We start from the raw sequence: 115,343 nt of genomic DNA, 5'->3' as shown, positions 1-115,343 counted from the left end.
GGCGCTGGTTTCCGAACCGGACCTGCTGCTGCTCGACGAACCGACCAACCACCTGGATATCGGTGCCATCGCCTGGCTTGAAGAAGCGCTGAAGGATTTCCAGGGCGCCGTACTGTTCATCACGCACGACCGTTCATTCCTGCAGAACCTTGCAACCCGTATCCTGGAACTGGATCGCGGCGGCTTGATCGACTGGAACGGCGATTACGCCAGCTTCCTCGTGCACAAAGAGGCCACACTGGCCGCTGAAGAAACCGCCAACGCGCTGTTCGATAAAAAACTGGCCCAGGAAGAAGTCTGGATCCGCCAGGGCATCAAGGCGCGTCGCACCCGTAACGAAGGCCGTGTCCGTGCACTGAAAGCCCTGCGCGTCGAGCGTAGCGAGCGTCGCGAGCGTACCGGCAAGGCCAACATTCAGCTCGATACCGCCGACAAGTCCGGCAAGCAGGTGATGGTGCTCGAGAATGTGAGCTTCGCTCACCCGGGCGGCCCGTTCCTGATCAAGGATTTCTCGATGGTCCTGCAGCGCGGCGACCGCATCGGTCTGCTCGGCGCCAACGGTACCGGCAAGACCACGCTGTTGAAGCTGATGCTCAACGGTCTGCAACCGACCAGCGGCACAGTGGAAGAGGGGACGCGCATCGACGTGGCCTATTTCGACCAGTTGCGCCATCAGTTGGACCTGGAAAAGACCGTGATCGACAACGTCGCTGAAGGTCGCGACTTCATCGATATCGATGGCCAGAGCCGTCACGTACTGAGCTACCTCGGCGACTTCCTGTTCAGCCCGCAGCGTGCCCGCACGCCGGTCAAGGCGTTGTCCGGTGGTGAGCGAGCGCGTCTGCTGCTGGCGAAACTGTTCAGCAAGCCGGCGAACCTGCTGGTGCTTGACGAACCGACCAACGACCTCGACGTGGAAACCCTCGAACTGCTGGAAGAGGTCTTGCTGACCTTCAACGGCACTGTGCTGATGGTCAGTCACGACCGGGCATTCCTCGACAACGTGGTCACCAGCACCCTGGTCTTCGAAGGTGAAGGCAAGGTTCGCGAGTACGTCGGCGGTTATCAGGACTGGCTGCGTCAGGGCGGCTCGCCGCGCCTGCTGGGTGTGACCGAGAGCAAGTCCGGCAAAGCCGACCTGAATTCGGCTGTCGTGACGGCCGAACCTGCGCCGGTTGCTGCAGTGGAAACGCCAGCGCCGGTGGCGAAAAAGAAACTCAGCTACAAGTTGCAGCGTGAGCTGGAAGCCTTGCCTGGCCAGATCGAAGCCATGGAACAGCAGATCGCGGTGGTTGAAGCGCAGATGGCGGACGCCGGCTTCTATCAGCGTCCTCCTGCCGAGACGGCTGCAGTGATCGCTCAGCTTGAGCAGTTACAGGCTGAACTCGACGTGATGGTCGAGCGCTGGGCCGAACTGGATGCCTGATTGATCCGGCTATAAAAAAAGCCCGGCTTCACTCGTGTGAATGCCGGGCTTTTCGTAAGGGGTTTATTGTTGCTTGTTGTCAGCTTTTTTGCAGGCGCACGGCAAGTACATCGCAAGGCGCGCCGTGCAGCACGTCATTGGCAGTGGAGCCGAGCAACAGTGCCAGGCCATGCCGGCCATGACTGCCCACCACGATCAGGTCGCACGTTTGCTCCTTGGCGAGATGGTGAATCTCCTGTCGCGGCTGGCCGTAGGTCAAGTGGCTGTATTCCTTGGAGAGCTCCGGGTATTTCAGGATCAATCGCTCAAGGCGCTCCTTGGCCTGATCGAACTGTTGCTGTTGCAACTGGGAAAGGTCCATCGGCACGTCGCCGCCAAAGGCCATGGCCATCGGCTCGACGATATGCACCAGGGACAGCTTTGCGCCATTGCTCACCGAAAGTTCGCGGGCGCGGTGGATTACAGGATCGCACTCTTCGGTTAGATCTACAGCGACCAGAATATGGTGGTAGGGCATGAGGTGCTCCTCCTGAGGATTGCAATATTGGTAAGTATGGCTGGTTTCAAGCGCATTGGTTTCAACGTGACCCAATGGGCTCATCAAGAATCGGGAGTACAGATATGACGGTCTGGATAGTGGTGTCAATCCTGCTGGTGGTGCTGAGCCCGCTGGCCTGGTTGCGACCGTCTCGTGTCCAGAGCGGTCGCATGGCCCTGCGCATGGAGGCACGGCGCATCGGCCTTGCCATGCAATTGGCGCCCCAGGAGTGGCCGCACTGGCTGAGCCAGGAGCCGCCAAGCCCTTGCGCCCAGTACCACCGACCGCGCCGTGGCACTCAGCCAGCGTGCTGGAGCTATTGGCAGAAGGCGCCGGGTGTGTGGGTCAATCAGTGGCAGGAAGTCTGCGAGGATGGAGTGCTCCTGAATCATTTCGAAAAACTGCCTGCCAACGTCTACAAGGTCGAGGCAGACAAGCAAATGATTGCCCTGTATTGGGGCGAGAAGGGCGAAGCCGAGGTTCTGCAACAGATCGACGCTACGCTCAAGGCACTCGCCTGAACCCCGATCTGTTACGGAAGGCAATAAAAAGCCCGACATCATCATCGGGCTGAGGTTGGCCAGGCAGGCCGGTAATTCTTTGTGGCACAGATCTTACGCTGGGCATTCGTCAAAGCGTTCAAATTTTTTCTTCAGGGTCACGCCAGCGTAGCCTGTTAAACACAGGTTGCCGCGAATTAGGGCGACTTTTCTAACTATTGATTCTATGAATGGCCTCACATGCATCCGCATGTTGCAGGGCTTCGTGGTACGGAAGTGACCGGAAAGTCGCGTTTCAACCAGTATTTTGGGCGATTGACAATTGCCGGAAATTCCGTGAAGGTGACACACCCAAATCAAACGGGCGTATGAATTGAGCGTTTGTATTACAGACTGCTCCTACAGAATCCCGACTATCGCGTTGGCGGGTGTGCCTGGTGAGTTGGCGTTAGCATTGACGATAAACGTCCCTGCCGAGCCAGCCGCCTGCGTCCGACGTGTACTGTTCAGCTTCCATATCGTGGAGATCAGTTGATGATTTACGAAGGTAAAGCCATCACGGTTAAGGCTCTTGAAAGTGGCATCGTCGAACTGAAGTTCGACCTCAAGGGTGAGTCCGTCAACAAGTTCAACCGTCTTACCCTGAACGAGCTGCGTCAGGCTGTAGACACCATCAAGGCAGATGCTTCGATCAAGGGTGTGATCGTCAGCAGTGGCAAGGACGTATTCATCGTCGGCGCCGACATCACCGAATTCGTCGACAACTTCAAGCTGCCGGATGCCGAGCTTGTTGCTGGCAACCTCGAAGCCAACAAGATTTTCAGCGATTTCGAAGACCTCAACGTCCCGACTGTTGCCGCGATCAATGGCATCGCACTGGGTGGCGGTCTGGAAATGTGCCTGGCGGCGGATTTCCGCGTCATGGCCAGCACCGCCAAAATCGGTCTGCCGGAAGTCAAGCTGGGCATCTACCCAGGCTTCGGTGGTACCGTGCGCCTGCCGCGCATCATCGGTGCCGACAACGCCATCGAATGGATTGCCGCCGGTAAGGAAAACCGCGCTGAAGACGCACTGAAAGTCGGTGCCGTCGACGCGGTGGTCGACTCGCAGAAGTTGCACGAAGCGGCGCTGAACCTGATCAAAGGCGCCATCTCCGGTACGTTTGACTACAAGGCCAAGCGTCAGCCGAAGCTCGAAAAGCTCAAGCTCAACGCCATCGAACAAATGATGTCGTTCGAAACCGCCAAAGGTTTCGTGGCCGGCCAAGCGGGCCCGAACTACCCGGCGCCGGTCGAAGCGATCAAGACCATCCAGAAAGCTGCGAACTTCGGTCGCGACAAGGCCCTGGAAGTCGAAGCCGCCGGTTTCGTCAAACTGGCCAAGACCTCTGCCGCACAGAGCTTGATCGGTCTGTTCCTGAACGATCAGGAGCTGAAGAAAAAGGCCAAGGCCTACGACGAAATCGCCAAGGAAGTGAAGCAGGCCGCCGTATTGGGCGCCGGCATCATGGGTGGCGGTATCGCTTATCAGTCGGCCTCCAAAGGCACGCCGATCCTGATGAAGGACATCAACGAGCACGGTATCGAGCAAGGTCTGGCCGAAGCCGCCAAGCTGCTGGTTGGCCGCGTTGATAAAGGTCGCATGACCCCGGCGAAGATGGCCGAAGTGCTCAACGGCATTCGTCCGACCCTGTCCTACGGCGATTTCGGTCACGTCGATCTGGTGGTCGAAGCCGTGGTCGAGAACCCGAAGGTCAAGCAAGCCGTTCTGGCCGAAGTCGAAGACAAGGTCAAAGAGGACACCATTCTGGCGTCCAACACCTCGACCATTTCCATCACCTTGCTGGCCAAAGCCCTCAAGCGTCCGGAAAACTTCGTCGGCATGCACTTCTTCAACCCGGTGCACATGATGCCGCTGGTTGAAGTGATCCGTGGCGAGAAGTCCAGCGAAGTGGCCGTTGCCACCACCGTTGCCTACGCCAAGAAAATGGGCAAGAACCCGATCGTCGTCAACGACTGCCCGGGCTTCCTGGTCAACCGTGTGCTGTTCCCGTACTTCGGCGGTTTCGCCAAGCTGGTCAGCGCCGGCGTGGACTTCGTCCGCATCGACAAGGTCATGGAGAAGTTCGGCTGGCCAATGGGCCCGGCATACCTGATGGACGTGGTCGGCATCGACACCGGCCACCATGGTCGTGACGTCATGGCTGAAGGCTTCCCGGATCGCATGAAGGACGATCGCCGTTCGGCCGTCGACGTGCTCTATGAAGCCAAGCGCCTGGGCCAGAAAAATGGCAAGGGTTTCTACGCCTACGAGACCGACAAGCGCGGCAAGCAGAAGAAAGTCGCCGATCCGTCGGTGCTGGAAGTGCTCAAGCCGATCGTTTTCCAACAGCTCGAAGTCACTGACGAAGACATCATCAACTGGATGATGATCCCGCTGTGCCTGGAAACCGTGCGCTGCCTGGAAGACGGCATCGTCGAAACCGCCGCCGAAGCCGACATGGGTCTGGTCTACGGTATTGGTTTCCCTCCATTCCGTGGCGGTGCGCTGCGCTACATCGATTCGATCGGTGTTGCAGAGTTCGTTGCCCTGGCTGACCAGTACGCTGATTTGGGCGCGCTGTACCACCCGACCGCGAAGCTGCGTGAAATGGCCAAGAACGGTCAGAGCTTCTTCGGTTAAGCGCCCACACTAGAGCGAGAGTGAAAGTATATGAGCTTGAATCCTAGAGACGTCGTGATTGTCGACTTCGGTCGTACGCCGATGGGCCGCTCCAAGGGCGGCATGCACCGCAACACCCGCGCCGAAGACATGTCGGCACACCTGATCAGCAAATTGCTGGAACGCAACGTCAAGGTCGACCCGAGCGAAGTCGAAGACGTGATCTGGGGCTGCGTTAACCAGACCCTGGAGCAGGGCTGGAACATCGCCCGCATGGCGTCCCTGATGACTCAGATTCCACACACCTCGGCCGGCCAGACCGTCAGCCGTCTGTGTGGCTCGTCGATGAGTGCGCTGCACACTGCCGCGCAAGCGATCATGACCGGCAACGGTGACGTGTTCGTCGTTGGCGGCGTCGAGCATATGGGTCATGTGAGCATGATGCACGGTGTCGATCCGAACCCGCACATGTCCCTGTACGCGGCGAAAGCCTCGGGCATGATGGGCCTGACCGCAGAAATGCTCGGCAAAATGCATGGCATTACTCGCGAACAGCAGGACGCCTTTGGCGTGCGCTCCCACCAACTCGCCCACAAGGCGACCGTGGAAGGCAAGTTCAAGGACGAAATCATCCCGATGCAGGGCTACGACGAGAACGGTTTCCTGAAACTGTTTGACTACGACGAAACCATTCGTCCGGAAACCACCCTGGAAAGCCTGGCGGCTCTGAAACCAGCGTTTAATCCGAAGGGCGGCACCGTGACCGCTGGTACTTCGTCGCAGATCACTGACGGTGCTTCGTGCATGATCGTGATGTCGGCACAGCGTGCCCAGGACCTGGGCATCCAGCCGCTGGCGGTGATTCGCTCGATGGCAGTGGCAGGTGTGGACCCGGCGATCATGGGCTATGGTCCAGTACCGGCAACGCAGAAAGCATTGAAGCGCGCGGGCCTTGGCATCAACGATATCGACTTCTTCGAGCTCAACGAAGCTTTCGCTGCACAGGCCCTGCCAGTGCTGAAAGATTTGAAAGTGCTCGACAAGATGAACGAGAAGGTTAACCTGCACGGCGGCGCGATCGCCCTGGGTCACCCGTTCGGTTGCTCCGGTGCACGTATTTCGGGCACCTTGCTGAACGTGATGAAGCAGAATGGCGGCACCTTCGGGGTGGCTACCATGTGCATTGGTCTCGGCCAAGGCATCTCCACCGTCTTCGAACGCGTTTAAGCGTTTCGTCGATGGAAGCCGGGGCCAAGTGCCCCGGTTTTTGTTTTTCCGGATTTATTTTGTTTTTATTTTGAAAAAATTTGAGTGAGGGCCAAAGCATGCCGATACAACCTGGGCTCTACCAACATTACAAAGGTCCGCAGTACCGCGTATTCAGTGTTGCGCGGCATTCGGAGACCGAAGAAGAAGTGGTCTTCTACCAAGCCCTGTATGGCGATTACGGCTTTTGGGTACGTCCCTTGAGCATGTTCCTGGAGTCGGTCGAGGTTGACGGCGAACAGGTGCCACGCTTTGCTTTGGTGCAAGCCGAACCGAGCATTTTTCCGCAGCCATAAGGGGAGTGCGCGCAGAACCCTGCGCTTGACCTCACCTTGTAGCCACTATATATAGCGGTGCCGCGTCAGGCGCCAACCGCCTTTCACTTCTAGAATTCAGGAATTTTCTGATCCATGGGCAAATCGCTGGTCATTGTGGAATCCCCGGCTAAGGCCAAGACCATCAACAAGTATCTGGGTAACCAATACGTGGTGAAGTCGAGTATCGGCCATATCCGAGACCTGCCCACCAGCGGTTCGGCTAGCGCCAGCAAAGAGCCTGCCGCCAAGCGTGGCAAGGCCGCCGCAGGCGAAGGTCCGGTGCTCACGCCGAAAGAGAAAGCGCGCAAGCAGCTGGTCTCGCGCATGGGTGTCGATCCCGATCATGGCTGGAAAGCCAAGTACGAGATCCTCCCGGGCAAGGAAAAGGTTATCGAAGAGCTGCGCCGGCTCGCCAAAGATGCTGACACCATCTATCTCGCAACCGACTTGGATCGCGAGGGGGAAGCCATTGCCTGGCACCTGCGCGAAGCCATCGGTGGTGACGACAGCCGCTACAAGCGCGTGGTGTTCAACGAAATCACCAAAAAAGCGATCCAGGAAGCTTTCTCCCAGCCGGGCGAGCTGGACATCGATCGCGTAAACGCTCAGCAGGCGCGTCGCTTCCTCGACCGCGTGGTGGGTTACATGGTTTCGCCGCTGCTGTGGGCCAAGGTTGCTCGTGGCCTGTCCGCCGGTCGCGTGCAATCGGTTGCCGTGAAGCTGGTGGTTGAGCGTGAGCGCGAAATCCGCGCGTTCAACCCGGAAGAGTACTGGGAAGTTCACGCTGACCTCGGCACCGCCAAGGGCGCGACTGTGCGCTTCGACGTGGCTCGCGAGAAAGGCGAAGCCTTCAAGCCGCTCAACGAAGCCCAGGCCATGGCCGCGCTGGAGAAGCTCAAGGCTTCCAGCTACAGCATCGTCAAGCGCGAAGACAAACCGACCAGCAGCAAGCCGTCGGCACCGTTCATCACCTCCACCCTGCAGCAGGCCGCGAGCAACCGCCTGGGCTTCGGTGTGAAGAAAACCATGATGATGGCCCAGCGTCTGTACGAAGCCGGCTACATCACTTATATGCGTACCGACTCCACCAACCTCTCGGCCGATGCCGTGACGATGGCGCGTACTTATATTGAAGGCGAATTCGGCAAGAAGTACCTGCCGGAAACCCCGAACGTCTACAGCAGCAAGGAAGGCGCACAAGAGGCTCACGAAGCGATTCGTCCGTCTGACGCCAATACCGAGCCAAGCAAGCTGTCGGGCATGGAGCGTGATGCCGAGCGGCTTTACGAGCTGATCTGGCGCCAGTTCCTCGCCTGCCAGATGCTGCCGGCCCAATACCTGTCGACCACGGTCACCGTCGGTGCCGGTGACTTCGAGTTGCGCGCCAAGGGCCGCATCCTGAAGTTCGACGGTTACACTCGCGTCATGCCGCAAATCACCAAGCCTGGCGATGACGACGTGCTGCCGGACATGGCCCAGGGCGATGCGATGAAGCTGATCAAGCTTGATCCGACCCAGCACTTCACCAAGCCGCCGGCGCGTTACTCGGAAGCGAGCCTGGTAAAGGAAATGGAAAAACGCGGCATCGGTCGTCCTTCGACCTACGCGGCGATCATTTCGACCATCCAGGACCGCGGCTACGTGGCGCTGCACAACCGTCGTTTCTATTCGGAAAAGATGGGCGACATCGTCACCGAGCGTCTGACCGAGAGCTTCTCCAATCTCATGGACTACGGCTTCACCGCCGGCATGGAAGAGAATCTCGATGACGTGGCCCAGGGCGAGCGCGACTGGAAAAACGTGCTCGACGAGTTCTATGGCGACTTCAAGAAGAAACTCGAAGTGGCCGAAAGCGCCGAAGGCGGCATGCGCGCCAACCAGCCGGTAATGACTGATATTCCATGTGTGGTGTGCGGTCGTCCGATGCAGATTCGTACTGCATCGACCGGCGTGTTCCTCGGTTGCTCGGGCTACAGCCTGCCGCCAAAAGAGCGCTGCAAGGCCACCGTCAACCTGGTGCCGGGCGACGAAATCGCTGCGGACGACGAGGGCGAGTCGGAGTCGCTGGTTCTGCGCGGCAAGCACCGTTGCCCGATCTGCAGCACGGCGATGGACGCTTACCTGCTCGACGAGAAGCGCAAGCTGCACATCTGTGGTAACAACCCGGATTGCGCAGGCTACGAGATCGAAGAGGGCGCTTACCGCATCAAGGGCTACGAAGGTCCGAGCCTGGAATGCGACAAGTGCGGCAGCGAGATGCAGCTCAAGACCGGCCGTTTCGGCAAGTTCTTCGGTTGCACCAACGCAACCTGCAAGAACACCCGCAAGCTGCTGAAAAGCGGTGATGCGGCGCCGCCGAAGATGGATCCGGTGAAGATGCCTGAGCTCAAATGCGAAAAGGTCAACGACACCTATATCCTGCGTGACGGTGCTTCCGGCCTGTTCCTGGCGGCCAGCCAGTTCCCGAAAAACCGCGAGACCCGTGCGCCATTGGTCGTCGAGATCGTGCCGCACAAGGATGAGATCGATCCGAAGTACCACTTCCTCTGCGAAGCACCGAAGAAAGATCCTGACGGTCTGCCAGCAGTGATCCGTTACAGCCGCAAGACCAAAGAGCAATACGTGCAGACGGAAGTCGACGGTAAGCCGACTGGCTGGAAAGCGTATTACGATGGTGGCAAGTGGACGGTTGAAGACAAGCGTCCAGCAGCCAAGGCTTAAAAGCCGCTGCACATAAAAAGGCCGCATGACAACCCTCGGGTTTTCATGCGGCCTTTTTGTTTTGGGCTTGCGGTGAGCTTGGGTGATCCATGACACTGTCAGACCTGCGTGAAGCAATTATTTCGTTGTGGAGGCTGCCGTCATGGCCCACGAACTCTATACCCGTACCAACCAGAAAATTTATTTCGCCGGCTTGTCGCTGGAAGCGCTCGCCAAGGCCGAAGAGGGGCGAGCGATGAACTCCCTGGCGCTGATTCAGGCCGGTCGCGAATCGGCGTTGTTTCACCTGTACGGGGCGCTGTTGGGGCTGTGCCATGAAATCGCCGGTTTCTATCGCTTGCCTCAGGCCAATGCGCCACGGGCAGAGATGCTGCTGACCCGCGAAGTACTCGAAACCATCGCTATTCCGGAAATGGCCGAGATGGTCGAGTTGGCGCAAAACCCTGAAACCTGGCTGGCCAAGCTGCTGTCGGCTTATGCCGCACTGTTTCAACCGCCTCGTGCTCCACACAAGCCCAAGGGTGATGTGACGCAGCCGCTTATTCTGGCCGTCAACCTGGACGAAGAAGAGGCGTCTGAAGAGCTGAGCCGGGAAGAACTGGAGAGCTGGCGCCAGAATCTGAAAAGCTTGGCGATCCGGTTTCGCGACGGGCTGAACGAGTGCTGAAAGATTGAGTGCTCGGTGAATGGTCCGCCCAAGGAAGCGTGATGTCAGAAATTTCTCTTCGTGATGGCATCTGGTCAAGATCCTGAGCGAAGCTTGGCCGATGCCTATATAATCCCTGCCTTTCGTGGAGAACAGTCCTTTATGCCAACGTCCTTTCTAGAAATTGTCGAGTTACCAGACGGCCGAATCGAGCTGCGTAGGGCCGAGGACGAGGGTTCTCTGGTTACTTTGGATTTCTCCGAGGATGCCAAGGCTTTCCTGCAAGGCCAGCACGTGGAAGTCGCCAAGGCGATGTTGAGCGTCGGTGTTCAGATGGCAGGACGCCTGGTTGAAGGCGAATTTGATAAGGAAGAGGGGCCACGAGTTCTTCATTGATCCCGCCCGTCGGATTTTGCGGATACCTCTACAGACCGGCTTCTCTATCCTTGGAGAAGCCCCGCGCTGTTCAGTGCAAACACTGTTTTGTCAGTTAACCCAGCCGAATATTCAGACTTTGCGCATCCCCGGTACGGGCGGCGCTGATCAGCTGTTGCCGCGACGATGTGCTCAACGGGTTTAGCCAGCTGACGACCGTATGGCTGCGGCCAAGTCGCAAAGCTTCACAGGTCAGCTGCTGAGCGCTCTGTGTGCCGCGTGGTTGCAGCAGCAGAATGCGTTCACGGTTCAGGCCGGCGTCTCGCAGCCAGGCCTGGGTCAGGCTGGCGGGCGGGGCGATCAGCGTCAGCCAGCGAGCGTCCTGATCCTGGCTCAGCTCCCTGAGGATTGGTGCCAGAAGGTTCAGGCAGTTCCCGGCCGCGCCACGCAATGACAGCTCGCTGAAGACTTCGGGCTCGGCGCTCCAGGGCGACTCGACCACTTCTTTCAGGATCGGCGCCAGCGGCTGCGCCATGAATGCCTCGAACAACGGCAGTTGGGCTTGCTGTGAAGTGTGTGGGAACTGCATAAAGCCTCCTTTAGCGGCGAATCACGCCGACGCTCAAGCCTTCGATCACCAGTTCCTGATCTTTCAGGTTGACTTCGATAGGGGCAAATTCAGGGTTTTCGGCAATCAGCCAGACTTTGCTGCCGTCGCGCTTGAAGCGCTTGACGGTCACTTCGTCGCCAATCCGCGCCACCACGATCTGACCGTTACGGGCTTCGCGGGTGGTATGGACGGCCAGTAGGTCTCCGTCGAAAATGCCGACGTCCTTCATGCTCATGCCATGAACCCGCAACAGATAGTCAGCGCGAGGGTGGAAGAACGAAGGGTTGATGTTGCAGGATTCTTCGATGTGCTGCTGGGCGAGGATCGGAGCGCCTGCTGCCACTCGGCCGATGATCGGCAGGGTAGAATCGTCGGCCTTGGCTTCGAAGCCGGGGATGCGAATGCCACGGGAGGCGCCCGGGGTCATCTCGATTGCGCCCTTGCGGGCCAGTGCCTTGAGGTGTTCTTCCGCCGCGTTGGGCGACTTGAAGCCCAGTTCCTGAGCGATTTCCGCGCGGGTTGGCGGGTAGCCGTTGTCTTCGAGGCAGCGTTTGATGAAGGCCAGAATCTCTGCTTGGCGTGGCGTCAGCTTTAGCATATTGATCGCTCTGTCTTTTTATACAGTGACTGGGATTATATACAGTGAACCGGTCTTGGCAATGCCCCTTTTTTTGCCGGCCGCTGGACGGTCATTCAGCTCGCCGATTGAAGCGCCAGTGTTGTATGGTTAAATAGCTGACCGACCATTCCCAAAACGAACCCGCCAGACTTGACAAGGCCTGGGCTGAAACGTATGTTTCAAACAAGTGTTTGTCAGGCGGAGTAGCCATGGCCCAGTCGGAAACCGTTGAACGCATTCTCGATGCTGCCGAGCAATTGTTCGCGGAAAAAGGTTTCGCTGAAACCTCGTTGCGTCTGATCACCAGCAAGGCCGGTGTCAATCTGGCGGCGGTGAACTATCACTTCGGATCGAAGAAGGCGCTGATTCAAGCGGTCTTCTCGCGTTTTCTCGGGCCGTTCTGCCTCAGTCTCGATAAAGAGCTGGAGCGCCGTCAGGCCAAACCCGAGAACAAACCGACCCTCGAAGAATTGCTGGAGATCCTCGTCGAGCAAGCCTTGGTGGTGCAACCACGCAGCGGCAACGACCTGTCCATCTTCATGCGTTTGCTGGGGCTGGCTTTCAGTCAGAGCCAAGGGCACTTGCGTCGTTATCTGGAAGACATGTACGGCAAGGTTTTCCGCCGCTACATGCTGCTGGTCAACGAAGCCGCGCCACGCATTCCTCCGATCGAACTGTTCTGGCGCGTGCACTTCATGCTCGGTGCAGCGGCATTCAGCATGTCGGGGATCAAGGCCTTGCGTGCGATTGCCGAGACCGATTTCGGCGTCAACACTTCCATCGAGCAAGTGATGCGTCTGATGGTGCCATTCCTGGCTGCGGGCATGCGTGCCGAAACCGGCGTCACCGACACCGCCATGGCCGCCGCGCAATTGCGTCCGCGCAGTAAATCGACTCCGGTAGCCGCCAAGGTTTAACCGCACACGGGTGGGCGCGGTGGCGGACATCCGCTAAGCTAGGCGCCCATGCCGACTCTCGTTTTGAACCCCCTCATTGATATCGCCGACCTGCCGGGCTCAGCCCATGGCGGCGAATTCGTGCGAGCCGGGTTTATCGTATTCAAGGAATTTCCATGACTGCTGGCCTGCAAGGCTCGTTGATGGTGGACGTCGCCGGTACCTGGCTGACGTCTGAAGATCGCCAATTGTTGCGCCAGCCCGAAGTGGGCGGCCTGATCATTTTTGCCCGCAACATCGAACACCCGCGTCAGGTGCGCGAATTGAGCGCCGCGATCCGCGCCATTCGTCCCGATCTGCTGCTGGCGGTCGACCAGGAGGGCGGTCGGGTTCAACGGCTGCGTCAGGGCTTCGTGCGACTGCCCGCCATGCGCGCCATCGCCGACAACCCGAATGCCGAATACCTGGCCGAACAGTGCGGCTGGATCATGGCGACCGAAGTGCTCGCGGTCGGTCTCGACCTGAGCTTCGCCCCGGTGCTGGATCTGGATTACCAGCGCAGTGCGGTGGTCGGTACCCGTTCGTTCGAAGGTGATCCCGAGCGCGCAGCCTTGCTCGCCGGTGCATTCATCCGCGGCATGAACAGCGCCGGGATGGCTGCCACCGGCAAGCATTTCCCCGGTCATGGCTGGGCCGAGGCCGATTCCCACGTTGCGATTCCCAACGACGAGCGCAGCCTCGAAGAGATCCGCGCCAACGACCTGGTGCCATTCGCGCGATTGAGCAAGCAATTGGCCGCCGTCATGCCGGCCCACGTTATTTATCCACAAGTCGATTCCCAGCCTGCCGGCTTCTCCCGTCGCTGGTTGCAGGACATCCTGCGCGGCGAGCTGCAGTTTGATGGCGTGATCTTCAGTGACGACCTGTCGATGGCCGGTGCGCACGTGGTGGGCGATGCCGCCAGTCGCATCGAAGCGGCATTGACCGCCGGTTGCGACATGGGCCTGGTGTGCAACGACCGTGCGGCTGCCGAGTTGGCTTTGAGTGCCGCCCAGCGGTTGAAGGTCAAGCCTTCGGCGCGTATCGCGCGGATGCGTGGGCAGGCGTACGCCAGCACCGAATACCGTCAAGACCCGCGCTGGCTGACGGCCGTCGGCGCGCTCAAAGAAGCTCAATTGATTGATTAAGGACTTTTCGTTATGACGGTTTACGCGATTATCGGTGGCACCGGCCTGACTCAACTCGAAGGCTTGAGCATTCGTCAGTCATTGGCGGTGGACACCCCTTACGGTGCGCCTTCGGCCGAGGTGCAGATCGGTGAGTACGCCGGCAAGGAAGTGCTGTTTCTCGCACGTCACGGCCACCCACACCGCTTCCCGCCGCATCAGGTGAACTACCGCGCCAATCTGTGGGCCTTGAAGCAAGCCGGAGCTGAAGCGATTCTCGCGGTCAACGCCGTGGGCGGGATTCATGCCGCGATGGGCACCGGGCATTTCTGCGTGCCGCATCAATTGATCGACTACACCAGCGGTCGCGAACACACCTATTTCGCCGATGACCTGGAACACGTTACACACATCGACTTCAGCTATCCCTACAGCGAACCCCTGCGTCAGCGATTAATCGCGGCGTTGGCGGCTGAAGGCGTCGGCTATAGCAGCCATGGCGTGTACGCCTGCACTCAAGGGCCACGTCTGGAAACAGTTGCTGAAATCGCGAGGCTGGAACGTGACGGTTGCGACATCGTCGGCATGACCGGTATGCCGGAAGCTGCATTGGCGCGTGAACTGGAACTGGACTATGCCTGTCTGGCGCTGGTGGTGAACCCCGCGGCGGGCAAATCGACGGCGGTCATTACCATGGCCGAGATTGAACAGGCACTGCATGATGGCATGGGCAAAGTGAAGTCGACGCTGGCGCGGGTATTGAAAGGCTAAGCTCGACACTCTCGAGCGCCAGTCTCGACGGGCTGCTGGCTAGCAATCGGTTGTTGATCGATGCGGCGATGCCGGCCATCGACTATCTGGCCGATCGCCAAGGCAAGGAAGGGCTGATCATCCTCGCCAATTCCGACGCCACCATCCTCGCCGTCGAAGGTCGCGCCGACCGTCTCAAGGGCAGCGGCCTGCAAGACATCACCCTTGGCGCAGGGGCATGGTCTGGCCGTCGGGCGGCCTCGACCCAGTCACCGCCAATGAGCATGCGCGGTGCGCGCTGGATGAACGCCGAGGTGGCGGGAAGCAGATAAGGGAGGGGCATGGCAAGACCTCTTGTTGTGCGTGAAAACGGGGGCTTGCTCACTGTTTGGCAATGGCTGTGCCAAGTGTCGGGAAGGGGCTGATAGCTCAGTGACAGCGGGGTTTTGAGTGATGCGAGGGGGCGGGCGACTCGCTTGGAGGTGTCGCAAATCGCGACAGCCCGATGAGACGACGAGCAACCTGTCACAGCCTTGAGACACCCGCTAATGAGGATTAGAATTTTCAGGCTAAAGGGTGAAATGACGGAGCATTTGCCCGGCATCCATCTGGCGTGAGGGAGGTAGCGATGTTCCTATCACCCCTGGAAATCCAAAACATCATCGAGCAAAGTTTTCTGCCCGCCGTGTGCACCTGTAGCATGGAGGCAGACCAGTTCCTGACGATTCGGGTCTGCGATTGCATGACCGGCAAAGTGGATCTGGTGGCCACTCACGTACCGGTATGGACACTGGACAGTCCCCATGCAATTGCATCGCTGGTGGCTGATATGCGGTTGGAAATCGAGGCTCACAAAGGCGTTCACCCGACGTTCTACAGCTGAACCGATGTCACGCCGCACCTGTCGATGGTGCGGCGTGCGTCTGTCATGTCAGGACGGGATTTTTCGGGAAATCTCATCGAACGTGTCGTTGTCTACAGCCGCCAGCAACCTTCTTCCATCCTTGAGTGTGGCCAGAAAGGTTACCTCGGTTTCCTTGCCAGCCAACATGAAGCCGGCAATTGCGCCGATAGGCCCCAGCAACATGGCCCCCGCCACGCCGAAGCCGATGACATCCTTGATGTTGTTGATCGAATCCTCGTTGGCCACTTCTACACTCTTGAACAATGAGAGCGGGAGGGTGATGCCGGGCCACGGGTGAAGCGACGTCCTGAGCGTGAAAACGCCGTCTGTGTACTCTCCATCACCCTGCAGAAAGTCCCCCGCCAGGACCGTTATGCTTGCCATGTTCTTACCCTCTGACTGGCAATCGGTGAACCCACATTTCGCGCCTGCACTGCAGCATCGTCAATCGCCGGGCGATGAAGTGTTCCGGCCGGGGGCCTCTATGCTTGTCTCACACTGCAACAGATATCGCGATATTAGACGCGGGCGATCTCGTTCAGACGCGCCCATAAGCCAGTTATTTCAAGTAACTGATTGATTTTTATAGTGATCGTTAAGCTGGCACGCGGCGGCATCAAGAACGCCGCAGCATCAAGCCTCAGGCACCGGGCAACTCAAATCCCCTTCCTTGCACTTCAAGTAAGTCTTGAAGGCTTCGACCCGCGCCTTGGTCAGCGCCGTGGTGCAGTTGCTATAGATCAGCGGGTAAACACTGCCTCCCTCCACTCCGGACGCCGAGAACTTGCACTCGGCATCGCGAAACGCAATCCATGAGCGCTGGGCACCGACCAACAGCTTCTTGGCGTCAGGGCTGTCCTTCAATCGCGTGGTGATCTGCTGGTAAAGCGCATTCAGCTCCTTGTCGGCGGCCTTGTTCTGCTGCGCTGCGCACTGATTCATCGTCGTCTGGTCGGTGGCGTTGTCGCAGTCGACGGCATGCGCAAGAGGGGTGAACAGCAGCGGCGTCAGTGCCAGGAGCAAGCGTGGGTGCATGGGAATTCTCGCTGTGACAATTGAAAAGAGGAGGTTGCAGTGTAGCGAAGACGCAGGCTTCAGCTTGTAGAAAGGGCGCCTGAAGCCGCGAGTAACTGGTCCGCACAAACCTGGATGTCAGCGCGCCTGTGCAACTTCGCCAGCCAGCCTTCAGGGATGGCCTGCGCACCATAGTGAGCCCCGGCCAACTGACCGACGATGGCGGCAGTGGTATCGGCGTCGTCACCCAGGTTCGCGGCTTCGAGGATGGCGGCTGCAAAACTGTCAGTGTGGTGAAAGCACCACAAGGCCGCTTCCAGTGATGCAACGCAGTAGCCGCTGCCCCGGATATCGTCTTTGGACTTGTCGAGGTAGTCGCCTCGGGCGATGGCCATGACTTTTGGTTCCAGGAATATTGTCTCTGGCAGGCGCTGCAAATCCGGCTTGGTGGCGCCTAGCAATGCCTTGCGGAGCAGTTCGGCAAGCAACTGACAGCATTCAAGTGCCTCCGGCGCGGCATGGGTAGTACGCGAACTGTCTACGGAAAACGTCCTGATCCGGTCGCGGTCGGGAAAGTAGTACAAGACTACCGGCGCCAGCCGCATCAGCGAACCGTTGCCCGCCGTGTCGGGATCGGAGGAGCCTGCGAATGGCTGACCGGTTTTCTGATAACGAACCAGCGCATCACGTACGGTCATGCCAATGTCGAAGCATTCGCCGGTCGAACTCTGGTAACCCCATTGCCACCAGTTGAGGTAACGGCCCATCTGGTCAGCCGCATCAAAACCTTTTTTGTTCAGCAGACTTTCAGCCAGGCAAAGTGCCATGGATGTGTCATCGGTCCATTGCCCCGGCTTCAGATTGAACGGGCCGCCGCCAACCATATCGGTCAGGGGCTCGAACGAGCCGCGTGGCTGGAATTCGACACTGGTGCCGATAGCATCTGCGCAAGCAAGCCCAAACAGGGTTGCGCGATAACGCTCCGTGAGTGAAGGCTGCATGAATCTTCCTTGTAAGGTTGCACGTCGTTGCAAACGTTAGCAGTTTCAATCCGTTGACTGTGCCTTTCAAACCAGAACTTATGGCCAAAATCGAGGCCGAATATTTCAGGTACGGTTGATTGCATCAGCCGTTTGATACAACTTTTAGGTTGGTCTTCTGGTCTTTACGGGCCTACTGTTCAATACAGGAGGTGACTTATGAACCCAGCATCAGATCGCATCGAAAGGAAGATCCTGCTCAAGGCGCCGCGCTCGCGGGTCTGGCGCATGCTGGCCAATGCCGAAATGTTCGGACAATGGTTCGGCGTGGCACTCGAAGGCAAGCGCTTTGTCGCCGGCGAGTGGACCCAGGGGCAGATTACGTATCCTGGTTATGAGCACTTGTTGTGGAATGTACTGGTGGAGCGGGTCGAGCCGGAGCGGGTGTTTTCGTTTCGCTGGCACCCGTATGCGGTGGAGCCGGAAGTCGATTACTCTCAGGAGCCCACCACGCTGGTGAAATTCGAACTCCAGGACATGGACGAAGGCACGCTGTTGACGGTCGTCGAGTCCGGTTTCGATCACGTTCCCCAGTCGCGCAGGCTCAAGGCTTTCCGCATGGACAGCCGTGGCTGGGATGAGCAGATGAACAACATCGAACAGTTTCTGGCAGAAAACACCAAGGCCCACGAGCGTCAGGGAAGTTGATGGCTGCAAGCCGCGAAATTCGCGGCTTCGGCCCATGATGGTTGATACGTCCAAGGGTTTTCGGAAGGGTGGCTATAGCGAATGTCTTACACGCGGTAGTAGCTATATCGTCTATTGCGGATTGGATCCGAAGCGTAATCTAGCCCCATCAACTGAAGCACAGGAAGTGCTCAGGGTCACGGATGATCGACCATAAGCAAGGATTGCTGCCGACAGGGAGTCGATATGGTCTTGGGAAAACCCGCTTCGGCGGGTTTTTTTTCGTCTGCAGGAAACTGCGACCGATCGCCCGTACCTGTACCCGTACTAGTAGCAGCTGCCGAACGCAGCCTTCGGCAGCTGCTACAGGGGCTGCTTTCAGGTGCTGAATGGTCAATGGCTTACACGCAGCCGCTGTTATGTCGTCTTTTGAAGCTTCGCCAATGTGTTTAATCTGGATCCATCAACTGAACACAGGACGTGTTCAGGATCACGGATGATCGACCATACGCCAGGATGGCTGCCGACAGGATGTCGCAATGGTCTTGAGAAACCCGCTTAGGCGGGTTTTTTTATGGGTGTCAGAAAAGTCCGTCAGATGTCCACGACTTCATGCAGAGTCTCCAGGGCGCGCTTCAACACGTCGAGGCTGATCGATCCCATGGCCACCCGCAGTGCAGGAGGCACATGAGTGGTCGTGGCAAAGGGTGCGGCGCTGGTCACCTGCACGCCTTTTCGTTCCAGCTCGGCAACCACCGTTTCGGCCCGCAAGCCTTCGGGCAATCTGAGCCAGAGGTAGTAGGAAGCGGGATGCGCCACCAGTTCGCAGTTTTTCAGGATTTGCCGAGCCAGGTCCTGTCGCTGCCGGGCGTCCAGGCGTTTTTGCTCTTCGAGGTTGTCGACTTCGCCGCTATCGATCCAGCGGCAGGCCAGCGCGACGGTCAGCGACGGGGTGCTCCATGTCGACACTCGGATGGCTTGCTCCAGCGCCGGCATCATCGCTTTCGGTGCAACGATGAAACCGATGCGCAGGCCCGAGGCAACGCTTTTCGACAGGCCGCTGATGTACAGCGTGCGCTGCGGGGCCAGGGTAAACAGCGGTTTGGGTGCCGGTTCTGCGAGGAAGGCATAGGCGCCGTCTTCGATGATCAGAAAGTCGTATCGCTCGGCCAATTGCACCAGGCGTTCACGGTCGGCGATGGACATCACCGTCCCCAACGGATTGTGCATCGTCGGCATGCTGTAGAGCGCCCGCACGGGGCGCCGCTTGCACAGCGCTTCCAGGGCGTCGAGGTCGGTGTGCCCGGCGATTTGCGGGAGGGCTTCGAGGTCCAGCCGATGGGCCTGGGCCAAGGTTTTCAGGCCGGGGTAGGTGAGGGCGTCGAGGGCCAGAATATCTCCCGGCTTGAGCAGTGCCATCAGCGTCACGGCAAGACCTTGCTGGGCGCCGTTGACGATCAGAACCTGATCGCCCCCCACCCGAATGTCCCGATTGCGTAAATGCCGGGCCGCCGTCTGCCGTTCATGCGGCCGCCCGCCCTGAGGCGCGGAATGCAATAGCGCATCGATATCCCCGGAGGCGGCAATCGCTCGCAAACCCTCGCGCAATAACTCGTCCTGACCGGGTACCGACGGGTAATTGAAGGTCAGGTCCACCGTGCCGATGCCCAGTGGTTGCTGTTCCAACCCCAGTCCGCGAGGCAAGGACGTGTCGCGCACAAAGGTGCCACGACCGGTCTCGCCGACCACCAGGCCGATCGCCTCCAACTCGTGATAGACCCGCAAAGCCGTGGCCAGGGCGATCCGTTCGCTCTGCATCAACGCGCGAATGGTCGGCAATTGCGTGGCGGGTGGCAGTTCACCGCTGCGAATCTTCCCGGCGAACTGATCCACCAGGCGTTTGTAGCGAATACGGGTCATGGGTGAGCGCTCTTTGTATCTGGATCAATTTTTTGTTTGTATCAGATTGGCGCTCTAATCTACAGGCTTTCCAGGACGGAGACTTCGCTGTGATTGACCCTGCGACCTTATCGATTTTCGTCGGCGCGGTGATGCTGTTGCTGCTGTCACCCGGGCCGAACATGGCCTTCGTAATCAGCCATGGTGCCAGTTATGGCTGGCGCGGCGGTGTGGCGTCGGGATTGGGCATTGGTCTGGCCGATCTGATCCTGACGGCGCTGACCGCGATGGGGGTTACGGCACTGGTTGCCAGTTGGCCACCGGCCTTCGACCTGATCCGTTATGCCGGCGTTCTGTATCTGCTGTGGCTGGCGTTCAAGGCGTTGCAAAAGCCATCGGCCAGCGGCACGTCGGATGTTGCGCAGGTGCCGCTCAAGACCCTGCTGATCCGGGCGATGCTCAACAGCCTGCTGAACCCCAAGGCCTTGCTGTTTTTCATGGTGTTCCTGCCGCAATTCGTTAACGCGCAACGAGGCTCGATTGCCGTACAGCTGGTGCTGCTGGGCATGGTGCTGACCCTGGTCAGTGGCGTGTTTCACACCCTGCTCGGGGTTTTCGGCAGCACGGTCAGCCGGCGTATTTCCAGCACGTCGACATTCGCCACATGGCAGTCATTGGGGCTGGCCGCGGTATTGCTGTTGCTCGCCGTCAGGCTGGCCCTGATGACACGTCCGGCCTGACTCATTCACTGAAAAGGAACCTCTGCATGTACATCGCATCGTTTATCTACAAACCCGGGCAACGAGACGAGGAGTTCAACCTGTTGAGCACGTTGATCGACGAAGCCGCGATCAGCATCGAAGGGTTCGTCGGTACCCAGTCCTGGTGCTCGGCCGATGGCGAACTGGTCAACGCCAGTTACTACTGGCAGGACGAAACCTCTATCCGGGAATTCGCCAGCCACCCCAGGCACCTGGAGGCCAAGCGCCAGTACCGCAAGTGGTATGCGGGTTATCAAGTGGTGATCGCTAAAGTGGAGCGGGCTTATGGCGATGACTCGTTCGAGCTGTTTGTGCCGAATGGCCGGCGTGAGTGACTGGCTGCGGGGGGATAGCCCCCCGCGGCCATCTCTTTCACTGGAGGTCGAGTTTCGCCGCTGCACGTTCGGTGATTTCCGTACGTAATTTCAACGACCCGGCAGCACGTTTACGGGCTTCCTCCAGTACGCCGGCTGGCGCTGTCTCGGGGCTGCCCGAAGCAAACGGCGGTGCCGGGGCGTATTCCAGCTGCAATTGCACCAGTTGCGCGGTGTCCTTATCGAACAATTCAGCGGCCAGGGTCAGGGCAAAATCGATTCCCGCGGTGATCCCGCCACCGGTCAGCAGATTGCCGTCGCGCACCACCCGATCCTTCACCGGGATCGCCCCCAACAGCCCGAGCAACTCGTGATACGCCCAGTGCGTGGTGGCGCGCTTGCCCTTGAGCAGCCCTGCCGCGCCAAGCACCAGGGCACCGGTGCAGACCGAGGTGACATACCGCGCCGTGGCGGCCTGAGTCTTGATGAAGGCCAGGGTTTGTTCATCCTCCATCAATGGGCCGACGCCGCCACCTCCGGGAATGCAGATCACATCCAGCGGCGGGCAATCGTCGAAGGTGATGGTCGGTTTCAACACCAGCCCGGTACTCGCGGTGACGGGCACCAGGTCTTTCCAGATCAGATGCACCTTCACGTCCGGCAGCGAGGCCAGCACGTCATATGGGCCGGTCAGGTCCAGTTGTTGAACCTGTGGAAACAACAGTAAACCGATCTGCAACGTCATGGCGTTTTTCTCCTGATTGGGGTGGACGGCTTCACTGTAGGCTCGTAGGATTTGGCGAATACGCCAATAACCCCACGAATTACGCCAATCATGCCAAACCACCCGAAAACCATTCATGTGCTGGCCTTCGCCAACGTGCAAGTGCTCGATGTCACCGGGCCGTTGCAGGTGTTTGCCTCGGCCAATGACATTGCCCGCCAGCAAGGTCTGCCGCCGCCCTATGCGCCGTCAGTGATTGCCAGCGGTGGCGGGGCGGTGATGTCGTCGGCGGGGTTGGCACTGTTGGCAGAACCGCTGCCGAATCGGGGCAGCGACACCTTGATCATTGCCGGTGGCTGGGGCGTTTACGCGGCGGCGCAGGACGCGTCGCTGGTGGGGTGGGTGCGTGAGCATGCGCGAGATTGCCGGCGGGTGTCGTCAGTGTGTACCGGGGCGTTTTTGCTGGCGGCCAGCGGCTGGCTTGATGGTCGACGGGTGGTGACGCACTGGACCCGCTGCGAGCAATTGGCGCAGCAGCATCCCAAACTGCAGGTCGAACACAACCCGATCTTCATCAACGACGGTCCGGTCTGGACCTCGGCCGGGGTTACCGCGGGCATTGACCTGGCGCTGGCCATGGTCGAACAAGACCTCGGCCGAACCATGGCCCTCGAAGTCGCCCGGCAACTGGTGGTGTTTCTCAAGCGTCCGGGGGGCCAGTCGCAGTTCAGCGTGACCCTGTCTTTGCAGAAAGAAGGCAACCGATTCGACGAGCTTCACGCCTGGATCAGCGAAAACCTCACCAAGGACCTTGGCATCCCGACCTTGGCCTTGCAGGCCGGGATGAGCGAGCGCAGCTTCGTCCGTCACTACCGCACCGACACCGGCCAGACCCCGGCGCGGGCCATAGAACTGATTCGGGTCGAGACCGCGCGACGACTGCTCAGCGACACCGGCGTACCGATCAAACGGGTCGCGATGCAATGCGGGTTTGGTAGCGAAGAGACCCTGCGCCGCAGTTTTCTGCGGGCCATGAGCGTGACACCGCAGGCTTATCGCGAGCGGTTTTCCGTCAGCCCTTCAGCAGATCCAGTATTGCCTTGAGCGTCGCCTCGGGCGCTTCCTCGGGAATGTCATGCCCGACGCCCGCCAACACTCGGCGTTCGTAAGGGCCGGTAAAATGCCCGGCGTCTTCATCGACTTCAGGCGCGGGCCCCACACCGTCATCGGCACCGCACAGGGAAATTGTCGGCACGCTGATTGCCGGTTGTCGGGTCAGCGCTTCTTCCATCCATTCCAGCGTCGGGTCGCCGGGCGCATACATGAACCGGTGCCGGTACGAGTGAATTACTACGTCGACGAAATCCGGATTATCGAAGGCTGGCGCGCTCAAGGGATATCGTTCGGCATTTTGCGCCCAGGTCGGTGACCACAGGCGCCAGAGCAGTTCGCACAGGGCCCGGCGGTTTTGGGTCAAGCCTTCCACGCCGCGCGGGGTGTGGAAGTAATACTGATACCAGAGACGATGTTCAGTCTGCGGATCCAGAGGCTGGCTGGAGCGGGGAATGTTCTGCAGGTTGTAACCGTCCCCGGTCACCAGGCAGCGCACCCGCTCCGGCCTTAGCGCCGCGACAATGCACGCCGCCCGACCGCCCCAGTCGTAACCGCACAGCGCGGCTTGTTTGATGGCGAGGGCGTCCATCAGGTCCAGCAAATCCTGGGCGAGGGCGGCCTGCTGGCCAGAGCGCAGGGTGGCGGGGGAGTTGAAACGGGTCGGGCCGTAGCCGCGCAGGTACGGAACGATCACACGGTAGCCCTTTGCGGCGAGGGCTGGAGCGATGTCGTCGTAGGCGCGGGGGGAGTAGGGGAAGCCGTGCAGAAGGATGACTGGGTCACCGGTGCTGGGGCCGTGTGTTTCGCAGGCAATATCGAGGTTTGGCGTCAGGACATGTTGGATCTGCATTCGATGCTCCATGGGCTGTCTATCAACGGCTGATTCAGATCGACCTGAGGCCTTGCTTCTCAGGCTTCCACGTCCGCTACCTGGTTGAAATACTTCGACCGATCCGGCGTAAATGTCACGACCATTTTGGTCCTGGAACAGGTCAACGCCCGTTCTGCGCTCAGATCAATATCCAGATCTTCCCCGCGTAACCCTTGCCATTGGGCGAGGTATTTGAGGGATCCGTATTTTTCGAGTTTCTTCAGGCTGCGGCTGACGCCACCTTTCCAACCCAGCACCGGGAGTTCGCCGGTGAGGCATTGGTGGGCGAGGTCGGGGAAGCGGGCGGCGCGCTGACGGCCGATCTCCCAGCATTTGATCAAGCCTTTGTCGGGGCCTTCCCACAATTCAGTCCGGTTCAGGCCTGATCGGAGTGGGACGTTGATGCTGCGATGGATGCGCTGGGTCATTCTGGTTCCTTGAATTCGGGTTTTGTTGGACAGCTCCGCTGTGCCCGTTGAGCGTGGATGGTAGGGATGGATGTAGGTGCTGGCAACAAGGTATTTCCGGATGTAGGAATCAGTTACCAGGTGTTGATTGGGCTGGTTTGTTTAGTGAATGTAGGCGATTGGCCTACGCAATCCTGTGGCGAAGGGGCTTGCCCCCGTTCGGCTGCGCAGCAGTCGCTAAGCCAGTAAATACGGTGCTTCTGGAGGAATGTGGTTGCAGATTTCAGGGCCGCTGCGCGCCCCAACGGGAGCAAGCTCCCTCGCCACAGGAGGTCAGTCCTGCCAGGCAGAGTGTGTTTAAGTTCATCGCGGGTAGGTCTTGATCCTACAAAAAGTGTCGTAAAAGTGGATATTTCTGACGAGTTTTGGCGGTTGTTGGTTAGGAAAGGGAGCCGATAGGCTTTGGGGGTCGTTGCAAATTCAGCGACCGGGCGTCGCAGTCCGTTCAGTTCATTTGGTGCATAATCGCCGCCGCCCAACCAACGCTCCTTCGGAGTGTGTCGTTTGGTCTTATGGTGGCTGTGCGCGGGATACCTTCGGGTATGCCGGGTTTCCAAATGACTCGGTCTGCGACCCCGCGTACAGCTGCCTCCCTCCATCGCGTCGCAGCGATCAGTGGCAGCTCAACTTCTCATTTGGAGTGTCACCATGTTCAAAGCCACACCGAATCCCCCAGAAACCGACGACGTTTCGCCCTATGAATCCCTCGATTCGAAAAAACTCCACGACGCCGCCGAACGCGCGCTCGACCACTACCTCAAACCCACCCCGAAAAAAACCGAAGGTCGTAAGCCAAGCAGGATGTTTCTAGTTGCGCCGGATATGGATAACGAAAGTCTGCTGGCCCATGTCTGCGAATCACTGGCCTCAGCCAGCGTCATGACCAGCGACATTGCCGCTTATGTCGACGCCCCACAGCGGCATACGCTCCTGGCGATTCAGCAAGTCATCATGCTGGCCGAGCTGGCAGTGAATCGGGTGCTGGATAACGTCGACGTACCGAAGCCTGCGCCACACAGCTGATCCCTCGTCATCGCGAGCAAGCTCGCTCCCACATTGGACTCGAATTGAACCCGGTTCCGTGTAGGAGCGAGGCTTGCCCGCGAAGCAGTCACCTCAGTCTCAAGGCTGCCAGAAGTTCTTCTCCCCACTCAACTTCCGATCCAGAAAGCTCGCCGCGCTGATCAGCGCCAGGTGCGTCAGTGCTTGTGGTGTGTTGCCCAAGTGCCGCGCGTGGCTGTCCAGCTCTTCGGCGTACAGCCCCAACGGGTTGGCGTACCGCAGCAATTGCTCGAACTCCAGCTGCGCCTTTTCTACCTGGCCGGCGCGGGCCAGGCATTCGACGTACCAGAACGAGCAGGCAGCGAAGGCGCCTTCGGTGCCGGGCAGGCCGTCGATCTGGCTGTCGTCGTTGCGGTAGCGGTAGACCATGCCCGCGCGCACCAGGTGTTTTTCGATGGCTTCGAGGGTCGCGATCCAGCGCGGATCCTTGGCGCTGACGAAGCGCACCAGCGGCATCAGCAGCATCGAGCCGTCGAGGCCGGTGCCGCCGATGTGCTGGACGAAATGCCCGCGTTCTTCGTTCCAGAAGTTGCTCCAGATGTCGGCGTAGATCGCTTGACGGGTCTGGTCCCAACGGGCGAACGGGGCGGGCAGCGAGCGTTTGGAGGCCAGCCGGATGGCCCGATCCAGCGCTACCCAGCACATCAGTCGCGAGTGCAGGAAATGATGCTGCTCGCCGCGCATTTCCCAGATGCCAACGTCCTTTTGCTGCCAGGTTTCGCAGACCTGATCGACCACTTCCACGGTGTGTTTCCAGCCTTCGTGGGAGATCGCCTCACCGTACTTGTTGACCAGGTACACCGCGTCCATCAGCTCGCCGAAGATGTCGAGCTGGATTTGTTCGTAGGCCTGATTGCCGATGCGCACCGGCGTCGCGCCGCCATGGCCGGACAGGTGCGAAAGTTCGGTTTCCGGCAGTTCCTGGCGGCCATCGATGGCGTAGAGAATATTGAGTTTCATCGGTTTACCCCGGCAATCACTGACCCTGCCGCGCAGCCAGCGCATGTAGGCGTTGGCTTCCTCGACGAAGCCCAGGCGCATGAAGGCGTAGACGGTGAACGAGGCGTCGCGGATCCAGGTGTAGCGGTAGTCCCAGTTGCGTGTGCCGCCAGGTGTTTCCGGCAGGCCGAAGGTGGCGGCGGCGAGGATGGCGCCGTGTTTGCGCGAGGTCAGCAGCTTCAGCGCCAGGGCCGAGCGATTGACCATTTCCCGCCAGCGCCCGCGGTAATTGGACTGGCCGATCCAGTTGCGCCAAAACTTCAGGGTGCGCTCCAGGCACAGATCGGCGGCGCCTTCCTTGAAGCGCGGATCGTCAACGCCGCCGAGCAAAAACTCGGCGCTCTGGCCCTGTTCGAGGGTGAATTCGGCAATCGCTGCGTTGCCCTCGACGCGCAAGGGCTGATCCGCACACAGCTGCATGGGCGGCTGACCGGTGGCCTCGAAATACACACTGCGGCCGCGCGCCCGCGCCTTGGTGTGAGCCCGCGCATAGTCATGACGCAGGTTGCACAACATCTGAATCGTCGCCCGACCGCTGACCACGCGCACCCGGCGCATCAACATCGGCAAATCATCCTCGCTGTCGCCGATGGGCAGCAGGTCGGTGACTTCGACCACCGCATGATCGCTGAGCCAGCGGGTTTGCAAGACGTTGGTGTCGGGCAGGTAAATCTGCTCGCGGCGGGCGTCGGGCAGGTCCGGAGCCAATTGGAAGATGCCGGCTTCGGGGCTGTCCAGCAGCGCGCAGAAGATCGACGGGCTGTCGAATTCCGGCCAGCAGAAAAAGTCCACGCTGCCCTTGTCGTTGACCAGCGCCGCGCTGCGCATGTCGCCAATGATGCCGTGGGCGTCGATCGCGCTTTGTCGTTCGGAAGGATCAGCCATTGCCGCAGAACTCCGGGAATCGAGGGCCTAACCAGCTGACTGGTTAAAGCCACAGAGAGTTCATTTGGCGCCGAACCGGCGTTCACACTCAACCTACAATTCGACGCTTTCCCGCAGACCGACGCTGTGGCAAGTTGCAGGCCCTTGTTGAGGCCCGATCCCATGGCAAACCCCTACCGCGAGCTGTTCCACGCCCCAGGCGCCCGTGCCTTTGTGCTGGCCGGGATGATCGCGCGCATGCCGATTTCCATGACCGGCATCGGCCTGATCACCATGCTCTCGCAGCTCCAGGGCGGTTACGGCCTGGCGGGCTCCGTCGCGGCGACTTTTGCCCTGGCCACGGCGTTTTGTGCGCCGCAGGTTTCGCGGCTGGTGGACCGTTTTGGGCAAGGCCGGATCTTGCCGCTGTCGGCGCTGGTCGGCGGCGGGGCGCTGTTGATGCTGTTGCTCTGCACCCGCTTGCAGGCGCCGCACTGGACGTTGTTTGCGTTTGCCGCGCTGGCCGGTTGCATGCCGAGCATGTCGGCGATGGTGCGGGCACGCTGGACCGAGTTGTATCGCGGTCGCCCTGAGTTGCAAACCGCCTATGCGCTGGAGTCGGTGCTGGATGAGGTGTGTTTTATCGTCGGGCCGCCGCTGTCGGTGGGGTTGTGCGTGGTGGCGTTCCCCGAGGCGGGGCCGTTGGCGGCGTTGCTGATGCTGGCGATCGGGGTCACGGCGCTTGTGTTGCAGCGCGGCACCGAGCCGCCAGTGCATCCCCATGAAGAACACCATCAGGGTTCGATCATCCGCTCGAGCGAGATCCAGTTGTTGATGCTGTTGATGGTTGCCATGGGCACTATTGTCGGTGTGGTGGATGTGGTCAGCGTTGCCTTCGCCGCGCAGCAGGGGCAACCGGCGGCCGCGAGCATTGTGCTGTCGGTGTATGCCATCGGTTCATGCCTGGCCGGGTTGGCGTTCGGCGCGCTGCGCTCGAAACTGCCGCTGCCGTTACTGTTTCTCTATGGCGGGGTAGCGACGGCGGTGACCACGTTGCCGTTGCTGCTGGCGGCGAATATTGTCGGCTTGTCGCTGGCGGTGTTCGTTGCCGGGCTGTTCTTCGCTCCGACCCTGATTGTGGCGATGGCGCTGGTGGAGCGCATCGTGCCGCCGGCCAAACTCACCGAAGGCCTGACCTGGCTGGTCACCGGTTTGAGCATCGGCGTGGCGATCGGCGCGGCCAGTTCCGGCTGGCTGGTGGATGCGTTCGGGGCGCGCAGCGGGTTCTGGGTGTCGATTGCCGCGGGTGCCGTGGTGTTGGGGGCGGCGGTGCAGAGTTTCCGTCATTTGAAATAGCCCGCTGCTCCCGTAAGGGATTACCAGCCTCTTCCCGAATTCACCCAGAAATTCACCGACAACGATGTCGAGACCGATTCCACCTGATGGAACCAGCCTTCGGGCAGAAACAGCAGGTCGCCGGCCTCCAGGGTTACTCGCAGAAACGTCACGTCTTGCGCGCCGGGGAAACGCTGGTAATCCGGCGCATCCGGGTTGAAATCACAACCGTCGAGCCCGCCCTGCGGGGCTGTCGACCAGGTGCCGAGGGCTTCACGGTGATGGGGCGCGGCGAGGGTGAAGGTTTTCTGGCCCCAGACCTGAGCGAACAGGTTGTCGGTGTCGTCGCGGTGCAGCGGTGTCAGCGTGCCCTTGGGGCCGATCCAGATGCGGGGCGGGATGAACAGCGCTTGATCGAAATAGGGCGGGTACTTGATCTGCTCCATCAACTGCGCCGGCAGGATGTTGTTGCCCATGTACGCCGGAGGTTCGCCATCGGCGCTTTTCACTGCCGGGGTGTCCAGCGAAGCGATGAACTCGGCCATGGAGGTGGAGCGAAAATCCCGCTCCGTGGAGAAGGTTTTCTTCACGTAATCGCCGTGGCGGGTGATGCCTTGCAGTTCGGCGAAATGCACCAGCGATTCTTCGCGGCTGAGCTTGAACAGGGGCCAGTCTTGCAGGGCATCGCTGATCACCAGCGGAATCCCGTGGGGCAGGTAGCGCGTTTCGAACTCCAGCACTGACAGTTCGCGACGTGGCCGACGCTCCACCGAGCGTTGGGGCGACAGGCTGGCGGAGACCTTTTCGCTGAAACGCGGCGGGGTCGGGTAGCGCTTGTTCATGTCGACCTTTTCCACCACGCCGCCACCATGGCGGGCGTGATCGATGATCTGCGGCAGCATCGTCGCCAGGCCCATGTTGCCGCCGATTTTCAAGCGGCCGCTGGCGAACAGTTCCTCGACATTGGCCATGCCGCCCATGATCCCGAGAAAGTCCTGTTCCGCGACTTCGATGGTCACGTCGGGGCTGGCATGACGGCCGGCTTCGGTGCGGCTGCTGGCCTTGACCTCGGACCAGTACGCCTGATGCGGGCCGAACACGAATTGAAAAACCCCTTCGATGCCGACGGCACCGGCATTGGCGAACAGTTTGCCCAGGATGGTCTGCAGGTCCACGGCGACGCCTCTTGTTGGTTTTGGTCTGAGCTGGTTTTGGTTTGAACTGATTCTGGTTTGAAGAGAAACGAGCACCTGCAGCGGAGATTTAACCGACGCTGACTAATTTGCGCTGCTGGCGGGTCGTCTTCCCATACAGACGACTTTTTGAGGTAAACGTGGTGACCAAGCTGACCCTGCTGTGCCTGCCGTATTCTGGCGCCAGTGCCATGGTCTACAGCCGTTGGCGACGCAAGTTGCCGCAGTGGCTGCAGTTGCAACCGGTGGAGCTGCCGGGGCGGGGCGCACGGTTTGGCGAACCGCTGCACACCGACATGCGCGCGCTGGCGATGCAATTGGCCAGGGAGTTGCGTTCGACGCTCAAGGCGCCCTATGCGCTGTTTGGCCATAGCCTGGGCGCCTTGCTCGCGTGTGAGCTGGCCCACGCCTTTCGTGCGCTGGGTTGTCCGGAACCGGTGGCGCTGTTTGCCTCGGGGACGGCGGCGCCAACGATGCGCGCCGACTACGATCGCGGCTTTGCCGAGCCCAAAACCGATGCGCAGTTGATCGAGCAGCTACGCACGCTCAATGGCACCAGCGAAGCGGTGCTGGCCAATGAAGAGCTGATGAGCCTGACACTGCCGATTCTGCGTGCGGATTTTCTATTGTGTGGGCGTTTTCAGCCGGTGCAGCGGCCATTGCTCAAGTGCCCGGTGCATGTGCTGGGTGGTAAGGCCGACAAGGCCACCACCGAACAGTTGATCGGCTGGAGCAGGGAAACCCTCGGCAGCTTTTCGGTGGACATGCTGGCCGGTGGGCACTTCTTCATTCATGAGCACGAAGCCAAGGTGCTGCGGGTGATCAAGGATCAGCTGGAGGTTCACCATCGGCGGCATGCCTTGGCGGCTGTCGGTTAACACGATGCTTCAGTTTGGTGATCTCTGTGGCGAGGGAGCTTGCTCCCGCTTGGTTGCAAAGCAACCCTAAAACCTGCGACCTCGCTGTGTCAGGAATACCACATTCGCCGGTTTACGATTGCTGCGCAGCCGAGCGGGAGCAAGCTCCCTCGCCACAGGTCTGTGTTCGGCCGTCATTTCTTCGCCGCACCGCCGATTCCAGCCGCTTCGACCTCCCTTCCTGATACTTGTTCTCAAACGCTAATTTTTCCGGTCTGCATTCGTTTCATAGGGACGACGTGCCTTTGTGCTTCCTGCCTACTGATCCGGATGCTAAGAAATGAATGCTGAAGACTCCTTGAAACTTGCTCGCCGGTTTATCGGGTTGCCCCTGGAAAAGCGCCAGATGTTCCTTGCGGCCTTGCACAAGGAGGGCGTGGACTTCGCCCGTTTTCCGATTCCGCAAGGGGTCGAGTCCGAGGACCGGCAAGCGCTGTCCTACGCCCAGCAGCGCATGTGGTTTCTCTGGCAACTGGACCCGCACAGCGGCGCCTACAACTTGCCGGGCGCAGTGCGCCTGACTGGGCAACTGAACCTGCCGGCCCTGGAGCAAGCGTTCGCCAGCCTGGTGGCGCGTCATGAAACCCTGCGCACGGTGTTCCAGCGCCAGGCCGACGAGTCCCTGCAACAGGCACCTGCCAGTGCGCCGTTGGTGATCGAGCAAATTGATTTCAGCGCGCTGCCAACCCTTGAGCGCGAACAGGCCGTGGCCGAGGCCGCCCAGCAGCAATCGTTGCTGCCGTTCGATTTGGCCGTCGGGCCGCTGCTGCGGGTCAAGCTGCTCAAGCTCGCCGAGCAGGAGCACGTGCTGCTGCTGACCCTGCACCACATCGTTTCTGATGGCTGGTCGATGAACGTGTTGATCGACGAGTTCATCCGCTGCTACGACGCCCATGATGCCGGCGCGCAACCGCAGCTCGCGCCGTTGCCGATTCAATACAGCGACTACGCCTTGTGGCAACGCCGCTGGCTGGAGGCCGGCGAGCAGGCGCGGCAGCTGGAATACTGGCAAGCCCAATTGGGCTTCGAGCATCCGGTGCTGGAGCTGCCCACCGATCACCCGCGCCCGGCGATGCCCAGCTATCGCGGCACGCGTTATGAGTTCGGCGTCGACGGCCCATTGGCCGAGCAACTGCGAGCCACCGCGCAGAAGCACAACATCACCTTGTTCATGCTGTTGCTTGGTGCGTTCAACGCGTTGCTGCACCGTTACACCGGGCAGACCGACATCCGCGTCGGCGTGCCGATCGCCAACCGCAATCGCGGCGAAATCGAAGGCCTGATCGGTTTCTTCGTCAACACCCAAGTGCTGCGCACCCGGCTCGACGGCCAGACCCGCGTGGCGGATTTGCTCAGTGACATCAAGGAAACCGCCCTCGGCGCCCAGGCCCATCAGGACTTGCCATTCGAGCGGCTGGTGGAAGCATTGAAGCTGGAACGCAGCCTCAGCCACACGCCGTTGTTCCAGGTGATGTACAACCATCAGCCGCAGGTGGCGGACATTTCCACGGTGACCACCGCCTCAGGCCTGGAGCTGGGCGTGATCGAATGGGAAGGGCGCACCACCCAGTTCGACCTGACCCTGGACACCTATGAAAAGGCCGGCACACTGCACGCCGCGCTGACCTACGCCAATGACCTGTTCGATGCGCCGACCATCGAGCGCATGGCGCGGCACTGGACCCATTTGCTGCACGGCATGGTCAACGACAGCCAGCAGCGCATCAGCGATTTGCCGTTGCTTGAAGCCGAGGAATACCAACGCATCGTCCATGACTGGAATCGCGCTGACGAAGGTTTCGCCGATGATCTGTGCATCCATCAATTGATCGACCGCCAGGTCGCCGCCCAACCGGATGCGCTGGCGGCGACCTTCGCGGCCAAACAACTGACTTACGCCGAACTCGACAGCCGCGCCAACCAACTCGCCCACAAGCTGATCGAGTTGGGCGTGGGTCCGGAAGTGCGGGTCGGCGTGGCGATGCAGCGTTCCGACAGCCTGCTGGTAGCTCTGCTGGCGGTGCTCAAGGCCGGCGGCGCCTACGTGCCGCTGGACCCGGATTACCCGGCCGACCGCGTGGCCTACATGCTCGAAGACAGCCGTGCATTGGTGCTGCTGACCGAGCAGGCCGTTGCGGCAACATTGAGCATCGCTGCCGAGACACAAGTGTTGTTGATGGACAGCGCCGAGCCATGGCTGGCCGCTTACCCAAGCAGCGCTCCGGTCACTCGCGTCACGCCGGATAACCTCGCTTATGTGATCTACACCTCCGGCTCCACCGGCAAGCCCAAAGGCGTGGCCATCACCCATCGCAACGTGCTGGCGCTGATCGACTGGTCGCAATCGGTGTACAGCCGCGACGATATTCAGGGGGTACTGGCCTCGACTTCGGTGTGTTTCGACCTGTCGGTGTGGGAGTTGTTTGTCACCCTGGCCAACGGCGGCTCGCTGATCATCGCCCGCAACGCCCTGGAGTTGCCGCAACTGCCGGCCCGCGATCAGGTGCGCCTGATCAACACCGTACCGTCGGCGATCAATGCGCTGCACAGTGCCGGGCAGATCCCGCCGAGCGTGCGCATCATCAACCTCGCCGGTGAGCCGCTGAAGCAGTCGCTGGTCGACGCGCTTTATGGGCAGCCGACCGTTGAGCATGTCTACGATCTTTATGGCCCGTCGGAAGACACCACCTATTCCACCTGGACCCGTCGCGAAGCGGGTGGCACGGCGAACATTGGTCGCCCGCTCAAACACACCGCCAGCTATTTGCTCGACGCCGATCTGCAACCGGTGCCGCAGGGCGTATCGGCTGAGCTGTACCTGGCCGGCGCGGGCATCACCCGGGGTTACTTGGCGCGACCGGGCATGACCGCCGAGAAGTACGTGCCGAACCCGTTTGCCAGCAACGGCGAGCGTCTGTATCGCACCGGTGACCTGACCCGTTATCAGGTCGATGGCGCGTTGCAATACGTCGGTCGCATCGACCATCAGGTCAAGGTTCGTGGTTTCCGCATCGAGCTGGGTGAGATCGAAGCGCGCCTGTTGCAGCAGGACGTGGTCCGCGAACTGGCGGTGCTGGCCCAGGATGGCGCCAGCGGTCAGCAACTGGTCGCCTACATCGTGCCGACCGATGCCGCGGTGTTGGCGGACGATGCCGATGCTCAAGCGAGCCTGCGCGAAGCCCTGAAAGCCGCGCTGCGCCGACATTTGCCGGACTACATGGTCCCGGCGTATCTGCTGTTCCTCGAACAATTGCCGTTGACCCCCAACGGCAAGCTCGACCGCAAGGCCTTGCCTGCGGTCGACGGCTCCCAGCAACAACGTGAACACGTGGCGCCGCACACGGCGCTGGAAAAGTCGCTGGCGGCGATCTGGCAAGACATCCTGGCCATCGACAACGTCGGCCTGGAAGACAATTTCTTCGAGCTGGGCGGCGACTCCATTGTGTCGATGCAAGTGGTCAGCCGCGCGCGCCAGGCGGGCATCCTGTTGAGCCCCAAAGACTTGTTCCAGCACCAGACTATCCGCGGCCTGGCGCAAGTGGCCCGCAGCGGCGAACAGAACCTGATCGATCAAGGTCCGGCTGTTGGCGCGGTGGCCTTGGCGCCGGTGCAGCACTGGTTCTTCGAGCAAGCCATCCCTGAGCGTCATCACTGGAACCAGTCGCTGGTGCTGGTGCCGCGCGAAGCGCTGGATGCCGGGGCGCTGGATCAGGCGTTGGCGCAGTTGCTCCAGCATCACGATGGGTTGCGTCTGCGTTATCAACAGACCGACGCCGGTTGGCAGCAGGCCTATGACGCAGCGTCTGTTGAGTCGGTGTTGTGGCAACGCTCGGCGCAATCGCTCGAAGAGCTGAATGCATTGTGCGACGAAGCCCAGCGCAGTCTTGATCTGGGCAACGGCCCGTTGCTGCGAGCGTTGTCGGTGCAGATGGCCGATGGCACTCAGCGGCTGCTGCTGGTGATTCACCACTTGGCGGTGGACGGTGTGTCGTGGCGGGTATTGCTCGAAGATCTGCAGCAGTTCTATCGTCAGGCACGCGACGGCTCGACGCTGACAACGGCGGCGAAAACCAGTTCATACCAGCGCTGGGTGGCGCGTCTGCAAAGCCACCTGCCAACGTTCCACAACAGTGTCGATTATTGGCAGGCGCAACTGCGCGATGCGCCGCAAACCGACTTGCCGTGCGACCGCCCAGACGGTGCACTGCAAAACCGTTTCGAGCAGAAAGTCGAACTGACCTTCGATGCCGAACAAACCCGCAAACTGCTGCAACAGGCGCCGGCGGCTTATCGCACTCAGGTCAATGATTTGCTGCTGACCGCGCTGGTGCGGGCCGTGTGCCGCTGGAGCGGGCAGGGCAGCACGTTGATCCAGCTCGAAGGCCACGGCCGTGAAGACCTGTTCGACGATATCGATTTGACCCGCACTGTCGGCTGGTTCACCAGTCTGTTCCCGGTCAACCTGAGCCCGGTCGGCGACCTCGGCGCATCGATCAAAACGGTCAAGGAGCAACTGCGCGCGGTGCCGGACAAAGGACTGGGCTACGGCGTGCTGCGCTATCTGGGCGACTCGCAGGTTGGCGCCGCACTGGCAGCCATGCCGCAACCGCGCATCACCTTCAACTACCTGGGGCAGTTCGACCGTCAGTTCGACGAAGCGGCGTTGTTTGTGCCGTCCAGCGAAGGCAGCGGTGTGGCCCAGGATCCGTCGGCGCCGTTGGCCAACTGGCTGACGGTCGAAGGCCAGGTGTACGGCGGCGAGCTGTCGATGAGCTGGGCCTTCAGCCGCGAGATGTTCGACACCACGACCATCCAGCAGCTGGTTGATCAATACGCTGTCGAACTCAACGCATTGATCGAGCATTGCTGCACCCTCGATGCTCCACAGGCCACGCCATCGGACTTCCCGCTGGCGCGCATCACCCAGGCACAACTCGATGCATTGCCGGTGGCCGTCGGCCAACTCGACGACCTCTATCCGCTGTCGCCGATGCAGCAGGGGCTGTTGTTCCATACCCTGTACGAGCAGGCGGCGGGTGAATACATCAATCAGCTGCGGGTGGAGGTGCAAGGCCTCGAGCCGGAGCGTTTCCGCGCCGCTTGGCAGGCCACGGTCGATGCACAGGACATCTTGCGCACAGGTTTTGTCTGGCAAGGCGAACTGGAACAACCGGTGCAGATCGTCCACAAGCAGGTGCAGTTGCCGTTCACAGTGCTCGACTGGCGTGAGCGTGACGATCAGCTTCAGGCCTTGAATGAACTGGCCAATGCCGAGCGCCAACAAGGATTCGACCTGAGTCAGGCGCCGTTGCTACGACTGGTGCTGGTGCACACCGCAGCCGATCGCTGGCAGCTGATTTACACCCATCACCACATCCTGATGGACGGCTGGAGCAACTCGCAGTTGCTCGGCGAAGTCTTGCAGCGTTACAGCGGTCGCGTACCGATGGCCACCGGCGGGCGCTATCGCGATTACATCGCTTGGTTGCAGCGTCAGGATGCGCAACTGAGCCAGGACTTCTGGCGCGAGCCATTGGCCTCCTTGCAAGAGCCGACCCGACTGGCGCGGGTGCTGTCCGGCAATGAAACCCTGAGTGGGCACGGCGATCATTTCCAGACCCTGGACATCAGTCGCACCCAACACCTTGAAACTTTTGCCCGGCAACAGAAAGTCACCCTCAACACCTTGGTGCAAGCCGCGTGGCTGCTGTTGCTGCAACGCTACACCGGACATGAAACCGTGGCGTTCGGCGCCACGGTGGCCGGGCGTCCGGCAGACTTGCCCGGCATCGAGCAAGCGGTCGGCTTGTTCATCAATACCTTGCCGGTGATCGGCACGCCGCGTCCGGACCAAAGCGTCGGCCACTGGTTGCAAGCGGTACAGGCGCAAAACCTCAGCCTGCGCGAGTTCGAGCACACGCCGCTGGCGGACATTCAACGCTGGGCCGGGCAGGGCGGCGAAGCGCTGTTCGACAACATTCTGGTGTTCGAGAACTACCCGATTGCCCAGGCGCTGCAACAGGGCGCGGAGCAAGGCGTGGTGTTCGGCGACGTCGCCAACCTTGAGCAAACCCATTATCCGTTGAGCGTCGCCGTGACATTGGGCCAGACCCTGGCCCTGCATTACAGCTTCGACCGGGCGCATTTCTCAACGTCCGCGATCGAACGCATCTGTGCGCACCTGCTGCAACTGCTGGAGCAGTTCGCCGAGTCGGCCGAACGCAATCTTGGTGAAATTGCCCTGGCCAGCGCCGCCGAACGGGCGCAGCAACAGGCCGATAACCAGCCGCAGCCGTACCCGGTGAATGTCGCCGTGCACCAACGCATCGCCGAACTCGCCGCCCAACGCCCCGAGCGCACAGCGGTGATTTTCGCCGGTCAGCGGTTCAGCTATGGCGACATCGACCAACGCGCTAATCAGTTGGCCCACGCCCTGATCGCGCGGGGTGTCGGCCCGGAAAGCCGGGTCGGCGTGGCCTTGCCGCGCAGCGAAGGGGTGATTGTCGCGCTGCTGGCGGTGCTCAAGGCCGGCGGTGCCTACGTGCCGCTGGACACCAGCTACCCGCGCGAACGCCTGGCCTATCTGATCGAGGATTCGGGGCTGGCGTTGTTGATCACCGATTCGTCGGTTTCTGCGCAGTTGCCGGTGGATGATGCGATCCCGGTGCTGGAGCTCGACCGTCTCGATCTGCGCAGCCAATCCCTTACCGCGCCCAAGGTGCCGCTCGATCCGCAGAACCTCGCTTACGTCATTTACACCTCCGGCTCCACCGGTAACCCCAAAGGCGTGAGCGTCGCCCATGGCCCGCTGGCGATGCATTGCCAGGCCATTGGCGAACGCTATGAAATGCGTGACAGCGACTGCGAATTCCACTTCATGTCCTTCGCCTTCGACGGCGCCCACGAGCGTTGGCTGACCAGCCTGACCCACGGTGCCTCGCTGCTGATTCGCGACGACAGCCTGTGGACCCCGGAACAGACCTACAACGCCATGCGCGAACACTGCGTGACGGTGGTGGCGTTCCCGCCGGTCTACCTGCAACAACTGGCCGAACACGCCGAGCGTGAAGGCCACCCGCCGAAGGTGCGGATCTACTGCTTCGGCGGCGATGCCGTGCCCAACGCCAGTTTCGAACGGGTCAAGCGTGCGCTCGATCCGGACTACATCATCAACGGCTACGGCCCGACCGAAACCGTGGTCACGCCGCTGATCTGGAAGGCCGGGCGCGACGTGCAGTGCGGCGCGGCCTACGCGCCGATCGGCAGTCGCATCGGCGACCGCAGCGCTTACGTGCTGGACGCCGACCTGAACCTGCTGCCCCAAGGCATGGCCGGTGAGCTGTACCTGGGCGGCACCGGCCTGGCCCGGGGTTACCTGAACCGTCCCGGCCTGACGGCGGAACGCTTTGTCGCCGATCCGTTCAGCGCGGTCGGTGGCCTGCTGTACCGCACCGGCGACCTGGTGCGGCAGCGTGCCGATGGCACGTTCGATTACCTGGATCGCATCGACAACCAGGTGAAAATTCGCGGTTTCCGCATCGAACTGGGGGAAATCGAAGCGCGCCTGCAAGCCCTCGAAGGTGTGCGCGAAGCCGTGGTGGTTGCCCAGGAAGGCACCGCCGGCAGCGGCAAGCGCCTGGTGGCTTATGTGGTCGCCGATGCGTTCAATGCCGAACGGGCCGATTTCGCTGACAGCCTGCGCGAGCAACTTAAAGTCGCGCTGCCGGCGCACATGGTCCCGGCGTATTTGCTGCTGCTTGAGCATCTGCCGCTGACCCCGAACGGCAAACTCGACCGCAAGAACCTGCCCAAGCCGGACGTCAGTCAATTGCAGCAAGCCTATGTGGCGCCGCAAAGCGTACTGGAGCAGCAACTGGCGACGATCTGGCAGGACGTGCTGAAACTCGATCAGGTCGGTTTGAGCGACAACTTCTTCGAACTGGGCGGCGATTCGATCATCTCGATCCAAGTGGTCAGCCGCGCCCGTCAGGCCGGCATCCGCTTCACGCCAAAAGACCTGTTCCAGCACCAGACCATCCAGGCACTGGCCACGGTGGCGCGGTTGGGTGAGCAGGCTCAGGTCATCGATCAGGGGCCGGTCACAGGCGATCTGGTGTTATTGCCGGTGCAGCAGGCGTTCTTCGAACAGACCATCCCCGAGCGTCAGCACTGGAACCAGGCGGTGATGCTCAAGCCGACGCAAATACTGAATGCCAATCTGCTTGAGCAGGCGTTTGGTGCGCTGGTTACTCACCACGATGGCTTGCGCTTGAGTTTCGTCGAACAGGCCGAGGGCTGGCAGGCGCAATACCGTGCGCCGGGCAGCCAGACCGAGGCGTTGCTCTGGGCGGTTGACGTCGCCGACGCCACGGCACTGGAAGCGGTGGCCAATGAGGCGCAACGCAGCTTGAACCTGCAACACGGGCCGCTGCTGCGCGCGGTGCTGGCGAACCTCGATGACGGCACTCAGCGCCTGTTGCTGGCGATCCACCATCTGGTGGTGGACGGCGTGTCGTGGCGGATTCTGTTTGACGATCTGCAAACCGCTTACCGTCAGCTGTTGAGCGGCGAGCCCCTGCAATTGCCGGCCAAAACCAGTGCGGCCAAGGTCTGGGCCGAGCACCTGCAAACCTACGCCCGCAGTGCTGAACTGCGCAGCGAACTGGCCTGGTGGCAACAGCAGTTACACGGCGCCGACGTGGCGTTGCCGGAGGACAATCCCGAGGGCGGGCAACAGAACAAGCATGCACTGACGGTGCGCACGCAACTGAACAAGGAAATGACCCGGCAACTGCTGCAAGACGCCCCGGCGGCGTATCGCACGCAGGTCAACGACCTGCTGCTGACCGCTCTGGCCCGCGTCATGGTGCGCTGGACCGGGACCGACAGCGCGTTGATCCAGCTCGAAGGTCATGGCCGTGAAGAGCTGTTCGACGGCGTTGACCTGACCCGCACCGTCGGCTGGTTCACCAGCCTGTACCCGGCCAAACTGACGCCGGTCGCTGACCTCGGTGGCTCGCTGAAACAGATCAAGGAACAGCTGCGCGCGATCCCGAACAAGGGTCTCGGTTTTGGTGCGCTGGCCCATCTGGGTGACGACGCTGCACGTCAAATCCTCAGCCAATTGCCGGTGCCGTGCCTGACCTTCAATTACCTGGGCCAGTTCGACGGCAGCTTCACCGAAGCCGACGGCGCCTTGTTCGTTCCGTGCAGTGACGCGGCCGGTGATGAACTGGATGCTCGTGCGCCATTGGCCAACCAGTTGGCCCTCAATGGTCAGGTGTATGGCGGTGAACTGAACCTGGGCTGGACCTTCAGCCGCGAACGGTTCAATGAGTCGACCATTCAGGCGCTGGCCGACGATTACGCCCAGGAACTGCAAGCGCTGATCGCCCATTGCTGCCGGGCCGGGCAGCACGGCGTTACTCCGTCGGACTTCCCGCTGGCGCGCTTGAGCCAGGCCCAACTGGACGGTTTGCCGCTGGCGCCGCAGTCGATCGAAGACCTGTATCCGTTGTCGCCGATGCAGCAGGGCATGTTGTTCCATGCCGTGTACCAGGAAACCACCGGCGATTACATCAACCAGATTCGCCTGGACGTCGACGGGCTCGACCCCGAGCGTTTCCATCAGGCCTGGCAAGCGGCGGTGGAGTCCCACGACATTCTGCGCACGCGCTTTGTCTGGCAGGGCGAACTGGAAAACCCGGTGCAGGTGGTCAGCAAATACGCGCAGATGCCTTACAGCCTGCATGATTTACGCGCCCATCCGCAGCGCGATCAGGCCTTGCAGACGCTTGCCGACACGGAGCGCCAGGCCCTCAACTTGACCGCACCGACCTTGTTGCGGTTGGTGATTGCGCGCATCGACGACCACCGTCATCACCTGATCTACACCAACCATCACATCCTGATGGACGGCTGGAGCAACTCGCAGTTGCTCGGCGAAGTGCTGCAGCGTTACAGCGGCCAGTTCAACGCCGCTCACAGCGGACGTTACCGCGATTACATCGCCTGGTTGCAACGCCAGGACGCGGCTGCCAGTGAAGCGTTCTGGACCCCGGCGCTGCTGGCGCTGGAAGAGCCGACGCGCCTGGCCCAGACCGTCGCAATGCCGCAAGCGTCTACCGAAACCCAAGGTTACGGCGATCACTTCCAGGTGCTGGAGGCCGATCAAACCCTGCGTCTGGGCGAGTTCGCCCGGGCCGCGAAAGTCACGGTCAACACGCTGGTGCAGGCGGCCTGGTTGCTGCTGTTGCAACGCTACACCGGTAAGAACACCGTGGCCTTCGGCGCGACGGTCGCTGGTCGTCCGGCGGACTTGCCGGGTGTCGAGCAGCAGATCGGGCTGTTCATCAACACCTTGCCGGTGATCGCCAGCCCACGGGCCGAGCAATCGCTTACTGGTTGGCTGCAAGCGGTGCAGGCGCAAAACCTGGCCTTGCGCGAGTTCGAACACACCGCGCTGTTCGATATCCAGCGCTGGGCCGGGCAGGGCGGTGAAGCGCTGTTCGACAACATTCTGGTGTTCGAGAACTACCCGATTGCCCAGGCCCTGGAGCAGGGCGCCCCGCAAGGGCTGCGTTTTGGTCCGGTGGCCAGTCAGGAGCAAACCAACTATCCGCTGACCCTGCTGGTGAGCCTCGACACGCAACTGTCGCTGCACTTCAGCTATCAACGCGGCAGTTTTGCTCCAGCGACAGTGACGCGACTGGCGGTTCATTTGCAGCACCTGTTGAGCCAGATGATCGACGCAGGTGAACGCTGCCTCGGCGAGCTGGTGCTGTTGGATGAGAGCGAACAGCAGCAAGTGTTGCTGGATTGGAACCCTGCTGACGAAGGTTTCGCCGATGATCTGTGCGTCCATCAATTGATCGACCGTCAAGTCGCCGCCCAACCGGATGCGCTGGCGGTGACCTTCGCGGCCAAGCAACTGACTTACGCCGAGCTCGACGCCCGGGCCAACCGTCTGGCCCACAAGCTGATCGAGTTGGGCGTGGGTCCGGAAGTGCGGGTCGGCGTGGCGATGCAGCGTTCCGACAGTCTGCTGGTGGCGCTGCTGGCGGTGCTCAAGGCCGGCGGCGCCTATGTGCCGTTGGACCCGGATTATCCGGCCGACCGCGTGGCCTACATGCTCGACGACAGCCGCGCGTTGGTGCTGCTGACCGAGCAGGCTGTTGCGGCAACATTGAGCATCGCTGCCGAGACACAAGTGTTGTTGATGGACAGCGCCGAGCCATGGCTGGCCGCTTACCCAAGCAGCGCTCCGGTCACTCGCGTCACGCCGGATAACCTCGCTTATGTGATCTACACCTCCGGCTCCACCGGCAAGCCCAAAGGCGTGGCCATCGCCCATCGCAACGTGCTGGCGCTGATCGACTGGTCGCAATCGGTGTACAGCCGCGACGACATTCAGGGTGTGCTGGCCTCGACCTCGGTGTGTTTCGACCTGTCGGTGTGGGAGCTGTTTGTCACCCTGGCCAACGGCGGCTCGCTGATCATCGCCCGCAACGCGCTGGAGTTACCGCAATTGCCGGCCCGCGATCAGGTTCGCCTGATCAACACCGTACCGTCGGCGATCAATGCGCTGCACAGTGCCGGGCAGATCCCGCCGAGCGTGCGCATCATCAACCTCGCCGGTGAGCCGTTGAAGCAGTCGCTGGTCGACGCGCTTTATGGGCAGCCGACCGTTGAGCATGTCTACGATCTTTATGGCCCGTCGGAAGACACCACCTATTCCACCTGGACTCGCCGCCAGTCGGGCGGCAGCGCCAACATTGGTCGCCCGCTCAAACACACCGCCAGCTATTTGCTCGATGCCGATCTGCACCCGGTGCCGCAGGGCGTATCGGCCGAGTTGTACCTGGCCGGTGCCGGTATCACCCGGGGTTACCTGGGCCGGCCGGGCATGACCGCCGAGAAGTACGTGCCGAACCCGTTTGCCAGCAACGGCGAGCGTCTGTATCGCACCAGTGACCTGACCCGCTATCAGGCCGATGGTGTGCTCGAGTACCGAGGCCGAATCGATCATCAAGTGAAGATCCGCGGCTTCCGCATTGAACTGGGTGAAATCGAAGCGCGCCTGCTGGAGCAGCCAGCGGTTCGCGAAGTGGCGGTGCTGGCGCAGGAAACCCTGGGCAATCAGCAACTGGTGGCCTACGTGGTCGCTTCACCACTGGAGCTCGATGATCAGCAGTCCCTGCGCGATGAACTCAAGGCACGGCTCAGGGAGTCTTTGCCGGAATTCATGGTCCCGGCGCACCTGCTGTTCCTCGAACAATTGCCGCTGACGCCCAACGGCAAACTCGACCGCAAGGCGTTGCCGACGGTGGAGGGCGGTCATTTGCAGGGGCGTTATGTCGCCCCGCAGAGCGAGCGCGAGCAGCAGGTCGCGGCGATCTGGCAGCACGTACTGCAAGTCGAACGTGTCGGCCTGCTGGATCACTTTTTCGAACTGGGCGGCCACTCGTTGCTGGCCGTCAATGTGGTTTCACGCCTGCAACTGGAACTGGGCCTGAAACTGACCCCACAACTGATTTTTCAACACCCCGTACTCACGGATTTCGTCAGCCGTCTGGCAACCGCAGGTGAGCAGGTCGATACGTTGAAACTGAGCAAGCTGGACGCCCTGCTTGATGAAATGGAGGAAGCTTGATGGATACCAATGTCGCTTTGAAGATCGCCCGGCGCTTCATTACTTTGCCGCTCGACAAGCGCAGGGTCTATCTGCAGAAGATGCTCGAGGAGGGTGTTTCGCCGGCGAACCTGCCGATTCCCGAAACCCAGTCGCAGTTCGATCCGGTGCCGCTGTCCTTTGCCCAGGAACGCCAGTGGTTTCTCTGGCAGATGGACCCCGACAGCGCCGCCTACAACATCCCCAGTGCCATGCAGTTGCAGGGCGAACTCGACATCGCGGCACTCGAGCGGGGTTTCAACGCGCTGATTGCCCGTCATCAAAGCCTGCGCACCACGTTCCGGCAGCAGGATGAGCAAGCGGTGCAAGTGATTCATCCGCACATGAACCTGACCGTCGCCGTGCATGAACTGGATGAACGCCCCGATGCCCTGTCGCCAGAAGCGCAGATTCAAGCGTTCGTCGCCGAACAGGCCGGGCAGCCGTTCGACTTGGTCAACGGGCCGCTGTTGCGCGTCAGCCTGCTGCGCCTTGGTGCGCAGGCGCACGTGCTGACCCTGACCCAGCACCACATCGCCTCGGATGGCGCGTCGATGCGGGTCATGGTCGATGAACTGCTGCAACTGTACGGCGCTTACCGCCAGGGCCAGGAACTCGCTTTGCCGGCGCTGTCGATCCAGTACGCCGACTATGGCATCTGGCAACGGCACTGGATGGAAGCCGGGGAGCGCGAGCGGCAGCTGGAGTATTGGCAGGCGCACTTGGGCAGCGAACATCCGGTGCTGGAGTTGCCCACCGATTACCCGCGTCCGGCGGTGCAGAGCCTGCGTGGTGCTCGTCATGAACTGGCATTGCCGCCGACACTGGGTGAGCGCCTGAGGGCCTTGGCCAAAAGTGAAAATGTCACCCTGTTCATGCTGTTGCTGGCGTCGTTCCAGACCTTGTTGCATCGCTACAGTGGCCAGGCCGAGATTCGCGTCGGCGTGCCCACCGCTAATCGCAACCGGGTCGAGACCGAGCGGCTGATCGGCTTCTTCGTCAACACCCAGGTGCTCAAGACCGAGTTCGACGCTCAGGCCACGTTCAGCACGCTGCTGGCCCAGGTCAAACAGACCGCGATGGCCGCCCAGGCGCATCAGGACCTGCCTTTCGAGCAATTGGTCGAGGCCTTGCAGCCGGAACGCAGCCTGAGCTACAGCCCGCTGTTCCAGGTCATGTACAACCACCAGAGCACCGGCGCCAGCCAAAGCCGCCAGGGCACGGGCGAGTCGGCGCTGACGATCCGCCACTTGCATCAGCCCTCGCGCACCGCGCAATTCGACCTGACCCTGGAAACCTTCGACGGCCCCGAGGGCCTCGGCGCACAGCTGACCTATGCCACCGACCTGTTTGACGGCGCGACCATCGAGCGTCTGGCACGGCATTGGCAAAACCTGTTGGGCAGCATCGTTGCCGATCCGCAGCAGCGTGTAGGCGAACTAGGTCTGCTCGACGAAACCGAACAACAGCAGGTGCTGGTCGACTGGAACCGCAGCGCCGCCGAATACCCGACTGACCGTTGCATTCATCAATTGATCGAAGCCCAGGCGATGCGCACGCCAGAGGCCACGGCGTTGGTGTTCGACGGGCAATCCCTGAGTTATGCACAACTCAATCGCCAGGCCAACCAGTTGGCCCATCGGCTGATCGAACGGGGCGTCGGCCCGGATCAGTTGGTCGGTATCGCCATCGACCGCAGCCTGGAAATGCTGATCGGGCTGTTGGCGATTCTCAAGGCGGGCGGTGCCTACGTGCCGCTGGACCCGCAATACCCTGAAGACCGTCTGGCGCACATGATCGAAGACAGTGGCTTGCAACTGCTGCTGACCCAGGCGCATTTGATCGGGCAATTGCCGATTCCGGCCGGCGTGCAGACCCTGTTGCTCGACCCGCAAGGCGAGCACGCTCGCGGTTACAGCGAGGCCGATCCGCAGGTAGCGCTCAGCGGTGAACACCTGGCGTATGCGATTTACACCTCCGGCTCCACCGGCAAGCCCAAAGGGGTGATGGTGCGCCATCAGGCGCTGGTGAACTTCGTGGTGAGCATGGTCAAGGCGCCGGGCATCGAGGCCCAGGACCGCATGCTGTCGCTGACCACGTTCTCGTTCGATATTTTCGGCCTGGAAATCTACGGCCCGCTGCTCAGCGGTGCCGGTGTGGTGTTGGTGGACAAGCACACCGCCCAGGATCCGCAAGCGCTGCTGGAGATGATCCGGCAACAGCAAGTCACGGTGGTGCAAGCCACGCCGTCGACCTGGCGCATGTTGCTCGACCATGAACAGGCGCCCACCCTCCAGGGTTGTAAATTCCTCTGCGGTGGCGAAGCGCTGGCCGATGACCTGGCCCAACGCATGCTCGGTCTGGCGGGGCAGGTCTGGAACCTTTATGGCCCGACCGAAACCACCATCTGGTCGGCGGCCTGGCAGCTGACCCGCGAGCAGCGCCAGCCGTACCTGGGCAAACCGATTGCCAACACCACGCTGTACATTTTGGGTGATGACCTGGCACCGAACCCGGCGGGCTCGATTGGCGAACTGCTGATCGGCGGCGACGGCCTGGCCCGTGGGTATCACGACCGAGCGGCAATGACCGCCGAGCGCTTCCTGCCCGACCCGTTCGGCAACGGCGCGCGGCTGTACCGTACCGGCGATCTGGCACGCCATCGTCATGACGGCGTGCTCGAATACATGGGGCGTATCGACCATCAAGTGAAGATCCGCGGTTTCCGCATCGAACTGGGTGAAATCGAGGCGCGTTTGCTGGAGCAGCCAGCAGTCCGTGAAGTGGCGGTGCTGGCGCAGGAAGCCCTGGGCAGCCAGCAACTGGTGGCCTATGTGGTCGCGCCGCAACTGGACCTCGATGCCGCCGACGAGCAACTGCGTCTGCGCGATGAACTCAAGGCGCGGCTCAAGGAATGCCTGCCGGAATTCATGGTCCCGGCGCATCTGCTGTTCCTCGCCAACCTACCGCTGACACCTAACGGCAAACTCAATCGCAAGGCGTTGCCAGCGGTGGACGCGAGCCAGTTACAGGCGCGTTATGTCGCCCCACAGAGCGAGCGGCAACAGCAAGTCGCCGCCATCTGGCAGGACGTACTGAAGCTGGACCGCGTGGGCCTGACCGACAACTTCTTCGAGCTGGGCGGGCACTCCCTGCTGGTGACCCAAGTGGTGTCGCGGGTGCGTCGGGTGCTGGGCATTCAGGTGCCGTTGCGCAGCCTGTTCGAGCACAGCACCCTGGAGGATTTCGTCCAGGCGCTGGGCGCCGAGCCGGGCGAACAGTCACCGCCGATGACCCGGGTCGACCGAGACCAACCGCTGGCACTGTCCTTTGCCCAGGAGCGCCAATGGTTCCTGTGGAAAATGGACCCCGACAGCGCCGCCTACAACATCCCGACCGCGCTGCGGATGCGCGGCGCGCTGGACAAAAACGCCCTGCAACGCAGCTTTGAGGCGCTGGTGGAGCGCCACGAAAGTTTGCGCACAGCGTTCGTCGAGGAAGATGGCCGCACCTGGCAGGTGATCCGCCCGCAAGGCCGCATCAGTTTTGTCGAGCAACGTCTGGCTGCCAGCGATGAAGCGAGCATCAAGGCCTTCGTCGAACAGGAGACGCAACGCCCGTTCGATGTGCTCGACGGCTCGTTGGTGCGCTTCGTTCTGCTGCAGGTGGGCGAGCAGGATCACGTGCTGATTCTGACCCTACACCACATCGTCTCCGATGCCTGGTCGTTGCAGGTGATGACCGATGATTTGATGGCCCTGTATGCGGCGCTCAGCCAGGGCCGGCCGGCCGCACTGCCGCCATTGCCGGTGCAGTACGCCGACTACGCGGTGTGGCAGCGTCAATGGATGGCCGCCGGCGAACGGGATCGGCAGTTGGCCTACTGGCGCGAAAAACTCGGCAGCGAACAGCCGCTGCTGGAGCTGCTGGAGCTGCCACTGGATCATCCGCGCCCGGCGCAGCAAAGTTTTCGTGGCGCGCGTCTGCCGATTGCCCTCGACGAATCCCTGAGCAATGCCCTGAAGGCCTTGGCCCGACGGGAAAACGTCACGCTGTTCATGCTGTTGCTCGGCTCGTTCCAGACCTTGCTGCATCGCTACAGCGGCCAGGTCGATATCCGCGTCGGCGTGCCGATTGCCAACCGTAATCGGCTGGAAACCGAGCGTCTGATCGGTTTCTTCGTCAACACCCAGGTGCTGCGCGCCGAGTTCGACGGCCAGCTGACGGGCGCGCAATTGCTGCAACAGGTGAAGCAGACGGCCATGGCGGCGCAGATGCATCAGGACCTGCCGTTCGAGCAACTGGTCGATGCGCTGCAACCGCAACGCAACCTGAGCCATAGCCCGCTGTTCCAGGCGATGTTCAACCATCGCAGCGAAGCGGCCTCAACGCTGGCCGAATCGTTGCCGGGCATCGAGCTGGCAAACCTCAGTTGGGAACACCGCACCGCGCAGTTCGACCTGACCCTGGACACCAGTGATAACCCGCAAGGCCTGCACGCGTCACTGACCTACGCCACTGATTTGTTCGAGCCATCGACCATCGAGCGCATGGGCCGGCACTGGCTGAATCTGTTGCAGGGCCTGGTCGAGGACATCCACCGTCCGGTCGGGCAATTGGCGTTGCTCGATGACCGCGAGCGGCAATTGACGGTCGCCGGTTGGAACGCCACCGCTGTCGACTACCCGTTGCATCGCAGCGTGCAGGCGCTGATCGAAGAGCAGGTCGGTAAAACCCCGCAGGCGTGTGCGCTGGTGTTTGCCGAGCAACGCTTGAGCTACGCCGAACTCAATGGCCGCGCCAACCAACTGGCTCACGTGCTGATCGAGCAGGGCGTCGGCCCGGATGTGCTGGTGGGCATCGCGGTCGAGCGGTCGGTGGAAATGGTCGTGGGCCTGCTGGCGATTCTCAAGGCGGGCGGTGCCTATTTGCCGTTGGACCCGGAATACCCACAGGAACGTTTGGCCTACATGTTTGAAGACAGCGGCATCCAGTTGCTGCTGACCCAGAGCCATTTGCTTGAGCAATTGCCGATTCCGGCCGGCATTCGCAGCCTGGTGCTGGATCAGGACGGCGACTGGCTGGAAGGCCGCAGCGATGCCAACCCTGGCGTTGATCTCGACGGGGAAAACCTTGCCTATGTGATCTACACCTCGGGCTCCACCGGCAAACCCAAAGGCGCGGGCAACCGTCATTCGGCACTGATCAATCGTCTGTGCTGGATGCAACAGGCCTATCGGCTCGACGCCACGGACAGCGTGCTGCAAAAGACCCCGTTCAGTTTCGACGTGTCGGTCTGGGAGTTCTTCTGGCCGCTGCTGACCGGTTCGACCCTGGTGGTGGCCGCGCCGGGTATTCATCGTGATCCGGCGCAGTTGATCGAACTGATCACCGCGCAACGCATCACCACGCTGCACTTCGTACCGTCGATGTTGCAGGCGTTCCTGCAAGACCCTGCGGTGGGCCAGTGCCGCAGCCTGACCCGGATTGTCTGCAGCGGCGAAGCCCTGCCAGTGGACGCGCAGCAGCAAGTGTTTGCCAAGCTGCCGAATGCCGGGCTGTACAACCTCTACGGCCCGACCGAAGCGGCCATCGACGTCACGCACTGGACGTGCGTCGACGAAGGGCGCGACAGCGTGCCGATCGGCCAGCCGATCGCCAACCTGGGCACTTACATTCTCGATCACGAGTTGTCGCCGGTGCCGGTGGGCGTGATTGGTGAGTTGTACCTGGGCGGCGAAGGCCTGGCCCGGGGTTATCACCGTCGTCCATCGCTCACGGCGGATCGCTTCGCGACCAGCCCGTTCGGTGACGGCCAGCGTCTGTACCGCACCGGCGACCTGGCGCGTTATCGCGCCGACGGGGTGATCGAATACGCCGGGCGCATGGACCATCAGGTGAAAATCCGTGGCCTGCGCATCGAATTGGGCGAGATCGAAGCGCGCCTGGCCGAACACGCCGAAGTCCGTGAAACCGTGGTCATCGCCCAGGACGGCACGCTGCTGGTGGCGTATGTGGTGCCGGCCCGTGATGCGTTGCTGCACGCCGACGATGAAACTCGCAACGCCTTGCAGCGCAGTCTCAAGGAACACCTGAGCCAGACATTGCCGGACTACATGGTCCCGCAGCATTGGCTGTGGCTGGAAAAAATGCCGGTCAGCCCCAACGGCAAACTGGAACGCAAGGCGTTGCCCAAGGCCGACACCACGGCCAGCAGCAAGGCTTACACCGCCCCGACCAGCGCTATGGAACAAGCGCTGGTGGAGATCTGGCAAAGCGTGCTGGGTCGGTCGCAGGTGGGAATCAGCGACAACTTCTTCGAGCTGGGCGGCGATTCGATCATCTCGATCCAGGTAGTCAGCCGGGCGCGTCAGGCGGGGATTCATTTCAGCCCCAAAGACCTGTTCCTGCACCAGAACGTGCAAAGCCTCGCGGCGGTGGCGAAGGTCGGCGACAGCGACTTGCGCATCGACCAGGGCCCGGTCACTGGCGATACGCCGTTGCTGCCATTCCAGCAGTTGTTCTTTGAACGCGAGATGGCCGAGCCGCACCACTGGAACCAGTCGGTGCTGCTCAAGTCCGCCAAACCACTGCACGCCGAACACCTGGAGCGGGCGTTGCAGGCGCTGGTCAGCCATCACGACGCGTTGCGTCTGGCCTTCACCCGTCAGGGTAATAAATGGACCGCGCAGCATCGCTCCCTGGCCGAGCAACAGGCGCTCTGGCAACAGTCGCCGCTGCTGTGGACCGCCGACGTTGCTGATGCGGCGGCACTCGAACAGTTGGGCGAACAGGCACAGCGCAGCCTCGAACTGGCGAACGGTAATCTGCTGCGCGCGGTGCTGGCGAACATGGCCGATGGCAGTCAGCGACTGTTGCTGGTGATCCATCACCTGGTGGTCGACGGCGTGTCCTGGCGGATTCTGCTCGAAGACCTGCAACAGGCCTGCGAGCAGTTGCAGGCGGGCCAAACGCTCACATTGCCGGCCAAGACCAGCGCCACCCAGGCCTGGGCGCGACGCTTGCAACAACATGCCGACAGCCCGGCGATGCAGGCTCAGCTGAGGTTCTGGCAAGAGCAGTTGCAGGGTTCACGCAATGACTTGCCCTGCGATCGACCCCAGGGCGAGTTGCACAATCGCCACGCCTTGCATGTGCAGACCCGTCTGGACAAACAGCAGACTCGCCAGCTGTTGCAGGAGGCGCCGGCGGCCTATCGCACGCAGGTCAACGACCTGTTGCTGACGGCGCTGGCGCGGGTGATTGCGGACTGGACGGGTGAAGCCTCGACCCTGATCCAGCTCGAAGGCCACGGTCGCGAGGCGCTGTTCGACGAACTCGATTTGAGCCGCAGCGTGGGTTGGTTCACCAGTCTGTTCCCGGTTCGGCTGACCCCGGCGAGCACGCCGCAAGACTCGATCAAGACGATCAAGGAGCAACTGCGGGCGATCCCCGATAAAGGCCTGGGCTTTGGCGCGCTGCGCTACCTGGGCAACGACAGTACCCGGCAAATGCTGCAAGCCTTGCCCGTGCCGCGCATTACCTTCAACTACCTCGGCCAGTTCGATGCCGGGTTCGGCGACGAGGCGGGCGCACTGTTCACCCCGGCCAGCGAATCGGCGGGCGCGGAGCAAAGTCCGCTGGCACCGCTGGACAACTGGCTGACCCTCAATGGCCGGGTGTATGGCGGCGAATTGAGTATTGGCTGGACGTTCAGCGGGCAGATGTTCGATCCGTCGACCATCGAGCGATTGGCGCAGGCTTATGCGCGGGAACTGGGGCTGTTGATCGAGCACTGCTGTGAGGCTCGGCATCAGGGCCTGACACCGTCGGACTTCCCGCTGGCCGGGTTGACGCAACGCCAGCTTGATTCATTGCCCGTGACGCCACGCCAGGTCGAAGACATTTACCCGCTGTCACCGATGCAGCAAGGCATGCTGTTCCACACCCTCTACGAGCAGCAGGCCGGCGATTACATCAATCAGCTGTGCGTGGATGTCGAAGGCTTGAACGTCGAGCGTTTCCGCGAGGCCTGGCAAGCGGCAATGGATGCGCACGATGTGCTGCGCAGTAGTTTTGTCTGGGACGGCGAGTTCAAGCGTCCGTTGCAGGTGATTCACAAGCAACTGGCCGTGCCGTTCACCTTCCATGACTGGCGCGACCACAGCGATGTGGCCCTGGCGCTCAGCGAACTGGCGGCCGCACAGCGCCAGCAGGGTTTTGACCTTGCCGCCGCACCGTTGCTGAACCTGACGGTGGTGCGTCTCGACACCGCGCGTTTTCACCTGATCTACACCAGCCATCACATCTTGATGGACGGCTGGAGCAATTCGCAGCTGCTCGGGGAAGTGCTGCAACGCTACAGCGGCCAGGTGCCGGCGAACACGGCGGGGCGTTATCGCGACTACATCGAATGGCTGACGCAACAGGACGCGCAGGTCACCGAAGGTTTCTGGAAAGGCCAGTTGGCCGGGTTCGATGAGCCGACCCGGTTGGCCAAAGCGCTGGTGTGGACCGGCAGCGAAGCGGCCAACGCCGCCCAGGGCGAGCATTTCCTGACCCTGGACCTGGCGCAGACCGCCGGGCTCAACACGTTTGCACGGGAACAGAAAGTCACCCTCAACACCCTGGTGCAAGCCGCCTGGTTGCTGCTGTTGCAACGCTATACCGGGCTGGACACAGTCAGCTTCGGTGCCACGGTGTCCGGACGTCCGGCGCAATTGGCCGGGGTCGAACAGCAGATCGGCCTGTTCATCAACACCTTGCCGGTGGTCGCCAGCCCACGGGCCGAACAGCCGTTGGCGCAGTGGTTGCAACAGGTGCAGGCGCAGAACCTGGCCTTGCGTGAGCAAGAACACACCGCGCTGTTCGACATCCAGCGTTGGGCCGGGCAGGGCGGCGAAGCCCTGTTCGACAACATTCTGGTGTTCGAGAACTACCCGATCTCCGAAGCCCTGCAACAGGGCGCACCGCAAGATCTGCGCTTCGGCGAAGTGGGTAACTTCGAGCAAACCAATTACCCGTTGACCCTGTCGGTAAACCTCGGCGCTGAGTTGTCGTTTCAACTGAGTTTCGATCGTCAGCAGTTCGATGACGCCGCGATTGAACAACTGGCCGGGCATCTCGCGCACCTGCTGTTGCAGATGGTCGAGGCACCTGCCGCCAGTGCCGTGGGCGATCTGGCCCTGGTCTCGACCGCTGTGCGCGAGCCGCTGGCGCTGCCGGTCGATGACGTGTGCGTGCAGCGTTTGTTTGAACGGCAAGCCGAACGCACGCCGCACGCGCTGGCGTTGATTTTCGACGAGCAACGCCTGAGTTATGCCCAGCTCAATGCCCAGGCCAACCAATTGGCCCGCGTGCTGCTGCAACACGGCGTCGGCCCCGAAGTGCTGGTGGGCATTGCGGTCGAGCGTTCGACGCAGATGATCATTAGCCTGCTGGCGGTGCTCAAGGCCGGTGGCGCCTACGTGCCGCTGGACCCGGAGTACCCGGCCGAGCGACTGGGCGCGATGATCGAGGACAGTGGTCTGCGTGTGCTGTTGACCCAAAGCCACCTCGTGCCGAAGTTGCCAGAAGCTGCGGGTGTGACCGTCCTGAGCCTGGATCAACTGGATTACCCGACCCGGACCGACAATCTGCCGCAGCGCAGCGGCCCGCAAAACCTGGCGTATGTGATGTTCACCTCGGGCTCCACCGGGCGCCCGAAAGGCGTTGGCATCACTCAATCGGCGCTGACCCGTCATGCCCGGGTGGCCCTGGATTTCCTCGGCCTCACGCCGCAGGACCGCTCGCTGCAATTTGCCACGTTCAACTTCGATGCCTTTGTCGAGCAGCTTTACCCGGCACTGATTTGCGGTGCCTCGGTGGTGCTGCGCGGGCCGGATATCTGGGACAGCGAGACCTGGTATCGCGAATTGCGCGACAAGCAGTTCAGCGTCAGCGACCTGACCACTGCCTACTGGAATATGTTGGCCAAGGACCTCGCGGCGGCGGGTTATCGTGACTATGGTGCGTTGCGCCAGGTGATCGTCGGTGGCGAAGCCATGCCGCCGGAAGGTGTTGCCGCCTGGGGCCAGGCCGGGCTGGGCCATGTGCGCCTGCTGAACACCTACGGCCCGACCGAAGCCACGGTCAGCGCCACGCTGTTCGATTGCAGCGACTACGTGTCCGGCCGCGACCCGTTGCCGGTGACCATGCCGATTGGCCGGGCGTTGGGCGGCCGGGCGATTCATGTGCTCGACACCCAGGGCCAACCGGCGCCGGTCGGTGTGGTCGGGGAATTGGTGATTGGCGGTGAGCTGCTCGCACGGGGCTACTTCCAGCGCCCGGAATTGACCGCCGAGCGCTTCATTCCCGACCCGTTCGATCCACTGGGTGGTGGCCGCGTGTACCGTACCGGCGACCTCGCGCGTTATCGCGCCGACGGCGTGATTGAGTACGTCGGGCGGGTCGATCATCAAGTGAAGATTCGTGGATTGCGCATCGAGCTCGGTGAAATAGAAACCCATCTGCTGCGGGTTCCTGCGGTGCGTCAGGCACTGGTGGTGGCGCAACCGGGCGCCATCGGTCAGCAATTGGTGGCGTACGTGGTGTTCGACGATCCGGCGCAAGCCAGCGCCGATTCATCCACGCTGGCGGCGTTGCGCGGTGACATCAAGGCACGCTTGAAGGCCAGCCTGCCGGATTACATGGTTCCGGCCCATGTGCTGTTCCTCGAAGGCCTGCCCCTGAGCCCGAATGGCAAGATCGATCGCAAGGCCTTGCCGGGCGTCGATGCCAATCTGGCGGCGTTGGACTATGTCGCGCCTGAAGGTGCACTGGAACAGCAGATCGCTACGGTCTGGCAGGACGTGCTGGAACTGCAACAGGTCGGCCGCGACGATCACTTTTTCGAACTGGGCGGGCATTCCCTGCTCGCCACGCAAGCGGTCTCGCGCCTGCGCAAACTCACGGCCTGTACGTTGAGCCTGCGCGACCTGTTCGGCCATCCGCGACTCAAGGACCTCGCGGCGTGGATCGCGCGGCAGCAGGGCACACCTGAGCCGAACGGCCACGGTGTGGTGCTCAAGGCCCATGGCACCCGGCACAGCGCACCGTTGTCGCTGGTGCAGCGTCGCTTGTGGATCGCCGAGCAATTGTCCGGCGGCACCGCGGCCTATGGCATGCCGATGGCCTCGCGTTTGCGTGGTGAGTTGTCGGTGGAACGGCTGATCAGCAGTTTCGCCGAGGTGGTGCGCCGCCATGAAGTGCTGCGTACCGCGTATACCCAGGACGATGAAGGTGACCCGATTGCCGTGATCGCCGAGCAGGTTGAACTGGATTTCCCGGTGATCGATTTGTCCGCTCTGTCCCGCAGTGCCCAGGAAGAATGGGTGGCGCAAGCAGCACTGGAAAACGCGCGCACCCCGATTGATATGGAACACGCACCGCTGTTGCGTGGACGGATCCTGCACCTGGGGCCGACCGAGCATGTGATGCTTTATGCGATGCACCACATCATTTCCGATGGTTGGTCGATGGGCTTGCTGGTCAACGAACTGGTGCAGATTTACCACCGCACCAAGGCCGGTGACCTGACCCCGTTGCCGGCGCTGGAGGTGCAGTATTCCGACTTCGCGCTGTGGCAGCAGGAACTGGAACAGCAAGGCGTGCTGGCGCGCCAGGCCGAGTACTGGAAAGCGCGGCTCGCGGGCTATGACGGGCATCTGAAGTTGCCATCGGACAACCCCCGTGGCTTGACACCGTCCTATGCGGGTGACTCGGTGCAGTTCCAGCTCACCACGCCACTCAGCACGGCCTTGCGCCAGTTGTCGATGGACGCGGGCGTCACGCTGTACAGCACGCTGCTGGCCTCGTTCCAGGTGTTGTTGCACCAGATCAGCGGCGTTGCGGATGTGTTGGTCGGCGCCGACGTGGCCGGGCGTGAACAGCCGGAGCTTGAACGGTTGATCGGCTTCTTCGTCAACGTCTTGCCGTTGCGTTCGCAGTTCGACGCCACCACGCCGTTCGCCCGATTCCTGGGCCAGACCCAGGAATCCCTGCTCAGTGCCCTGGAGCATCAGGACCTGCCGTTCGACATGATCGTCGACGCCTCGGACGTGCCGCGGCACAAGGGCATGAACCCGCTGGTGCAAGTGTTGTTCGTGATGAACAACCTGCCGGGACGCACCCAGGCCATCGGCGGTTTGAGCGTGGAATCGCTGCCGGCGCTGGAGACCCATTCTAAATTCGACATGGCGTTGTTCGTTGACGATGAAGCAGGGCAATTGCTGGGTAATTGGCAATTCGCCACAACCTTGTTCGGACACGAGCGCATCCAGCACCTGGTGAAGGCCTGGATAGCCCTGTTGGAACAGATCGTCGCTGATCAGGACATTCAATTGGGAGCTATCAGCATGCCAGTCGACAATTTAGCGGTGGCCGCCAAGCCTGCCGTCCCCGGACCCAAGGCCGACAAACTCGGTAAGTTCCTCAAGCGTGGCGCCGCCCCGGCGGCCAAGGCCCGACCGGCGCCAATACGCGAATCGCTGATCGCCGCGCCACAGCCGTTCCCGCTGCTGCTGGAACCGAACGAGCCGCACCTGGACTTGATCGAGTGGATCAACAACAACCGGCCGCTGATCGAAGAAAAACTCGCCAGGCATGCCGGGATTCTGTTCCGTGGTTTCGAACTGGATGGCATTCAAGGCTTCGAGGCGTTTGCCGAAGCGATCCAGCCAGGGCTTTACGGCCAGTATGGCGATCTGCCGAAGAAAGAGGGCGGCAAGAACACCTACCGCTCCACGCCGTACCCGGAACGCAAGATGATCCTGTTCCATAACGAGAGCTCCCATCAGGATCGCTGGCCGCGCAAGCAGATGTTCTATTGCGAGCAAGCCGCGTCCATTGGCGGTGCGACTCCAGTGGTGGATTGCCGGTTGATGTACGAAAAACTGCCGGCGGACCTGCGGGACAAGTTCGAGGAAAAAGGCCTGCTTTACGTGCGCACCTTCACCGACAACCTCGACGTGTCCTGGCAGCATTTCTTCAAGACTGAAGACCGTGCTGAGGTGGAGGCCCGTTGCCGGGCCGGTGGCATCGAATGGCGCTGGCTCGACAACAACGAATTGCAAACCCGCACCCCAGGGCCGGCCATCATTCGTCACCCGGTGACCGGCGCCAAATCGTTCTTCAACCAGGTGCAACTGCATCACATCTATTGGCTGGAGCCGGACGTGCGGGAAGACCTGTTGTCGATGTTCGGCCTGGACCGCTTGCCGCGCCACGTGTTCTACGGCGACGGCACGCCGATCGAAGACGAAGTGATGCAACGCATCGGTGACTTGTACGAAGAATGCGCGGTGCGTTTCGACTGGCAAAAAGGCGACGCCATCCTGCTCGACAACATGCTGGTGGCCCATGCCCGTGATCCGTTCGAAGGCCCGCGCAAGATTGTCGTGGCCATGGGCGATATGTTCGACCGCAGCGCCCTTGAACGCGAAATGAACACCGAGGAAACCGGAGCATGAACGAGGTATCGATGGACCAGCAGGACCTGGGTTACGCCTTGACGCCTGAACAGCAACGGTGGCTGGAGCAGTTGCCCAAGGCCCCGGCCTGTGGTGATGCGCTGCATTTCCTGGAGGTCGAGATCAGCGGCGCCCTCGATCCGCAGCGGGTGCAAAACGCACTGGATCGCTTGCTGGCGCAACAGCCGATGCTGATTGCGCGGCTGGGCAAGGCGCCGGGATTCCATGGTGTCCGACAGTTCGTCGGGGGGGCGGAGCGCTTCCCGCTGAGCGTGCAGGCGCGGGTCGATACCCCGGCCGGTATTCAGGCTCAGCTCAGCGAATGGGCGGAACGTGCTTTTGTCGTCGGTGAATCCGAAGGCGCGCAAGCGGTGCTCTATCGCCTGGCCGATGATCAATGGAAATTGGTCTTGGGCCTGGCCCGGCACAGCCTCGATCAAAGCGGCGTGCGGTTGCTGTATCAGCAATTGGTGCGGGCCTATGGGCAACAGTCGGCGGCGGACGACGAAGAGACCGGTGAATTCACCCAGTACCTGGAATGGCGCAGTGAAGTGGTGCTCGACGAAGACGCGGCCGGCGCACGTACTTACTGGCAGGAACACCTGCAAGGCGCCGATCCCGATTTGAGTACTCCGTGGCTGGCCTATCGCAACGGGAATCCTGGATTGTCGTCGGCCACTGAATCGCTGGCGCTCACGCTCGATCCGGCACTGCGCAGCGGTTTGCAGCAAGTGGTCGGGGCGTTGGAGCAATCGCCGAGTGTGGTGCTGCAAGCGGCCTGGTGGCTGTTGCTGGGTCGGCTCAGCGGGCATCAACAGGTGCTGGTCGGGGTGCGGCATGACAGTCGCGAAGATTACCAATACTTCAGTAATGCCGTGGGCGTGTTCGAGAAAACCCTGCCGCTGAACCTGTCACTGACGGCGAATGCAGCATTCAGCACTTGGGTGGCGGAGTTGGCGGCGCGCCTGGATGAGCACCGTACGTGGCAGGAATACTGGTCGCCTGAACTGGCGCCGACGGCGGCTCGCCCGGCCTATTGTTTTGCCGTGTGCCGGGCCATGCAAGCCGCGACGTCCGCTGATCTGCAATGGACTCCGCGTTTGGCGGTGCGCGAAGCACGGTTTGAATTAATGCTTGAACTGGAAACGGACGAGGCGGGCAGCGCCCACGGGTTCCACCTGCATTACACCCCGTCCCGTTACTCGGTTCAGGCGATGGAAGGGTTGCTGGAGCAGCTGCGCGTATTGCTCGAAAACATCGTTGCCAATCTTCACGCCGAACTCGGTCAACTGAACGTGTTGGGAGCCGCCGAACAACAGCGCTTGCTGTCGATAAACCCGCCAGCGCGAGCACGGGTCGATAGCCGGTTCTTGCCGCAGCGCATTGCCGACTGGGCCCGGACCACGCCGCAAGCCATCGCCTTGACTGACGGCGATCGACGCCTGAGTTACGGGCAGTTGCAGACGAAGGTCGAGGTGTTGGCCCAGGCATTAAAAGCCCAGGGCATGGCGCCGGGGGCTATCGTCGCGCTGGCCTTGCCACGCTCGGCGGAGCTGGTGATCGCCATGCTCGCGGCGTGGCGCATCGGCGCCGCGTACCTGCCGCTGGACCCGCAATGGCCGCAAGCCCGTCAAGCCTTGATGCTGGAACAGGCCGGCGCTGCGTTGCTGCTGGTCGACGCCGGGCACATCGCGCAATGGCACGATTATCCGTTGCCTCTGGCGACCGTGGATCGTGTGCTGCAATCGGCCCCGGCGAGCACGTCGGCCATCACCCACGATACACAGGGCGATCAGGCGGCGTATGTGCTGTTCACCTCCGGCTCCACCGGTATGCCGAAAGGCGTGGTCATCGAGCATAGGCAATTACTTAATTACACCGCTCACGTCAGCCAGGCCCTGGGGCTGGATCAATGCCAGCAGTTCGGCTTCACCTCCACGGTGGCGGCGGACCTGGGCAACACGGCGCTGTTCGGCGCCTTGTTCAACGGCGCCGCACTGCATGTGGCCAGCGATGAGCAAATGCAGGACGGCAATTTGTTTGCCGACTTCCTGCAACGGCAAGCCATCGATTGCCTGAAGATCGTTCCGTCGCACCTGGCCGCGCTGCTCGACAGCGAACGCGCGCAACTGCCGCGCACGCTGGTGCTGGGTGGCGAGCCGATTGCCCAGGCATTGGTGCAACGGATCGCCGGTTTGCGCAGTGATTGCCGGGTGTTCAATCACTACGGCCCGACCGAGGCCACGGTCGGCGTGCTGGTTCATCCGCTGGATCTGGAGGCGGCGGTGCCTGACGCCGGCGTTCTGTCCCGGGTGTTGGGCAACAATCAGGTGTTTGTACTCGACGATAACCGGCAACTGGCGCCGGTCGGTGTGCTGGGCGAGTTGTACCTCGGCGGCGCGCAGTTGTGTCGCGGCTACGTGAATGTCGAGGCCGATTCGCAAGTGTTCATCCAGAGCCCGTTCAATCCGCAGGAGCGCCTGTACCGCACCGGCGACCTGGCCCGCTATCGCCCGGATCTGGCGATTGCGTTGCACGGTCGGCGCGATCAGCAAATCAAGGTACGGGGTTTCCGTATCGAACTGGCAGAGATCGAAGCCGAGTTACTGCGTGTGCCGCAGGTCGCGCAAGCACTGGTGTTGCCGGGGCCGTCCGCGCAAGACGGGATGCTCGCGTTCATCGTGCCGCATCAGGCGCCTTCGGCGACTTTGCTCGATGCCGTTCGCGACGAACTGGCGCTGCGTCTGCCCAGTGTGATGCTGCCGCAGCACTTGCAGTTGATCGACAGCTTCCCGCGACTGGCCAACGGCAAGGTTGACCGCAAGGCCTTGCAACAACTCGCGTCCACCTCGGCTGACGATGAAGGCATGCAACCCCGCGATGCTCTTGAGCAATTGCTGGTGACGCGCATGGCGCAGTTACTGGGGGTTGAGCGTCTGGGCATCGACCGGGACTTTTTCGCCGCTGGGGGCCATTCCTTGCTGGTGATCAAACTGGTGGCCGGCATTCGCAAGTTGTTGCAGTGCGAAATCCAGCCGGGCGTGGTGTTTGACCATCCGACCGTGGCGGGGCTGGCGGCGGCGTTGCGCTCCCGGGAAAGCAGTCCGGGTCAGTTGGAGAAAATCGCCCAGGCGCGGTTGCGTCTGGACAACATGAGCCCCGAAGAAAAAGCGTTGCTCACCGAAAAAGCCCGGCACCTGCAAAACGCCAAGGCTGCACAAAACGGTTGAAGTAGCAGAAAAAAAAGGCCGACGCCCAACGCGTCGGCCTTTTTTTTAAGTTTTTGCGCAAATGATAAATAAACTCATTCCGGTTTTTGCGTGGTGCTGCGTCTTACCTACGTAAGCAGATAAATCGAGCCGGGCAGGGTAGCCACTGGGCTCAGGTTTTCCCAGCCGTACACATTTTTACCGCTGCCCGGACAAACGATCGAGCCCGGGGAGGGGCCGGTCATCAACTTGCGACACGTTGCCCGAGAGGCAGCCGATCCAGGTGGTTCACAGGTCCAGGCAGCGGCAGGGCACTCGGTTGCCCATGGATCCTATCCATTTCAACTAAAAAATAGAGAGCACGATGTCAGCAATTCATGAGTTGAAACCTCTGTTCAAGGCTTTGGTCATTGCCCGAACCCTGCGCTCGCGTCGCTCGTTGGCCGGCCTGGGCATGGCTTGCCTGCTGCCGCTCAGCGCGCAGGTCCACGCGGAAGACTTCACCCTCGACATTCCTGCCCAGCCTTTGCCCCAGGCGTTGCAGGCGTTTGGCACGCAGACCAATCAGCAGGTGATCTACAGCGCCGATGATATGACCGGCCTGCGCAGCACACGCGTCAGCGGCAAGTTGAGCAGCGAAGCGGCGATTGCCCAATTGCTCAAGGGCACGGGCGTGCACTACAGCTTTGAAGGCAACACGCTGATGCTGGTACGCGGCAGTTCGACCGAGGGTCTGGAACTGGGCGCCACCACCATCAACGCGCACCAGGTGGGCGCGACCACCGAAGGTTCGAATTCCTACACCTCGAATGCCGTGACCATCGGCAAGGGCACCCACACCCTCAAGGAAATCCCGCAGTCGGTCACGGTGATGACCCGCAAGCAAATGGATGATCAGGATATCGTCGATCTCAAGGACGCCGCCAACAAGACCACCGGACTGGTCGGTGCCCAAGGCGTCGGCAGAGGTTTGATCCTCTCTTCGCGCGGTTTCCAGATCGATGACTGGCAGTACGACGGTGTGCCGATCCCGCGCAACACTTACGCGCTGGGCAACTGGGCCACGCAGGACTTGATTTTCTTCGACCGCATGGAAGTGCTGCGTGGTGCGTCGGGCTTGCTGCAAGGCACCGGCAGCCCGGGTGGCGCGGTCAACCTGGTGCGCAAGCGCGGTCAGGCCACACCGACCGTGACCCTGACCGGCAAGGCTGGCTCCTGGGATCACTACGGTCTGCAACTGGACGCGGGCGGGCCGTTGAACCAGAACGGCACCATTCGTGGACGTTTCGTGGCCGACCAGGACGACACCCACACATTCGTTGATTCCGAATGGTACAAGACCACCTCGCTGTACGGCGCGCTGGACTTCGATCTGAGCGAAGCCACCACCGTGGGCGTGGCGGTCAGCCAGTCCGACGGCGAATCGCGCGCGAATGTCCGCGGCTTCCCGCGTTACTCCGACAGTAAACCCATCGACCTGCCGCGCAGCACGTACACCGGGGCGAAGTGGAACCATTCGGATATCGACGTCACCACGCTCTACACCGATCTGGAACATCGTTTCAACGACGACTGGGCCTTCAAGATCGGCGCCGTGCGCATGACGGAAACCAACAAGGCGAAGAACCAGCGGGTGCAATCCACCGGCGATGGCATCAATCCCGATGGCAGTGGCGTGCAATACGCTGACTTCGTGACGGACATGGACTCCACCAAAGTCGCGCTGGACATGAACCTCACCGGCAAGTTCGAAGCCTTGTCCATGCCGCAGGAAATCATGGTGGGCGGCAACTATTCCAAATACACCTCGGACGACAAATACGCCCGAACCTTCAATGACAGCTCCGACAACATCTTCGACATTGATCACAACCGTCCGGAGATCAGCTACGAAGGCTTGATCAATAGCCCCGGTGGCCGTGGGACTCCCAGCCAATACGACATCCGGCAGAAAGGCCTGTACGGCAGCTGGAGGGTCAAGCCTGTTGAAGACCTGACCCTGGTGCTCGGCTCGCGGGTCAGTTGGTACGACTACAATTACAAGTCTTCGACCCAGACCGCGAGCGGCATTACAGAAGATCCAAAAAGCACCGCCACTGAAACCGGAGAAGTCACGCCCTATGCCGGTATCGTCTATGACCTGAGCCGCGAATGGGCGGTCTACGCCAGTTACACCGACGTATATACACCGCAGACCGAACGCGATACCGCCGGCGCGGTACTCAAACCGATTATCGGCAGTAACTACGAGATTGGTCTCAAGGGCGAGTTGATGGATGGCCGGATCAATACCTCCGTGGCCCTGTTCCGTTACGACCAGGAAAACCGTGCCGTTCTCGATACGCAGGGTGCGCAAACCTGCGACGGTTGGTTCTGCTCGACGGCATCGGGCAAAGTGCGCAGCCAGGGTCTGGACGCCGAAATCAGCGGCGAAGTGATCGACAATCTGCAACTGTTTGCCGGCTACACCTACAACACCACCAAATACCTCGACGACCCTGACAACGAAGGCAAAATCTTCAGCTGGTGGACGCCTAAACACATGCTGCGTGTGTGGGGCAATTATCAGTTGAGCGGCGACTGGAGCCGTGTGAGTACAGGCCTGGGCTTTACCGCACAAACCCACACGATAGGTTTCGACCACTCCGTCAACGTTCCGGGTTACACCGTGTGGAATGCCCGCGTCGGTTACCAGCTCACCCCGGAAATCGAGCTGGCGATGAATGCCAACAACCTGTTTGACAAGACCTACTTCGCAGCGGCCTACAACCAGATCAACGGCAACAACAACTACGGTGATCCACGCAACGTGATGTTCAGCGTGAAATACACACCGCAGTTCTGAGTCCTTTGCACTAGCGTCAATGTCCCGGCCCGCGCCCTTTTACCAGGGGCGCGGGCTAATCTTGTAGCAGCTGCCGAGCAGCGCGAGGCTGCGTTCGGCTGCGCAGCAGTCGTAGACCCTAAATGCACGGTGTATCTGACAGACTGCAGTGCCTGATTTTACGACTGCTTCGCAGCCTCGCGCTGCTCGGCAGCTGCTACGGTATTGCCGGAAGTACAAACAAAAACGCAGAAGCCATGGCTTCTGCGTTTTTTTTGCCGTCGCTCGGTCAGCTACATGACTCGCCCGCGCTGCCGAGGAACACTTCGGTAAACGACTCCAGTAGCGACTCGGTGTAGATCATGCTGCGGTGCGGCAGTGGTGAGTGGATCGAGGTGTGCAATTGGCCTGTCACGTTGTGGGCCCTGAGCAGTTGTTCCGAATACAGCACTTGCTCCAGGGTTTTATGCGACAGCGACCACCAGCAACTGGCCTTGACCTTGAGCAGCGGCAGCGAGAAGGCATTGAACGCGTCCACCAGGCGATCGTGAATCGCATAGGCCTGGGCGTTCATGACTTCCTGCTTGATGCCTTCCAGGGTCGCGATCATCTCTTGCTCGCCGGTGGCCGTCTGTTCGCTGGCCCAGCGATAGAAGGTCTTGAGGTCGGCCGTCGGGTTCCGGGCGATGAAGCTCGCCGCCGCCGGTTCCAGATGCGCGAACATCAGGTTGAAGACTTCGAGTGCTGCCAGCAGTTCGTTTTCCGCGCTGAGGTGGTTCGGGTTGTCTTCTTCCAGAGGCTTGCGCGGCAGGTCGGCGGGCAAGGCATGTTCGGGCAATGTGCTGTCGACGAGGCCGAGGAAGGTCACTTCCTTGCCCTGGCGCTCCAGGTGGGCGGCGACGTCCATGGCAATCGCGCCCCCCAATGACCAGCCCATCAATCGGTAAGGGCCGTGTGGCTGCTTCTCGACGATCTGTGCGCTGTAGTCGGCAATCATCTCGGCCCATGTCTGAGCGTTCGAGTCTTTGTCGGCAAAGCCCTTGTGCATCACGCCGAAGGTCCGGGCATGGGCACTGAGTTTTTTCGCCAGCGGCTGATAACAGAACACGATACCGCCGCTGGGGTGCAGGCAGAACAGCGGCGGCGCCGACGCTGTCGAGGCGTTGAGTTCGACCACGCATTGCACATGCTGCTGATGCTCCAGGGCGATGAATCTGGCCAGTGCCTGGACATTGGGGTGAGCCAGCATGTGTTGCAGCGCCAGTTTGATGCCCAGGCGCGCGTTTAGGGTCGAGATGAATTGAATGGCCAGAATCGAGTGGCCACCGAGTTCGAAAAAGTTGTCGTCCAGGCTGACACGCTCGACCTGCAATGCTTCTTGCCAGAGTTCGGCGAGCGCCTTTTCCAGGGGCGTTTCGGGAGCAATGAAGTGGCGCTGCGTCTGGCTGAGGTCGGGCTGCGGCAGGGCCTTGCGGTCGAGCTTGCCGTTGGGGCTCAACGGCATGGCGGCCAGTACCAGCAGATGGCTGGGCACCATGTAGTCCGGCAGATTGGCCTTGAGCTCAGCCTTGAGGGTTTCGCGCAGGTCGAGTTGTTGCTGTTCGCTCAGCGAGTCGCTTTGGGCCACGACATAGCCGACCAGTTGCAAACCCACCGCGCCTTCCCGGGCAACCACCAACGCCTCGCGGACCTGCGGCGATCGCAGCAGGCATGACTCGATTTCCCCGAGTTCGATGCGGAAGCCGCGAATCTTCACCTGGTGATCCAGCCGGCCTGCATACTCGATCACACCGTCGGCGCGATAGCGCGCCAGATCGCCGGTGCGGTAGAGACGACCGCCGCCCTGAACATCGAACGGGTCGGGGATGAAGCGCTCGGCCGTGAGCTCAGGTCGCTTGAAGTAGCCGCGTGCGAGCAGGTCGCCGGCAATCATCAGTTCACCGACGACACCTACTGGCACTGGCTGGCCGCCGGCATCGAGCAGGTAAATCGCCCGTCCGGCCAGAGGCTGGCCGATCGGCATGCTTTTGGGCAGGGCGATATGCCCTGTCACGTAGTCGCTGCAATCAAGCACCGTGGCGCTGACTGTCGTTTCCGTCGGCCCGTAGGTGTTCAGCAGCTTCACGTGCCCGAGCCCGGCCTTGCCCCAGGCCGCAACGCCCTCCGGTGGCATCGCTTCGCCACCGACGATCACTTGCCGCAGTGCACCGTAGTCGCGCTGACCGGCAGCGGCGAAGTCCTTGGCCAGCATGTTCCAGTAGGTGGTGGTCAGGTCGCTGACGCTGAACTGTTTGTCGAGCAGTTCGCGGTACCAGGTTTCACTGTCCCAGATATCCGGCCCGCGCAGCACCACCGAGGCGCCGCAGATCAACGCCGGGTAAAGCTGCTCGACAAAGGCATCGAAGTTGAACGTGGCGAACTGCAGGGACCGGTCCTGTGCGCTCAGGCCGAGAAACTCCAGCGCCACCTGGGCGTGACGGGTCAACGCCGCCTGGGTGATGCCGACCCCTTTGGGGCGACCGGTAGAGCCGGACGTGAACATCACATAGGCGAGGTTTTGGCCGGTGGTGCGGCAGGGCGGGTCAAGTGCGGGCAGCGTCCCCCGGACATCGATGTCGTCGACGCAGCGTCGCTGGACGCCGGGCATCGATGGCAGCCGATCAAGCAGCGAACGCTGGCTCAGCAACACGCTCAGGCCACTGTCTTCGATCATCCAGGCCAGGCGTTCCTGCGGATAATCGGGGTCCAGCGGGACATAGGCGCCGCCGGCCTTGAGCACCGCCAGCAGGCTGACAATCATCTGCGCCGAACGCTCCACGGCAATGCCCACCAGCACCTCGGGGCCGACCCCGCATTCAATCAGGGTGTGGGCCAGGCCGTTGGCCGCATGGTTGAGCTGCGCATAACTGAGCTCAAGGTCGTTGAAGATCAGGGCCACCGAGTCGGGGGTTGCCAGCGCCTGGCGTTCGAACAATTGATGCACGCCGTCCTCAGGCATCGCCGACGCGGGCGGATTCCACTGCTGCAACTGAACCTGGCGTTCGTCGCTTGCCAGCAACGGCAATTCGCCGAGCGCACGCAGCGGATCTTCCGTGAGTGCATGGAGCAGGTTCAGCCAGTGCCGGGCCAGGCGTTCGAGGGTGGCAGGGGCGTAGAGGTCCTGGCTGTATTCGAGACTCGCGTGGATGCCCTCGAGCGAATAGCCGACGTCCAGGGACAGATCGAATTTGGCCTGGCCGGGACCCGCGCCGAGGAACTCCAGCGCCAGCCCGTCCAGGTCGATCCGGTCCGGTTGCCCGGCTTCGGTGCGCCAGTTGAACAGCACCTGGAACAGCGGATTGGCGTGTTCGCTGGCGTGCAATTGCAATGCGTCGAAACTCAATTCCAACGGGTAATCGCCATGGTCCAGCGCCGCCAGCGATTCGCGCCGCAGCCGCTGGAGAAAGTCTGCGCAGGACAGCAGCGGATCAATGCGCGCCCGGTACACCTGGGCGCTGACGAAAAAGCCGACCAGGTTCTGGGTTTCGCTGCGATTGCGGGTGGCGTTGGGTACGCCGACGGTAAAGTCGTATTGGCCACTGTAGCGGCTCAATAACAATTGCCAGGCCCCGAGGGCCACGACGAAAGGCGTCAGTTTTTGCTGCTGGCAGAAGCGGTTCAGGGCTTGCGCGAGGGGGGCGGGCACACTGAAGTCATACTGCCCGGCGGGGTGGCTGTGCCGGGCATTTCGTGGGAAGTCCACCGGCAGATCGAGGGCCGGCAATGTTTGCCCCAGATACTCTTGCCAGTATTCGGCGCTGCTGGCGCAGATTGCACTGTGCAGGTATTCGCCGCGCTGCCAGGCGGCGTAGTCGGCGTACTGGATGGCCGGGCGTGGCAAGGGTGATGTATCGCTGCTGCCGGCCTGGGCAAAGGCCCGTGTCAGGTCTTGCATCAGAATGGCATTGGACCAGGCATCGGAAACGATGTGGTGCATGTTCATCAGCAACAGATGCTCGTCGACCGAAATCTGCAGCAGTGTCGCCCGCATCAGCGGCGCCTGGCGCAGATCGAACGGCGTGCCGGCCTGGGCCTCGATACGTAGCGCGATCCGGTTGGCGCGGGCTTCGTCCGACAGGCCCGACAGGTCTTCATGGCCGAGCACCAGTGTTGCCTGCGCATCGACCACCTGCATGGCGCAACCATCGATTTCGACGAAGGCACTGCGCAAAATATCGTGACGCTCAAGCACCTTGTTCAGGGCTGTTTCCAGCCTCCGGGGCGCCAGGGGGCCGGTGATGCGCATGACACGGGGCAGGTTGTAGGCGGCGTTGTCCGGTGACAGTTGTTGGAGAACCCACAGCCGCTGCTGGGCGAAAGACAGCGGCGCCGGGCGCTGGTTGACGCGGGCGGTTATCCCTTGGGGTTGATCACCGGCATCGGCCAGCAACAGCGCCAGTACATCATCATCGATCAAATCGTTCATCGGGGCTCTCGTAGTCGGCGGTGGATCGTTCAGGCGGTCGCCAACGGTTTCTTTTGTGCGACGAGCTTGCCGCCTTCCATTCGCACCAATTGGTCGGCGACATCGAAGTAACGGTCGTCGTGGGAAATGACGATGATGGTCTTGCCCAGGTATTTGAGTTCCGGCAACAGCTCGGTGTAGAAGATGCGCCGGAAGGCCGGGTCCTGGTCGGCCGCCCACTCGTCGAACACCAGCACCGGGCGTTCTTCCAGCCAGGCGTTCAACAGGGCCAGGCGTTTGCGCTGGCCGGTGGACAGGTCGGTGGTGTTGAAGGCGCCATCGCGGATGCAGACCTTGTGCGAGATTTCCAGGCGTTCCAGGTAACGGTTGGCGTCTTCGGGAACGTTCTGCTCGCCTTGTACCAATTCGTCGAACAGGTAGTAGTCGGCGAAAATCGTGGTGAACAACTGGCGATAGTCGTCGCGGTTATGCGCCAGCACCGGCTTACCGTTAAGGATGATTTCCCCGCCCTGGGGCGCATACAGCCCCAGCAGCAACTTGATCAGCGTGGTCTTGCCGCCGCCATTCTCGCCGACGATAAACACGATCTCGCCCTGGGCGATGGACAGGTTGACCGGCCCGAGGGCGAAGGGCTTGCTGCCGTCCACCGCCGGGAAGGCGAAATGCACGTCGCGCATTTCAAGGTGTTCGACCACCGGTTTCGGCGCGTCTTTGTCACTGAGCAGCAGGTGCGGTTCCGGCGAGGAAAACTGCTCCGCCAGGTCGGCAATGCGCTTGAACGCAATGTTGGCGCGGCTGACCACCGGCAGGGTGGTGACCAGGTATTCCATCGGGCCTTTCATGTACAACAGCACCAGCACGAACCCGCTGAGCACCGCTTTATCGGTGCCCAGCCACAGCGATTGCAGGGCCAGCGCCAGGCCGATCACCACGAAAAACAGCATCGAGCCAAGGGTCTTGGCCACCACGAAGGTGTTGACCGCGCGGATGTGCGTGTTGCAGATGAAGTCAGCGGTGCCTTCGATGCGCTGGCTGAACATGCGTTGGCGGCGCGGACGATGGATGCGCAGTTCCTTGGCGCCGGCGGCAATCGCGCTGTAGTGCTTTTGCAGTTCGTCCTCGGCTTCGCGAGCCGCCTGGAAACCCTTGATGCCCTTGGTCCGGGCCACGTATTGCAGCGCGGTGCCGATCACCAGGGCCACCAGCAGCAAGGCAAACATCGGCAACGACAGGTAGGCCAGGTAGCTCAGGCAGCCGAGGGTGACGGTGAACGCAATGGCCAGCGGCGCGAAGGAAAAGGCGAAATCACTGACGGTGTCGACGTCATGGGTCAGCACCGGAATCAGTCGATAACTGCGGAAGCGCTCGATCTGTTCGATCGGTGCCAACAGGACTTTTTCCCCCAGGGATTTACGCAGCCCGGCAATGATGTGTTGCCCGACATGGTTGGTGCCGATGTCCGACAGGATCGACGTCAGCAACGCCACCGCGCACAGGCCGATAAACGTTGCCAACACCCGGGTCGACGGGGTGTCGGCGGCGTTCAGCGCGTCATTGATGGTCGCCAGTAACGCGGTGATGCTGAGGCCACCGAGCATGCCGAGCATGATCGACACCACAACGATGACCCGGAAAGGCCTGAGCAGGCCGAGGACTTCACTGAAGGCTCCGCGGGATTTTGAGGTCATGGAAGTTTCCGCTTCAAGTGCCGCTAAAGGGCAAAGGTTCAAGAGTTTGGCTGCTTAAAAGACGAAACCCGTGGGCGGCGATTTAGCCGCGCACGGGTTTGTTGCAGGTCATGCGACAGGAGGTGGGAGCCTCAAAGATCCCGCGCGACGCGAAAACCGAGCCAGTCGCCACGGGTGTCGGGGTAGGTGGCATTACGGTTGCCCGAACGCGAGAACACCGGTGCTTCACCCCAGTCATTGCCGCGAATGCGCCGGGCGGTGCATTCGCCGGTCAACCAGGCGCTGCCATCGCTCGGTGCGCCGACGTAGTTGTCGTTGTAGCAATCGGCGGTCCACTCATAGACGTTGCCGTGCATGTCGTACACGCCGAAGGCGTTGGCCGGGAAACTGCCCGCCGGTGAGGTGAAGTTGTAGCCATCGGCGGCGCCGTAGGTGTTGGCGTGTTTGGCGATGCTGTATTCCTTGCCTTCATCGAACGGGAAGGGGAACGGGCCGCTGCTGCCCGCGCGAGCGGCATACTCACGCAGCGATTCGCTGACCAGTCGATAGTGCTTGCCGGTCTTCTTCGAGAGCCAGGCCACATAGGCATTGACCTCGGGGAAGTTCATGCACACCGCCGGATGCCTGGCCGTGCGTTCATAGCGCGGCACGCCAGCCTTGCACTCGCGGCCCGGCCGGGTGTCGCCGTCGGGCATGAGGTAACCGCTGTCGCGCAGGTACGCGTCCCACTCGCCGGCCAGCACCTGAAAGCGGCTGATGGCCAGCGGTTTGGCGAAGGTCACCGGGTGCAACGGACCTTCATCGGGCTCGCGGCCCACCTCATTGTCCGGAGTGCCCATGGTGAAGGTCCCGGTAGGCAGCACGACCATCTCCGGGCAGTGCTTGCAGTCCTTGAACACTTTGCCGGGCGGGGCGGGGGCGGCGGCCTGAGCGGCACCCGGCAGCAGGCCTGCAACCACGGCGGCGAAGGCCAGTGCGGGGAGCGTCATCAGGGGAAAGCTACGCAGCTCACTGTTCATCATTGCTCTCGATAAAAAGTTAAAGGGAATCTGGGAGGCAACTTCCGCCGCGACGCAAATCTCCGTAGCAGCTGGCGAAGCCTGCGTTCGGCTGCGAAGCAGTCGTGAATCCGACTGACGCGGTCTGCCAGACACACCGCAATCTCTGGTTTTACGACTGCTTCGCAGCCGAACGCAGGCTTCGCCAGCTGCTACAGATCGCATTACGACATTAACCATGGGGCTGGCGATCAGAGCTGTTTGCCGAGCAACGCGATGAAGCGGTCGACTTCAGCTTCGGTGTTGAGCAGCCCCGGCGCCGTGCGGATCACCGGGCCCACGTCGCGCTCCACGGCATCGGCGATCACGCGGTTTTGCATCAGCCAGGCGGCGATCTTGTCGCTGCTTTTGCCCTTGACCCGAAAGAAGCTGAAACCGGATGACAGCTCGGGACTCACGGGCGTGACCAGTTCGATCTGCGGGTGCGCTTGCAGGCGTTTTTTCATATGGCTGTTCAGGGCATGGATACGCGCCTGAACATCGGCCTTGCCCCATTGCAAATGCAGCTTGAAGGCTTCGTTCAGCGCCCAGCGGTGCTCGAACGAGTGGTAGCCGCCCGGTGTCATGGTGGTGGAGAACGCCGTGGCTTCGGAGAAGGTCGGGATGATCGGCGTGACGTATTTGACCTCTTCACTGCGGCTGCAAACGATGCCGGTGCCACGGGGACCGAACATCCATTTATGGGTGCCGGCGATGAAGAAGTCGCAGTTCATGGCGGGAAAACTCAAGTCCTCGACACCAAAGCCGTGCACGCCGTCGACCAGGTAAATAATGCGGTCCTGATCGGCGCGATTGCGGTTGTGCTTGTCCACCAGCGCGCCGATGTCGGCGATCGGCAGTTTCACGCCACTGCCGGAATGCACCCAGGTCATGCCGAGTACACGGGTTTCGGGTTTGATGTTCTGCTCGATCGAGGCCAGGATCTCCGCTTTGGACACCGTCTGCGGATCCTTGAACAACCTGATCTTGCGCACCCGAGTACCGTCCCGTTGGGTGCGCAGATCGAGAATGGTGTGGGTCGCGTAATGCTCGTGGGCGGTGGTGAGGATTTCCTGGTCCGGGCGTACATGAACGCCGCCGTAAATCATCGCCAGGCCTTCGGTGGTGCTGCCGGTCAAGGCGATCTGTCTGGCATTGGCTTGCAGGTAGCGACCGGCCCAGACACGTACCTCTTCTTCACGCTGCTCGATAACGCCGAGGTCCCAGTCCATCGCCAACCCGGGGTTTTTATCGAGGGCGGCACGGTGCATCTCGATCGCTTCACGCACAGGCTTTGGGTGCGAGGTGATCAGGAAATTGGAGAAATGCAGGTAGTCCGGATCCTGGTCGAACAGCTGCCGCAGTTGCGCCCATTTGTCCCCGGGCGGCGAGAGCACTGGCGTGGCGTTGGCGACGTTGTCCAGGCCGGCAGTCAACGGCAGGCCGGCGGCGAGGATTCCGGCCTGTTTCAGAAAAGTGCGACGATCGCTCATGGTGTGCTCGTGCCTTGTTGTGAAATCAGCGCCGGCTTGGCGGCTTTCTGCACCTGATCCCAGACCCGCAGGAAGTTGCCGCCCCAGAGCTTGGCGATGTCTGCTTCGGAGTAGCCGCGCGAGATCAGTTCTGCCGTGACATTGCGAATGTCACCGACGTTTTCCCAGCCTTTGACGCCGCCCCCTTCGTTGAAGTCGGAGCTGATGCCGACATGGTCAATGCCGATTTTGCGCACCGTGTAATCGATGGCGTCCCCGAGGTCCTTGAGGCTGGCTTTGGGTTCTTCTTCGAGAATCGCGTAGAGACGGCTGGCGTACTGGCCGAATTTTTTCTCGGGCCAGGCAGCGATGACCGGATCGCCCGGCATCAATGCCATGGCGAGGTTCGGCAGGGGCGGCAGGTCGAACGCTTTGCGCAGTTCGTTGAGTTTGTCCTGGGTGGTCTGGGTCAGCGGGCGCAGGTATTGGGAGAAACCGACCACCTGCACCACGCCGCCGCTGTTCTTGATCAGCTGCATTTCCTTGTCGCTGAGATTGCGCGGGATATCGACCATCGCCCGTGGCGCCGAGTGCGAAGCGACCATCGGTGTGCGGCTCAATTGCGCGACTTGCTCCAGGGCCTTGGTCGACATTTGCGATACGTCGATGATCACGCCCAGATCATTCAAACGATGCACCGCTTGCTTGCCCAGGTCCGAGAGGCCGTCGAGGGCATCCGGCGAATCGTTGAAAAACGGCAAGGGACGCGAAGAGTCGGCCCAGTCGTTATTGCCGATGTAGCTGAAGCCGAACATGCGCATGCCGCGTGCCGTCCACAGGTCCAGCAGGTTCAGGTCGTGGCCCAGCGGGTAGGCATTGAGCATGCTGATGAAAATCGCGAACTTGCCTTCGCCGTGCAAGCGACGGAAATCGTCGGGGGTGTAGGCAATGGCGACCTGATTGGGAAAATCACGGACCATCCCGGAAATAATCTTGTAGCGGATCTCCTGCTGGTTGCGTGCCTCTTCGACAAAACCGGCGGTGGGCTTGTGCGGCGCGTTGGCGCCATTCCACAGTTCCGGCCAGCCGAAAATCGTCAGGGCCGCACCGGACAGGCGTCCGCGGTTGGCCTTGACCAGGTCGAACTGCCCCGTTCCGTCCTTATCGGCTTCGTTGCCCTGGGTGCCGAAGTTCTGCATCAGGCTGATGTGGCTGTCGAAGGAGAGCATGCGCTCGTGCAACTCGTCGGCCTGTTGCATGACCTTGATCGGGTAACCGGGGGTGTCCGTGAATCCGTAATACCAGACTGCGAAGCCCGCGCCGGCGCTGATCGCCAGGGCCAGCGGCAGGCCGATGTAAAGAGCCTTTTTCGAACGTGGTTTTGTCATTGCCATCTCTGTCAGGTTCGCCGCCCCGGTGCAGGCGCAGGGGCCTTTGCTATCTGGGAGGAACGAGTGGCTGGCAGAAAAAATTAGGAGATAGCGAGATACCTGTGGCGAGGGAGCTTGCTCCCGTTGGACTGCGAAGCAGTCCTGAAACCTGCAACCTCGTTCTGCCAGGCACACCGCATGCGCCGGATTTACGACTGCTTTGCAGCCGAGCGGGAGCAAGCTCCCTCGCCACAGGGGAATGTGTTTGGCACGCTTAAATTTCCCCGCACAACAAACGTTCTAGCTTGGATAAAGCCTGCTTCATGGCTGACACAGGTAGGGCAATGACGATTTCTCGACGATGGTTCATGGCAGGCCTGGCGCTGACTGGCGCTGCCGTGCCTGCGGCTTATTATGGGCATCGCGAATGGACGAAGCCGGACCCGACGATTACCCCCGGCGAGGCGACGGTCGACCTCGCGGACACCGCGGGTCAGCAGTTGGCCAACTCGCTGCGAGGCATCTGGGATATCCGCTTCGAAGGTTCGCAAGCGGGCCTCGACGGTTTACCGCAGCACGGGCTGGAGCTGTTTCTCGACATCGCTCAGCGCGGCCGTGGCCTGCGTGGCTGCCTCGATACCGCGCAGCAGTTACGCGGTGAAGCCGAGCCGCGTTATCGGGTGATCGGCGACCTGGTGTCGCCTGACGCCAGCCAGCTGTACTGGCGCCTGATCGATCGGCAATCGGCCAACGGCGCGCCGGCTTATGAGCTGGCGGTCACGTTCGATGAGGTCTGGGCCGATTTCGGCAATGCCGGCAGTGGCACCCTCAGCGGGCGGATCCTGCGCCTGGATCGCCCGCTCGGTTTGCTGGAACTGGACAATCGCTTTGTCGCGCGCAAACGGCTGTTTCCCGAAGCCCGTGAGCGTGTGGGGTTGAATCCGCCGTTGCTGGCGTGGCTGATTTCCCCCGAGCACCGTTTGTTCCACCAGCTCTGGCACGCCTCGCGGGACAAATGGCACAAACTCTCCAAGGACCAACAGGACGCCTTGCGCGGCATCGGCTGGCAGCCGGGCCCGCGAGGCAATGAGCGCGATGCCCGGGGGCCGCGCAAAGACCGTAATGGCTCGGGGGTCGACTTTTTCTTCATGCACCGGCACATGCTCGGCACGGCGCGTTCGATGCAGGACCTGCCGTCCTGGTCGAGCTTCCCGATGCCGCAGCCGGAGCTTGAACGCGACCGTCGGGGCTTCGCCCGCTATTTCGACAATCACGATGGCACGGCGCTGCCGCCCACCTGGCTGGCCGCCGAAGACACCGAGTACACCCAGTGGGTCAGCGACATCAAGACTGCCGAGACCTACCACAGCAATTTTCAGGTATGGGAGTCCCGTTACCGCGACCCGCGTTACCTGTCGAAGCTGACCCTGGGGCAGTTCGGTTCGGAGGTGGAACTGGGGCTGCACGACTGGCTGCACATGCGCTGGGCCTCGGTGCCACGGGATCCCTCCAACGGTCAGCCGGTGCCTTTTGCCCGGGATCCGGCGGACTTTGCCGCGCGCTGGTATGCGCCGGAAAACGACTTCCTCGGTGACCCGTTTTCATCCCACGTGAACCCGGTGTTCTGGCACTTCCATGGCTGGATCGACGATCGCCTGGAAGACTGGTTCCGCGCCCACGAGCGTTTCCATCCGGGGGAGCTCAGTCGGCTTGAGGTCAATGGCGTGCCTTGGTTCGCCCCGGGGCGCTGGGTTGAAGTCGATGATCCGTGGCTCGGCCCGAGCACCCACGGTTGCAGCACTACGCCGGGATTGCAGGTCGGCAAGTCGGTGGAAATGGACCCGGAAACCATGAAGCTGGCGCTGCGCATTACCTTCGGTACGGATGAAAAGAAACTCGCGGGGCTGTTCCGGCGGGTGCCGCAGCGGCCGTGGTATGCGCGGAATCTGAAGGTCAAGCCGCTGAGTTCGTAAGCCAGGCACTTGTGGCAAGGGAGCAAGCTCCCTCGCCACACAGTTTTTGGTGACGGATAACCTCGATCAAAGCACCTGCCACCCCCCACCCAACGCCTTGTACAACGCAATGCTCGCCTGCAACCGCGACAACCGCAGTTGCACATTCGAGTCCTGCGCCGCATACAGCGTGCGCTGCGTTTCCAGCACCGTCAGCCAATCCTCGGCGCCAGCCTGATAGCGGCTTTGCGCAATGTTGAACGCGGCCTGGGCCTGGTTCAGTTCTTCGCGTTGCCACTGCCGCTGTTCATCCAGGCCGCGAATGCTGTTGAGGGCTTTTTCGACGTCGGCAAACGCATTGATGATCGCGCCTCGGTAGGCTTCCAGCAGTTCTTGTTGGCGGGCCGTGGCCTTGTCGCGCTCGGCACCGAGGCGGCCGTTGTTGAAGATCGGTGCGACCAGCCCGGCGGTGAGGTTGTAGAACGGGCTGCGCAGAATGTCGCTGGCCGTGTTGGCGCCCGAGCCGATGTCGGCGCTGAGGGTCACGGCGGGCAACATGGCTGCGCGTGCGACCGTGACGTTGGCCTGGGCGGCGGCCAGTTGCGCTTCGGCGCGGGCGATGTCCGGGCGGCGGCTGAGCAGTTCGCTGGGCAATCCGGCATCGATGGCAGGCCATTGCAGTTGATCGAAGGATTCGTGGCTGGGCGGAAGTTGCTGAACCGGTCGGCCCAGCAGGGCGGCGAGGTTGATCCGGGCGTCCTCGGCTTGCTGGCGAATCAGCGGCAGTTGCCGTTGTTGCGCCGCCACCAGGCTTTTTTGTTGGGCCAGTTCCAGCGCGGTGGCCGAGCCTGAGTCGAAACGGGTCTGCACCAGTTTCAAAACGTTCTGTGCATTGGCCAGGTTCAGCTCGGCAATGCGACTTTGTTCATCCAGCGACAAGGCTTGCGCGTAGCTGCTGGCCACGCCGCTGAGCAAGGTCAATTCAACCGTGGCCTGATCGAACTCGCTGGCGCGCAGCCCGAATTGCGCACTGTCCCGGGACGCACGTTTGCCGCCCCAGAAGTCGATTTCGTAACTGGCGCTGAGGTTGGCGTCAAAGTAGTCCACGGCCTTATTGCTGCTGTCGGCATCAAGTTGGCTGTAGCCGTTGCCGCGCAACAGTTTTTGGCGGTTGGCGTTCATGCCGGCCTTGATCTCCGGCAGCTGCGAGCCGCCGGCAATCACTGTGTCGGCCCGGGCCTGATGCACCCGAGCGATGGCGGCGGCGAGGTCATAACTGCCGACGCGGGCCTGTTCGATCAGGCGATCAAGCTGCGGGCTGCCGAACTGCGTCCACCATTGTCGACTCGTCCGGGAGGCACTTTCATCGTGTGGTGATTGCCAGGCCGGCGGTGGTTGAATGCCGCTGTCCGGGCGCGCAGCCGGGTGGCTGCAGGCGCCGAGTAACAGGCAAAGGGTCAACAGGCTCAGTTGCGGTTTCATAGATCGATCATTCACTGGTAAGGGCCGTGACCGGGTCGAGTCGGGCAGCTTTGCGGGCCGGCATGAAGCCGAAGACAACGCCGGTGATCAGTGCGCAGGCGAAGGCGCCGATGACGGCCGCCAGGGAAAAGGCCACCGCGACTTTGCTGAGCACCAATACGCCGCCGACGATCAGCGCCAGGGCGATGCCGGCGATCCCGCCGACCACCGAGAGCATCACGGCTTCAGTGAGGAACTGGCGCAATATGTCGCGCTGACGAGCGCCGGTGGCCATGCGGATACCGATCTCCCGGGTCCGTTCGCGCACGGTCATGAGCATGATGTTCATCACGCCGATGCCGCCCACCAGCAGCGAGATCGCCGCAATCGAACCGAGCATCAGCGACAGCGTATTTTGCGTGCGCGCCTCGGCCTGAATCATCGCGGCGTTGTTGGTCAGTTCGAAATCGTGTTTGCCGTCGTGCAGGCGCAGCATCAACTGCTCGATGGCCTTTTCGGTCTCTTTGACCTTGCGCGCGTCGGCCGCGGCAATGGCCACGTATTCGGGGTTGTGGGTGCCGAACAGCCGGACACTGGCGGCCGAGTAGGGCACGGCAATCCGGTTGTCGCTGTCGGAATCGCCGGAACTGGCGCCTTTTTCCGCGAGCACGCCGACGACCTGAAAGGGCACGTTTTCAATCAGGATGTATTGGCCGATGGGGTTGGCGACGTCCTTGAGCAGTTTGCTGCGCACCTTGTGGCCGATCACCGCGACCGCCGCGGCGTTGCGCTCATCGGCCTCGGTGAAGTAACTGCCCTCGACCACCGGCCAGTTGAAGATCGCCGGAAAGTTGGTGTCGTTGCCGCCGACGTAGCTCAGGTGGTCGAGGTTGCCGAAGCGCACCCCGGCTTCGGCGCCGTTGACCGGCATGATTCGCATGACTTGCGGCAGGCTGGCCAGCGCGGCGACGTCATCCAGGGTCACGATGCCGGGCGGCGTGCGTGGATTGGGAGCGGAGCCGCTGAGGTAAATGATGTTCGAGCCGAACGCGCCCATCTGCGCCATGACCTGACGCTTGCTGCCTTCGCCGACCGCCAGCATCACCACCACCGAGGCGACGCCGATGATGATCCCCAGCAGCGTCAGGGCGGTGCGGAAGCGGTTGATCCACATCACCCGCCAGGCCGCGTGTATCGCATCCACCAATTCGCCTTTCCAGGCACAGGTGGCCTCGCTGCCTTCGCTCAGCCGCTTGCGCAAATCCACCGCTTGCAGCGCACCGGGATTGGCCGAGGCCTGCACGGCGGGGTTGTCGCGGGCGCTGTCGCTGATGATCAGGCCGTCGCGGATCTCGATCACGCGTTTGGCCCGGGCCGCCACGTCGCGGTCGTGGGTGATGAGGATCACCACATGGCCCTGGCTTGCCAGTTCGTCGAGCAGCGCCATGACCTCGGCGCCGCTGTGGCTGTCGAGGGCGCCGGTGGGTTCGTCGGCGAGGATGATGTGGCCGCCATTCATTAATGCGCGAGCGATGGACACCCGTTGCTGCTGGCCGCCGGAGAGCTGGTGCGGACGGTTGCCGGTGCGTGCTGCCAGGCCGAGACGGTCGAGCAGGGCGGCGGCGCGGGCGTGGCGTTCGGCCGCTGGGGTGCCGGCGTAGATCGCCGGCATCTCGACGTTTTCCTGGGCCGAACCGGACGGAATCAGGTGATACCCCTGAAACACGAAACCGAATGCCTCGCGGCGCAGCCAGGCCAGCTCATCGCTGTCGAGTGCCGCGACATTTTCGCCGGCGAACCGATACTCGCCGGACGTTGGCCGGTCGAGGCAGCCGAGGATGTTCATCAGCGTCGATTTGCCGGAGCCGGAAGCACCGACGATCGCCACGAACTCCCCGGCGTGGATCGACAGGTCGATGCCGCGCAACACATGAACTTCAGGCGCGTCGCCGCCACCGTAGGATTTACGAATGTCCTGCAGGTCGATCAGAGGCGTTTGCATTCAACCTCCACTGCCGTCGGCAGGGCCGATCAACAGGTGATCGCCTTCGGCCAGTCCGTCGAGGATCTGCACCTTCAGGCGGTCGCTGATGCCGGTGCGCACAGTCCGTTGCTCGATGCTGCCGTTCTGGGCGACCACCCGAGCCGTTTGACTGTCGGCCTGCGGGCCGCCCTGCAAGGCGGCGACCGGCGCGGTAAGGACGTTTTTTGCCTGGTTGGAAACGAAGAACACTTGGGCGGTCATTTCCGCCATCAGCGCGTTGTCGGCGTTGTCGACGTCCAGCAGCACCGTGTACAGCACCACGCGAGCCGTCCCGCTTTTACTGGAACTGGCCGGATTGCCGCCGCCCTGGCTGGTCTGATCCAGCGGTTTGGGCGGTATCGGCAAAATCTGCCGCACCGTGCTGCTCCAACGCCGGTTACCGCCGCTGAGCGTGGTGAACCAGGCGCTCATGCCGGGTCTGACGTGACCGATGTCAGCCTCCGAGACCTCGGCCCAGACCGTCATCGGCGACAGTTTGGCGATGCGCAGGATCAGCGGCGTTTGTTGCTGGGCGTTGAGGGTCTGGCCTTCGCGGGCATCGAGGGCCACGACCGTTCCGCTCATCGGTGCGTAAATGCGCGTATAGCCGAGTTCGGCCTGATCGCTGCGCAGGTTGGCCTGGGCCTGGCGGATCTGCGCCTCGAACATGTCGATGCGCGCCTGAGTGGTGCGCAGTTCGGCCTGGGCCGTTTGCACGTCTTCGTCCCGTGTCGCGCCGCCGGCGGCGAGGTGCTGTTGACGCTGATATTTCTGCCGGGCCAGGTCGTGCTGTGCCCGCTGCTCCTGCAGCTGCGCCTTGAGGTTGTCGATGGAAAAACGCCCGGCGTCGAGTTTGGCCTGTTGGGTGGAGGGATCGATTTCCACCAGCAACTGGCCTTCCTTGACCACGTCACCGACCTCCACATGGATCTTGTGGATCTGCCCGGAGGCCTGGGCGCCGACATCGACATACCGCCTCGGTTGCAGGGTTCCCAATGCCGTGACGCTGCTTTCAATGTCGCCGCGCGCGACCTGGACCGTGGCGAACCGGTCACGACCCGCAGGCAAAACCTGCCAGGCCGCGATGGCGATAACGGGGATCAGACAAAGGGCAACAAGCAGGGCGCGTCGGGTGTGACGGGGACGTTTCATGCAGGGTTCCGGCCAAAAGGATTCGGCCCGTCATTCAACTTGCGCGCAAAACCTGGCGACAGCTGAACGCTGTCGGTGGGCCGACAGACACGGGGAGCTGTCCTGTAAACGAGGGAAGGGGCGGGGAATTTAAGCGTTGAGGCTTTGAGTGACAGACAAAGTCAAAGGTATAGGACAGCACTATTTAGCAGGCAAATAGAAACAGCGCTTTAAATCTATATGAGAATTACTATAAATTACACACTCGAAATCGCCATCATCGTGCCATTGCCTACTTGGGCGGTGGCAGATCTGGTTCAAGGATAGAAACCGCACCCCGTGCGGCCGGGAGTCATGTTGGAAAACTACTATCGCGAGCTGGTGTGTTTCCTGAACGCCAGGCTAGGCAACCGCCAGGTGGCCGAAGATGTGGTGCATGACGCGTATCTGCGGGTACTGGAGCGTTCCAGCGACACGCCGATCGAGCAACCCCGGGCGTTCCTTTATCGCACCGCGCTCAACCTGGTGATCGATGACCATCGACGCAATGCCTTGCGTCAGGTCGAGTCTCTGGATGTGCTCGACAGCGAAGAACGCTACTTCATCCCTTCGCCCCACAACAGCCTCGATCACGGTCAGCGCCTGGACATGCTCCAGCGCGCGCTGGCGGAATTGCCACGGCTGTGTCGCGAGAGCTTTCTGCTGCGCAAGATCGAAGGCCTGTCACACCCGCAAATCGCCGAGCACCTGGGGATTTCCAAGGCGCTGGTGGAAAAACACATCGTCAATGCCATGAAGCATTGCCGGGTGCGCATGCGCCAGTGGGACGTCGCTTAAATCAGTCCTTGTTAAATTTTTTTTCATGGTCCTCGTTCCTATTCAACAGACGATCTGCTGCCGCCAAAGGCCGGTCAGGTCACCCAGGCTTTATCCCCGCAGCTGCGGGGTTTATCCAGAGGACACTGGAAATGACACAGGCAATTGCATCGCCCATCGTTCACGACCTGATCGGCGTTGGTTTCGGCCCTTCGAACCTGGCCCTGGCCATCGCCCTGCAAGAGCGCGGGCCGAGCCAGGGCGAGCTGGATGTGCTGTTTCTCGACAAGCAGGCGGACTACCGCTGGCACGGCAACACCCTGGTCACCCAGAGCGAACTGCAGATTTCTTTTCTCAAGGACCTGGTGACGCTGCGCAACCCGACCAGCCCGTATTCCTTCGTCAACTACCTCAAGCACCATGGTCGTCTGGTGGACTTCATCAACCTCGGCACCTTCTATCCGTGCCGCATGGAGTACAACGACTACCTGCGCTGGGTCGCTGGGCAATTCACCGGGCAGAGTCGCTACGGCGAGGAAGTGCTGACCATCGAGCCGGTGCTGCATAACCAGCAGGTCGAGGCGTTGCGAGTGATCTCGCGTGATACCCAGGGTTTGCAGCATGTGCGTACCACCCGTTCGGTGGTGGTCAGCGCCGGCGGTACACCGCGGATTCCCGAAGCGTTCAAGGCACTGAAGGATGACGGTCGGGTGTTCCACCATTCCCAGTATCTGGAGCGCATGGCCAGGCAACCGTGCGTGAACAACCAACCGATGAACATCGCGATCATCGGCGGCGGGCAGAGCGCGGCGGAGGCCTTCATCGACCTCAACGACAGCTTCCCGTCGGTGCAGGTGGACATGATCCTGCGCGGCTCGGCCTTGAAACCGGCCGATGACAGCCCCTTCGTCAACGAAGTGTTCTCGCCGGAGTTCACCGACCTGGTGTTCCAGCAGGCCAGCAGTGAACGCGAGCGTCTGGTCAACGAGTACCACAACACCAACTATTCGGTGGTGGACATCGACCTGATCGAACGCATCTACGGGATCTTCTACCGGCAGAAAGTCTCGGGCGTTGCGCGCCATGCGTTCCGCACCCTGACTACCGTCGAAAAAGCCACCGCGACCGAGCGCGGTATCGAGCTGGCGATGCGCAACAACGCCACCGGCGAAGTCACGGTTCACCGCTACGACGCCGTGGTGCTGGCCACCGGTTACGAGCGGCAGATGCACCGCAAACTGTTGGCGCCGCTGGAACAATACCTGGGCGATTTCGAAGTCGATCGCAATTACAGGCTGATCACCGACGAGCGTTGCAAGGCCGGCATCTACATGCAGGGTTTCTGCCAGGCCAGCCACGGCTTGAGCGACACCTTGCTGTCGATCCTGCCGATCCGCGCCGATGAAATTGCCGGCTCGTTGTATGACCATGGCAAATCCCGCGGGCATGGCCGGTCGGTCAGGGACTTGTTGTTGGCTACTGCCAGCTAAGATTTTGTGGCGAGGGGGCTTGTCGGAACGCCCCCTCGCCACAGGTTTGCGATCAACCTGAACCCTTCCTGAAGAACCCCGAGATTCCCCCTGCAACACCCCTGCGCAGCGTTTACTCTCTAGATATCGCGGCGTAAGCTTCACGCGTTTTCATCAATTAGCGGAGACCCACAGTGGGTACTTGTTCGAGTGACAGTTGTCGGCCGGTCTCGGTAACCGGCATTTTCCCGGCAAGATAACGCGCAGCCTTTTTCTGCCGTTGTCTCGCCGTAAAGCGAGCAGCGGCATCCCGATCGTGGCCGGTTTTGGCCCGACTCCCGACGTCCTCTCATCGACGCTGAACAGCGTGTGATGTTCGACCCCGTGTCGTCATCGCAGCGCCTCGACACGCCTGCTCGACGGTTTCCCGGCTGACCCTGGGGGGCACTGCCATGAACCTGACCTGGCTGAAAGAATTCTTCGCCGGATTCCTGCGAAACCGTCACATCGCCCGGCACTTCCGTCGACTGGCGCTGCTGGAAAGCTTCACCGACACCACGGTCAGCCGTGAAGTCCCGCCGACGCTCGCGCAAACCCTGGTCGCCGCCGCCAACAGCGGCACCGGTCAATTGCTGGATAACCTCGGCAGCCACACCGACGGCCTGAGTGAAGCCGAAGCCGATGCCCTGCGCGAGCAATATGGCCTCAATGAAGTCGAGCACGAGCAACCGCTGCCGTGGTGGACGCACCTGTGGCACTGCTACAAAAACCCGTTCAACCTGCTGCTGACCTTGCTGGCGGTGATCTCCTGGCTGACCGAAGACATGAAAGCCGCCATCGTGATTTTCTCGATGGTGGTGCTCTCGACCTTGCTGCGTTTCTGGCAGGAAACCAAATCCAACCAGGCCGCCGACGCGCTCAAGGCGATGGTCAGCAACACCGCCACGGTGATGCGTCGGGAGGTGGCGAACAACGGTGCGCAACGCCTCGAATTGCCGATCAAGCAACTGGTGCCGGGTGACCTGATCGTGCTCTCGGCCGGTGACATGATTCCTGCCGATTGCCGAGTGCTCAACGCCAAGGACCTGTTCGTCAGCCAGGCCGCGATGACCGGTGAATCGATGCCGGTGGAAAAATTCCCACGTCAGCAGGACAACCACACCCACAACCCGCTGGACCTCGACAACATCCTGTTCATGGGCACCAACGTGGTGTCCGGCACGGCCATGGCGCTGATTCTCACCACTGGCAACAACACCTATTTCGGCGCGCTGGCGCAGCGGGTCGGTGCCACCGATCGTGCGCCGACTTCGTTTCAGACCGGAGTCAACAAGGTCAGCTGGTTGCTGATCCGCTTCATGTTCGTCATGGCGCCGCTGGTGTTGTTCATCAACGGTTTCACCAAGGGTGACTGGACCGAAGCGTTGCTGTTCGCGCTGTCGATCGCCGTGGGCCTGACCCCGGAAATGTTGCCGATGATTGTCACCTCGACCCTGGCAAAAGGCGCGGTGTTCCTGTCGCGCAAAAAAGTCATCGTCAAACGCCTCGATGCGATCCAGAACTTCGGCGCCATGGACGTGCTCTGCACCGACAAGACCGGCACGCTGACCCAGGACAAAATCTTCCTCGCGCGCAACGTCGATGTCTGGGGCAACGATTCCGATGACGTGTTGGAAATGGCCTACCTCAACAGCTACTACCAGACCGGCCTGAAAAACCTGCTGGACGTGGCCGTGCTGGAGCACGTGGAGATCCACCGTGAACTGAAAGTCGGCACGGCGTTTCGCAAGGTCGACGAGATTCCGTTCGACTTCACCCGTCGGCGCATGTCGGTGGTGGTGGCCGAGCGTGATCAGCCGCATCTGCTGATCTGCAAAGGCGCGGTGGAAGAAGTGCTGGCGGTGTGCACCCGGGTGCGCCACGGCGATGCCGACGAGGCGCTGAGCGATGAATTGCTGGCACGGATTCGCCAGGTCACCGCCACCTTCAATGCCGAAGGCCTGCGGGTGGTGGCGGTGGCGGCGCGGCCGATGATCGAGGGCCGCGACACTTACAGCTTGGCCGATGAACAGGCGCTGACGCTGATCGGTTATGTGGCTTTCCTCGATCCACCGAAGGAAAGCACCGCGCCGGCACTCAAGGCCCTGGCCGCACACGGTGTGGCGGTGAAAGTGCTGACCGGCGACAACGAACTGGTGACCGCGAAAATCTGCCGTGAAGTCGGGCTGGAACAGCAAGGCCTGCTGATGGGCAACGACATCGAACGCATGAGCGACGCCGAGCTGGCGGTGGCGGTGGAGACCACCAACGTCTTCGCCAAACTCACGCCGTCGCACAAGGAACGCATCGTCCGCCTGCTCAAGGGCAACGGTCACGTGGTCGGCTTCATGGGCGACGGCATCAACGATGCGCCGGCCCTGCGCACTGCCGACATCGGCATTTCGGTGGACAGCGCGGTGGACATCGCCAAGGAAGCGGCGGACATCATCCTTCTGGAAAAGAGCCTGATGGTGCTGGAGGAGGGCGTGCTGGAAGGGCGGCGGACCTTCGCCAACATGCTCAAGTACATCAAAATGACCGCCAGCTCGAACTTCGGCAACGTGTTCTCGGTGCTGGTGGCCAGTGCGTTCATTCCGTTCCTGCCCATGCTGCCGATGCACCTGCTGGTGCAGAACCTGCTCTACGACATTTCGCAGATCGCCATCCCGTTCGATAACGTCGATGAAGACATGCTGAAACAGCCCCAACGCTGGCAGCCAGCGGACGTCGGACGCTTCATGCTGTTTTTCGGCCCGATCAGTTCGATCTTCGACATCAGCACCTTTGCCTTGATGTGGTACGTGTTCGATGCCAACACCCCGGACCACCAGACCCTGTTCCAGTCCGGCTGGTTCGTGGTCGGGCTGCTGACCCAGACGCTGATCGTGCACATGATCCGCACGCCGAAGGTGCCGTTCCTGCAAAGCCGCGCCGCCATGCCGCTGCTGGTGATGACGGGCATCATCATGGCCGTGGGGATTTTCCTGCCGATGGGGCCGCTGGCGCATTACTTCAAACTGCAGGCGCTGCCGTCGCTGTATTTCGTGTTCCTGCCGGTGATTCTGCTGGCGTACATGGCACTGACCCAGGCGGTGAAAGGCTTCTATATTCGGCGGTTTGGCTGGCAGTAAGGCTGCCAAAAGTAGGAGCTGTCGCAAGCTGCGTCAGCTCCTACGAAGGCCGCGATCTTTTGATCTTTAAGTCGGACAGAACCCTCGATTTTTAGGAAAGGTCCTACAGAACGCTTCTCGGGTCTTCCGTAGCCTTGCCGCCTCACTCATCAGCCATCGACCTGAGGCCCGTGATGATCAACAAAGCCTTGCGCATCCTGATCGCCGACCAACAGCATTTTTACCGGATGAAAACCGAGCGGTTGTTCAACCAGCTCGGTTATTACCGAGTGGCGCCGGTGCAAAGTCTTGCCGACATGCTGAATCTGGTCGAGTACGGATGCGAGCCGTTCGACCTGGTGATCATCAATGCCTCTCTGGCGGCAGGGGCATTGGATCTGTCCGGGTTCTTGCGCGATAACCGCCAGGTTCACCACGCCTTGATCTACGAAGACCACGCGGCGCTGCCGGATTTAGCCGCCATTCGACGGCTGATGGAGCTCATCGATCCGCCTGCGTGTGAAGCTGCATCGCCACTGGATCAGGAGCGGAGTCGACAACGGATGGGTTGAGTTCAGGGTTACCGTTCGTCGGTACTATCATTTCTGATAGGTACATTTCTCCTGCTTTCCGTGCAAAAGTCATTGCGCAGCCGCTGCGTCTATCCCGGTGGTTACCGGCGGGCAATCGTTGAGTTTTTGCAAAGGAATTGCCATGAAGAAAGCGCTGATTGTGGACGATCATCCGGTGGTACGTGCCGCAGTCACACTTGTACTCGAGCGGGAAGGCTTCAAACTCATTTTTGAGGCGTCCAGTGTTGGCGAGGCCTTATCGATACTTCGTGAGCATGCAGTCGATCTGGTGATACTGGATCTGGTTATGCCCGGTGGCGATGGGCTGGAGCTGCTGGACCGGATCAGGGCCAATGGTTGGCTATGTCTGGTACTGGTTTTCACTTCCCTGGATCCGCTTTTTTTTCAAGAGCGTTGCATGCGCGCCCGGGCCATGGCTTATGTCGCCAAGACCCGCTCCTTGCAACAATTGCAAAAAGCCGTGCACGCCGTCATGGCCGGTTACACCTTTTTCGCGCGGTTGCCTGCGGGATCGCAGGACCCCCGGCAACGCAGCGAAAAAGAGATGATCGATAAACTTTCCAACCGCGAACTGACAATCCTGCGGTATTTGGCCCAGGGTATGAGTAACAAGGCCATCGCCGAGCTTACGCACCTGAGTCACAAAACCGTCAGCACCTACAAGACCCGCTTGATCGAAAAACTGGGCGTGAACGCTGCGGTACACCTGCGCGATTTCGCCAAGCGCAATCATCTGATCTGAATGAACCCGACCGTGCGCATCTTCCTGTGGGTGTTGATCCTATGTCTTGCATCGCAGGCCCTGGTCGCGGTAGCCGACGAGCCTAAGTCATTGCGCCTGCTGGGGCGCTCCACGGTGGATGGCTATGCCGTCCAGCTGGGCATGGATGACCGCAATTGGCTGGTCAGCAAACGGGTGTTGCGCGTCGGAGTAACGGGGCCGGACTACCCGCCCTTCGAATTGACGCGCAATCACGATGAGCTGGAGGGCATTACCGCCGATTACGTCGAGCTGCTTGCGCAACTGCTGCACGTCAACGTCGAGGTGCTGCGCTACGGCACACGCGAGTCGGCGATGGAGGCACTCAAACGCAAAGACCTGGATCTGCTGGGAACCTCCAACAGCTTCGAGGCCGCCGATCCCGAACTGAATCGAACCAGCGCCTATGCCGAAGATCAGCCGATGCTGGTCACCAGACTGGACGAGCGCATGCCCGAGGATCTGGCGGGTAAACGCATTGCCATGGTCGCCGACTATCTGCCGGAGCAGACCGTCAAAGCCTTCTATCCCAAGGCTGATCTGCAACGTTACCCATCGGCGCTCGATGCACTCGGAGCCGTGGCATACAGGCAGGCTGATGTGTATCTCGGGGACCTTATCAGTGCCAATTACCTGATCAACAACAACTACCACAATAACGTTCAGTTGATGGGGCCATCCGGCCTTGACGCCAACCCGTTCGGTTTCGCATTGGTGCGGGACAATACGCGCCTGAAAAACATCGTCGACCAGGCACTGGCGGCGATCCCGATGGAGCAACGCTCTGCCATCGAGCAACGATGGAGTGCCGGCCGCGCCAATCGACTGGGTCTGCAGCGGGTGAGTCTGAGCGCCAGTGAACAGCACTGGCGGGATCAGCATCCGACGGTGAGGGTCGGAGTGGTCGGGGACTTTGCGCCTTTGACTTTCTATGACGCCGAAAGGCGATTCAGCGGGTTGACCGCGCAATTGTTGACGCTGATCAGCCAGCGTAGCGGTTTGAACTTTGACGTGCAGCGGGGCCAATCCCTGGACGAGCAGATCCAGCGACTCAAGGCTGGCGAGATCGACATATTGCCGGCGCTCATCCCCACGACTGAAGGTGTGGCCGGGCTGCGTTTTACCAGCCCTTACGTCACCAATCCATACACGCTGGTCAGTGCAGTCACCCCCGGCAGCCCGAGAACGCTGGACGATCTGGCCGGCAAACGCCTGGCGATTTATCACAGTCATCCCATGCGCGCATTCATTCTTGCCAGGGCACCGCAGGTGCGGATGCTGGATGTGCAAAGCCCGGCCCAAGGCCTGGAAATGGTCATGAAGGGGGAAGCCGATGCCGCGCTCAGTTCGTTGTTCATGACCCGCTACCTGATTGCCCGGTATTACAGCGGGCGTCTGCGCATCAGCAGTACCGTGGGCGATGAACCGGCACGCATCGCTCTGGCGACCGGAAGTGATGCGCTGGAGCTGCACTCGATTCTGAACAAGGCATTGCTGAGCATCTCGCCCCAGGAGATGGACGATCTGGTGGCCCGCTGGAGCAATGACGTGGTGGTGGATGACAGCTATTGGTTGCGTCATCGCCAAGGCATTGTTCAAGCGTTTGCCGTGGCGGGAGCCTTGCTGTTGCTCGCCTTGGGCTGGATCGCCTGGCAGCGTCGGCAGATCCGCCAGCGCCAGCAATGGTTGCGGCAATTGCAGGACGCCAAGGCTGAGGCGGAGGATGCCAATGGCGCCAAAACCACTTTTCTGGCGACCATGAGTCACGAGCTACGCACACCGTTGTACGCCCTGATCGGCATGCTCGAACTGGCCTTGAAGCGTGCGGACGAGGGCGTCACCGACCGTAGCGCCATTGAGGTGGCGTCCAGTGCCGCACAACAATTGCTGGCGCTGATCGGCGACATTCTGGATATCGCGCGTATCGAGTCAGGGCATTTATCCCTGACCCCTGAGCGCGCCAATCTGCGGGGGCTGGTGGAGTCGGTGTGTCGGGTTTTCGAAGGCTTGGCACGGCAGAAAGCGCTGGCGTGGCGAATCGATCTGGACGAACACAGTGACTGTGATGTGTTGATCGATCCCACACGCTTCAAACAGGTGCTGTCCAATCTGCTGAGCAACGCCATCAAGTTCACCCATGAGGGTGAAGTGAGCCTGACGCTGCGAGTGGCGGCCGTCATGTCAGGACATCTGGCGGTCAGCGTGCAGATTGAAGACACCGGCATAGGCATCAGCACCGTCGACCGACAACGGTTGTTCAGCCCGTTCATCCAGGCCGATAACGGCCGACAGTCAGCCCGAAGCGGCTCTGGCCTGGGGTTGGTGATCAGCCGCACGCTGTGCGAAATGATGGGCGGGCGGTTGCAACTCGACAGCGTCCTTGGACAAGGCACGCAGGTCGACATCAATCTTGAGCTGATCGCATTGCCGTCGTTGCCTTCCATTGAGGCCGTGGAGAGCGGATTGCAGGCGCCAACGCGGCCACTGACGATTCTGGTGGTTGACGATCACCCGCCTAATCGACTGTTGCTTTCACGGCAACTGAGCCACCTTGGGCATCATGTTCTGGAGGCCGAAGAGGGCGCACGGGCGCTTAAGCTGTGGCGCAAACATGAGTTCGATCTGGTGGTTACCGATTGCAATATGCCCAGGCTCAGCGGTTATGAACTGGCGGGTGCAATCCGCGATGAAGAGTGTGCCAAGGGATTGCCACCTACATTGATTCTGGGCTGTACCGCCAATGCGCAGCCCGAGGAGAAGGCCCGATGCCTGGAGGCGGGCATGGACGACTGCCTGTTCAAACCGATCCTGCTGGCGGATCTGAACACTTGGTTGGCCTCCAGGTTTTTGAACCAGACGCCAGAACCTGTCGCAGAGCCCTTGACGCCGGAGATTGACCTCAGTGGCCTGGAGCAATACGTCGGTGCGGACCGCACGTTGATTGATCGTCTGGTGCGCGAACTGACGGTGACCAACCGGGTGGATCGGGATGATCTGCTCCAGGCGCACGCCAATGGCAATCACTGTGTGCTGCGCGACCTGGCGCACCGCATCAAGGGCGGTGCGCGCATGGTTCGGGCGCAGCGGCTGATCGAGCATTGCGAGCAACTGGAGCGTGTCATCGATGAGGGGAACACGATGCTACTCGACGAAGCCGTCGATCAATTGCAGCACGCGATGTCATCGCTGGATCAACACTTGAGCCAAGATTTAAGTCAGGGCTGAAACTCAATCCCACTGTGGTGCAATGCCGTTGGGGCTGGTCAGTCGCTGGCCGCGATCCAGGCCCGCGATCAGCGCCATGTCGGCGTCGCTCAGGGTCAGGGCGCAGGCGCGCAGGTTGCTTTGCAGGTTGGTGCGTTTGGTGGAAGAGGGGATCACCGCGTACCCCAGTTGCATGGCCCAGGCCAGGGTGACTTGGGCCGGTGTCGCCTGCAGGCGATCGGCGATCTGCTGGATGAGCGGATCTTTCAGCACTTCGCCGTAGGCCAGGGTCATGTAAGAGGTGATCTGGATGCCCTGGCTTTGCGCGAACTCGACGACCTTGCGGTTTTGCAGGTACGGGTGCAGTTCGATCTGGTTGGTGGCGATGTTCTCGGCGCCGACCGCAGCGATGGCTTGCTTCATCAGGTCGACCGTGAAGTTGGACACGCCGATCCGACGGGTCAGGCCCAGTCGTTTGGCCTCGAGCAGCGCCCCCATGAACTCTTCGACCGGCACCTGATCTTCCGGTGACGGCCAGTGGATCAGGGTCAGGTCCAGATAGTCGGTTTGCAGCTTATCCAGGCTCTCTTTGAGGCTGTCGATCAACCGGTCTTTGGCAAAGTTGGCGACCCAGATTTTGCTGGTGATGAACAACTCTTCACGGGCAATGCCGCTGGCGGCGATGGCCTGGCCGACCTCGGCTTCGTTTTCGTAGATTTGCGCGGTGTCGATGACCCGGTAACCCAGCTCAAGACCGGTGCTTACCGAATCGATGACCACTTGGCCTTGCAGGCGAAACGTACCAAGGCCGAATGCGGGAATAGACATCAAAGACTCCAGGGGTTGCAGTGGGAATGGGCGGGAGTATCCCCGGCTGCACCCTTGAGAAAAACCGCTGGTTTGGCAAAGCACTGTTTACCGCAAGTCATGAATGGGTTGTTGGAAGATCAAAAAATCTTCCTCCATCGTTCTCCAGATAGAACGATGAGGCTGATTTTTGCAGTCTAGTGCGCCAAAGGTCATGGTTTTAAGCTTTATCCATCGCGTCACACAACAGATTCAGAGGCCAAGATGAAAAACATCATCGGTATCTACACCAGTCCACGACCTCATTGGGTCGGCGACGGTTTTCCGGTTCGCACGCTGTTTTCCTACGACAACCTGGGCAAACACATCAGCCCGTTCCTGCTGCTGGATCACGCAGGTCCCGCCGAATTCACTCCGACCACCGAGCGTCGTGGCGTGGGTCAGCATCCGCACCGCGGGTTCGAAACCGTGACGATCGTCTACAAGGGCGAGCTGGAACACCGTGACTCCACCGGCAGCGGCGGCAAGATCGGCCCCGGCGATGTGCAATGGATGACCGCAGCCTCGGGGATCATTCATGAGGAGTTTCACTCCGAAGGTTTCGCCAAAACCGGCGGCACCCTGGAAATGGTGCAGCTGTGGGTCAACTTGCCGGCCAGGGACAAGATGGCCGAGCCCGGTTACCAGACGATTCTCGACGGCGACATTGCGCGTATCCCGCTGAAAGACAATGCCGGCAGCCTGCGCTTGATCGCCGGTGAGTTCGACGGCCACAAAGGCCCGGCGCGCACCTTCACGCCGATCGACGTGTGGGATGTGCGCTTGAACGCCGGCAAGTTGCTGACCCTGGATCTGCATGAAGGACGCAACACCGCACTGGTGGTGCTGCGCGGTACGGTTCAGGTCAATGGTCAGGAACTGGTGCGTGACGGGCAGTTGGCGTTGTTCGAACGCAACGGTGATCAGCTCAGCCTCGAAGCCGACAACGATGCAGTCGTGCTGCTGCTCAGCGGCGAGCCGATCGACGAGCCCATCGTCGGCCACGGCCCGTTTGTAATGAACACCGAGCAGGAAATTCATCAGGCCTTCAGCGACTTCCAGTCGGGCCGGTTCGGCCGGATGAGCGGTTGAATACGACGCAGTAGTGGGTTGCTCTGCAACCTGGTATCTCCCACATTGGTTTTGTGGTGTTTTGCAGATCGCAGGCTTCGCCAGCTCCTACAATCTGTGAGATCTTCACGCCATTGGCCATTGTTGGAGTCGCTTGATGCTGTCACTGCTCACCAATCACCCGTTGCTTAGCGCGCTGATCCTGATCCTGATAGATCTGGTGTTGTGGCGTTTGATCACGGCCAGTAGCAGCAACTGGAAACTGGCCGCGCGGGTGGTGATTTTCGCGTTGTTCAGCGTGCTGCTGTTCAACGAAGGCTTGAACCCCATGGCGCCGGCGCCCTGGGCCGACAATGTGCCGTTGCACCTGGCGGCAACCGGTTTGCAGATTGGCTGGTGGCTATACGCAGCGCGCACCCTGACAGTATTGCTCGGCGCGGTGATGATGCAACGGGTCGGGCACACCGGGCGCTTGTTGCAGGACCTGCTCGGCGCGGTGATTTTCCTGATCGCGGTCATTGCTGCCCTGGCGTACGTGCTCGAATTGCCGGTCAAGGGCGTGCTGGCGACATCCGGCGCGTTGGCGATCGTCGTCGGCCTGGCCTTGCAAAGTACCCTCAGCGACGTGTTTTCCGGGATCGTCCTGAACACCACCAAACCCTATCAACTGGGTGACTGGATCTCCATCGATGGCACCGAAGGTCGGGTCACCGACATCGATTGGCGCGCTACACGCCTGCAAACCTCCCAAGGCAGCATGGCGGTGATCCCCAACTCCCTGGCGGCCAAGGCCAAGATCATCAATTTCAGCCGGCCCAGTGATATTTTCGGCGTCTCGATCAGTTTGCAAGTGAGCCCCCACGCGCGTCCGCAAACGGTGATCGATGCCCTGGAGCGGGCCATGCAGGGGTGCCGCTTTCTGTTGGACAAACCGGCACCGTGCGTGGCGTTGAAAAGCTCCGGCAGCACCGGCGTGGAGTATGAAATCAGCGGCTTCGTGGTCTCCATGGATCAGAAACGCATGGTGCGCAATCTGCTGTTCGACCTGGCGTTCCGGCACTTGCAGGCATCCGGCGTCATCCTGTTGTCGAACGTCGAGCCCAACGCTCCTGCGGCCTTGTCACGGCAACGGGCGTTGTTGGACAGCTCGAACATCTTCTCGACCCTGCGTCAGGAAGAGAAAGAAACCTTCAGCCAGAACATGAAGCTGCAAACCTTCCGCGCCGGAGAAATGATCCTGCCAGCGGGGGAGGTCAGCGATCATCTGTTCATCATTGAATCCGGCGTCGTGTCGGTGGAGCTGAGCCGCGGCGGGGTCAAGATCGAAAGCGGGCGCATGGGGCCGGGAGAGGTGATCGGCGAGGGCGGGATTTTGTCCGATATGGCGATGCCGGCGGACTTTAAAGCCAAGACGACCTGCAGCTTGTACCGGATTGAAAGGGAATACCTCCAACCGTGCCTGGATGCGCGGCATGACATCGGTGAAGCGATGAAGACGTTGCTGGATTTCCGCTTGAACAAGGCTCAGGCGCTGAGTCAGGAAACACCCAAGGTGGTGGAGAAAAAAGGGTTTTTGCAGTGGTTGCGCAATCGTAGTCACCAATAGGTTGGTTGCCTGTTCCGGCGCCTTCGCGAGCAGGCGTCGGCGTCGGCACTGTCACTGAAATTCTTCTGGTCTATTGGCATCCTCAACTTCCCAATAATTGGCTATTTGTTCAACCTCAGGTCCGCATTAACGTAGCGCCAACACCCATTGTGATTGGAGCTCGCCATGCAAACCCGTATCGATTTCTACACTGCCTCCCCAGACGCCTTCAAAGCCATGATGGCCCTGGAAACCGCTGTCTCGAAACTGCCCCTGGAAAAGTCGCTGATCGAACTGGTCAAGCTGCGCGCCTCGCAGATCAACGGCTGCGCCTTCTGCATCGACATGCACACTGCCGATGCCATGAAGGACGGGGAAACGCCACGCCGGCTGTTCGCCGTGACCGCCTGGCGCGAGGCACCGTTTTTCACCAATCGCGAGCGCGCCGCACTGGCCTGGACCGAGTCCATGACCCAAGTGAGCCTGACCCACGCGCCGGACGAAGACTATGCGCTGCTCAGCGCCGAGTTCAGCCCCAAGGAAATGGTCGACCTGACGGTGGCGATTTCCACCATCAACAGCTGGAACCGCCTGGCTGTGGGTTTCCGCAAGATGCCTCAGGAGTAACAATCAGACTCAATGAGCATCGGCACTCGGCGCGGCTGGTGGTTGTACCTTGCGCATCAGGGGCACCATCGCCGTGGCGAGAATGAAGCAGACCATGATCATCAGGAACGCGTCGCCGTAGGTTTGCGTCTGCGCTTCGCGATACGTCAGCAGCCACAGCTGACGCAGGCTGGCGGTGACGCCGATGTCACCACTCTGGCCGAGGGCGGCGAAGTTATGGCCGACCTGGGACAGCCACTGATTGAGTGCTTCGTTGGTGCTGTTGAGGTTCTCCGCCAACCGGGTGAAGTGCAGGTTGGTGCGGTCATTGAGGATGGTCGCGCACGCGGCGATCCCCATCGCGCCGCCAAGGTTACGCATCAGGTTAAATAACCCCGAAGCATGTTTGAGCCGCGACGGTGCCAACCCGCCAAGGGTCAGGGTCACCGCCGGCGGCACCGCCAGTTGTTGCGCGATCCCGCGCAAGGCTTGCGGCAGTATCAATTCCCTGGCGCCCCAGTCGTGGGTGATCGGGCTGAAGTCCCACATCGACAGGGCGAACAGCCCAAGGCCGGTCATCATGATCCAGCGCAGGTCGATGCGATTGGCCAGAAAGGCGTACAGCGGAATCGCCATAATCTGGAACACCCCGGTGGAAAACACTGCCAGGCCAATGTCCAGCGCGCTGTAGCCGCGTACCCGGCCGAGAAACAGCGGCGTCAGGTAAATCGTCGCGAACAAGCCGATCCCGGTGACGAACGAAAAGAAACAACCGAGGGCGAAGTTGCGGTCTTTCAAGGCGCGCAGATCGACGATCGGGTTGGCCACGTACAAGGTTCGACCGATGAAGGCCAATCCGGCCAGGCCGCTGATCCACGCAGTGGTCAGAATCGTGCTGTCGCTGAACCAGTTCCAGCGCGGGCCTTCTTCGAGGGTGTATTCCAGGCAACCGAGAAACACCGCCATGAACAGCATGCTCAGGTAGTCGGCGCCTTTGAGCAGCGACAATTCCGGCTGGTCGATTTTCACCAGCATCGGCACTGCCACCGCGACGAAAATCCCCGGCACCAGGTTGATGTAGAACAGCCAGTGCCAGGACGAAATGTCAGTGATCCAGCCACCGATGACCGGCCCCAGCGTCGGCGCCAGCGAGGCCACTGCGCCGATGGTTGCGGCGGCGATCACCCGTTGCTTGCCGGTGAAGAAAAAGAAGGCGGTGGTGAACACCAGCGGAATCATCGAGCCACCGAGAAACCCTTGCAGGGCGCGGAAGGCGATCATGCTCTGGATGTTCCAGGCCACACCACAGAGCAGGCTGGCCAGGGTGAAGCCAATCGCCGAGGCGCAGAACAGCCAACGGGTCGAGAACACCCGGGACAACCAGCCCGACAGCGGAATCACGATGATTTCGGCGATCAGGTAACTGGTCTGCACCCAGGCGGTTTCGTCGGTGCCCGCCGAGAGCCCGCCGCCGATGTCACGCAGCGACGCCGAGACGATCTGGATATCCAGCAGCGCAATGAACATGCCGATGCACATCGTGGCGAAGGCGAACACCTTGGTCGCCGTCGCCATGTTGGCGGCGTTGAACGGTTGCGCAGGGGCGACGAGGGCGCGGCTCATGGCGCGCTGGCCACGGTTGGGGTTTGCGCTTCAGGCTCGGCGCGGGTGTCCACTTCGGCCGTCACCGACAGGCCTGGACGCAGATGACCGAGTACGCCATCCGCCGGGTCGAGCAGGATCCGCACCGGCACCCGCTGGACGATTTTGGTGAAGTTACCGGTGGCGTTTTCCGGTGGCAGCACGCTGAACTGCGACCCGCTGGCCGGCGCCAGGCTGTCCAGATGCCCGTGGAACTCTCGCCCCTTGAGCACGTCGGCATGTACGATCACACGTTGGCCCGGCGTCATCCGCGCTAGCTGATCCTCCTTGAAATTGGCATCGACCCACAATCCGCTGGCCGGCACCAACGACAACAGTTGCGAACCGGCCTGGGCGTAAGCGCCGACCCGCGCCCGACGATTGCCGATCACGCCGTCGACGGGGGCTTTCAACTCGGTGTAGCCGACGTTCAACTGCGCCAGATCACGCTCGGCCCGCGCCTGTACCAATGCGGCACGGGCTTGTTGTTTCTGGGTTTCGATCACGTTCAACTGGCGTTGCGCGGCCAGCAGTTCGGCCTGGGCCCGGGCACTTTGCGCCTGGGCCGTCTTGAAGGTGGCGTCGGCACGTTGCGCGCTTTCCACCGAGACGGCATTGCTGCCCACCAGGCGTTTGTAGCGGGCATTGTCGTCCCGCGAGCGCGCGGTTTCGGCGCCCGCGGCATCGATGCCGGCGCGGGCCTGGCCGATCACCGCGTGTTGCAGTTGTTCGGTGGCGTCGAGGTTGGCGAGCAATGCTTCTTCAGCGGCCACCGCGCCTTCAGCCTTGGCCAGGTTGGCGCGATAGTCACGGGCGTCGATCCGGATCAGCACATCGCCGGCCTTGACCCTCTGGTTGTCGGTCACCAGCACTTCTTCGATATAGCCGGCGACTTTCGGGCCGATCACCGTGACGTCGCCACCAATGTAGGCATCGTCGGTTTCTTCGATGAAGCGCCCGGCAGTCCACCAATGGTTCGCGTACAGCCCGATGAACACCAGGGCTGCGATGGCTGCCGTCAGCAGCACCAGCCGTTTCAGCAGGGGAGGCTTGGGTGGGGTCGCTGCGACGGCAAGGTCGGGTTCAAGGCTGGGCATGCTGGTCATGGAGAAATACCTGTGGGAAACGAGGCGTTATTATGGGTATAATATGACGTAGGTAATATTTTGTGGCAACGGGTTTTGGCTACCGGTCGTCTGGTGCTCCCAAGTGGAATCCATTGCTTCCGGTTAATAGGAAGCATTACTATTTGCACTTCATCCCTACAGCACGCCGCAATGACCCCCAAGCTGCCCCGCAGACCTGGCTTTTTCGAGCATTATGAAGAGTTGATCGGCACCTGGACCCGTCGTCTGAGAAATCGTCAGCAGGCCGAGGACCTGGCCCATGACACCTTCGTGCGGGTGCTCGAGTCCGATTCGGCGGCGGTGCAGCAACCTCGGGCGTATTTGCACCAGACCGCGCGCAACATCGCGGTGGACGGTTATCGGCGTGAGGATCGGCGGGGCGCCATGGAGTCGGAGGCGATCGATCACAGTGTGTCGTCGTCCGGCGACCCGGAGCATTTCATGCACGCGATCCAGTTGGCGGATTCCATCGAGCGGGCGCTCACCGAGTTGCCGCTCAACTGCCGCAAGGTGTTCGTCTGGCAGAAGATCGAAGGCCTGACCCAGGCCGAAATCGCCGAGCGCCTGGGGCTGTCCAGGAACATGGTGGAAAAGTATATGATCCGCACCCTGCGGCATCTGCGTGATCGTCTGGACGGGGCACAGCCATGATGGATACTCGTGATTGTGCGTGCGGGCAAACAACGGTTCGCGACGACGCGGCGCGGTGGTTTGTGCGTTTGCAGGAACCTGCCACCAGCGCCGAAGAGCAGCGCCGCTTCGAGAGCTGGCTGGACGAACACCCTCAGCATCGCAACGAATATCAGATACTCCAGAACCTGTGGGTGGCGGCCGATCGATTGCCGGCCAAGCGTCTGCACGCCTTGTGTGAAACCCCGGCGGTGCGCAGTAAACGTCGTCCGCTGGTGCGTTACGCGGTGGCCGCCAGCGTGTTGGCGGTGGCGCTCGGCCTGGGGCTGTTCAGCGGCTTGAACCCTCCGGCGACCTACACGGCTGAATATTCCACGGCCCTTGGCGAGCGTCGTCATGTGGCGTTGCCGGACGGTTCGGTGATTGATCTGAACAGCCGCAGCCGGGTGCAGGTGCGCTATGAAAAGGACCGTCGCGGCATCGAGTTGACGCAAGGCGAGGCGATGTTCAGCGTCGAGCACGACAGCAGTCGACCGTTCGTGGTCGAGGCGGGCAGCGGCAGGGTCACGGTCACCGGCACCCGGTTCGATGTGCGCCGCGACAGCGCCGAAACCCGGGTCGCGGTGGAGCAGGGCACGGTCAGGGTTCAAGGGGGTGGCGATGATTTCGTCAGCCTCACCGCCGGCTTCGGCACTCGCATCAATGCCCAGGGCAAGGTGGCCACCGCCTATATGGTCAACCCTGCGGAACTGACCGCATGGCGCAGCGGCAAACTGGTGTTCAACAACGCCAGCCTCAGCGAAGTGGCCGAAGAAGTGTCGCGTTATCGGGAGAAACCGCTGACAGTCGGCAGCGCCAACGTGGGCAACCTGCGCCTGACCAGCGTGTTCAAATCCGACAACACCGATGCGCTGCTCAAGGCCTTGCCGAGCATTCTGCCGGTGGCCATCCGCACCCTCGATGACGGCAGCCAGGAAATAATCTCCCGATAGATTCAGGTTTTTTTCGAGTTCTTCGTCTTCTTGTCCAACTGCAACTGGTTTGCATTAACAGACACGCACTCTTGCGATCCACAGGACAACGTTTGACGTGAAGAAAACCACCGCTAAAAATAACAAATCATCCTGGCTGCCCCTCGCGCTCGCCCTGTCGGTCAGCTCGGCGCTGCCTCAGGCATTCGCCGCCGACGCCATTCATATTCAGGCTCAGCCACTGGGCCAGGCCTTGAGTCAGCTGGGCCAGCAAACCTCGTTGCAGGTTTTTTTCAGCCCGGAACTGGTGGCTGGCAAACAGGCACCGGCAGTCGATGGCAACCTCTCGCCGGAACAGGCCTTGCGCCAATTGCTGCAAGGCAGCGGTCTGCAATACCAGATCGATGAGGGTTCGGTCACGCTGATGCCGGCACCGACTTCCGCCTCAAATGGCCCGCTGGAACTGGGCGTGACCGACATCAAGGTGGTGGGTGACTGGCTCGGTGACGCCGATGCCGCCGTGGTGCAAAACCATCCCGGCGCGCGCACGGTTATTCGCCGTGAAGCGATGGTCGAGCAGGGCGCCATGAATGTCGGCGACGTATTGCGGCGTGTTCCCGGCGTGCAAGTGCAGGACGCCAACGGCACTGGCGGCAGCGACATCTCCCTGAACGTCGGTGTGCGCGGCCTGACTTCGCGCCTGTCGCCACGCTCCACCGTACTGATCGACGGTGTGCCGGCTGCCTTCGCCCCTTACGGCCAGCCACAGCTGTCGATGGCGCCGATTTCCTCCGGCAACCTCGACAGCATCGACGTGGTGCGCGGCGCCGGTTCCGTGCGTTACGGGCCGCAGAACGTCGGTGGCGTGATCAACTTCGTCACCCGCGCGATCCCGGAGAAAGCCACCGGTGAAATCGGCACCACCATGGAAACCACCCAGCGCGGTGGCTGGAAACACATCGACACCGCGTTTCTCGGCGGCACCGCCGAAAACGGCATGGGCGTGGCGCTGTTGTATTCCGGGGTGAACGGCAACGGTTATCGCAAAAGCAACAACGGCAATGACATCGACGACGTGATCCTCAAGACTCACTGGGCGCCCACCGATCAGGACGATTTCAGCCTCAATTTCCATTACTACGACGCCAGCGCCGACATGCCCGGTGGCCTGACGCAGAAGCAGTACGACGCCGATCCGTTCCAGTCCGACCGCGACCACGACAATTTCAGCGGCCGCCGCAAGGACGTGTCGTTCAAATGGGCGCGGCAGATCGACGACCGGACCCAAGCCGAAGTGCTGACCTACTATTCCGACAGCTTCCGTGGCAGCACCATCGCCGCGCGTGACCAGAAAACCCTCAACTCCTACCCGCGCACGTACTACACCTTCGGCATCGAACCGCGGGTGTCCCATGTGTTCGACCTGGGCCCGACCACGCAGGAAGCCAGCGTCGGTTATCGCTACCTGAAAGAAGGCATGCACGAAGAGTCGAGCCGTCTGGCGCTGGTGAACAATCAGCCGGTGGTCAGCAAAACGTCCGATGGCCATGTGTTCCAGGACCGCACCGGTGGCACCGAGGCCCACGCCGTTTACATCGATGACAAGATCGACGTCGGCAACTGGACCGTGACCCCCGGCATCCGTTTTGAAAGCATCAGCACCGAATGGCACGACAGGCCGGTGCTCGACACCGCCGGCAAACCGGTGCAGGAAAAACGCCGCAGCATCGACAGCAACGAGCCGCTGCCGGCCCTGAGCGTGATGTATCACCTGTCCGAGGCCTGGAAGCTGTTCGCCAACTACGAAACCTCGTTCGGCAGCCTGCAATATTTCCAGCTCGGCCAGGGTGGTTCGGGTGACAACACCGCCAATGGCTTGAGCCCGGAAAAAGCCAAGACCTACGAGCTCGGTACGCGCTACAACGATGACGTGTGGGGCGGGGAAGTGACGCTGTTCTACATCGACTTCGATGACGAACTGCAATACATCAGCAACGACGTGGGTTGGACCAACCTCGGCGCGACCAAGCACCAGGGCCTTGAAGCGTCGGTGCATTACGACCTGTCGGCGCTCAACCCGATGCTCGATGGCCTGACCGCCAACGCCGGTTTCACCTACACCCGCGCCACGTATGAAGGCGAGATCCCGGGCTTCAAGGGCCGTGATCTGCCGTTCTACTCGCGTCAGGTGGCCACCGCCGGGCTGCGTTACGACATCAACCGCTGGACCTACAACCTCGATGCCTTTGCCCAGTCCAGGCAGCGTTCACCGGGGACCGGAGTGAATGCCGATGGCAGCTTCAGCGGCAACTACATCACCGAAGGTTCCGCAGACGGGCAGTACGGTGACATTCCGGGTTACGTGACCTGGAACGTGCGCGGTGGTTATGACTTCGGTTCGCAGTTGTCGAACCTGAAAGTCGGCGCCGGGGTGAAAAACATCTTCGACAAGCAGTATTTCACCCGTTCCAGCGACAACAACTCGGGGATGTACGTCGGTGCGCCACGCACGTTCTTTGTGCAGGCCAGCGTCGGATTCTGATGAGTGACTGGTCGGCAATTCCGGGTTGCCGATCAGCTTCTGATAGGTGTCGACACAGGCTTACGGGGCGGCATCTGGCAGTCGGAAGTCGATGACAGGCGAAGGATTGCCTGCCATGTCCACGGTCTTGAGGCAGATTTTTTTCTCGCCGTCGCTCGTGTCCACTTCAAAATCCAGCAGTGGCGGCCTGACCTGCTTATATCCCTCAGCTTGTTGGCAATCAATCGTGGCCGATGTACCGATCTTGTATTGATGCCCTGCTACATCCAGATCGGGCGTGACCTGAGAAGGCGCTACAGAATAGACGCCCTCTCCTCTATTCGTGATGTTGAATACTGGCGCCATTTGAGCGGGTTCTGCCAATACCCACCGCCAAAAAATCCTGGCGTTTCGCGCATCCCATTTTCCGGGTGGTCCCGCCTGATGGTTTTGCCCCATCACGCACAAGAAATACAGCCCTGGTCCTTGGCGCAGTTCATAGCGTAACTCGCTCTCGCCGCCTGAGTCAGTGGTACGCACCTCACTGTAATCCCTGATATCCGCACAATTTTCGGCAGTGCGCGTGTACTTGAAGCGAAAGAAGGGTTGGTTGCTCGAAAAACGATGCTCCCACAACAACGGCAGGTAGTTCCCTTGTTCATCTCGGGGCTGTTTGAGGAAGTGATCGCCATACTTCGAGCCGAATTCCGACACGGGCCCCAGTACACAGGGCTCGCGGTCCCCAACGAAGCGCCCCCCTCTAAAACAGGTATCCAGGCCATTGGCGGGCGTCGAGTAATTGGTGTCTTGCGCTTTATTGGGCATGCCTTCGATGACTTCGCAAGGTGCGCTGATACTGCATCGCGATCGCCCGCTGTCGCGCGTGGTGGTGCCAATCACCGCGACGATTTCGTTGGTGTAGCGATTCAGAAGTGGAGAGCCAGAGATTCCATTGATGACCCCCAGGCATCGATTGCTGATTTGATCCACCCAAATCCACCCGGCTTCGAGAATTCCTGCGCGGTGTTCCTGCGGACATGCCGAACGCTGGATAAAATCATCGACAGCGGCGCCAACCACCAGCGTATCGGTGCCTTCGGTCAGGGCATGGCTCGCAACTTTCAAGGGCTGGATGCCATCGTTCATCACTTGGCCGAGGGTGCGATCGAGTACCAGCAGCGCAATGTCCTGGCCACGCAGGGTGCTCCAGGCGATTCTGGTGATGGGATAGTTTTTTTGTTGTGGCGTCGTGTCCCGGAAAAAATTGAAGGTAGCCTGTCCGGACGCAGGCTCGTTCACGATAAATCGACCGACATTACCTTTTGCACAATGACCTGAGGTGAGCACATACGCTGGGCCGCTGCGATCATCGTTTGCTCCACGGGTATCGATCAGGCTGCCGCTGCAGATCCGGCCTTCATCAACCTTGACCCTGGCGATGGACTGCCAATGGTTGTATCGCCCGTCGGCATTGGACAAGAGACGTGCCGGTGCGAAATTTTCAATACCTTCGCCCCAGTCATGTTGGGCAAGCGGCGATTTGCTGCAACCGTTCGCGCCCATCAGCAGCAACAAAACCAGCAGAACCTTGAGGTTGAACGTGTTCATGAGGAGCTCACCCGCCTGGGATATTCAACTCATGGTCGATGCGCAGCCAAAACGTGTCTACTGTCAGAACTGATAGTAAAGCGGCGAAAAATACGACCTCCTGTCGTTTTTCGTGCTGCTGAGCATTAGACCTTCAGCACTTTCCCTCCAATCGCCACCGCCACCAGCAGGCCCCCCATTAGACCGAACGCGAAGCTCAGGCTGCTGCCATGAGCCACAAAACCGATCACCGCCGGTCCCGCCAGAATCCCGGCATAACCCAGGGTCGTGATGGCCGGCACCGCGATGCTTTGCGGCATCACCGTCTGCTTGCCCACGGCGGTGTACAGCACTGGCACGATGTTCGAACAACCGGCACCGAGCAGCGCATAACCGAGCAGCGCGGCTTGCCATCCCGGTGCGAAGGTCGCCAGAAACAATCCTGCCGCAGCCATCAGTCCGCCGAACAGAATCACCCGCGTGGCGCCCAGGTGCCGGACAATCGCGTCACCGGTCAATCGCCCGGCGGTCATGGTCAGCGCAAATGCCGCATAACCCAGCCCGGCATACGCGGTGTCGATCCCGCGTTCCTGCGCCAGGAACACCGCGCTCCAGTCGAGTGCCGCGCCTTCAGCCAGGAACACGATGAAGCACATCCCGCCGATAAACAGCACGATGCCATGGGGCACGGCAAATGCCGGGCCGGAGCTTTCACTGCCGTAAGGCAACAGGTGCGGCGCGGCTTTAAGCAATGCCAGCACCAGCACCACGATCACCACGCACATCGCCCCCAGCGGCGAAAAACCCAGACCGAGCAGGCCGCTGACACCCGCCGCGCCGACGATCCCGCCGAGGCTGAACAGCCCATGAAAACCCGACATCATGGTCTTGCCGCTGGCCCGCTCGACGATCACCGCTTGCAGGTTCACCGTCGAATCCACCGTGCCCAGGCCGGCGCCGAACATGAACAATGCCGCGATCAACGCCGGAATCGAGGATACCGTCGCCAACAGTGGCAGCGCCGCGCAGATCAACAAGGTGCCGCCGCTCAACACCCGACGGCAGCCGAAACGCGTCGCCAGAATCCCGGCCATGGGCATCGCCAGAATCGAACCCACCCCCAGACACAACAGCAACAGCCCGAGGGTGCCTTCATCCAGCCCGGCCCGCGCCTTGGCGTAAGGCACCAGCGGCGCCCAGGCCGCGATGCCGAAACCGGCGATGAAGAAGGCGATGCGCGTGGACATCTGTTCCAGACGTCCGGGGACGAAGGTGGCTTGGGTGTTGAGGTTGGTCATATCGATCCTTGGCAAAAAACGTCGCGTCCCAAAGGACAGTGAACAACCGCAAAGGGTTCGATCACCACGTTCAGGCGGGGGCAGCAGTCACGCAGAGTGACATCCTTGCACAGCCAGCCGTTGTTTCGCGATATTGTCGACGCATCAATTGTTCATAGGGGGGGCGCCATGACGCGGATGTACGATGCTCGAGGCAATATCTACGCGGTGGTGGCGCCTGACGCCCTGCGCGATAGCGGTATCGAGCTGCCTGAACAGGCCAGCCAGGCGGCGCAAACCCGTGAGGCCTGGGCGTTGTCGGCTATCGAGGCATTCTGCGGCTGGGCTCCCGGGACACAACCGCCCGGCAGCAAGGCGCATCGTTGCGATGGCTTGCTGGTGGGGCCGTTTCAATCTTCGCCGCCGTTTGACCTGCTGATCGTCAACACCGACGGCAGCCTGGCCGAGCGCAGTGGCAATGGCCTGACGATTTTTTCCCAGGCCCTGAGTGAACAAGGGCTGATACCGAGGGAGGAGGCTTGCCTGCTCAGGGTTCATCACGACAAGTGCGATGCGCTCTCGCCAGTGGCGACTTCGGTGAAACCCGCCGAAATCGATGGCGTGCAAGGGTTCTGGCTGGACTTGGGGCAGCCTTCGTTCGGGCCTGAAGCGGTGGGTGCGCAAGGGGTCGAAGCCGTCGTGTTGGACGGGCGTGATGTCAGTCACGTGCGGCCATTGTCGACGCTCGACCCAGCCTGGAACCGCAGCCAGTTCGTGCGCATCGGTAACCCCCATTGTGTGACGTTAGTGACAGGCGCCGATGCGTTGCCGAGCAACGCACAAATGCGCGAGCCGGAGTTGTCTGGAGGGTTGACCCGCATCGCTTACGCCACGCCGACCGGGGCGGGGCAGCCGTGTGCGGCCGGGGTGAACCTGCAATGGGCGATGCTTGAATCCGAAGGGCGAATCGTTGCGCGGGTGTTCGAGCGTGGCGAAGGGCCGACCGCGTCGTCGGGTACCAGCGCCAGTGCGGTGGCGTGCGCGGCGTGGCGAGTGGGTTGGGTGGCGGCGGGGGAAGTGCAAGTGGTCATGCCCGGCGGCACGGCGCCGATTCTGCTGGAAGAACGGGAGGGCGAATTGAGTCGGGTCAGGTTGTTTGGGACGGCGCGGTTGATGGGGTGATTTTGAGACCGTCATCGCGAGCCTGCTCGCGATGACGCCCGAATGGTCAGCGAAGATTCAGAGCCGATCCGCCCACTCAACCACCGGCATCTGTCGCTTCATCAACACCTTGCCCCCGCGAATCGAATACAGCGGCAGACCCTGGCTGCGGATCACTTCGTAATCGCTGTCCGCCGACAGGATCAGCAGATTCGCCGGCCGGCCCCGTTCCAGACCATAGCGATCGCCCAGGTTCATCGCCTTGGCACTGTTGTCCGTGACCAGGTCCAGCGCACTCTGCAAATTGCGATAACCGAGCATGTGGCAGATGTGCAAACCGGCCTCGAGCACCCGCAGGATGTTGCCATTGCCCAGCGGATACCACGGGTCGACGATCGAGTCCTGACCGAAACACACGTTCATCCCCGCTTCGAGCAACTCATTCACGCGAGTCACGCCACGGCGTTTCGGGAAGTTGTCGAAGCGGCCTTGCAGGTGAATGCTTTCGGTGGGGCAAGAAACAAAACTGATCCCCGAGTGCCCGAGCAAGCGAAACAGTTTCGCGCAGTAAGCGTTGTCGTAGGAGCCCATCGCCGTGGTGTGGCTGGCGGTGACGCGCGAACCCATGTCGCGGCTGCGGGCCTCTTCGGCCAGCACTTCAAGGAAGCGCGAGTGCGGGTCGTCGGTTTCGTCGCAATGCACGTCCACCAGACACCCCGTGCGTTCGGCCAGGTCCATCAGGAACTTCACCGAGCTCACGCCCTGGTCCCGGGTGTATTCGAAATGCGGAATGCCGCCGACCACATCGGCGCCCAGGCGGATCGCTTCTTCCATCAGCTCGCGCCCGTTGCGGTACGACTCGATGCCTTCCTGGGGGAACGCGACGATTTGCAAGTCGATCAGGTGGTGGCTTTCCTCGCGGACTTCGAGCATCGCCTTGAGCGCGATCAGTTCCGGGTCGGTGACATCGACGTGGGTGCGCACGTGCTGAATGCCGTGGGCGGCGAGGGTCTGGATGGTTTTTTTGGCGCGGGTCTTGGTGTCTTCCTGAGTGATGGTGGCCTTGCGCTCGCCCCAGCACTCGATACCTTCGAACAGCGTACCGCTCATGTTCCAGCGCGGTTCGCCGGCAGTCAGGGTGGCATCGAGGTGAATGTGCGGTTCGACGAAGGGCGGCACCACCAGATTACCGCCGGCGTCCAGGTCATCCGGCCCCAGTGACGGGGCTTCGGTTTGCCGGGCGATGCTGTGAATCAGGCCGTTTTCCAGGTGCAACTCATGCAGGCCTTCTTGGTTGCGCAGGCGGGCGTTGATGATATGCATCAGGCGAGTCCTTTTAGAGATCTTGTAGTGGTGCTTCGGCGGTACGGGCACCCAGTACGCCGGTCAATAACACATACGTTAGCGCGGCAGTGGCAATCCCTACCAGCGGCGCGATCCACGGCGAGCTGAATGCTGCGACGGTGCCGACCGCATAAGCGCTCAGGCCAGGCCAGTTGAACGCCGGCAACCGGGCATCGGCCAGGCGTGGATATTGCCCACGGTAACGGAAGAAAAAGTCCGCCATGATCACCCCGCCAATCGGCGGAATCACCGTGCCCAGCAGAATCAGGTAAGGCACCAGCATGTCGTACATGCCCAGCAGCGCCAGCAGCGTGCCGATCACCGCGCCGGCCAGGGTCACGGTTTTGCGCCGGCCGGTGCGCAACAGATTGCAGCCGGCGACGGCGAAGTTGTAGATCGTGTTGTCCTGGGTGCTCCAGATGTTGAGCAGCAACATCGCCATCGCGGCCATGGCGAAGCCTTGCAGCAACAGCACTTCGACTACGTCCGGTTGCTGATAGACGATCGCGCCATAGGCACCGATCAACACCATCAGGCCGTTGCCGATGAAAAAGCCGATCAGGCTCGCCAGCACCGCGACTCGCGCCGAACGGGAGAAACGTGTCCAGTTGGTCGCCTGGGTCGCGCCACTGACGAAGGTGCCGAACACCAGGGTAATCGCGGTCGACCAGTCCAGTGTTGCCGTCGGCACCACGGCGAGCAAACCCTCGAGCCCGCCGACCTTCACCGTCGCGACCCACATCGACAGCATCAGCAGCAACATCATGGCGGGTACGGCGATGTACGACAGAATCTCCAGCCCGCGATAGCCGATGTACGCCGTGGCGCAAAAGCCCAGGCCGAACAGCACCATCAGCCCCAGTACGGTGCTTTCATTCAGTTCGAAATATTTGCCGAGTACGACGGCTGCGGTCGCGGTGCCCCAGGCGTACCAGCCGATCTGGGTGAAGCCGAGGATCAGGTCGCTGAGCTTGCTGCCCACTTCGCCGAAGCAGAAACGGCCCATCAACACCGAATTGAGGCCGCTTTTGAAGGCGATGTAGCCAAGCCCGGCTGCGTAGATTCCCAACAGCAGATTGCCGGCGATGATCACCGCCAGCATCTCGCTGAAACTGAACGCCACCCCGAGCTTGCCGCCGGCAAACATGGTCGCCGTGAAGAAGGTAAAACCCAGCAGCACCATGGCCGTGGAGGCGAGCCCCTTGCGGGCATGCATCGGGACTTCGCTTAAAGGGTAATCGTTGCCCGGATCGTTCTGCGTCATGTGGCATTCCTTGCTGGATGGAGGACGCGAGGGTGTTGCAGTGCTCGTGCCAATGGCGCGAGGGTGTTGTTCTTTATAGCCGAGCCGGCGGATTTAGCCTGAAGAGGGGCACGAAAGCAGTGCGGCAGTGGTTCAAATTGGAACGCAGCAATCAGGTAGTCACAACGTCCTGTGGCGAGGGGGCTTGCCCCCGTTTGAGTGCGTAGCGCTCACAAGATCTTTGGTATCTCAGAGATTTTGGGGCCGCTTCGCGACCCAACGGGGCGATGCGGCGTTCCGACAAGCCCCCTCGCCACAGGGTCTCCGTCGCTCAGGCGTTCTGTGCCAACGGCAAAAACCGCAATATCGCCGCCATGATCGCCTCCGGTGCATCCTCCTGCACCAGATGCCCGGCATTCGCAACGGGATGAAACTGCGACCCCGCAATCATCTGATGCAACGCCCGCCCGCGTTCAATGGGAATCCACTGATCGTCTTCCCCCCAGAGAATCTGCACCGGGCAGCGAATCGTCGGGTACAGCGTTTCGATCTCGCGGGTATAACGCTCATCCATCTGCGCGATCTGCCGATAGAACGCCGCTTGCCCCGGATCACCCAGCCAGGGCTGCACGTAAGGCGCCAGCTCCTGATCGGAAATCTCGCGCTTGATCGCGCCACGAATATAGGTCGGCACAATCGCCCGTTGAATGTAATCAGGCAGCCCGCTGAACGCCGCTTCATGCTGACGCACATGCTGCACGAACGGCGAACCCCAGGGCGACAGCGCCACCGGGTCAATCAGCGTCAGGCTGCGGTAATCCTTGCCATTGAGCAGATGCGCGCGCAACACAGTGGCGCCGCCGAAATCGTGGGCTACCACGTCTGGCCGTTCCAGGCCCCAGTGCTCCAGCAATTGCGCCAACAGTTGGTTCTGTACGCCCAGCGACACATCGCCGTCTGGCTGTGCGGACTGCCCGTAACCCAGCAAATCGAAGTAATACACCCGGTGCGAGGTGATGAAGTGCGGCGCGATCCGGTGCCACACATGAGAAGAGAAGGGCGTGCCATGCACGAACACCAGCGGCGGGCCGTCGCCACGCACGGCGTAGCGAACGGAGTGCCCGTTGAAGCGATAGGTCTGAGCCAGCGGCCAGTCAGTCATGGGTGCGTCCTCTTGGCGTGTGCGAGCCCAAAAGCATAGGCATAAAAAAACAGCCATTGAAGGCTGTTTTTCATATCACTGACGAAACGCATTCTCCTTGTGGGATTTACGTTTACTCGCCGCGATAGATGCAACCGCTGGTGCAGGTTTCGTGGATGCGGATCGCGCTGAGTTCCGGCAACAACGGCTTCAACTCATTCCAGATCCACTTGGCCAGCACTTCGCTGGTCGGGTTTTCCAGGCCGGGAATGTCGTTCAGGTAATTGTGATCGAGGCGCTCGTAGAGCGGCTTGAAGATCTCTTTGATTTCCGAGAAATCGCGGATCCAGCCGGTGTGCGGATCGAGGTCGCCGCTCAGGTGAATCGCCACTTTGAACGAATGACCGTGAAGGCGGCCGCACTTGTGGCCGTCCGGTACGTGGGGCAGGCGATGGGCGGATTCGAAGGTAAACTCTTTGAATATTTCCACAGTGATGTTCAGCTCTTTCAGGTGGCGATCGCCGCGGCGATGTGGGCAGGTGGCGAGTTTACCAGAGCTCCGGGCAAAACACTGACTAAAGGGTCAGCAAGCGCTCGCCGAGGCGACCGTTGGCGGTCAGTTCAAGGAATTCATCGCCCAGGCGACGGCTTTCATCCATCGTTGCGCGCCAATACTTCTGTCGGCTCGGGGCATCGCCCATGAAGCGCTTGAAGTCGTTACGGTCCGGCAGCTTGCCGTAGGGCAGGCGTGCCAGGTATTCCTTCGACGGTGCCAGCAGCAGAACATCCTGCAAGCGCTCAGGGCAGGCGCGGCGCCATGGCAGCGTCTTGTCGAACCAGCCGGGGATCACCCGGTCGGTGAAATGCGGATACAGCACGATGTCGTTGCCGCTGTAGGGCAGGTCGAGGTGATAGTCCAGCAGACCACCATCACGGAACGTCCCCGCGCCGGCCCCCGGCAAGTCGCGCACGCCTTGCATGACCATCGGGATCGAACCCGAGGCCAGCAGGGCCTGGCGCAGGTTGCCGGCATTCAGTGAGATGAAGCGCGACGGGAAGTCGTTCAGCGTGTTGACCGGTGGCGTCAGGCGCGGGTCGTGGATGATCAGCCGCTCGAAATGCCGCGACAGCCGTGCGCGACCGCGCAGGTTGTCGGCGATCACCGACGACAGGCCCAGCCCCAACCGGCCGCGATGATCGCCCGCCAACAGGCCGTGGCTTTTGACCACCATGATGTTCAGGCGGTAGTGGGCGTTATCCAGAATCGAAGCATCGCGGCCGTCGAGCAAGTCATCGAGCATGCGTCGGGAGCTCTGGCTGATCTGCGCCATGGTCACGCCTTTGGCGAAGTTCTGCTCGGTGTACAGATGACCGAGGCGGCGGATGCCTTCGGCGGCATCCGGCAGGCAGGCGCTGGCGAACCGCCAGGAACCCACCGAGGCGCCGATCAGCGAACGCTCCCGGGGCGCCGCCGGCAGCCATTCGCCAAACAGCGCCAGGTCCAGACCCTGAATCCCCAGCGCTTTCGGGCCACCGGCGGCGCCCGGCAACGTGCCCACATCGGCAGCGTTCAAGCCGTTGGCACGGATGCGCGCCAGAGCGCGCGGGCCGGCCTTGAGGGTCAGGGAAGGGAACTTGATGTGGATAGCGGTCATACCGGTCTCGATGTCTGGCAAGCAGGGATTATAAGCACCTCTTGGGCTGCGATTGTCCCCGATCAATGCAGGGGCTGCCGAAGGCTGCGATGCTTTGATCTTTGGCTGCGTCATGCACGCAAAAAATCCAAATCAAAAGATCGTCCGATCGCGGCCCGAGCCTTCGGCAGCTCCGGCTTATGCGTAAGCTATTCCCAATGATGGCAATTCAGTTTCAGTTAAGTTCGAATCGCTAAGGTCGCGCCGTCGGCAACACATAAGAAAATACGGAGCCACCCCATGAAAATCCTGACTGCCCTGTTCACCGCGTCCCTCATCTGCCTGACCGCCAGCCTCGCTCATGCCCGCGACCTGGGCCCCGACGAAACCCTGAGACTGCACGACGCTGGTACCATTGTGTCTTTCGAGAAGCTCAACGCCACCGCTCTGGCCAAACACCCCGGCTCGACCATCACCGGCACCGAGCTTGCAGAAGAGTACGGCAAGTACAAATACCAGATGGAACTGCGCGACCCGCAAGGCATTGAGTGGGATATGGAATTGGATGCGGTCAGCGGGCAGGTTCTCAGGGATCATCAGGATACGTAATGAAGGTGCTTTCATTTTCAAGCATGGCGCTGGTGCTTCTGGCTTTTTGCTCGGTGGCCGTGGCCCGCGACCTGGATCAGGACGAAGCCCTGCGCCTGCGCCAACAGGGCGTGATCCTGCCGCTGGAGCAGCTCTTGCAGCAAGCGCTGGACCGCTATCCCGGGGCCAAGTTGCTGGAAGCCGAGCTTGAAGAAAAACACGACGTCTATGTTTATGAAGTCGAGCTGCTGACCGCCGAAGGCGTGGTGCGCGAGCTGGACGTCGATGCCACCACCGGCCACGTGCTGAAAGACAAGGAAGATTGATCGATGCGTTTGCTCCTGGTGGAAGACCACGTGCCGCTGGCCGACGAATTGATGGCCGGCCTCAATCGGCAAGGCTACGCCGTGGACTGGCTGGCCGACGGCCGCGATGCGGTGTACCAGGGCAGCAGCGAGCCTTATGACCTGATCATCCTCGACCTCGGCCTGCCGGGTTTGCCGGGGCTTGAGGTGCTGGCGCAGTGGCGGGCCGGTGGCCTGGCCACGCCGGTGCTGATTCTCACCGCACGCGGTTCCTGGGCCGAGCGGATCGAAGGCCTCAAGGCCGGCGCCGACGATTACCTGAGCAAACCCTTCCACCCGGAAGAACTGCACCTGCGCATTCAGGCCTTGTTGCGCCGCTCCCACGGCCAGGCCAATCAGCCGACACTCAAGGCCGCCGGGCTGCACCTGGATGAAGGTCGCCAGTGCGTGACCCGCGACGGCGCCGACATCCAGCTCACCGCCGCCGAATTTCGCCTGCTGCGCTATTTCATGCTGCACCCCGAACAGATCCTTTCCAAAAGCCACCTCGCCGAACACCTCTACGACGGTGAAACCGAGCGCGACTCCAACGTGCTAGAAGTCCACGTCAATCACCTGCGCCGCAAGCTCGGCCGCAGCGTGATCGAAACCCGTCGCGGTCAGGGTTACCTGTTCGGCGGGCAAGCCCAGTGAGGTCGATCCAGCGTCGCTTGAGCCTGGGCCTGATCAGCGTGATGGTGATCGTCGGCCTGGTGCTGGCGCAAACCAGCCTGTGGCTGTTCGAAATGGGTTTGCAGCGCTACCTCGAAGCCGGGTTGCGCAACGACAGTGAAAACCTGCTGGTGGCGCTGGTGCGTGGCCCGCAGGGGTTGCAGCTGGATGAGCGCCATCTGTCGCCGGCCTATCAGCGCCCGTTTTCCGGGCACTATTTTCGTATCGACTTTGCCGACAGCCATTGGCGCTCCCGCTCGTTATGGGATCAGGACCTGCCGCGGCTCGAACACCCGGGCCTGAACAGCAACCTGCAACTGGGGCCGGAAGGGCAGCAGTTGCTGGTGCTGCGTTCGGACTACCGGCGGCTGGGCCAGGCGATTTCCATCAGCGTCGCTCAGGACTACACGCCGGTGCGCGAGAGTTTCTGTCGCATGCAACAAGTCGGTCTCGGGTTGGGGCTGGCGGGGCTGTTGCTGATTTTGCTGTTGCAACGGATCACCGTGCGCCGCGCCTTGCGCCCGCTGGAAAAGGCCCGCGAGCAAATCGCCCAGTTGCAGCAGGGCCAGCGTTCGCAACTCGACGAAGCCGTGCCGGTGGAGCTGGAACCGCTGGTGGCGCAGATCAACCATTTGCTGGCCCACACCGAAGACAGCCTCAAGCGCTCGCGCAATGCCTTGGGCAACTTGGGGCATGCGTTGAAAACCCCGTTGGCGGTGTTGTTGAGCCTGGCTTCCAGCGAGAAGCTCGATGCGCACCCGCAGCTGCGCAAGGTGATTCAAGCGCAACTGGAGCAGGTCCAGCAGCGACTCAATCGCGAACTCAACCGCGCCCGGTTGTCCGGCGATGCGCTGCCGGGTGCGTTGTTTGATTGCGATGCCGAGCTGCCGGGGTTACTGGCCACGCTGAGCATGATTCACGGTGAACACCTCGACCTGAGCTACCGCGCACCGGCCGGTTTGCAACTGCCGTGGGATCGCGAAGATCTGCTGGAGTTGCTGGGCAACCTGCTGGACAACGCCTGCAAATGGGCGGATGCCGAGGTTCGGTTAAGCGTGGTTGAAACGGCTGAAAGTTTTCAGTTGAGCGTGGAAGACGATGGGCCGGGGATTCCCGAAGACCAGCGTGACCAGGTGTTCAGCCGCGGTACACGGCTTGATGAACAGACCGATGGGCATGGATTGGGATTGGGCATCGTGCGCGACATCGTCGACACGTGGGGCGGGGTGTTGAGGCTGGAGGAAAGCGAGTGGGGCGGGTTGAAAGTGATGATCGAACTGCCCAAACGCTGACACAGAGCGGAAGCCAACCCATAACCCTGTGGGAGCGCAATCCGTTAAATATCGGCAATAGCCGTTCGCTTTGACAAGGGGACGATGCTGCGGCACAGTGCGCGCCCTCTAATAAAACCCTCTCTTCAATCCGCTGGCGGCGCTTGTGCGCACTGCCGGACGGACTCTTTCCGCTTGCCTTGAGGTAACGATGATTAATGCAGTAATTGCCGCGGTCGGCATCATGCTGATACTCAGCCTGTCCCGCGTGCATGTGGTAATCGCGCTGATTGTGGGCGCGCTGGTCGGTGGTTTGACCGGTGGCCTGGGGATCGATGCGACCCTCAAAGCCTTCAACAGCGGCCTCGGCGGCGGGGCGACAGTGGCGTTGTCCTACGCCTTGCTCGGCGCGTTCGCCGTGGCCATCGCCAAGTCCGGCCTGGCCCACGCCCTGGCGGACAAAGCCCTGGCCATGGTCGATCGCCAGCACACCAACGGCGGCGGCAATGTCAAATGGCTGCTGATCGGCCTGCTCTGGGTGGTGGCCATCGCCTCGCAGAACATTTTGCCGATTCATATCGCGTTTATCCCGTTGCTGGTGCCGCCTCTTTTATATGTGCTGACCAAACTGCAACTGGACCGGCGGTTGATCGCCTGCGTGATGACCTTCGGGCTGATCACGCCGTACATGTTCCTGCCGGTGGGCTTCGGCAACATCTTCCTCAATGAAATCCTGTTGGCCAACGTCGCCCGTAGCGGGGTGGACATCAGTGGCATCAACGTCACCCATGCCATGGGCATTCCGGCGCTGGGCATGGTGTTTGGCCTCGCGGCAGCCTTCATCAGCTACCGCAAGAAGCGCGTTTACGACCTGGAAAAGATCGAGCAAGTCGAACAGGTCGCGGTGCAGTACAACCCCTTGAGCCTGATGGTCGCCGGTCTGGCGATTATCGTGGCGTTCATTATTCAGCTGTTGCTGGACTCGATGATTATCGGGGCGCTGGTGGGCTTTCTGATCTTTTCGGCGTCGGGCATCGTCAAGTGGCGTGAAACCGACGACCTGTTCACCGAAGGCATGAAGATGATGGCGATGATCGGCTTCATCATGATCGCCGCATCCGGTTTTGCTGAAGTGATGAAAGCCACCGGTCATGTGCAGACACTGGTGGAGTCCTCGGCCTCGTGGATCGACCACAGCAAAGGCATCGGGGCGCTGTTGATGCTGCTGGTGGGCCTGTTGGTGACCATGGGCATCGGCTCGTCGTTTTCCACCGTACCGATTCTGGCGGCGATTTTCGTGCCGTTGTGCGTGCAACTGGGCTTCAGCCCGATCGCCATCGTGTGCATCGTCGGCACGGCCGGCGCGCTGGGCGATGCCGGTTCACCGGCGTCGGACTCGACCCTGGGCCCGACCTCCGGTCTGAACATCGACGGCCAGCATCACCACATCTGGGACACCGTGGTCCCGACCTTCCTGCACTACAACCTGCCGTTGCTGGCGTTCGGTTGGGTGGCGGCGATGGTTCTGTAACCACTCTACCTTGTGGGACCGCGTTCAACTTTTGATCTGGCGTGCCGTTATAGCCTTTAACCACGCCAATAAAATCAAAAGAGTGAACGTCATGCGCATGAGCCTGAAGGCCAAAGTCCTGTCCCTTGCCGTCCTCCCGGTGTTGCTCTTTGCGCTGGTCATCAGCCTGACCACGCTGTTCATTCTGCAGGAACAGGCCCGCAAGGAAGTCGAGGAAACCCGTCAGCGCCTGCTCAGCGATGCCAAGGCAACCCTGCAAAGCTACGTTGCCGTGGCCATGACCGCGATCAAACCGCTCTACGACGCGGCCGCTCCCGGCGATGACGCGGCGCGGGCGCAGGTGATCAAGTTGCTGTCGAGTATCACCTACGGCAAGGACGGCTACTTCTTCGGCTACGACTCCAACACCGTGCGCCTGTTCAAGGCCAACAGCCCCGAAGGCGTGGGCCAGAGCTTCAAGGACAACCGCGACCCGAACGGCATCTACGTTAACCGCGACCTGGTGAAAGTCGCCAAGGACGGGACCCACTACCTGCAATACAGCTCGCCACTGCCTGGTAATACCCAAGTACAGGTGCCCAAGCTCGGCTACACCGAATATCTGTCGAAGTGGGACATGGCGGTCGGCACCTCGGTCAACCTCGACGGCATTGAAGCGCAAGTGGCGCTGGTCGAGATCAAGGTCCAGGAACGCATGCAAGGCGTGGTGCTGAGCATTGTCGGGATTGCCGTGCTGGTGCTGTTGGTGATCGCCGCGGCCGGGATGCTGCTGGCCAATACCATTCTGCGTCCGCTGAACCTGATGAAAGCCAACCTCGACGACATCGCGGCGGGCGAGGGCGACCTGACCCGGCGCCTGACCATCACCAGCCAGGATGAACTCGGCGAACTGGCCGGCTCGTTCAACCGTTTCGTCGACAAGATCCACAGCCTGGTGCGGCAGATCACCGAAATGACCTCGCAACTGACCGGGCTGGTGAATCAGGTTTCCGATCAGGCCCAACGCTCGGATCAGGCCATGGAGCGCCAGCGTCACGAGACCGATCAGGTGGCCACGGCGATCAACCAAATGTCGGCGGCGGCCCAGGAAGTGGCCAAGAGCGCGCAAAACGCCGCGGTCGCTGCCCAGCAGACCGACGAAGAAGGCCAGGCCGCC

General features: G+C 61.3%; 73 protein-coding genes and 1 pseudogene (2 of these 74 only partly in view). 44 read left to right on the top strand and 30 right to left on the bottom strand.

From position 1 onward, the window contains the following. A protein-coding gene (locus AC07V0_RS10155; RefSeq protein WP_018925314.1) for an ATP-binding cassette domain-containing protein crosses the window boundary here: on the top strand, positions 1–1,426 show its 3' portion. 497 nt of this gene lie to the left of the window's left edge; only the last 1,426 of its 1,923 coding nucleotides appear in the window; the start codon falls outside the window, past its left edge; its stop codon occupies positions 1,424–1,426. Between the two features lie 79 nt (positions 1,427–1,505). Here AC07V0_RS10155 and AC07V0_RS10150 read toward each other — a convergent pair whose 3' ends face one another. After that, on the bottom strand, positions 1,506–1,943 hold the full coding sequence (locus AC07V0_RS10150; protein ID WP_007933196.1) for a universal stress protein: 438 nt from the start codon (positions 1,941–1,943) through the stop codon (positions 1,506–1,508). 104 nt (positions 1,944–2,047) lie between these two features. Between AC07V0_RS10150 and AC07V0_RS10145 the strand changes: the two genes are divergently transcribed. From AC07V0_RS10145 to AC07V0_RS10115, 7 genes are all read left to right on the top strand, one after another. Continuing rightward, a complete protein-coding gene (locus AC07V0_RS10145; RefSeq protein WP_007933194.1) occupies positions 2,048–2,485 on the top strand; it encodes a hypothetical protein in 438 nt (145 codons plus the stop codon). Positions 2,486–2,998: 513 nt separating this feature from the next. Next, on the top strand, positions 2,999–5,146 hold the full coding sequence (fadB, locus tag AC07V0_RS10140; protein WP_018925315.1) for a fatty acid oxidation complex subunit alpha FadB: 2,148 nt from the start codon (positions 2,999–3,001) through the stop codon (positions 5,144–5,146). 30 nt (positions 5,147–5,176) lie between these two features. Then, the gene (gene fadA, locus AC07V0_RS10135; RefSeq protein WP_007933190.1) at positions 5,177–6,352 is read left to right on the top strand and encodes an acetyl-CoA C-acyltransferase FadA; all 1,176 of its coding nucleotides are present in this window, start codon (positions 5,177–5,179) and stop codon (positions 6,350–6,352) included. Positions 6,353–6,450: 98 nt separating this feature from the next. Further along, positions 6,451–6,687, top strand: a complete 237-nt coding sequence (locus AC07V0_RS10130) for a DUF1653 domain-containing protein (RefSeq protein WP_007933188.1) — start codon at positions 6,451–6,453, stop codon at positions 6,685–6,687. A gap of 114 nt (positions 6,688–6,801) precedes the next feature. Continuing rightward, positions 6,802–9,429, top strand: a complete 2,628-nt coding sequence (topA, locus tag AC07V0_RS10125) for a type I DNA topoisomerase (protein ID WP_086945119.1) — start codon at positions 6,802–6,804, stop codon at positions 9,427–9,429. A gap of 142 nt (positions 9,430–9,571) precedes the next feature. Continuing rightward, complete coding sequence (locus AC07V0_RS10120) at positions 9,572–10,096, top strand: DUF6586 family protein (protein ID WP_064619098.1); 525 nt, start codon at positions 9,572–9,574, stop codon at positions 10,094–10,096. Positions 10,097–10,237: 141 nt separating this feature from the next. Continuing rightward, positions 10,238–10,471, top strand: coding sequence for a hypothetical protein (locus tag AC07V0_RS10115; RefSeq protein WP_007933173.1), 234 nt, complete (start codon positions 10,238–10,240; stop codon positions 10,469–10,471). A gap of 94 nt (positions 10,472–10,565) precedes the next feature. Here the strand turns inward: AC07V0_RS10115 and sulA are convergent, their stop codons facing one another. Then, the gene (gene sulA, locus AC07V0_RS10110; RefSeq protein WP_018925320.1) at positions 10,566–11,039 is read right to left on the bottom strand and encodes an SOS-induced cell division inhibitor SulA; all 474 of its coding nucleotides are present in this window, start codon (positions 11,037–11,039) and stop codon (positions 10,566–10,568) included. A gap of 10 nt (positions 11,040–11,049) precedes the next feature. After that, positions 11,050–11,658: a transcriptional repressor LexA gene (gene lexA, locus AC07V0_RS10105; protein WP_026286346.1), complete on the bottom strand. Its 609-nt coding sequence runs from the start codon at positions 11,656–11,658 to the stop codon at positions 11,050–11,052. Positions 11,659–11,888: 230 nt separating this feature from the next. On the opposite strand from lexA, the gene AC07V0_RS10100 reads away from it, so the two are divergent. The 5 genes and pseudogenes from AC07V0_RS10100 to AC07V0_RS10080 all read left to right on the top strand — a co-directional run bounded on the left by AC07V0_RS10100 (position 11,889) and on the right by AC07V0_RS10080 (position 15,374). Further along, entirely contained in the window at positions 11,889–12,596 is a 708-nt protein-coding gene (locus AC07V0_RS10100; protein WP_018925321.1) for a TetR/AcrR family transcriptional regulator, read from the top strand. Positions 12,597–12,751: 155 nt separating this feature from the next. Beyond that, the gene (nagZ, locus tag AC07V0_RS10095) at positions 12,752–13,762 is read left to right on the top strand and encodes a beta-N-acetylhexosaminidase (protein WP_019579917.1); all 1,011 of its coding nucleotides are present in this window, start codon (positions 12,752–12,754) and stop codon (positions 13,760–13,762) included. 12 nt (positions 13,763–13,774) lie between these two features. Beyond that, on the top strand, positions 13,775–14,512 hold the full coding sequence (locus tag AC07V0_RS10090; RefSeq protein WP_019579918.1) for an S-methyl-5'-thioinosine phosphorylase: 738 nt from the start codon (positions 13,775–13,777) through the stop codon (positions 14,510–14,512). An 11-nt stretch (positions 14,513–14,523) separates the two neighbouring features. Continuing rightward, positions 14,524–14,736 (top strand): annotated as a pseudogene (locus AC07V0_RS10085) (sigma-54-dependent Fis family transcriptional regulator); the annotation flags it as partial. A gap of 383 nt (positions 14,737–15,119) precedes the next feature. Next, positions 15,120–15,374 carry a DUF1652 domain-containing protein gene (locus AC07V0_RS10080; protein WP_018925324.1) on the top strand — a complete coding sequence of 85 codons (255 nt, stop codon included), beginning with the start codon at positions 15,120–15,122 and terminating at the stop codon, positions 15,372–15,374. A 48-nt stretch (positions 15,375–15,422) separates the two neighbouring features. Here AC07V0_RS10080 and AC07V0_RS10075 read toward each other — a convergent pair whose 3' ends face one another. The 3 genes from AC07V0_RS10075 to AC07V0_RS10065 all read right to left on the bottom strand — a co-directional run bounded on the left by AC07V0_RS10075 (position 15,423) and on the right by AC07V0_RS10065 (position 17,410). After that, on the bottom strand, positions 15,423–15,779 hold the full coding sequence (locus tag AC07V0_RS10075; protein ID WP_018925325.1) for a hypothetical protein: 357 nt from the start codon (positions 15,777–15,779) through the stop codon (positions 15,423–15,425). A 249-nt stretch (positions 15,780–16,028) separates the two neighbouring features. Further along, complete coding sequence (locus tag AC07V0_RS10070; protein ID WP_018925326.1) at positions 16,029–16,430, bottom strand: lysozyme inhibitor LprI family protein; 402 nt, start codon at positions 16,428–16,430, stop codon at positions 16,029–16,031. 59 nt (positions 16,431–16,489) lie between these two features. Continuing rightward, positions 16,490–17,410 carry an ADP-ribosylglycohydrolase family protein gene (locus AC07V0_RS10065; protein WP_086945118.1) on the bottom strand — a complete coding sequence of 307 codons (921 nt, stop codon included), beginning with the start codon at positions 17,408–17,410 and terminating at the stop codon, positions 16,490–16,492. 198 nt (positions 17,411–17,608) lie between these two features. Here AC07V0_RS10065 and AC07V0_RS10060 point away from each other — a divergent pair, with 198 nt between their 5' ends. Continuing rightward, on the top strand, positions 17,609–18,097 hold the full coding sequence (locus AC07V0_RS10060; protein ID WP_018925328.1) for an SRPBCC family protein: 489 nt from the start codon (positions 17,609–17,611) through the stop codon (positions 18,095–18,097). A gap of 573 nt (positions 18,098–18,670) precedes the next feature. Here AC07V0_RS10060 and AC07V0_RS10055 read toward each other — a convergent pair. After that, entirely contained in the window at positions 18,671–19,996 is a 1,326-nt protein-coding gene (locus AC07V0_RS10055; protein ID WP_086945117.1) for an aminotransferase-like domain-containing protein, read from the bottom strand. 89 nt (positions 19,997–20,085) lie between these two features. On the opposite strand from AC07V0_RS10055, the gene AC07V0_RS10050 reads away from it, so the two are divergent. Further along, entirely contained in the window at positions 20,086–20,715 is a 630-nt protein-coding gene (locus AC07V0_RS10050; protein WP_018925330.1) for a LysE family translocator, read from the top strand. Positions 20,716–20,741: 26 nt separating this feature from the next. Next, positions 20,742–21,071 carry an antibiotic biosynthesis monooxygenase gene (locus AC07V0_RS10045; RefSeq protein WP_086945116.1) on the top strand — a complete coding sequence of 110 codons (330 nt, stop codon included), beginning with the start codon at positions 20,742–20,744 and terminating at the stop codon, positions 21,069–21,071. Positions 21,072–21,108: 37 nt separating this feature from the next. Here the strand turns inward: AC07V0_RS10045 and inhA are convergent, their stop codons facing one another. Further along, positions 21,109–21,795: an isonitrile hydratase gene (gene inhA, locus AC07V0_RS10040; RefSeq protein WP_064619088.1), complete on the bottom strand. Its 687-nt coding sequence runs from the start codon at positions 21,793–21,795 to the stop codon at positions 21,109–21,111. 90 nt (positions 21,796–21,885) lie between these two features. Between inhA and AC07V0_RS10035 the strand changes: the two genes are divergently transcribed. Continuing rightward, the gene (locus tag AC07V0_RS10035; protein ID WP_086945115.1) at positions 21,886–22,878 is read left to right on the top strand and encodes a GlxA family transcriptional regulator; all 993 of its coding nucleotides are present in this window, start codon (positions 21,886–21,888) and stop codon (positions 22,876–22,878) included. Here AC07V0_RS10035 and AC07V0_RS10030 read toward each other — a convergent pair. Continuing rightward, positions 22,847–23,737: an alpha/beta fold hydrolase gene (locus AC07V0_RS10030; RefSeq protein ID WP_086945114.1), complete on the bottom strand. Its 891-nt coding sequence runs from the start codon at positions 23,735–23,737 to the stop codon at positions 22,847–22,849. The genes AC07V0_RS10035 and AC07V0_RS10030 overlap by 32 nt on opposite strands. 59 nt (positions 23,738–23,796) lie before the next feature. Further along, on the bottom strand, positions 23,797–24,186 hold the full coding sequence (locus tag AC07V0_RS10025) for a hypothetical protein (RefSeq protein WP_086945113.1): 390 nt from the start codon (positions 24,184–24,186) through the stop codon (positions 23,797–23,799). A gap of 687 nt (positions 24,187–24,873) precedes the next feature. Here AC07V0_RS10025 and AC07V0_RS10020 point away from each other — a divergent pair. Continuing rightward, entirely contained in the window at positions 24,874–25,248 is a 375-nt protein-coding gene (locus AC07V0_RS10020; RefSeq protein ID WP_086945112.1) for a DUF6124 family protein, read from the top strand. A gap of 99 nt (positions 25,249–25,347) precedes the next feature. On the opposite strand, the gene AC07V0_RS10015 is transcribed toward AC07V0_RS10020, so the two are convergent. After that, positions 25,348–27,171, bottom strand: a complete 1,824-nt coding sequence (locus AC07V0_RS10015; RefSeq protein ID WP_086945111.1) for a glycoside hydrolase family 15 protein — start codon at positions 27,169–27,171, stop codon at positions 25,348–25,350. A 162-nt stretch (positions 27,172–27,333) separates the two neighbouring features. On the opposite strand from AC07V0_RS10015, the gene AC07V0_RS10010 reads away from it, so the two are divergent. Next, entirely contained in the window at positions 27,334–28,506 is a 1,173-nt protein-coding gene (locus AC07V0_RS10010) for an MFS transporter (protein WP_018925337.1), read from the top strand. Between the two features lie 20 nt (positions 28,507–28,526). Here the strand turns inward: AC07V0_RS10010 and AC07V0_RS10005 are convergent, their stop codons facing one another. After that, positions 28,527–29,660, bottom strand: coding sequence for a cupin-like domain-containing protein (locus AC07V0_RS10005; RefSeq protein WP_018925338.1), 1,134 nt, complete (start codon positions 29,658–29,660; stop codon positions 28,527–28,529). 158 nt (positions 29,661–29,818) lie between these two features. Between AC07V0_RS10005 and AC07V0_RS10000 the strand changes: the two genes are divergently transcribed. From AC07V0_RS10000 to AC07V0_RS09980, 5 genes are all read left to right on the top strand, one after another. Beyond that, entirely contained in the window at positions 29,819–30,556 is a 738-nt protein-coding gene (locus AC07V0_RS10000) for a thioesterase II family protein (protein ID WP_086945110.1), read from the top strand. Between the two features lie 319 nt (positions 30,557–30,875). Further along, a complete protein-coding gene (locus AC07V0_RS09995; RefSeq protein WP_495019551.1) occupies positions 30,876–43,247 on the top strand; it encodes a non-ribosomal peptide synthetase in 12,372 nt (4,123 codons plus the stop codon). Next, positions 43,247–56,773, top strand: coding sequence for a non-ribosomal peptide synthetase (locus AC07V0_RS09990; protein WP_086945108.1), 13,527 nt, complete (start codon positions 43,247–43,249; stop codon positions 56,771–56,773). Before AC07V0_RS09995 ends, AC07V0_RS09990 begins: the two co-directional genes overlap by 1 nt. After that, a complete protein-coding gene (locus AC07V0_RS09985) occupies positions 56,770–60,003 on the top strand; it encodes a non-ribosomal peptide synthetase (protein ID WP_086945107.1) in 3,234 nt (1,077 codons plus the stop codon). Before AC07V0_RS09990 ends, AC07V0_RS09985 begins: the two co-directional genes overlap by 4 nt. Before the next feature lie 343 nt (positions 60,004–60,346). Continuing rightward, on the top strand, positions 60,347–62,827 hold the full coding sequence (locus AC07V0_RS09980) for a TonB-dependent siderophore receptor (protein ID WP_086945106.1): 2,481 nt from the start codon (positions 60,347–60,349) through the stop codon (positions 62,825–62,827). Positions 62,828–63,095: 268 nt separating this feature from the next. On the opposite strand, the gene AC07V0_RS09975 is transcribed toward AC07V0_RS09980, so the two are convergent. From AC07V0_RS09975 to pvdM, 5 genes are all read right to left on the bottom strand, one after another. Then, positions 63,096–67,271 (bottom strand): non-ribosomal peptide synthetase, encoded by a 4,176-nt coding sequence (locus AC07V0_RS09975; RefSeq protein ID WP_086945105.1) that lies wholly within the window; start codon positions 67,269–67,271, stop codon positions 63,096–63,098. 29 nt (positions 67,272–67,300) lie between these two features. Then, entirely contained in the window at positions 67,301–68,959 is a 1,659-nt protein-coding gene (locus AC07V0_RS09970) for a cyclic peptide export ABC transporter (RefSeq protein ID WP_086945104.1), read from the bottom strand. 131 nt (positions 68,960–69,090) lie between these two features. Next, positions 69,091–69,978, bottom strand: coding sequence for a dihydropyoverdine dehydrogenase (gene pvdO / locus AC07V0_RS09965; protein ID WP_086945103.1), 888 nt, complete (start codon positions 69,976–69,978; stop codon positions 69,091–69,093). Positions 69,979–70,208: 230 nt separating this feature from the next. Next, positions 70,209–71,489: a pyoverdine-tailoring periplasmic protein PvdN gene (pvdN, locus tag AC07V0_RS09960; protein ID WP_064619045.1), complete on the bottom strand. Its 1,281-nt coding sequence runs from the start codon at positions 71,487–71,489 to the stop codon at positions 70,209–70,211. Then, positions 71,486–72,856 carry a pyoverdine-tailoring dipeptidase-like protein PvdM gene (gene pvdM / locus AC07V0_RS09955; protein ID WP_064619043.1) on the bottom strand — a complete coding sequence of 457 codons (1,371 nt, stop codon included), beginning with the start codon at positions 72,854–72,856 and terminating at the stop codon, positions 71,486–71,488. The genes pvdN and pvdM overlap by 4 nt, the downstream gene beginning before the upstream one ends. 326 nt (positions 72,857–73,182) lie before the next feature. Between pvdM and pvdP the strand changes: the two genes are divergently transcribed. Next, a complete protein-coding gene (pvdP, locus tag AC07V0_RS09950; RefSeq protein WP_086945102.1) occupies positions 73,183–74,811 on the top strand; it encodes a pyoverdine maturation tyrosinase PvdP in 1,629 nt (542 codons plus the stop codon). 66 nt (positions 74,812–74,877) lie between these two features. Here pvdP and AC07V0_RS09945 read toward each other — a convergent pair whose 3' ends face one another. Genes AC07V0_RS09945 through AC07V0_RS09935 form a run of 3 tightly spaced genes read right to left on the bottom strand, consistent with a single transcriptional unit; the run spans position 74,878 to position 79,426 of the window. Next, positions 74,878–76,272, bottom strand: coding sequence for an efflux transporter outer membrane subunit (locus AC07V0_RS09945; RefSeq protein WP_064619037.1), 1,395 nt, complete (start codon positions 76,270–76,272; stop codon positions 74,878–74,880). Positions 76,273–76,279: 7 nt separating this feature from the next. Continuing rightward, positions 76,280–78,253 carry a MacB family efflux pump subunit gene (locus tag AC07V0_RS09940; RefSeq protein WP_086945100.1) on the bottom strand — a complete coding sequence of 658 codons (1,974 nt, stop codon included), beginning with the start codon at positions 78,251–78,253 and terminating at the stop codon, positions 76,280–76,282. Further along, complete coding sequence (locus tag AC07V0_RS09935; protein WP_086945099.1) at positions 78,254–79,426, bottom strand: efflux RND transporter periplasmic adaptor subunit; 1,173 nt, start codon at positions 79,424–79,426, stop codon at positions 78,254–78,256. Between the two features lie 333 nt (positions 79,427–79,759). On the opposite strand from AC07V0_RS09935, the gene AC07V0_RS09930 reads away from it, so the two are divergent. The 6 genes from AC07V0_RS09930 to AC07V0_RS09905 all read left to right on the top strand — a co-directional run bounded on the left by AC07V0_RS09930 (position 79,760) and on the right by AC07V0_RS09905 (position 89,417). Beyond that, entirely contained in the window at positions 79,760–80,242 is a 483-nt protein-coding gene (locus tag AC07V0_RS09930) for a sigma-70 family RNA polymerase sigma factor (RefSeq protein WP_018925353.1), read from the top strand. A gap of 131 nt (positions 80,243–80,373) precedes the next feature. After that, positions 80,374–81,711, top strand: coding sequence for a lysine N(6)-hydroxylase/L-ornithine N(5)-oxygenase family protein (locus AC07V0_RS09925; RefSeq protein WP_086945098.1), 1,338 nt, complete (start codon positions 80,374–80,376; stop codon positions 81,709–81,711). Between the two features lie 431 nt (positions 81,712–82,142). Further along, the gene (gene mgtA / locus AC07V0_RS09920) at positions 82,143–84,860 is read left to right on the top strand and encodes a magnesium-translocating P-type ATPase (RefSeq protein ID WP_086945097.1); all 2,718 of its coding nucleotides are present in this window, start codon (positions 82,143–82,145) and stop codon (positions 84,858–84,860) included. Between the two features lie 173 nt (positions 84,861–85,033). Then, positions 85,034–85,411: a chemotaxis protein CheY gene (locus tag AC07V0_RS09915; RefSeq protein WP_086945096.1), complete on the top strand. Its 378-nt coding sequence runs from the start codon at positions 85,034–85,036 to the stop codon at positions 85,409–85,411. Between the two features lie 142 nt (positions 85,412–85,553). After that, positions 85,554–86,174, top strand: a complete 621-nt coding sequence (locus AC07V0_RS09910) for a response regulator transcription factor (protein WP_064619022.1) — start codon at positions 85,554–85,556, stop codon at positions 86,172–86,174. After that, positions 86,175–89,417, top strand: a complete 3,243-nt coding sequence (locus AC07V0_RS09905; protein WP_086945095.1) for a transporter substrate-binding domain-containing protein — start codon at positions 86,175–86,177, stop codon at positions 89,415–89,417. A 3-nt stretch (positions 89,418–89,420) separates the two neighbouring features. Here the strand turns inward: AC07V0_RS09905 and dkgB are convergent, their stop codons facing one another. Beyond that, complete coding sequence (gene dkgB, locus AC07V0_RS09900; protein WP_086945094.1) at positions 89,421–90,224, bottom strand: 2,5-didehydrogluconate reductase DkgB; 804 nt, start codon at positions 90,222–90,224, stop codon at positions 89,421–89,423. A 243-nt stretch (positions 90,225–90,467) separates the two neighbouring features. Here dkgB and AC07V0_RS09895 point away from each other — a divergent pair, with 243 nt between their 5' ends. From AC07V0_RS09895 to AC07V0_RS09885, 3 genes are all read left to right on the top strand, one after another. After that, positions 90,468–91,334, top strand: a complete 867-nt coding sequence (locus AC07V0_RS09895) for a pirin family protein (RefSeq protein ID WP_086945093.1) — start codon at positions 90,468–90,470, stop codon at positions 91,332–91,334. A gap of 136 nt (positions 91,335–91,470) precedes the next feature. Further along, positions 91,471–92,919, top strand: a complete 1,449-nt coding sequence (locus AC07V0_RS09890) for a mechanosensitive ion channel family protein (RefSeq protein ID WP_064619013.1) — start codon at positions 91,471–91,473, stop codon at positions 92,917–92,919. Positions 92,920–93,084: 165 nt separating this feature from the next. Continuing rightward, the gene (locus AC07V0_RS09885) at positions 93,085–93,525 is read left to right on the top strand and encodes a carboxymuconolactone decarboxylase family protein (protein ID WP_018925362.1); all 441 of its coding nucleotides are present in this window, start codon (positions 93,085–93,087) and stop codon (positions 93,523–93,525) included. A gap of 9 nt (positions 93,526–93,534) precedes the next feature. On the opposite strand, the gene AC07V0_RS09880 is transcribed toward AC07V0_RS09885, so the two are convergent. Continuing rightward, entirely contained in the window at positions 93,535–95,127 is a 1,593-nt protein-coding gene (locus AC07V0_RS09880) for a DHA2 family efflux MFS transporter permease subunit (protein ID WP_064619011.1), read from the bottom strand. Then, on the bottom strand, positions 95,124–96,251 hold the full coding sequence (locus AC07V0_RS09875; RefSeq protein WP_086945092.1) for an HlyD family secretion protein: 1,128 nt from the start codon (positions 96,249–96,251) through the stop codon (positions 95,124–95,126). The genes AC07V0_RS09880 and AC07V0_RS09875 overlap by 4 nt, the downstream gene beginning before the upstream one ends. 171 nt (positions 96,252–96,422) lie before the next feature. Between AC07V0_RS09875 and AC07V0_RS09870 the strand changes: the two genes are divergently transcribed. The 3 genes from AC07V0_RS09870 to AC07V0_RS09860 all read left to right on the top strand — a co-directional run bounded on the left by AC07V0_RS09870 (position 96,423) and on the right by AC07V0_RS09860 (position 100,415). Then, positions 96,423–96,923 (top strand): sigma-70 family RNA polymerase sigma factor, encoded by a 501-nt coding sequence (locus tag AC07V0_RS09870; RefSeq protein WP_064619006.1) that lies wholly within the window; start codon positions 96,423–96,425, stop codon positions 96,921–96,923. Continuing rightward, entirely contained in the window at positions 96,920–97,894 is a 975-nt protein-coding gene (locus AC07V0_RS09865) for a FecR family protein (RefSeq protein ID WP_495019550.1), read from the top strand. The genes AC07V0_RS09870 and AC07V0_RS09865 overlap by 4 nt, the downstream gene beginning before the upstream one ends. Before the next feature lie 97 nt (positions 97,895–97,991). Further along, positions 97,992–100,415, top strand: a complete 2,424-nt coding sequence (locus tag AC07V0_RS09860; RefSeq protein WP_086945090.1) for a TonB-dependent siderophore receptor — start codon at positions 97,992–97,994, stop codon at positions 100,413–100,415. 60 nt (positions 100,416–100,475) lie between these two features. Here AC07V0_RS09860 and AC07V0_RS09855 read toward each other — a convergent pair whose 3' ends face one another. Beyond that, complete coding sequence (locus AC07V0_RS09855; protein WP_086945089.1) at positions 100,476–102,002, bottom strand: trypsin-like serine peptidase; 1,527 nt, start codon at positions 102,000–102,002, stop codon at positions 100,476–100,478. A 125-nt stretch (positions 102,003–102,127) separates the two neighbouring features. Next, positions 102,128–103,279, bottom strand: a complete 1,152-nt coding sequence (locus AC07V0_RS09850) for an MFS transporter (protein WP_018925366.1) — start codon at positions 103,277–103,279, stop codon at positions 102,128–102,130. 168 nt (positions 103,280–103,447) lie between these two features. Here AC07V0_RS09850 and AC07V0_RS09845 point away from each other — a divergent pair, with 168 nt between their 5' ends. Continuing rightward, positions 103,448–104,440 (top strand): diaminopimelate epimerase, encoded by a 993-nt coding sequence (locus tag AC07V0_RS09845; protein WP_086945088.1) that lies wholly within the window; start codon positions 103,448–103,450, stop codon positions 104,438–104,440. 57 nt (positions 104,441–104,497) lie between these two features. Here the strand turns inward: AC07V0_RS09845 and codA are convergent, their stop codons facing one another. The 5 genes from codA to AC07V0_RS09820 form a co-directional block, all read right to left on the bottom strand. Beyond that, on the bottom strand, positions 104,498–105,742 hold the full coding sequence (gene codA / locus AC07V0_RS09840; RefSeq protein WP_018925368.1) for a cytosine deaminase: 1,245 nt from the start codon (positions 105,740–105,742) through the stop codon (positions 104,498–104,500). Between the two features lie 13 nt (positions 105,743–105,755). Continuing rightward, complete coding sequence (codB, locus tag AC07V0_RS09835; protein WP_018925369.1) at positions 105,756–107,027, bottom strand: cytosine permease; 1,272 nt, start codon at positions 107,025–107,027, stop codon at positions 105,756–105,758. A gap of 310 nt (positions 107,028–107,337) precedes the next feature. Continuing rightward, on the bottom strand, positions 107,338–108,168 hold the full coding sequence (locus tag AC07V0_RS09830) for an alpha/beta fold hydrolase (RefSeq protein WP_086945087.1): 831 nt from the start codon (positions 108,166–108,168) through the stop codon (positions 107,338–107,340). Positions 108,169–108,280: 112 nt separating this feature from the next. Further along, a complete protein-coding gene (queD, locus tag AC07V0_RS09825) occupies positions 108,281–108,637 on the bottom strand; it encodes a 6-carboxytetrahydropterin synthase QueD (RefSeq protein ID WP_007933061.1) in 357 nt (118 codons plus the stop codon). A gap of 85 nt (positions 108,638–108,722) precedes the next feature. Further along, positions 108,723–109,802, bottom strand: a complete 1,080-nt coding sequence (locus AC07V0_RS09820; RefSeq protein ID WP_086945086.1) for a patatin-like phospholipase domain-containing protein — start codon at positions 109,800–109,802, stop codon at positions 108,723–108,725. Between the two features lie 279 nt (positions 109,803–110,081). On the opposite strand from AC07V0_RS09820, the gene AC07V0_RS09815 reads away from it, so the two are divergent. From AC07V0_RS09815 to ctpM, 6 genes are all read left to right on the top strand, one after another. Continuing rightward, positions 110,082–110,390 carry a PepSY domain-containing protein gene (locus tag AC07V0_RS09815; RefSeq protein WP_018925372.1) on the top strand — a complete coding sequence of 103 codons (309 nt, stop codon included), beginning with the start codon at positions 110,082–110,084 and terminating at the stop codon, positions 110,388–110,390. Further along, positions 110,390–110,695 (top strand): PepSY domain-containing protein, encoded by a 306-nt coding sequence (locus tag AC07V0_RS09810; protein ID WP_018925373.1) that lies wholly within the window; start codon positions 110,390–110,392, stop codon positions 110,693–110,695. Before AC07V0_RS09815 ends, AC07V0_RS09810 begins: the two co-directional genes overlap by 1 nt. Positions 110,696–110,698: 3 nt before the next feature. After that, complete coding sequence (locus tag AC07V0_RS09805; protein WP_018925374.1) at positions 110,699–111,367, top strand: response regulator transcription factor; 669 nt, start codon at positions 110,699–110,701, stop codon at positions 111,365–111,367. Continuing rightward, a complete protein-coding gene (locus AC07V0_RS09800; RefSeq protein ID WP_019579967.1) occupies positions 111,364–112,677 on the top strand; it encodes a sensor histidine kinase in 1,314 nt (437 codons plus the stop codon). Before AC07V0_RS09805 ends, AC07V0_RS09800 begins: the two co-directional genes overlap by 4 nt. Positions 112,678–112,870: 193 nt before the next feature. Beyond that, entirely contained in the window at positions 112,871–114,187 is a 1,317-nt protein-coding gene (locus tag AC07V0_RS09795; RefSeq protein ID WP_173861189.1) for a Na+/H+ antiporter family protein, read from the top strand. Positions 114,188–114,278: 91 nt separating this feature from the next. Beyond that, positions 114,279–115,343, top strand: the 5' portion of a protein-coding gene (gene ctpM, locus AC07V0_RS09790) for a methyl-accepting chemotaxis protein CtpM (protein WP_064618971.1). The gene runs 618 nt beyond the window's last position; only the first 1,065 of its 1,683 coding nucleotides appear in the window; its start codon is at positions 114,279–114,281; the stop codon falls past the right edge of the window.

It is taken from the genome of Pseudomonas sp. GW821-FHT01E10 (assembly GCF_059422365.1).
The sequence above is the reverse complement of the archived record's forward strand: the minus strand, read 5'-3'. Positions and strand labels throughout refer to the sequence as shown.

Excerpts from the sequence above, each read along its gene's own strand:
- sulA (WP_018925320.1), bottom strand. The coding sequence starts at position 11,039 with ATGCAGTTCCCACACACTTCACAGCAAGCCCAACTGCCGTTGTTCGAG.
- AC07V0_RS10120 (WP_064619098.1), top strand. The coding sequence starts at position 9,572 with ATGGCCCACGAACTCTATACCCGTACCAACCAGAAAATTTATTTCGCC.
- AC07V0_RS09980 (WP_086945106.1), top strand. The coding sequence starts at position 60,347 with ATGTCAGCAATTCATGAGTTGAAACCTCTGTTCAAGGCTTTGGTCATT.
- AC07V0_RS09880 (WP_064619011.1), bottom strand. The coding sequence starts at position 95,127 with ATGAGCCGCGCCCTCGTCGCCCCTGCGCAACCGTTCAACGCCGCCAAC.
- topA (WP_086945119.1), top strand. The coding sequence starts at position 6,802 with ATGGGCAAATCGCTGGTCATTGTGGAATCCCCGGCTAAGGCCAAGACC.
- AC07V0_RS10080 (WP_018925324.1), top strand. The coding sequence starts at position 15,120 with ATGTTCCTATCACCCCTGGAAATCCAAAACATCATCGAGCAAAGTTTT.
- AC07V0_RS10115 (WP_007933173.1), top strand. The coding sequence starts at position 10,238 with ATGCCAACGTCCTTTCTAGAAATTGTCGAGTTACCAGACGGCCGAATC.
- AC07V0_RS10090 (WP_019579918.1), top strand. The coding sequence starts at position 13,775 with ATGACGGTTTACGCGATTATCGGTGGCACCGGCCTGACTCAACTCGAA.
- AC07V0_RS09815 (WP_018925372.1), top strand. The coding sequence starts at position 110,082 with ATGAAAATCCTGACTGCCCTGTTCACCGCGTCCCTCATCTGCCTGACC.
- AC07V0_RS10075 (WP_018925325.1), bottom strand. The coding sequence starts at position 15,779 with ATGGCAAGCATAACGGTCCTGGCGGGGGACTTTCTGCAGGGTGATGGA.
- AC07V0_RS09850 (WP_018925366.1), bottom strand. The coding sequence starts at position 103,279 with ATGACCAACCTCAACACCCAAGCCACCTTCGTCCCCGGACGTCTGGAA.
- AC07V0_RS09990 (WP_086945108.1), top strand. The coding sequence starts at position 43,247 with ATGGATACCAATGTCGCTTTGAAGATCGCCCGGCGCTTCATTACTTTG.
- AC07V0_RS09820 (WP_086945086.1), bottom strand. The coding sequence starts at position 109,802 with ATGACCGCTATCCACATCAAGTTCCCTTCCCTGACCCTCAAGGCCGGC.
- AC07V0_RS10070 (WP_018925326.1), bottom strand. The coding sequence starts at position 16,430 with ATGCACCCACGCTTGCTCCTGGCACTGACGCCGCTGCTGTTCACCCCT.
- AC07V0_RS09935 (WP_086945099.1), bottom strand. The coding sequence starts at position 79,426 with ATGAAACGTCCCCGTCACACCCGACGCGCCCTGCTTGTTGCCCTTTGT.
- AC07V0_RS10030 (WP_086945114.1), bottom strand. The coding sequence starts at position 23,737 with ATGCAGATCCAACATGTCCTGACGCCAAACCTCGATATTGCCTGCGAA.
- nagZ (WP_019579917.1), top strand. The coding sequence starts at position 12,752 with ATGACTGCTGGCCTGCAAGGCTCGTTGATGGTGGACGTCGCCGGTACC.
- AC07V0_RS09975 (WP_086945105.1), bottom strand. The coding sequence starts at position 67,271 with ATGAACGATTTGATCGATGATGATGTACTGGCGCTGTTGCTGGCCGAT.
- inhA (WP_064619088.1), bottom strand. The coding sequence starts at position 21,795 with ATGACGTTGCAGATCGGTTTACTGTTGTTTCCACAGGTTCAACAACTG.
- pvdN (WP_064619045.1), bottom strand. The coding sequence starts at position 71,489 with ATGAGCGATCGTCGCACTTTTCTGAAACAGGCCGGAATCCTCGCCGCC.
- AC07V0_RS10020 (WP_086945112.1), top strand. The coding sequence starts at position 24,874 with ATGTTCAAAGCCACACCGAATCCCCCAGAAACCGACGACGTTTCGCCC.
- AC07V0_RS09925 (WP_086945098.1), top strand. The coding sequence starts at position 80,374 with ATGACACAGGCAATTGCATCGCCCATCGTTCACGACCTGATCGGCGTT.
- AC07V0_RS10010 (WP_018925337.1), top strand. The coding sequence starts at position 27,334 with ATGGCAAACCCCTACCGCGAGCTGTTCCACGCCCCAGGCGCCCGTGCC.
- AC07V0_RS09805 (WP_018925374.1), top strand. The coding sequence starts at position 110,699 with ATGCGTTTGCTCCTGGTGGAAGACCACGTGCCGCTGGCCGACGAATTG.
- mgtA (WP_086945097.1), top strand. The coding sequence starts at position 82,143 with ATGAACCTGACCTGGCTGAAAGAATTCTTCGCCGGATTCCTGCGAAAC.
- AC07V0_RS09945 (WP_064619037.1), bottom strand. The coding sequence starts at position 76,272 with ATGAAACCGCAACTGAGCCTGTTGACCCTTTGCCTGTTACTCGGCGCC.
- AC07V0_RS09910 (WP_064619022.1), top strand. The coding sequence starts at position 85,554 with ATGAAGAAAGCGCTGATTGTGGACGATCATCCGGTGGTACGTGCCGCA.
- AC07V0_RS09985 (WP_086945107.1), top strand. The coding sequence starts at position 56,770 with ATGAACGAGGTATCGATGGACCAGCAGGACCTGGGTTACGCCTTGACG.
- AC07V0_RS09855 (WP_086945089.1), bottom strand. The coding sequence starts at position 102,002 with ATGAACACGTTCAACCTCAAGGTTCTGCTGGTTTTGTTGCTGCTGATG.
- AC07V0_RS09940 (WP_086945100.1), bottom strand. The coding sequence starts at position 78,253 with ATGCAAACGCCTCTGATCGACCTGCAGGACATTCGTAAATCCTACGGT.
- AC07V0_RS10130 (WP_007933188.1), top strand. The coding sequence starts at position 6,451 with ATGCCGATACAACCTGGGCTCTACCAACATTACAAAGGTCCGCAGTAC.
- fadB (WP_018925315.1), top strand. The coding sequence starts at position 2,999 with ATGATTTACGAAGGTAAAGCCATCACGGTTAAGGCTCTTGAAAGTGGC.
- AC07V0_RS09865 (WP_495019550.1), top strand. The coding sequence starts at position 96,920 with ATGATGGATACTCGTGATTGTGCGTGCGGGCAAACAACGGTTCGCGAC.
- dkgB (WP_086945094.1), bottom strand. The coding sequence starts at position 90,224 with ATGTCTATTCCCGCATTCGGCCTTGGTACGTTTCGCCTGCAAGGCCAA.
- AC07V0_RS09885 (WP_018925362.1), top strand. The coding sequence starts at position 93,085 with ATGCAAACCCGTATCGATTTCTACACTGCCTCCCCAGACGCCTTCAAA.
- AC07V0_RS10060 (WP_018925328.1), top strand. The coding sequence starts at position 17,609 with ATGAACCCAGCATCAGATCGCATCGAAAGGAAGATCCTGCTCAAGGCG.
- pvdM (WP_064619043.1), bottom strand. The coding sequence starts at position 72,856 with ATGACAAAACCACGTTCGAAAAAGGCTCTTTACATCGGCCTGCCGCTG.
- AC07V0_RS09890 (WP_064619013.1), top strand. The coding sequence starts at position 91,471 with ATGCTGTCACTGCTCACCAATCACCCGTTGCTTAGCGCGCTGATCCTG.
- codB (WP_018925369.1), bottom strand. The coding sequence starts at position 107,027 with ATGACGCAGAACGATCCGGGCAACGATTACCCTTTAAGCGAAGTCCCG.
- AC07V0_RS09875 (WP_086945092.1), bottom strand. The coding sequence starts at position 96,251 with ATGACCAGCATGCCCAGCCTTGAACCCGACCTTGCCGTCGCAGCGACC.
- AC07V0_RS10100 (WP_018925321.1), top strand. The coding sequence starts at position 11,889 with ATGGCCCAGTCGGAAACCGTTGAACGCATTCTCGATGCTGCCGAGCAA.
- AC07V0_RS10150 (WP_007933196.1), bottom strand. The coding sequence starts at position 1,943 with ATGCCCTACCACCATATTCTGGTCGCTGTAGATCTAACCGAAGAGTGC.
- AC07V0_RS10145 (WP_007933194.1), top strand. The coding sequence starts at position 2,048 with ATGACGGTCTGGATAGTGGTGTCAATCCTGCTGGTGGTGCTGAGCCCG.
- codA (WP_018925368.1), bottom strand. The coding sequence starts at position 105,742 with ATGCATATCATCAACGCCCGCCTGCGCAACCAAGAAGGCCTGCATGAG.
- AC07V0_RS09830 (WP_086945087.1), bottom strand. The coding sequence starts at position 108,168 with ATGACTGACTGGCCGCTGGCTCAGACCTATCGCTTCAACGGGCACTCC.
- AC07V0_RS09810 (WP_018925373.1), top strand. The coding sequence starts at position 110,390 with ATGAAGGTGCTTTCATTTTCAAGCATGGCGCTGGTGCTTCTGGCTTTT.
- pvdP (WP_086945102.1), top strand. The coding sequence starts at position 73,183 with ATGACGATTTCTCGACGATGGTTCATGGCAGGCCTGGCGCTGACTGGC.
- AC07V0_RS09995 (WP_495019551.1), top strand. The coding sequence starts at position 30,876 with ATGAATGCTGAAGACTCCTTGAAACTTGCTCGCCGGTTTATCGGGTTG.
- AC07V0_RS10015 (WP_086945111.1), bottom strand. The coding sequence starts at position 27,171 with ATGGCTGATCCTTCCGAACGACAAAGCGCGATCGACGCCCACGGCATC.
- AC07V0_RS10035 (WP_086945115.1), top strand. The coding sequence starts at position 21,886 with ATGCCAAACCACCCGAAAACCATTCATGTGCTGGCCTTCGCCAACGTG.
- AC07V0_RS09915 (WP_086945096.1), top strand. The coding sequence starts at position 85,034 with ATGATCAACAAAGCCTTGCGCATCCTGATCGCCGACCAACAGCATTTT.
- fadA (WP_007933190.1), top strand. The coding sequence starts at position 5,177 with ATGAGCTTGAATCCTAGAGACGTCGTGATTGTCGACTTCGGTCGTACG.
- AC07V0_RS10055 (WP_086945117.1), bottom strand. The coding sequence starts at position 19,996 with ATGACCCGTATTCGCTACAAACGCCTGGTGGATCAGTTCGCCGGGAAG.
- AC07V0_RS10065 (WP_086945118.1), bottom strand. The coding sequence starts at position 17,410 with ATGCAGCCTTCACTCACGGAGCGTTATCGCGCAACCCTGTTTGGGCTT.
- AC07V0_RS09870 (WP_064619006.1), top strand. The coding sequence starts at position 96,423 with ATGACCCCCAAGCTGCCCCGCAGACCTGGCTTTTTCGAGCATTATGAA.
- AC07V0_RS09845 (WP_086945088.1), top strand. The coding sequence starts at position 103,448 with ATGACGCGGATGTACGATGCTCGAGGCAATATCTACGCGGTGGTGGCG.
- pvdO (WP_086945103.1), bottom strand. The coding sequence starts at position 69,978 with ATGAACAGTGAGCTGCGTAGCTTTCCCCTGATGACGCTCCCCGCACTG.
- lexA (WP_026286346.1), bottom strand. The coding sequence starts at position 11,658 with ATGCTAAAGCTGACGCCACGCCAAGCAGAGATTCTGGCCTTCATCAAA.
- AC07V0_RS09970 (WP_086945104.1), bottom strand. The coding sequence starts at position 68,959 with ATGACCTCAAAATCCCGCGGAGCCTTCAGTGAAGTCCTCGGCCTGCTC.
- AC07V0_RS09895 (WP_086945093.1), top strand. The coding sequence starts at position 90,468 with ATGAAAAACATCATCGGTATCTACACCAGTCCACGACCTCATTGGGTC.
- AC07V0_RS09905 (WP_086945095.1), top strand. The coding sequence starts at position 86,175 with ATGAACCCGACCGTGCGCATCTTCCTGTGGGTGTTGATCCTATGTCTT.
- AC07V0_RS10025 (WP_086945113.1), bottom strand. The coding sequence starts at position 24,186 with ATGACCCAGCGCATCCATCGCAGCATCAACGTCCCACTCCGATCAGGC.
- AC07V0_RS10045 (WP_086945116.1), top strand. The coding sequence starts at position 20,742 with ATGTACATCGCATCGTTTATCTACAAACCCGGGCAACGAGACGAGGAG.
- AC07V0_RS09930 (WP_018925353.1), top strand. The coding sequence starts at position 79,760 with ATGTTGGAAAACTACTATCGCGAGCTGGTGTGTTTCCTGAACGCCAGG.